The 115,343-nt window shown below is 33.4% G+C and carries 99 protein-coding genes and 1 pseudogene (1 of these 100 running past the window's edge); 29 read left to right on the top strand and 71 right to left on the bottom strand.

Annotation, left to right across the window (positions count from 1 at the left end):
* The 4 genes from JQC67_RS00490 to JQC67_RS00475 all read left to right on the top strand — a co-directional run.
* A protein-coding gene (locus JQC67_RS00490; protein WP_203250908.1) for a beta-galactosidase crosses the window boundary here: on the top strand, positions 1-808 show its end. The gene continues 1,184 nt to the left of window position 1, outside the view; the window shows 808 of its 1,992 coding nt (coding positions 1,185-1,992); its start codon lies off the left edge, out of view; it ends in the stop codon at positions 806-808.
* A 210-nt stretch (positions 809-1,018) separates the two neighbouring features.
* A complete protein-coding gene (locus JQC67_RS00485) occupies positions 1,019-1,417 on the top strand; it encodes a VOC family protein (protein ID WP_203250907.1) in 399 nt (132 codons plus the stop codon).
* Between the two features lie 9 nt (positions 1,418-1,426).
* Complete coding sequence (hpf, locus tag JQC67_RS00480; RefSeq protein ID WP_203250906.1) at positions 1,427-1,729, top strand: ribosome hibernation-promoting factor, HPF/YfiA family; 303 nt, start codon at positions 1,427-1,429, stop codon at positions 1,727-1,729.
* A gap of 70 nt (positions 1,730-1,799) precedes the next feature.
* Positions 1,800-1,982 carry a hypothetical protein gene (locus JQC67_RS00475; RefSeq protein WP_203250905.1) on the top strand — a complete coding sequence of 61 codons (183 nt, stop codon included), beginning with the start codon at positions 1,800-1,802 and terminating at the stop codon, positions 1,980-1,982.
* Between the two features lie 44 nt (positions 1,983-2,026).
* Here JQC67_RS00475 and JQC67_RS00470 read toward each other — a convergent pair whose 3' ends face one another.
* A complete protein-coding gene (locus JQC67_RS00470; protein ID WP_203250904.1) occupies positions 2,027-2,455 on the bottom strand; it encodes a BLUF domain-containing protein in 429 nt (142 codons plus the stop codon).
* 242 nt (positions 2,456-2,697) lie between these two features.
* On the opposite strand from JQC67_RS00470, the gene JQC67_RS00465 reads away from it, so the two are divergent.
* The 3 genes from JQC67_RS00465 to JQC67_RS00455 all read left to right on the top strand — a co-directional run bounded on the left by JQC67_RS00465 (position 2,698) and on the right by JQC67_RS00455 (position 5,509).
* Positions 2,698-3,174: a hypothetical protein gene (locus tag JQC67_RS00465; protein WP_203250903.1), complete on the top strand. Its 477-nt coding sequence runs from the start codon at positions 2,698-2,700 to the stop codon at positions 3,172-3,174.
* 166 nt (positions 3,175-3,340) lie between these two features.
* Entirely contained in the window at positions 3,341-3,910 is a 570-nt protein-coding gene (locus JQC67_RS00460; RefSeq protein ID WP_203250902.1) for a type 1 glutamine amidotransferase domain-containing protein, read from the top strand.
* Positions 3,911-3,988: 78 nt separating this feature from the next.
* The gene (locus tag JQC67_RS00455) at positions 3,989-5,509 is read left to right on the top strand and encodes a GH3 family domain-containing protein (RefSeq protein ID WP_203250901.1); all 1,521 of its coding nucleotides are present in this window, start codon (positions 3,989-3,991) and stop codon (positions 5,507-5,509) included.
* 10 nt (positions 5,510-5,519) lie between these two features.
* Here the strand turns inward: JQC67_RS00455 and JQC67_RS00450 are convergent, their stop codons facing one another.
* Entirely contained in the window at positions 5,520-6,134 is a 615-nt protein-coding gene (locus JQC67_RS00450) for a hypothetical protein (protein ID WP_203250900.1), read from the bottom strand.
* A gap of 10 nt (positions 6,135-6,144) precedes the next feature.
* Complete coding sequence (gene cls / locus JQC67_RS00445; protein WP_203250899.1) at positions 6,145-7,566, bottom strand: cardiolipin synthase; 1,422 nt, start codon at positions 7,564-7,566, stop codon at positions 6,145-6,147.
* 131 nt (positions 7,567-7,697) lie between these two features.
* Between cls and JQC67_RS00440 the strand changes: the two genes are divergently transcribed.
* The 4 genes from JQC67_RS00440 to JQC67_RS00425 are packed head-to-tail and all read left to right on the top strand — an operon-like array spanning position 7,698 to position 11,380.
* The gene (locus JQC67_RS00440; protein ID WP_238934419.1) at positions 7,698-8,102 is read left to right on the top strand and encodes an arsenate reductase family protein; all 405 of its coding nucleotides are present in this window, start codon (positions 7,698-7,700) and stop codon (positions 8,100-8,102) included.
* 3 nt (positions 8,103-8,105) lie between these two features.
* Positions 8,106-9,668: a hypothetical protein gene (locus JQC67_RS00435; RefSeq protein ID WP_203250897.1), complete on the top strand. Its 1,563-nt coding sequence runs from the start codon at positions 8,106-8,108 to the stop codon at positions 9,666-9,668.
* 12 nt (positions 9,669-9,680) lie between these two features.
* Positions 9,681-10,808 (top strand): DUF748 domain-containing protein, encoded by a 1,128-nt coding sequence (locus tag JQC67_RS00430; RefSeq protein WP_203250896.1) that lies wholly within the window; start codon positions 9,681-9,683, stop codon positions 10,806-10,808.
* Between the two features lie 35 nt (positions 10,809-10,843).
* Positions 10,844-11,380: a hypothetical protein gene (locus tag JQC67_RS00425; RefSeq protein ID WP_203250895.1), complete on the top strand. Its 537-nt coding sequence runs from the start codon at positions 10,844-10,846 to the stop codon at positions 11,378-11,380.
* A gap of 78 nt (positions 11,381-11,458) precedes the next feature.
* Here JQC67_RS00425 and JQC67_RS00420 read toward each other — a convergent pair whose 3' ends face one another.
* The 5 genes from JQC67_RS00420 to JQC67_RS00400 all read right to left on the bottom strand — a co-directional run bounded on the left by JQC67_RS00420 (position 11,459) and on the right by JQC67_RS00400 (position 14,507).
* The gene (locus JQC67_RS00420) at positions 11,459-11,638 is read right to left on the bottom strand and encodes a hypothetical protein (RefSeq protein ID WP_203250894.1); all 180 of its coding nucleotides are present in this window, start codon (positions 11,636-11,638) and stop codon (positions 11,459-11,461) included.
* Positions 11,639-11,664: 26 nt separating this feature from the next.
* A complete protein-coding gene (locus tag JQC67_RS00415; protein ID WP_203250893.1) occupies positions 11,665-11,826 on the bottom strand; it encodes a DUF1328 family protein in 162 nt (53 codons plus the stop codon).
* 258 nt (positions 11,827-12,084) lie between these two features.
* Positions 12,085-12,534 (bottom strand): ferritin-like domain-containing protein, encoded by a 450-nt coding sequence (locus JQC67_RS00410; protein WP_203250892.1) that lies wholly within the window; start codon positions 12,532-12,534, stop codon positions 12,085-12,087.
* 240 nt (positions 12,535-12,774) lie between these two features.
* Entirely contained in the window at positions 12,775-13,458 is a 684-nt protein-coding gene (locus JQC67_RS00405) for an SOS response-associated peptidase (protein ID WP_203250891.1), read from the bottom strand.
* Between the two features lie 167 nt (positions 13,459-13,625).
* A complete protein-coding gene (locus JQC67_RS00400; RefSeq protein ID WP_317198342.1) occupies positions 13,626-14,507 on the bottom strand; it encodes a mechanosensitive ion channel family protein in 882 nt (293 codons plus the stop codon).
* Positions 14,508-14,994: 487 nt separating this feature from the next.
* Here JQC67_RS00400 and JQC67_RS00395 point away from each other — a divergent pair, with 487 nt between their 5' ends.
* The 5 genes from JQC67_RS00395 (at position 14,995) to JQC67_RS00375 (ending at position 22,211) form a co-directional block, all read left to right on the top strand.
* Entirely contained in the window at positions 14,995-15,609 is a 615-nt protein-coding gene (locus JQC67_RS00395; protein WP_203250890.1) for a DUF2652 domain-containing protein, read from the top strand.
* Positions 15,610-16,157: 548 nt separating this feature from the next.
* Positions 16,158-16,328: a hypothetical protein gene (locus JQC67_RS00390; protein ID WP_203250889.1), complete on the top strand. Its 171-nt coding sequence runs from the start codon at positions 16,158-16,160 to the stop codon at positions 16,326-16,328.
* Positions 16,329-16,629: 301 nt separating this feature from the next.
* The gene (locus JQC67_RS00385; RefSeq protein ID WP_203250888.1) at positions 16,630-20,355 is read left to right on the top strand and encodes a ShlB/FhaC/HecB family protein; all 3,726 of its coding nucleotides are present in this window, start codon (positions 16,630-16,632) and stop codon (positions 20,353-20,355) included.
* A 38-nt stretch (positions 20,356-20,393) separates the two neighbouring features.
* Positions 20,394-21,614 (top strand): Pycsar system effector family protein, encoded by a 1,221-nt coding sequence (locus JQC67_RS00380; RefSeq protein WP_203250887.1) that lies wholly within the window; start codon positions 20,394-20,396, stop codon positions 21,612-21,614.
* A gap of 108 nt (positions 21,615-21,722) precedes the next feature.
* Positions 21,723-22,211, top strand: coding sequence for a Dps family protein (locus tag JQC67_RS00375; protein ID WP_317198341.1), 489 nt, complete (start codon positions 21,723-21,725; stop codon positions 22,209-22,211).
* 312 nt (positions 22,212-22,523) lie between these two features.
* Here JQC67_RS00375 and JQC67_RS00370 read toward each other — a convergent pair whose 3' ends face one another.
* Both JQC67_RS00370 and JQC67_RS19215 read right to left on the bottom strand, forming a co-directional pair.
* Positions 22,524-23,540, bottom strand: coding sequence for a helix-turn-helix domain-containing protein (locus JQC67_RS00370; protein WP_203250886.1), 1,017 nt, complete (start codon positions 23,538-23,540; stop codon positions 22,524-22,526).
* Positions 23,541-23,568: 28 nt separating this feature from the next.
* The gene (locus JQC67_RS19215; RefSeq protein ID WP_394369460.1) at positions 23,569-23,682 is read right to left on the bottom strand and encodes a DUF5670 family protein; all 114 of its coding nucleotides are present in this window, start codon (positions 23,680-23,682) and stop codon (positions 23,569-23,571) included.
* Between JQC67_RS19215 and JQC67_RS19110 the strand changes: the two genes are divergently transcribed.
* A complete protein-coding gene (locus tag JQC67_RS19110) occupies positions 23,666-23,788 on the top strand; it encodes a hypothetical protein (RefSeq protein WP_262896939.1) in 123 nt (40 codons plus the stop codon). The genes JQC67_RS19215 and JQC67_RS19110 overlap by 17 nt on opposite strands.
* Here JQC67_RS19110 and JQC67_RS00365 read toward each other — a convergent pair.
* The 4 genes from JQC67_RS00365 to JQC67_RS00350 form a co-directional block, all read right to left on the bottom strand.
* On the bottom strand, positions 23,774-23,920 hold the full coding sequence (locus JQC67_RS00365; RefSeq protein ID WP_203250885.1) for a hypothetical protein: 147 nt from the start codon (positions 23,918-23,920) through the stop codon (positions 23,774-23,776). The genes JQC67_RS19110 and JQC67_RS00365 overlap by 15 nt on opposite strands.
* A gap of 265 nt (positions 23,921-24,185) precedes the next feature.
* Positions 24,186-26,342, bottom strand: coding sequence for an ATP-binding protein (locus JQC67_RS00360; RefSeq protein WP_203250884.1), 2,157 nt, complete (start codon positions 26,340-26,342; stop codon positions 24,186-24,188).
* Positions 26,343-26,354: 12 nt separating this feature from the next.
* A complete protein-coding gene (locus JQC67_RS00355) occupies positions 26,355-26,798 on the bottom strand; it encodes a response regulator (RefSeq protein ID WP_203250883.1) in 444 nt (147 codons plus the stop codon).
* A gap of 23 nt (positions 26,799-26,821) precedes the next feature.
* On the bottom strand, positions 26,822-27,373 hold the full coding sequence (locus JQC67_RS00350; protein WP_203250882.1) for a helix-turn-helix domain-containing protein: 552 nt from the start codon (positions 27,371-27,373) through the stop codon (positions 26,822-26,824).
* A 243-nt stretch (positions 27,374-27,616) separates the two neighbouring features.
* Between JQC67_RS00350 and JQC67_RS00345 the strand changes: the two genes are divergently transcribed.
* The 5 genes and pseudogenes from JQC67_RS00345 (at position 27,617) to JQC67_RS00325 (ending at position 31,010) form a co-directional block, all read left to right on the top strand.
* Complete coding sequence (locus JQC67_RS00345; protein ID WP_203250881.1) at positions 27,617-28,483, top strand: YihY/virulence factor BrkB family protein; 867 nt, start codon at positions 27,617-27,619, stop codon at positions 28,481-28,483.
* 153 nt (positions 28,484-28,636) lie between these two features.
* A complete protein-coding gene (locus JQC67_RS00340) occupies positions 28,637-29,737 on the top strand; it encodes an AI-2E family transporter (RefSeq protein ID WP_203250880.1) in 1,101 nt (366 codons plus the stop codon).
* A 182-nt stretch (positions 29,738-29,919) separates the two neighbouring features.
* Complete coding sequence (locus JQC67_RS00335; protein WP_203250879.1) at positions 29,920-30,087, top strand: lmo0937 family membrane protein; 168 nt, start codon at positions 29,920-29,922, stop codon at positions 30,085-30,087.
* Positions 30,088-30,299: 212 nt separating this feature from the next.
* Positions 30,300-30,484: pseudogene (locus JQC67_RS00330) on the top strand (CsbD family protein).
* 76 nt (positions 30,485-30,560) lie between these two features.
* Positions 30,561-31,010, top strand: coding sequence for a response regulator (locus JQC67_RS00325; protein WP_203250878.1), 450 nt, complete (start codon positions 30,561-30,563; stop codon positions 31,008-31,010).
* A 5-nt stretch (positions 31,011-31,015) separates the two neighbouring features.
* On the opposite strand, the gene JQC67_RS00320 is transcribed toward JQC67_RS00325, so the two are convergent.
* The 8 genes from JQC67_RS00320 to JQC67_RS00285 form a co-directional block, all read right to left on the bottom strand.
* Positions 31,016-31,309 (bottom strand): 4Fe-4S dicluster domain-containing protein, encoded by a 294-nt coding sequence (locus JQC67_RS00320; protein WP_203250877.1) that lies wholly within the window; start codon positions 31,307-31,309, stop codon positions 31,016-31,018.
* Between the two features lie 15 nt (positions 31,310-31,324).
* Positions 31,325-32,290 carry a VOC family protein gene (locus JQC67_RS00315; RefSeq protein WP_203250876.1) on the bottom strand — a complete coding sequence of 322 codons (966 nt, stop codon included), beginning with the start codon at positions 32,288-32,290 and terminating at the stop codon, positions 31,325-31,327.
* Positions 32,291-32,366: 76 nt separating this feature from the next.
* Complete coding sequence (locus JQC67_RS00310) at positions 32,367-32,774, bottom strand: DoxX family protein (protein ID WP_203250875.1); 408 nt, start codon at positions 32,772-32,774, stop codon at positions 32,367-32,369.
* 88 nt (positions 32,775-32,862) lie between these two features.
* Positions 32,863-33,381 carry a Crp/Fnr family transcriptional regulator gene (locus JQC67_RS00305; RefSeq protein WP_203250874.1) on the bottom strand — a complete coding sequence of 173 codons (519 nt, stop codon included), beginning with the start codon at positions 33,379-33,381 and terminating at the stop codon, positions 32,863-32,865.
* An 88-nt stretch (positions 33,382-33,469) separates the two neighbouring features.
* Positions 33,470-35,116: a hypothetical protein gene (locus JQC67_RS00300; RefSeq protein ID WP_203250873.1), complete on the bottom strand. Its 1,647-nt coding sequence runs from the start codon at positions 35,114-35,116 to the stop codon at positions 33,470-33,472.
* A gap of 206 nt (positions 35,117-35,322) precedes the next feature.
* The gene (locus tag JQC67_RS00295; RefSeq protein WP_203250872.1) at positions 35,323-35,745 is read right to left on the bottom strand and encodes an META domain-containing protein; all 423 of its coding nucleotides are present in this window, start codon (positions 35,743-35,745) and stop codon (positions 35,323-35,325) included.
* Positions 35,746-35,819: 74 nt separating this feature from the next.
* Positions 35,820-36,275: a GNAT family N-acetyltransferase gene (locus tag JQC67_RS00290; RefSeq protein WP_238934418.1), complete on the bottom strand. Its 456-nt coding sequence runs from the start codon at positions 36,273-36,275 to the stop codon at positions 35,820-35,822.
* Between the two features lie 97 nt (positions 36,276-36,372).
* Entirely contained in the window at positions 36,373-37,224 is an 852-nt protein-coding gene (locus tag JQC67_RS00285) for an RluA family pseudouridine synthase (protein ID WP_203250871.1), read from the bottom strand.
* A 421-nt stretch (positions 37,225-37,645) separates the two neighbouring features.
* Between JQC67_RS00285 and JQC67_RS00280 the strand changes: the two genes are divergently transcribed.
* Positions 37,646-39,760, top strand: a complete 2,115-nt coding sequence (locus JQC67_RS00280; protein ID WP_203250870.1) for an alpha/beta hydrolase family protein — start codon at positions 37,646-37,648, stop codon at positions 39,758-39,760.
* 1 nt (position 39,761) lies between these two features.
* Here the strand turns inward: JQC67_RS00280 and JQC67_RS00275 are convergent, their stop codons facing one another.
* The 10 genes from JQC67_RS00275 to JQC67_RS00230 form a co-directional block, all read right to left on the bottom strand.
* A complete protein-coding gene (locus JQC67_RS00275) occupies positions 39,762-40,904 on the bottom strand; it encodes a gliding motility-associated C-terminal domain-containing protein (protein WP_203250869.1) in 1,143 nt (380 codons plus the stop codon).
* 1 nt (position 40,905) lies between these two features.
* Positions 40,906-41,841: a hypothetical protein gene (locus JQC67_RS00270; RefSeq protein WP_203250868.1), complete on the bottom strand. Its 936-nt coding sequence runs from the start codon at positions 41,839-41,841 to the stop codon at positions 40,906-40,908.
* Positions 41,842-41,900: 59 nt separating this feature from the next.
* Entirely contained in the window at positions 41,901-42,581 is a 681-nt protein-coding gene (locus JQC67_RS00265; RefSeq protein ID WP_203250867.1) for a hypothetical protein, read from the bottom strand.
* A gap of 42 nt (positions 42,582-42,623) precedes the next feature.
* Entirely contained in the window at positions 42,624-43,181 is a 558-nt protein-coding gene (locus tag JQC67_RS00260) for a hypothetical protein (RefSeq protein ID WP_203250866.1), read from the bottom strand.
* A gap of 210 nt (positions 43,182-43,391) precedes the next feature.
* Positions 43,392-43,757, bottom strand: a complete 366-nt coding sequence (locus JQC67_RS00255) for a DUF2200 domain-containing protein (RefSeq protein ID WP_203250865.1) — start codon at positions 43,755-43,757, stop codon at positions 43,392-43,394.
* Positions 43,758-43,759: 2 nt separating this feature from the next.
* On the bottom strand, positions 43,760-45,187 hold the full coding sequence (locus JQC67_RS00250; RefSeq protein ID WP_203250864.1) for a GH39 family glycosyl hydrolase: 1,428 nt from the start codon (positions 45,185-45,187) through the stop codon (positions 43,760-43,762).
* Positions 45,188-45,240: 53 nt separating this feature from the next.
* Positions 45,241-45,729 (bottom strand): hypothetical protein, encoded by a 489-nt coding sequence (locus JQC67_RS00245; protein WP_203250863.1) that lies wholly within the window; start codon positions 45,727-45,729, stop codon positions 45,241-45,243.
* A gap of 75 nt (positions 45,730-45,804) precedes the next feature.
* Complete coding sequence (locus tag JQC67_RS00240) at positions 45,805-46,512, bottom strand: SIMPL domain-containing protein (RefSeq protein WP_238934417.1); 708 nt, start codon at positions 46,510-46,512, stop codon at positions 45,805-45,807.
* Positions 46,513-46,824: 312 nt separating this feature from the next.
* On the bottom strand, positions 46,825-47,931 hold the full coding sequence (locus JQC67_RS00235; RefSeq protein WP_203250862.1) for an acyltransferase family protein: 1,107 nt from the start codon (positions 47,929-47,931) through the stop codon (positions 46,825-46,827).
* A gap of 53 nt (positions 47,932-47,984) precedes the next feature.
* Positions 47,985-49,925, bottom strand: coding sequence for an alginate lyase family protein (locus JQC67_RS00230; protein ID WP_203250861.1), 1,941 nt, complete (start codon positions 49,923-49,925; stop codon positions 47,985-47,987).
* 494 nt (positions 49,926-50,419) lie between these two features.
* Here JQC67_RS00230 and JQC67_RS00225 point away from each other — a divergent pair, with 494 nt between their 5' ends.
* Together JQC67_RS00225 and JQC67_RS00220 are read left to right on the top strand one after the other, a co-directional pair.
* The gene (locus JQC67_RS00225; protein ID WP_203250860.1) at positions 50,420-52,207 is read left to right on the top strand and encodes a sensor histidine kinase; all 1,788 of its coding nucleotides are present in this window, start codon (positions 50,420-50,422) and stop codon (positions 52,205-52,207) included.
* A gap of 6 nt (positions 52,208-52,213) precedes the next feature.
* Positions 52,214-52,624, top strand: a complete 411-nt coding sequence (locus JQC67_RS00220; RefSeq protein WP_203250859.1) for a response regulator — start codon at positions 52,214-52,216, stop codon at positions 52,622-52,624.
* A 337-nt stretch (positions 52,625-52,961) separates the two neighbouring features.
* Here JQC67_RS00220 and JQC67_RS00215 read toward each other — a convergent pair whose 3' ends face one another.
* A complete protein-coding gene (locus JQC67_RS00215; protein WP_203250858.1) occupies positions 52,962-53,909 on the bottom strand; it encodes an SMP-30/gluconolactonase/LRE family protein in 948 nt (315 codons plus the stop codon).
* A 118-nt stretch (positions 53,910-54,027) separates the two neighbouring features.
* Positions 54,028-55,515 carry a glycoside hydrolase family 28 protein gene (locus tag JQC67_RS00210; protein ID WP_203250857.1) on the bottom strand — a complete coding sequence of 496 codons (1,488 nt, stop codon included), beginning with the start codon at positions 55,513-55,515 and terminating at the stop codon, positions 54,028-54,030.
* A 231-nt stretch (positions 55,516-55,746) separates the two neighbouring features.
* Here JQC67_RS00210 and pelA point away from each other — a divergent pair, with 231 nt between their 5' ends.
* A complete protein-coding gene (gene pelA, locus JQC67_RS00205; protein WP_203250856.1) occupies positions 55,747-58,539 on the top strand; it encodes a pectate lyase in 2,793 nt (930 codons plus the stop codon).
* A gap of 2 nt (positions 58,540-58,541) precedes the next feature.
* Here the strand turns inward: pelA and JQC67_RS00200 are convergent, their stop codons facing one another.
* The 4 genes from JQC67_RS00200 to JQC67_RS00185 all read right to left on the bottom strand — a co-directional run bounded on the left by JQC67_RS00200 (position 58,542) and on the right by JQC67_RS00185 (position 64,950).
* The gene (locus tag JQC67_RS00200) at positions 58,542-60,323 is read right to left on the bottom strand and encodes a hypothetical protein (protein ID WP_203250855.1); all 1,782 of its coding nucleotides are present in this window, start codon (positions 60,321-60,323) and stop codon (positions 58,542-58,544) included.
* Between the two features lie 115 nt (positions 60,324-60,438).
* On the bottom strand, positions 60,439-61,848 hold the full coding sequence (locus JQC67_RS00195; RefSeq protein WP_203250854.1) for a BNR-4 repeat-containing protein: 1,410 nt from the start codon (positions 61,846-61,848) through the stop codon (positions 60,439-60,441).
* Between the two features lie 62 nt (positions 61,849-61,910).
* Complete coding sequence (locus JQC67_RS00190) at positions 61,911-63,404, bottom strand: amidohydrolase family protein (protein ID WP_203250853.1); 1,494 nt, start codon at positions 63,402-63,404, stop codon at positions 61,911-61,913.
* A gap of 10 nt (positions 63,405-63,414) precedes the next feature.
* Positions 63,415-64,950 carry a sulfatase family protein gene (locus JQC67_RS00185; RefSeq protein WP_203250852.1) on the bottom strand — a complete coding sequence of 512 codons (1,536 nt, stop codon included), beginning with the start codon at positions 64,948-64,950 and terminating at the stop codon, positions 63,415-63,417.
* Positions 64,951-65,232: 282 nt separating this feature from the next.
* On the opposite strand from JQC67_RS00185, the gene JQC67_RS00180 reads away from it, so the two are divergent.
* Positions 65,233-66,786, top strand: a complete 1,554-nt coding sequence (locus tag JQC67_RS00180) for a M20/M25/M40 family metallo-hydrolase (protein ID WP_203250851.1) — start codon at positions 65,233-65,235, stop codon at positions 66,784-66,786.
* A gap of 29 nt (positions 66,787-66,815) precedes the next feature.
* On the opposite strand, the gene JQC67_RS00175 is transcribed toward JQC67_RS00180, so the two are convergent.
* From JQC67_RS00175 to JQC67_RS00140, 8 genes are all read right to left on the bottom strand, one after another.
* Positions 66,816-67,691 carry a pirin family protein gene (locus tag JQC67_RS00175; RefSeq protein ID WP_203250850.1) on the bottom strand — a complete coding sequence of 292 codons (876 nt, stop codon included), beginning with the start codon at positions 67,689-67,691 and terminating at the stop codon, positions 66,816-66,818.
* A gap of 91 nt (positions 67,692-67,782) precedes the next feature.
* Positions 67,783-69,399, bottom strand: a complete 1,617-nt coding sequence (locus tag JQC67_RS00170) for a M28 family metallopeptidase (protein ID WP_238934416.1) — start codon at positions 69,397-69,399, stop codon at positions 67,783-67,785.
* Between the two features lie 300 nt (positions 69,400-69,699).
* A complete protein-coding gene (locus tag JQC67_RS00165) occupies positions 69,700-70,839 on the bottom strand; it encodes a PepSY-associated TM helix domain-containing protein (RefSeq protein WP_203250849.1) in 1,140 nt (379 codons plus the stop codon).
* Positions 70,840-70,895: 56 nt separating this feature from the next.
* Complete coding sequence (locus JQC67_RS00160) at positions 70,896-73,319, bottom strand: TonB-dependent receptor (RefSeq protein WP_203250848.1); 2,424 nt, start codon at positions 73,317-73,319, stop codon at positions 70,896-70,898.
* A 184-nt stretch (positions 73,320-73,503) separates the two neighbouring features.
* Complete coding sequence (locus tag JQC67_RS00155) at positions 73,504-74,805, bottom strand: sugar phosphate isomerase/epimerase family protein (RefSeq protein WP_203250847.1); 1,302 nt, start codon at positions 74,803-74,805, stop codon at positions 73,504-73,506.
* Positions 74,806-74,863: 58 nt separating this feature from the next.
* Entirely contained in the window at positions 74,864-76,291 is a 1,428-nt protein-coding gene (locus tag JQC67_RS00150) for an SDR family oxidoreductase (protein ID WP_203250846.1), read from the bottom strand.
* A 139-nt stretch (positions 76,292-76,430) separates the two neighbouring features.
* Positions 76,431-77,417, bottom strand: coding sequence for a 23S rRNA (adenine(1618)-N(6))-methyltransferase RlmF (gene rlmF, locus JQC67_RS00145; RefSeq protein ID WP_203250845.1), 987 nt, complete (start codon positions 77,415-77,417; stop codon positions 76,431-76,433).
* A 192-nt stretch (positions 77,418-77,609) separates the two neighbouring features.
* Positions 77,610-78,257, bottom strand: a complete 648-nt coding sequence (locus JQC67_RS00140; protein WP_203250844.1) for a DsbA family oxidoreductase — start codon at positions 78,255-78,257, stop codon at positions 77,610-77,612.
* Positions 78,258-78,716: 459 nt separating this feature from the next.
* Here JQC67_RS00140 and JQC67_RS00135 point away from each other — a divergent pair, with 459 nt between their 5' ends.
* Positions 78,717-79,163: an FKBP-type peptidyl-prolyl cis-trans isomerase gene (locus JQC67_RS00135; protein WP_203250843.1), complete on the top strand. Its 447-nt coding sequence runs from the start codon at positions 78,717-78,719 to the stop codon at positions 79,161-79,163.
* A 90-nt stretch (positions 79,164-79,253) separates the two neighbouring features.
* On the opposite strand, the gene JQC67_RS00130 is transcribed toward JQC67_RS00135, so the two are convergent.
* The 25 genes from JQC67_RS00130 to JQC67_RS00010 form a co-directional block, all read right to left on the bottom strand.
* On the bottom strand, positions 79,254-80,426 hold the full coding sequence (locus tag JQC67_RS00130; protein ID WP_203250842.1) for a glycoside hydrolase family 88/105 protein: 1,173 nt from the start codon (positions 80,424-80,426) through the stop codon (positions 79,254-79,256).
* Positions 80,427-80,540: 114 nt separating this feature from the next.
* Entirely contained in the window at positions 80,541-82,121 is a 1,581-nt protein-coding gene (locus tag JQC67_RS00125; protein WP_203250841.1) for a glycoside hydrolase family 28 protein, read from the bottom strand.
* Between the two features lie 79 nt (positions 82,122-82,200).
* A complete protein-coding gene (locus tag JQC67_RS00120; protein WP_203250840.1) occupies positions 82,201-82,854 on the bottom strand; it encodes a hypothetical protein in 654 nt (217 codons plus the stop codon).
* A gap of 88 nt (positions 82,855-82,942) precedes the next feature.
* Positions 82,943-84,991: an alginate lyase family protein gene (locus JQC67_RS00115; protein ID WP_203250839.1), complete on the bottom strand. Its 2,049-nt coding sequence runs from the start codon at positions 84,989-84,991 to the stop codon at positions 82,943-82,945.
* A 71-nt stretch (positions 84,992-85,062) separates the two neighbouring features.
* Positions 85,063-85,851: a polysaccharide deacetylase family protein gene (locus JQC67_RS00110; RefSeq protein WP_203250838.1), complete on the bottom strand. Its 789-nt coding sequence runs from the start codon at positions 85,849-85,851 to the stop codon at positions 85,063-85,065.
* A 141-nt stretch (positions 85,852-85,992) separates the two neighbouring features.
* A complete protein-coding gene (locus tag JQC67_RS00105) occupies positions 85,993-86,532 on the bottom strand; it encodes an alpha-ketoglutarate decarboxylase (protein ID WP_203250837.1) in 540 nt (179 codons plus the stop codon).
* 195 nt (positions 86,533-86,727) lie between these two features.
* Entirely contained in the window at positions 86,728-89,181 is a 2,454-nt protein-coding gene (locus JQC67_RS00100) for a TonB-dependent receptor (protein ID WP_203250836.1), read from the bottom strand.
* Complete coding sequence (locus JQC67_RS00095) at positions 89,169-90,323, bottom strand: DUF4249 domain-containing protein (RefSeq protein ID WP_203250835.1); 1,155 nt, start codon at positions 90,321-90,323, stop codon at positions 89,169-89,171. The genes JQC67_RS00100 and JQC67_RS00095 overlap by 13 nt, the downstream gene beginning before the upstream one ends.
* Before the next feature lie 285 nt (positions 90,324-90,608).
* The gene (locus JQC67_RS00090) at positions 90,609-92,081 is read right to left on the bottom strand and encodes a potassium/proton antiporter (RefSeq protein ID WP_203250834.1); all 1,473 of its coding nucleotides are present in this window, start codon (positions 92,079-92,081) and stop codon (positions 90,609-90,611) included.
* Positions 92,082-92,285: 204 nt separating this feature from the next.
* Positions 92,286-93,440: a glycerophosphodiester phosphodiesterase family protein gene (locus JQC67_RS00085; protein ID WP_203250833.1), complete on the bottom strand. Its 1,155-nt coding sequence runs from the start codon at positions 93,438-93,440 to the stop codon at positions 92,286-92,288.
* Between the two features lie 434 nt (positions 93,441-93,874).
* The gene (locus JQC67_RS00080; protein ID WP_203250832.1) at positions 93,875-94,288 is read right to left on the bottom strand and encodes a response regulator; all 414 of its coding nucleotides are present in this window, start codon (positions 94,286-94,288) and stop codon (positions 93,875-93,877) included.
* Positions 94,289-94,294: 6 nt separating this feature from the next.
* On the bottom strand, positions 94,295-97,663 hold the full coding sequence (locus JQC67_RS00075; RefSeq protein WP_203250831.1) for a PAS domain S-box protein: 3,369 nt from the start codon (positions 97,661-97,663) through the stop codon (positions 94,295-94,297).
* Between the two features lie 169 nt (positions 97,664-97,832).
* Positions 97,833-99,269, bottom strand: a complete 1,437-nt coding sequence (locus JQC67_RS00070) for a sulfatase family protein (RefSeq protein ID WP_203250830.1) — start codon at positions 99,267-99,269, stop codon at positions 97,833-97,835.
* 351 nt (positions 99,270-99,620) lie between these two features.
* Entirely contained in the window at positions 99,621-100,667 is a 1,047-nt protein-coding gene (gene arsB, locus JQC67_RS00065; protein WP_203250829.1) for an ACR3 family arsenite efflux transporter, read from the bottom strand.
* Between the two features lie 4 nt (positions 100,668-100,671).
* Positions 100,672-101,304: an arsenate-mycothiol transferase ArsC gene (locus JQC67_RS00060; protein WP_203250828.1), complete on the bottom strand. Its 633-nt coding sequence runs from the start codon at positions 101,302-101,304 to the stop codon at positions 100,672-100,674.
* Positions 101,305-101,353: 49 nt separating this feature from the next.
* On the bottom strand, positions 101,354-101,686 hold the full coding sequence (locus tag JQC67_RS00055; protein WP_203250827.1) for an ArsR/SmtB family transcription factor: 333 nt from the start codon (positions 101,684-101,686) through the stop codon (positions 101,354-101,356).
* A 292-nt stretch (positions 101,687-101,978) separates the two neighbouring features.
* Entirely contained in the window at positions 101,979-103,838 is a 1,860-nt protein-coding gene (locus JQC67_RS00050) for a sulfatase family protein (RefSeq protein ID WP_203250826.1), read from the bottom strand.
* A 339-nt stretch (positions 103,839-104,177) separates the two neighbouring features.
* Positions 104,178-105,524, bottom strand: a complete 1,347-nt coding sequence (locus JQC67_RS00045) for an amidohydrolase (RefSeq protein WP_238934415.1) — start codon at positions 105,522-105,524, stop codon at positions 104,178-104,180.
* A 333-nt stretch (positions 105,525-105,857) separates the two neighbouring features.
* Positions 105,858-106,634 (bottom strand): DUF6090 family protein, encoded by a 777-nt coding sequence (locus tag JQC67_RS00040; protein WP_203250825.1) that lies wholly within the window; start codon positions 106,632-106,634, stop codon positions 105,858-105,860.
* A gap of 280 nt (positions 106,635-106,914) precedes the next feature.
* Positions 106,915-108,243, bottom strand: a complete 1,329-nt coding sequence (locus JQC67_RS00035; protein WP_203250824.1) for an ADP-ribosylglycohydrolase family protein — start codon at positions 108,241-108,243, stop codon at positions 106,915-106,917.
* Positions 108,244-109,089: 846 nt separating this feature from the next.
* The gene (locus JQC67_RS00030) at positions 109,090-110,112 is read right to left on the bottom strand and encodes a fibrobacter succinogenes major paralogous domain-containing protein (protein WP_203250823.1); all 1,023 of its coding nucleotides are present in this window, start codon (positions 110,110-110,112) and stop codon (positions 109,090-109,092) included.
* Positions 110,113-110,205: 93 nt separating this feature from the next.
* Entirely contained in the window at positions 110,206-110,739 is a 534-nt protein-coding gene (locus tag JQC67_RS00025) for a hypothetical protein (protein ID WP_203250822.1), read from the bottom strand.
* Positions 110,740-111,450: 711 nt separating this feature from the next.
* A complete protein-coding gene (locus tag JQC67_RS00020; RefSeq protein ID WP_238934414.1) occupies positions 111,451-112,659 on the bottom strand; it encodes an amidohydrolase family protein in 1,209 nt (402 codons plus the stop codon).
* 274 nt (positions 112,660-112,933) lie between these two features.
* A complete protein-coding gene (locus JQC67_RS00015; RefSeq protein ID WP_203250820.1) occupies positions 112,934-113,365 on the bottom strand; it encodes a DUF1330 domain-containing protein in 432 nt (143 codons plus the stop codon).
* A 55-nt stretch (positions 113,366-113,420) separates the two neighbouring features.
* Positions 113,421-113,984, bottom strand: coding sequence for a Crp/Fnr family transcriptional regulator (locus tag JQC67_RS00010; protein ID WP_203250819.1), 564 nt, complete (start codon positions 113,982-113,984; stop codon positions 113,421-113,423).
* Between the two features lie 374 nt (positions 113,985-114,358).
* Between JQC67_RS00010 and JQC67_RS00005 the strand changes: the two genes are divergently transcribed.
* Positions 114,359-115,171 (top strand): hypothetical protein, encoded by an 813-nt coding sequence (locus tag JQC67_RS00005; RefSeq protein WP_203250818.1) that lies wholly within the window; start codon positions 114,359-114,361, stop codon positions 115,169-115,171.
* The last annotated feature ends 172 nt before the right edge of the window (positions 115,172-115,343 follow it).

The following is a 115,343-nucleotide window of genomic DNA, read 5'->3' as shown; positions in this document are numbered from 1 at the left end:
TGCATATGAAGATGGTGTCTGGTTAGGACCTGATGACTTAAAAACTTCGGTTTCCTTTTTATGGAAAAATACTGCTAGAATGCTCACTTATGGATATGGTGGCTGGTGGTTTGATATGTGGGGTGGTTGGTTTAGTAATCCTCAGTTGTTAAATGTTTTAGAAAAAACACAACAGATTTATGCAGAATACCCGCCTTCGCCTGGGGAACAAATGAAATCTGAAGTAGGAGTAATAGTAGATGAAAAACTTTCTTTTTGGGATCCAACTTATGGAAAGCTTACTGAACAAATTTTGTCTAACAGATATCCTTTAGCAAAAACAGGAAATTCATATGACCTTTTTCTAAGAACCGATGTAGAAAGAATTCCTACTTCACAATATAAAGTGATTTGGCTTATGGGTTTACTTGATCTTAATTCAAGGGAATTCGACAATATTGAAAAGTGGACGAAACAAGGTATAACGGTACTTTGGACCAACGGTAGTGGTACTACACTTTTTAGCACTGATCAAGACGAAGTAATTTTTGACGGGAAGTTTAAATGGACAGCTTCTGAATTAGGTGAATTATGGAATGAAGCTGGAGTACATCGCTATATTGAGACTGATGATGTATTTTATATCGGTCGAAACTGGATGGGTATTCATACTATTGAGGGTGGTGATAGAATAATTAATTTTCCTTTTAACACTCAGGTTATTGATCCTTTAAATAAAAAGATACTAGCCACAAATACGAAAGAATTGAAATTGACTTTGAAACCAAAATCAACTATTCTTTTACGTATAAATCCTTTGTCAAAATAGTAAAATAGTACGTCGAGAATAATCGTTTTGGCAATTCTATTTCATTAAAACTTATTCCATAAAAGTTGTTTGAACTTTCATCAATCAGTAGGCGTAGTTGATATTTTCAGTACTAGTTGATTTTGAAATTCTTCAATAGCGTTACTATTCAAATTATATGGGTCAAGGCTCATCGTGGCTTTTATCTAATTTTATCAAAAACAAAATATCATGAAAGTACAAGCATATTTAGCCTTCAATGGTAATTGTCAAGAAGCTCTCAATTTTTATGGAGAATTATTTGATGCAGAAATTAAGAATAAAGAAACGTATGAAGACAAAAAAATTGATGTACCGGCCTCATACCGACAGCGATTACAGCATGCTGAATTAAAAGGTAAAGGGGTACATTTTATGGCATACGATGCATCACCTGACACGCCACTGAATCACGGTAATCAAGTTCATATGAGCATTGATGCAGAGAATAAAGAAAGTGGCAAACAATTGTTTGAAGAATTATCAGGTGGAGGTCAAGTACACGATAGTTTCAGAGAACGCGAATGGGGTTACTTTGGTAGATGTACCGATAAATACGGAATTAGTTGGATGGTTAATAATGCTAAATAATAAACATAGATGGATATAATACACGAGTATCACAATGTTGAGGCTAGTTCAAGATTAGAATCCTTTACTAAAGAAAAACTGGAAAAGTTACACCAGAAATACAGTGATGTAATTAGAGCGGATGTTTTTTTTAAAATTGAAAACACCTCTTCTGATGAAACTGGTAAAATTTGTAACATCAGACTTAGCTTACCCGGACCTCGAATTTTTGCTGAGGCGAGTCATAGTGAATTTGAAAGTTCAATCTCAGAATCTGTTAATGATTTAGAAAGACAACTGCAAAAACGAAAAGATAAAAATAAAGCCTATTAAAATAGGTTTATGTAAAATTTCAGAGCTCCTTTTTAAATCCTAAAAGGAGCTTTTTTAAAATAAGAAACACATGAAAAAATCTTCACTTATAGGAATTGCTGCCTTGTTGGTACGAAGTAGAAAATTAAAGATTGTTTTAGCTGGAGCAAAATTCAGCTATATGGGATTTAAGTATTTAAAAAATAGGAGAAAAAAATCTAAAGTTAAAACGAAACAAGCGGTAAAAACAAAAGCCACAGTTCAAGAAAGTTAATCGACCATGCTAATAAGCTGTTTAAAAATTCATAAACTTATATATCAATCGGGGTGGGCTAAATAGAATTTTATCCTTTTCCAAAATAACGAAGCAGTAACACTTTTTGATGTCGTTAAATCAGCTAGTAATAATAGATTCCGTTTAAATTGCTCCAATTCATTTTCGTTAAAATCATTTTCATCAACAGGGTAATAGGCCATTCCCCAATTCGGAAATGTTCTATTGGTGATATCATCTTGAGAAAATAAATGAACCTTTTTATGTCGAGAATCTATCTTTATTTTCTCGTATATTTCCAATACAGCTTCTTTTTCTCCTTCCAGTATTTGTATAAATCTTCCTTTGTAATATATTAAACAACCTGTAATCTCTTTTTTAATATTATGCTCGCTAGCATTCTCTAAAAGCACTTTCATTTCATCAGCCGATAAGCGTTTCACTTCATGCGATTCATAAGTTAGTGTAAACATAAAGTTCAAATATTAATTAGGCTTGCTTCAGCAATAGTTTAGGTACAACGATGAAAGATAAAACTATTTCAGTTCATGTGAATGAAAAAGGCAATCATGATTATTCATTTAAAAATTCTTGATATACTATTGGGTAACATTCATATGAGTCAATAGTTAATTTATACGTATCAATATTTTGTTACCTACAGTCCTAATTTTGAATAGAAATTAGACTTACAATGAATTTAATCTTAAATAAAATGAGAAAAAGTATAGTATATTTTATAGCAGCGTTTGTAATGATTTTAACCGCTTCATGTGGCGCATCAAAAACAAATACAAACAAGTCAGATACAAATCAGGTCGTAACTTTAGTTGAAAACGAACCAGTTAATTATAGTTCAAAAGAAAGTGTGAAAAGCGCTCATGAACCCAATGCAGTTGCAATGAATAACGGTACAACCGGTGGTAACTCTAATATGTCACTTAGTACGAATACTACGTCATCTTCATCAACTTCAGAAAATGATTATTCAGAAATGTATTCGCAATTGAATATGACTGATGATCAAATTCAGACATTAAATTCGGCATTAGAAGATTTTAAAGAACGTCAACGAAATACACCCAACGGTGAAATGATGGGTACAGTTGCAGATGAGCAGCGAAGACAATTAAAAGATATTTTAACTCCAGAACAATTCACAGTTTTTGAAGATTTATCAAATGAGTATTAATAAAATAGTATTGCATTTTAAAAAGGGTCATTGTTGCTAACAATGGCCTTTTTCTTTGATTTAGGGTTAAAACAAAATTTGATACAACACCTTATTTTTAAATGTCTCCAGTAATTTTATATAGTAATTAGAATTAAAAAAAAGTATTAATATAAAATTTGAAAAAATGAAGTTGGAAAATAAAAAAGTAGCCATTTTGGCAACAGACGGATTTGAGAAATCGGAGTTATTTGAACCTTTGAACGCATTAAAAAACGAAGGTGCAACAGTACATATCATATCAGTTAAGAAAGGTCAAATAAAAAGTTGGGATAATAATGACTGGGGTGAAACAATTGCCGTTGACAAGTTGGTAGAAGACACCAATGAGTCAGATTATAACGCATTAGTTTTACCGGGTGGTGTTGCTAACCCAGATAGCCTAAGAACACATGAAAATGCTTTGCAGTTCATTCGTGATTTTTTTAAGAGTGGAAAAATAGTAGCTGCAATTTGTCACGCACCATGGCTCTTAATCAGTGCGCGAGTAATTGAAAATAGAGAAGTAACATCATACCCTAGTATTAAAGATGATGTTATCAATGCTGGAGGGTTTTGGAATGATGAAGAGGTAGTTGTAGATGCAGGTTTGGTTACCAGTAGAAAACCAGCAGATCTTCCTGCTTTCATTGATAAGATTATAGAAGAAATTAGAGAGGGTAAACACGAAAATCAGGTTGTTGATGCCTCGGTTTAATAGTTGGTAATAGTTTGGTTTAATCAGGGAAGTTTCAACTTCCCTGATTTTAGTTAAAACAATTTTGAATAGAAAATTATGCATATTGTAGGTAGTATTATAAAGGGACTAATTGATTTGAAGGATAAACTAACGCCTGAATCAAGTCCATCCGAAGAACAGAAAAAAGTTTTAAAAGATTTGCTTGAAAAGGCTCAAGATACGGAGTTTGGTAAATGCTATGATTTCAAAACCATAGGTTCAAATTCAGATATGCAAAAAACATTTTCTGAGAAAATTCCTTTTTTTGATTATAACCAAATTAATGAAAAGTGGTGGCGTAAACTTCACAAAGGTCAAACTAATGTTACCTGGCCTGGTACGCCAAGTTATTATGCTTTAAGTTCGGGTACTACGGGTAAAACTAGTAAACGTATACCGGTGACTAATGACATGATTGATGCCATAAAATCTACAGGAATTGCGCAAGTATCAGCTTTAAGTAATTACGATTTACCACCCACATTTTTTGAAAAAGGCATTTTGATGTTGGGTAGTTCTACAGATTTAAAAGAAAAAGAAAATCATTTAGAAGGAGAAATTAGTGGTATTAGTGCAAGTAATATTCCTTCTTGGTTTAAAGGATATTATAAGCCAGGTGAAGAAATTGCACAGATTGATGATTGGGATGAACGCGTTTTACGTATCGCTGAAAAAGCAAAAGATTGGGATATAGGTGCAATTAGCGGTATTCCCTCATGGATTGAATTGATGTTGGCTGAGGTTATCGCCTACCATAAGGTAAAGAATATTCATGAAATATGGCCGAATCTAGAAGTCTATACTTCAGGTGGTGTAGCATTTGGGCCTTATGAGAAAAGCTTTAATGCCTTACTTGGCAGACCTATCACCGTTATAGATACGTATTTGGCTTCAGAGGGTTTTATCGCGTTTCAAAGTAGACCTGAAACTGATGCTATGAAATTAGCAACGGATAATGGTATCTATTTTGAATTTGTGCCCTTTGATCCAGAATATATCAATCAAGATGGTTCACTAGTTGCAAATGCACCTTCATTAACGCTAGATGAGGTAAAAACAGACCAAGATTATGTATTGATTATTAGTACGGTTTCAGGTGCTTGGCGTTATTTAATTGGTGATACTATTGAATTTACTGATGTTGAAAGGGCAGAGATTAAGATTACGGGCAGAACTAAGTTTTTTCTAAACACTGTTGGGTCTCAGCTTTCTGTTAATAAACTGAATGATGGGGTAAAACATTTAGAGGAAACATTTGATATCAAAATTCCTGAATATACACTGTGCGCAAAACGGTTTGATGATGAATTTTATCATTCTTGGTATTTGGGTACCGAAGCATCAATTGATTCAAATCAATTAGCAGAATCTATTGATAAATTTTTGCAGCAGGCGAATAAAAATTATAAAGTAGCTCGTTCTAAAGCTTTGAAGGGCGTTAAGGTAGCGACTGTTTCACCTTCTGTTTTTCACGAGTGGAATGGTGCTAATAAAAAGAAAGGCGGACAAGTAAAAATGGAACGAGTAATGGGTGAAGATAAATTTGCTGAGTGGGAAGAATTTGTGGCACAGCAGTAACTAAATTTCATTACAAATCATTTGAAGCTTCCGTGGCATTGCGGTCTTCAACTAATAGCATAATTTCCTCCGGTGACAGGTAGTATTTTTTAATGCGATTCTTGTATGTTTCGGGGATTCCTGCTTCGTTCAATATAAAGTTCTTTGTTGCTATTATATAGCTTTCCATTCCGTGATTTACGGCATAGGTGTCAGCTGTACGTTCTGCATTCTTTAAGTATTTCATAGAAAAAGAATAACCAATACCGAAACCAATTAGATTCAAAGAACTCCTTTGTTCATAGTCCATCACATGACCTAGTTCATGCCCCAACCAACCGATTAAAACATCTGATGGAATATCTTTAGTGCTGTATACAGTATCTTCAATTTTGAAACGCTCGCTTATCAAAATCACGTATTTACGTTTCTTCTTTGACTTAAATAGACTTCCAAAAACAGGTTGAGCCTGCATGGTCGATTTCTTTATTTTGTTTTTAAACTTAAAAGTAATTGCTGTATTCTCTAATTCAGGATAATATGAAAGTGCTTTTTCAGCTTCATTTTCTATAGATTGTGGATATTTCTGTTGTGCATTCAATACAAAATGATTAAAAATTAGTAAGATAAAAATGGTGCGAATCATGGTGTAAAAATTATAATAACGGACTAAAAAATTTCGCTAGACCTTCCATAAATTTATGAATTCGAGGTCGCGATTTAAATTCTTTATATGACAGCTTATCAGATTCTTTACATTCGCATTCGAACTCATCAATAATATGTGCTGTAATTTCTTCATCATAAATTACGGCATTGGTTTCAAAATTGTGTTCAAAACTTCTATAATCAAAATTACCAGATCCTACAGAAGCTATGTTATCATCAATCACAATAACCTTGCTATGCGAAAAATCTTTACGGGTATAAATATTGATGCCTACAGATAAAAACTTTTCAAAATTAGCGAACATGCTATAGGTTGCTAATAATGAATCTCCTTTTCTGGGCACTAAAACATTTACTTCAACGCCACTCTGAGCTGCTATAAGCAATGCTTGCATGACTGTTGTATCAGGAATAAAATAAGGATTGGCTATGAAAATGCATTTTTCAGCTAATCCTATCATGGCAATATATTGCTGCATAATTGCGGGCTGATTTGAATCAGGACCACTAGCTGCGATTTGTGCGATAGACGTACCTGCCGCCTCAGGTTCAGGAAGATATTTAGGTTTCAGAAGTAATTCTTTCTTACTTGCAAAATGATAATCTTTAATAAATATTCGATGTAAACTATTAACCACAGGGCCTTCTAAGCGAACATGTAAATCTCGCCAAATACCTAAATCGGAAATTGATTTTATATATTTATCAGAAACGTTTACTCCGCCTGTAAACCCTACTTTACCATCGACTATTATTATTTTTCGGTGGTTTCTATAATTTAATGTAAAGAGAAGACTACCTAATCGAATTGGCATCATCGGATACACTTTAACTCCTATTTCTTTGAATCTTTTTTTCAATTTTCCCCGAAAAGATACACTACCAAAAGAATCATAAATCATTCTAACTTCGACACCTTCAGCTACTTTTTTCTTAAAAAGTTCATGAAATCTATCTTGTAATTCTCCTTTTTCGAATATATAATACTGAACATGTATAAAATGTTTTGCCTTTGAAATAGTTTCAAAAATTGCATCAAAGGTTTCTTCGCCAGTGTTTAATACGCGAATATTATTTCCTTTAGATGCAGAAAGATAGCTATTGTTTTTTATCAGTTTAGATAGCTTTTCAGATTGCTTATTTTGAAAATGAAAATCAAACATGGGGCTATCTTCTTCCTTATTTTCTACATCGTACAGTTTTCGTTTTTGAGATCTTTTTAGTCTAAAAAATTTGAACTTTCTTCTATTAACACCAAACAGGTAATACAGCAATACACCACCGAATGGAATTATGAATATTGTTAAAACCCATGCCAGTGATTTGGTTGGCCTGGATCCGTGCATAATAATGCTAAAGAAGCCCCAAAAGCCTAGAACGAAATATATTATGATTAAGGTGTTTGTCATACGTTGAACAAGTTAAGACAATCACTTCTTATAGCAAGCGAAGTTGATTATTAGGGTCATTATAAAATGCAAATGCGTCAATAGAGCAGGTTATAATCCTATTTCTTTGTGAAAAGATTAATACAATGGGAATGATAGCAACCAACGACAACGAAATTAAATTGTACTATAACTCAAACACGTCATTGGGCAAACAAACATATGCCTATGTTAGTGCTTCAGAGAAAAAAGTATTTGGTATTGATACTTCTGCCACTAAGGTTACCGGAAGCCAATGGGCTGAAATTGCTTCTAAACTCAAAATCGCTATTGGTGAACTCATCAATACGGAACATCCTGATTTTATTAATGTTTATGGTAATGATAAAATAGATTTAAGTGAGCATGATTGGCTTAGAGTTTTAGAAAAACATCCTGAAACTTTGGCGTACCCTGTTTTGTTAATGGGTGATACGTGTCGTGTTATAAAAACTCCATCAGAAATGGTTCAATATTTTGAACCTGATAGTACTGAGAAAGATGTACGTCAGAAATAGCAGATGAACAGAAAAAAAAAGAAATATATAATTATTCTTTTGAGCATCTTAATTTTTATTGGGATGCTTTTGTGTTTTGCACAATGGCATGCAAAATCAATGGTAGAAGATTTTTTAGCACGAAAAATACCCCCGCATTTAGAGCTAAAATATGATGATTTAGATATCAATATTTTAAGAGGAAATGTTGATTTCAGCAAAGTGCATTTAGAAATTAAAAACGAAGATTCATTAGTAACATACACCACTCTGCAATTAGAAAAATTGCAGTTAAACGGCTTCGGTTATATGCAGTTACTATTCAACAACTCCATTGTGCTTGATGAATTGAAAGTGCAACGTTCTGCAGTCAATTTTTATCCATATAAAAAAATTGAGCAAAAAGAATCTGAATCTAAAGGCTTGGTAAAGCTTCTTAAAACAATTTTAGTTAAGAAATTAGAAATTGAAGATAGTAGCATGCATATCATGAAAGATGCTGCAGATAGTATTCAAGTTTCAATTGCGAATTATAATCTGGATTTTCATAGTTTAAAAACAGATTCTGATGTGGTTACTCGAAAAATTCCGGTGGAATATGATAGCTATGAAATAAATGCTTCTGAAATTTTTGTGGATCTGGGTAAATATGAAACTCTTCAGGTAGCTAATTTGTTTACTTCAGAAACTGAATTACAGATTAAAGATGTACACCTCTCTACTAAATATAGTACTAAAGAACTTTCGCAACTCCTGGTTGTTGAACGGGATCATGTAGATCTTCAGATACCTCATGTAAATTTATCAGATTTAAATTTCGGGTTCAAAGAAAATCGTTTTGAAATAACTGCAAGTTCATTACTGTTTGAACAACCACATGCTGAAATATATCGCGACAAATTGGTTGCAGACGATATGCGAATTAAACCACTTTACGGTCGTTTGTTAAGAAAATTGCCGATAACCATTTTTGTGGAACAGTTGAAAATTGAAAACGGATATTTATCATATGAAGAGAAAATAGCGAAAGAACAGCATGCAGGTAAGCTCTTTTTTGATGAACTCAATGCAGAACTGAATAATGTTACAAATTTTGAAGATGCTGAGGATACTAAAATACACGCCACAGCAAAACTTATTGGTCAAGCAGATCTGAAACTTGATTGGACGTTTAATGTGAACAATTCCTCAGATGCATTTACCGCGTCTGGTGAGCTTTTGAATTTGGAAGCTGAGAAATTGAATGCTTTTTTAGAACCTAATTTAAGAGTTCGAACTAAAGGATTTGTTGATGAAATGTATTTTACAATCAGCGGTAATTCGGTTAGCTCACAAGGTGATATGAAAATGAAGTATCAAGATTTTAAGTTCAATATACTTAACAAAGACCGCTTGAAGATAAATAAATTTCTAACAGTAATAGGTAATGTTTTTGTCAATGACGGCTCTAAAACCGATCGTAACGGTTACCGATTTGGTTCAATTGAAGTTGATCGAGAAACCAACAAATCATTCTATAATTATTTGTGGTTGAATGTTAGTGACGGTATGGTTAGTACTCTGACCGGAAATGGTAAGAAAGAATAACAACAATCTGTTATGAATATAGAAAAATCAACATCAAAAAAAAGGAAGATATTAAAGCGAAAACGCTTTGTTATTCCACTGTCAATAATTTTGCTTTTGGTGCTTTTTAGAATAGCCTTGCCTTATATAGTGAAGAATTATGTGAACAAGGTGTTATCTGAAATTCCCGCTTATTATGGACATGTAGAAGATATCGATATATCGCTATTGCGCGGTGCCTATGTTATTGAAGGTATGTATTTGAATAAAGTAGATGCGGTGTCAGAGGTACCCTTTTTAAAATTTGAAAAAACAGATATTTCTATCGAATGGAAATCGCTTATCAAAGGAGAAATTGTTAGTGAACTTATTTTAACTAGACCATCGCTTATTTACATGTTTGAAGATCAGCAGCAACAAGAAGTCGCTGAAGCTGAATTTGATGATTGGACAGAGGCATTAACTGATATTGTTCCCATTGATATTAACCGTTTGCAAGTTATTGATGGTAAAGTTGCTTTTGTTGAGTTTACCACAGATCCAAATATTGATTTAAACATAAATAATATTCATCTTGATGCAACAAATCTTAGAAATGTAATTCTTCAAGGAAGAGAGTTGCCATCAGATATTAAGGCTACCGCAACCTCAATTGGTGATGGAAATGTTCAGCTAATTGGTAAAATGAATTTGGTAAAACAAGTACCTGATATGGATGTTTCATTTTCTTTAGAAGATGCATCAATTACAGCATTAAACGATTTTACAAACCATTATGCGGGAATCGATTTTAAAGAAGGAAATTTTAGTGTTTTCAGCGAAATGGCAATTGCCGATGGATTTTTAACGGGGTATATTAAACCCCTATTGAAAGATTCAAAACTAGTTAGTAAAGATGATAAGTTCTTTGAGAAGTTATGGGAAGGTTTTGTAGGTTTTTTCAAGTTTGTACTTAAAAATCAAAAGAACAATACTTTGGCTACAAAAGTACCTTTAGAAGGTGATTTGAACAATGTGCAGACAAAGGTATGGCCAACTATTTTTAATATTGTAAAGAATGGATGGGTTAGTGCGTTTAAAGGTGTTGTTGATGATGACGTAACTTTTGAAGATGCTGAGAAACTGGCGGATAAACAAAACGAAGAAAAAAAGAATGAATAATTTATTAGTTAGCAGCAACAATTAATTCGATAAAAATGACATTATCAAAGTATACGAAAAGGGCAATTTTAGGAGGTGTTATTTCATTATTTATCATTCTACTAGGTGCTATTCTTTTAGGTAGATTAAGTGGTTACGAGGCTAAAGTACTTATTGAAAATTCACTTTCAGGAATGAATACTTTGTGTAATACAATAGCACTTGCTTCAGCCACCATATTAGCCCTTTTACTGACCCTTTTGGGTATAAGTTCTGGCTCAAAAAGAAAGCTTAAGAAAGATCATTATTTACATGTTTTACAAATAGCGAAGCTTGACACGGTGGTATTTATAGCGTCGGTGATGTCATTTTTAATATTTAATTTACCTATTACGGAATCAGATTCTGTACCCGATAATTGGTATAATACTATTTACTACATTTCATTAGGTATTTCTAGTGTTCTCAGTGCAGGATTAATTGTTATTGTTTTGATGTTATACAACACAGTGGTTAGTATTATCAAAATAGTAGGGCTGGGGATGTATGACCATCCACTTGCAATCACTGAAGAAGAAGTTGAAAAAGATTAAATATTGAAACTATTGTAAACTAAAAACGGACAGACCTAAGTGGTCTATCCGTTTTATTTCGAGGGAAATAATTAACTCTTAATTGTCATCAGTCATATCATCGACTTCATCTTTAATTTCGTCTACTCCGTCTTCCATTTCATCACCTACTTCTTCAACGGCATCTTCAACTTTTTCTCCTGTCGTTGTTTCTCTACAGCTTGAAACTGCAATAGTTGTTATAAAAGCAAAGAGTAACATATAAATTGACTTTTTCATAATGTGTGTTTTAAAATTATTGATAACTATAGTATTTTCTTTCCTCTAATTAATGAAACTAAAAAGAGTATTATAAAAATGAAGAATAAAACTTTTGCAATGCCTGCAGCTCCTGCAGCGATTCCTCCAAAGCCGAATATTCCAGCAATTATTGCTAAAACTACAAACGTGAGTGTCCAACGTAACATACTATATATTTTAAATGATTATTGTCTTTAATTGAAAATAGACTTTCTACTTTCTTTGTACACTACAAATATCACGCAATTGCTTGTTTCGGCTTAACGTTATCGGTTTTGATATTAACCCTAATGCCTTCTATGAGTTGCTCTAGAAAGGCTATTTGTATGATATTCTCTTTATAAAAACAGGATTGATGTTCTTATTAGGTAAACAAAAAAGGGTAGCATTTTTGCTACCCTTTTATATATCAAATTTAATCAGTCTTAACTGATGTCTTCTAACTTCTTAATTGTGTTTAAACCACCTGCAATAATATTTTTTTGCTTCAATAAGATGGATGCTGTACTAGAAGGTAGTGTCGTTTCATTTAAAACGTCACTATATTCTTCTAAAGATGACTTTTCACCTCTAATAGCTTCTTCTAACATTGACTCATCATTGTCTGCAGAGAACATAGCTTTAACGTCCATCCAGGTACGATGTGCAGCACCTGTCAAACTACCGCCTTTGTCAGTTTCTTGTCCGAAGGTTTTAATTTCAGATTTTAATTCATGACCAAAATTGTAACGCTCTTGAGATTTTCTTTCAAAATAGTTTTTTAAATGGGCATGCTTTGTGTTTTCAGCAGCTTTCTTATAACCTTTTTCAGCATCATAAGTTTTCTCTAATAGATTATTTAATTTGTTTCCTATAACTTCTGTATATGTACTCATAGTGATATCTAATTTTCATGAACAATGATTTTTTTTAAGATGCCCATTGTATAACATCGAATGATATAAACAAATTTAAGGCAGGGTCTACTACTATATTTGTTCATATGAATTTAGAATTGACTCATTCAATTCGTACCAACAATTTTGTGTAAAAATTAGTGAGAAAAGAATATTTTTGGTCTTAAATCTAGTATGCTTTGGTAATGTCTTCAAAGAAAAAAGTCATTCAGTAGCTATTCAATTTTGAATTGGATCTAAGATAGCATCGTATGAAATATCTTGATTAAAAAGGTCAGCAGCAATAGGGTGGATGTTTAAATTATCAGTAGGTGCATTTTTAAGAATGTAGTTCAATTCATCAATATCAGCAGTTTCATCAAGCCAACTATTGATTCGTTTTTCTTCAATAATCAAAGGCATTTGGTTTGATAGATTCTGATGTTGTTTTACAAGCCCTTTTGCCTTACCTAACAGAAGAGAACAACTAAGAAAACCATCTTCGGTATGGTTGTACAAGCCTGCGAGTGTAAACGGCCTTTTCGATTTTAAACTAACGTAATGGGGTTGTACCTTGCCGTCTTTGAAGTAAGAGGTGAAAAAGCCATTTACTACTATAAGACACCTTCTATTTCTAAAAGCTTCACTTTGCCAATTTGAATCTTCAATACTATCTTGTGATAAGTTCAAAGTATTGGTGACACTTTGAAAAACGGGCCAATCTTCTTTATATCCTGTGGGTAACATTCCCCATATTGCCAATGATATTTCTTGACTATTCTCAATTGTTATTACCGGTAACGTAACTTCATTTAATCCAAAGATGACAACTTCAGGAGCATAAAGATTCGGGTATTTAAAGGGCCTTTCAAACGTTCTCACGACCTCTTCTAATTCTGCGGTGTTTGATAGCTTATAATACATGAATTTTATTTTAGATAGATGTTTTTCGTTTGATATTTAGTTTTACGTTTTAATTTATTTGGTATTAATAATCGGAAAACATCTTTTGTTTTGTGATACAAAGGTAAGTTTGGTTTTCAATCGTATGTTGTTCAAACGCATAAAACCTTGCCCCAAATACAATTCAATTATACCTCATTTGTAATCGCAACTTTATCCGGAAAATGTAACGTGCGAATTGGGAAAGGAATATTGATGTTGTTTTGATCAAAAGCTTCTTTGATTGCTATGATGGCTTTAGTTTTTGCCTTTGCAACTTCTATGGCCGAGGTCGATTTAATCCAGAAACGCGTTTCAAAATTAATAGAGCTATCTCCAAATTCCTTATAAAGAAATATAACTTCATCTTTATTTTGAACTGCATCAAACTCACTTATAATTGTTTTCTTTACCAAATCTCGAGTTGCACGTAAATCAGATTCATACCCGACACCACAATCTAATATAACGCGCGATTGCGATGTAGTTGAAAAGTTTTTTATGGGGCTTTCAACCACTAATTTATTAGGTATGTAAACAAGATTATTGTCAGATTGTTTTAAGGTAACCGCCCTTAAATCAATGTTTACAACCTCACCTTCATAGTCGCTTGTCTCAATCCAATCACCAAATTTAATGTGCTTAATGTATGATAAAACAATACCTGCGTAAGTATTAGCTAAAGCACCTTGAAGCGCTAAACCAACAGCAAGACCTACAACACCAGCACCAGCCAAAATTGTATTTAAAGCTTTGCCTAAATCAAGTATACCTAAAATGAGAAATAAACCCATTAAAACAACTATCATAGAAACCATTTTTGAAATGAGGTTTTTCATTGAAAGTTGCAATTTCGTTTTGTCCATCAAGCGTAGGGCTAATTTGCTAATGTACTTTGAAGCTAAAAGCGCTAGAATAAAAACTATTATGGCAATTATAATATTAGGAATATTGAGTACAATGCTGTCTAACCAAGAATGCATTTTTTCTAACATTTTTTGCCAAGCGTTCGAAAACTGTAATTCCATCATAATGTTTATGTGATTAAAAGAGGTTATTTAGGTAAAGCTGTGTTATTGTCAAAAAAAAATGGTCTGACAAAGAAGTGTCTAGACCATTTTAACCAACCAACCAAACTACTTATATATTGTTAATTTATATTTTATTTTTTCTGTATCTGATGTAATTCATTTCTACATCTTGACTGCAAATTTAAGTAAGACATAAACTTAAGATGTGCTGTATCGAAAGTATGATTAACTGATATGCTAAGTATTTGCTATTAGCGTTAACTTTTGATTTTTTAAGGTTAAAATGTAAACGTATTCATGTAGAGATTGCACTAATCAAAAATTTTAAATCAGCTTACGAAGGATGCGTACCAAGATACTAGTCTTATTATAATGAACCCTAACAATACATTCGTCGTACGTATTGTTATAAAGAAATATATATAATAGTGGTGTTGATGCGTCGATTTTTGATGAACTATCCAATCAATATTGAAAATTGAATAATATGAAAAGTAATAGTAAAGCCGAGCCAACTTTAATTTGTATACCTGATATCAGCGGATTTACAAAATTTATGAGTGAAACTGATTTTGAACTTAGCTCAAAGGTGATTCCATCATTATTAAATCAAATTATATACTCTAATGAAATTGGATTAAAAGTTTCAGAGATTGAAGGTGATGCCGTATTATTCTTTAGAACGGGGCCGTTACCAAATTTTAAAGAATTGGTAGATCAATGCCGACAATTCTATATAGAATTTTACAGACGCCTAGAAGTTTTGCGTAAAAAATATAGTGAAAATGAGCAGGCGCTATTAATACCTAGTATGTTGGGACTTAAAATTATTCTGCATTATGGGGTGGAAGTAGCCCCTATAAAGGTTGGAACACGTATTAAGCTTATCGGAGAAGATTTGATTATTGCCCACAAATTATTGAAAAATGAAGTGCCATTAGATGAGTATCTACTACTATCAGAAGCGTTGACAGATGAATACAAGAAAACTACAATTGACAATAATATTGATTGGAGTGAATTGATTGAACATGAAACCCAATATCGTCATATAGGTGATGTTAATTACAGTTATATTGGTTTGAAAGGTTTACTAGAATAGTAGTATTTACTAGAACTACTTCGTAAAATACAACCAATTTAAATCTATGAAATATATTATTATTCAAATTGAATCTATCACTTCAAGTATTACATTATATAAGAGCCAAGAGGGGGTACCTTTCTGTTCTGTCTACAATAATTATTTGCAATTGAGTTAAAAACGAAATCAAAAGAGCAAAACAATTTTTACTAAGCGTTTTACATTTGTCTCACATAAGTAGGTTATGTAAGTTGCAATTATACTAAAAGAGAACATTGTGGGAATGTTCTCTTTTTTTATTTCAATACTACCATAGTTTTATTCTGAAGTTGATTATTACCACAATAACGCTAGTTTGTAGTGATGTATACCAAATAATATTATTTCCAAAAAGAATTACTTATTGAAAGATGAAAGTTATTTTCTCGTGTCGATTGTTCGCAAATAATCTACTGATGAAAATATCAAAAGGGTTACTTTTTCTAGTAATCAAGGCATTCTAAGCTTTCATCTTATTTTAATTTTGCAGTAGAAGGAAATATTCCGCTAATTAAAAAATAGATATCATGAAGCAAGGAGAAGAAAATACGCAGTTTATTAAGGATGAGAGTGATGATACAAAAAAGTACATATTTCAATCTAACAAGAAAACCACTTATGGCGCATATTTTATTTTGGCAGTCTTGATAGTGATAGTTGTTGCCATAGCTTTTAGCTGGTCTGAATTTCAATCATAATCTAGATAATAGAAAATGTAGTTTGAAGGGTCTAAATCCTCTAATTATATTTTTCTATGTTTTTGCGAGCTTCTACATTTTGCTTTTCTGGTGAAATAATTTATTTCAATGCGCCGTAAGGGTATTTAAGAAACATGTTCACTTTCTGTAAACAACACAATTCAATATTAAGTTAATCATTATAAGTTAAGCGATAAGTTGTCATGTAAGACCTTTATTTACTATCGCTAGCCAATTTATATAACAAGAATTTATACAGCTATTTCATGTTGGATGAATAAAATAATTATAAAACCAATCAATGTTTTTAAAAAACAACAAAAAAAATAATTTTCTTAAACTCCTTTTTGTTGGTGTCTTCCTATTTCAGTCCTGCGCTACATTTAAAACTCAGTTTGACTCAACTTCTAACGTTATAACTGATAGTGAGAAATTGGTTAATCATACCTTTTATATAGCTGGTGGTTTAGGGAATATTGAAGTTGGGTCTTCTGACGAAATTTTAAATAAACTTAAAGTTGAATTAGAATCCGCTGAAGAAAATACCACATTAATTTTTACGGGAGATAACATTACAGGCGACATCAAAAATTGGCAATCTGATAAGGCTATGCTAAAGAAGCAGCTTAACTTGATTGAAGATTTTGAAGGTAAAACAATTTTTATTCCTGGTAATAATGAATGGAAAAGTTCAGAAACTGAAAAGCTAGAACGGACTGAAGATTTTATTAAAGACCTTGATAAAGACAAAATCAATTTTTTCCCTGAAAATGCCTGTCCCCTTGAACACAAGGTAATTAATGATGATTTAGATTTAATTCTTGTCGACTCAAAATGGTTTATTAGCAATTGGTCTCGAGTTGAAAACATCAATAAAAAATGTTCAGATGTTAATACTAGAAGGCGATTTATTCAAGAATTAGAAGGATATATAAATGATGGTCAAGGCAAAAATATTATTATTGCTATGCATCATCCTGTTTTTAGTAATGGAGAAAATGCAGGCCACACTACTTTCAAAAATCATCTTTTGCCCATTCCAGTTTTTGGTAGTTTACAACAAGTAATAGGTGATTTAGGTGCTTTTAATCCTAATAATCTTAATTCAAGACGATACAACTACTTACGTATTATGGTGAGTTCTTTGGCGCAGGCTTCTGATCGAATTACTTTAGTTTCAGGACATGAAGAGAGTTTGCAATATCTTTCAGGAGGTAATTTACATCAAATTGTTAGTGGTTCTTTGGGTAGCACAGCGCCTACTAATAGAGATAAAGATAATATTACTGCTATAGGTGGTTCGCTAGCTTATGAGGGTATTTATACTGCGGGTAAAAAAGGATTCGCAAAGTTAGAATACTATGTTGATGGTAGTTCTAAAGTGACCATGATTACTGATGAAGCTGGTAAAAATAAAGTGTCTTATAATGTGCTTCCAAAATTTAATATAAAAGAAAGCCAGCACAATTTTGAAATTACGGAAGATTCGTTAAAAAAGGAATCTGTATTAAGTAATCCAAGAGATTATAATAAGAGCGGTTTTCATAAATTTTTATGGGGTAATCGCTATAGAAGTTATTATGGTAAAGAGGTAATAGCACCGGTGGCACTTCTTGATACGCTTTATGGCGGATTAAAAGTTACAAAAGAGGGCGGAGGTCATCAATCTTTTTCATTACGGTTAGAAGATAAAAATGGAAGAGAATATGCCATGCGATCATTGCGGAAAAATGCCCTTAAATTCTTAAAATTTAAACTACCAGGACTTGCTTATAATAGTGACGATTATAAAGATACTTTTGCTGAAGATGTAATTTCAGACTTCTTTACTACAGCACATCCATATTTGCAATTAGCAGTAAATCCTCTGGCAAAAGCTGCAGGGGTTAATCATTCTGATACTGATTTGTTTTACTTGCCAAAACAACCTGTACTAGAAGAGTACACAGAAGATTTTGGAGATGAACTGTACTTTATTGAAAGAAGGCCTTCAGATGAGCAAGCAAATTATAAGGGGTATAAACGCACTATTGACGAATCTGGAAAAGTAACAGATGTTGAAAGTACCACCGATATGCTCGAAAAGATTAAAAGCGATGAATCATATACAGTTGATCAGCGAAGCTATATTAGGGCTCGTGTGTTTGATATGCTTATTGGGGATTGGGATAGACATCAAGACCAATGGCGATGGATTCAATTTAAAGATTCCTTAGGTCAAAAAGAGTTCATGCCAGTGCCTCGAGATCGAGATAATTCCTTTCCTAAATTTGATGGATTCGCAATGAAGGTTATTAAGCTTTTTGTTCCGGTGAGTCGATCATGGCAAACATTTGATGGTAGTATCGATAATATTAAATGGCTTAATAATAACGGTTATAGTCTAGATCGAACTTTAGTGACCAAATTAGGTGCAAAAGCTTGGGAAGAAGAAGCAAAGGTTATTCAAGAGAATATCACGTCTGAGATTATTGATAATGCATTTTCAAATTTGCCAGCTGAGGTTAATTCAGATAGTGCTATTGTTGCTATTAAAATGGCACTGTTAGAAAGACTAAAAATGCTTTCTGAAAATGCACGTGAATATGGTGAGTTTCTTTCCACTAGTGTGGCGATTATTGCTACCGAAAAAGATGATAGTATTGAAATCACACGTTTACCAAAAGGTGAAACAAAAGTTGTGATCAAAAGAATATTATCAGATGAAAAAAACGAACAATTTTATGAGAGAACTTTTCGTCGCGATGAAACTAAAGAACTATTAATTTATGGTCTAGGTGATGATGACGTTTTTAAAGTGGAAGGTTCGGGTGATAATAATATTATGGTTCGCCTTTTAGGGGGTTATGGCGATGATACTTTTATCGTTTCGAACAATAACAACTTAAAAGTATATGAGTGGGAACATGAGAAAACAACTTTTGAAAATAAAAAGCCTCGTACGCAAATAACCGATTTATATAAAACTAACAATTATCATTTTACATACTTTAAGAATAATACTAATATTCTGGCTCCCAAAGCTGGTTTTCGAACCGATGATGGAATATTTCTAGGTCTTAAAGATGTATATGTAAAAAATGGTTTAAACTTAAATTCATTTCGCCAAAAGCACAGTTTTTCAGGTACTTACTATTTCGGATTTGAGGCCGCTGAATTGGACTATCAGGGTGTATTTGGTAATATTATTCCAAAATGGAATGTAGAAGTTGATGCTTATTTTACAAGTGATAAATATGCTAAAAATTATTTTGGTCTTGGTAATGAAACTGTAAATCAAGAAGATGCCTTCGGGCGTGATTTTTATCGGGCACGATTACAACAGTACCGGGCCAGTTTAGGTTTGGCTTACCATAGCCTGCGCATTAGAGGTGTTTTTGAATCATTTAAGGTAAATGAAACAGAGGGGCGATTGTTCACTCCATCAAATTTGAATCCCGATATATTTAATTCTCAAAATTATATAGGTGCAGAAATTACAGGTAAATATAGAAATGGTAATGCAGGTGATTTCCCTACAAAAGCACTTCAATTTGATTTTTCTTTAGGATACAAAACAAACCTTAATAATGACGGTAATGATTTTGGTTACGGTGCCTTAAATGTTGGTTTAGATCATAAACTTATTTCTTCTGGTAATTTGGTAGTAGCTACAAATGCAGAGTATAAAAGTATTATTGGTGGCGGAGATACCTTTTTTTACCATGCTCCATCATTAGGTGGTAATAATGGTCTAAGAGGCTTTCGCGATGAACGTTTTACAGGAAGATCTTATCTATATCATTCTACAGATTTAAAATTAAAATTGAAACGCTATATCACTGCTGTGTCACCAGTTACTATTGGTATGTATGGTGGTTTTGATTATGGTCGCGTTTGGGAGCCTACTAATGATTCTAATGTTTGGCATACCTCTCAAGGACTAGGTTTTTGGGTTAGCAGTCTCAAGGCATTAACCCTTAACTTGGGATATTTCAATTCAAAGGAAGGAAATATAGTGCAGTTTGGCTTTGGTTTATCACTATAGTCTTAACTCAATTTATTAATAAAAAAATATATAAAGCTATGGTCAAATCTGACAATATACTTGATAAAGTTGCCGCTCATGTAACAGCAATACTGAATAGTGAACTTGATGGGTCATACGTTTATCACAATTTAAAACATACTTTATATGTGGTAAATAGTGCGCAAGAGATTATGGCAGATATGCCAATTGATGCGCAGTCAAAAGAACTGGTACTTGTAGCTGCATGGTTTCATGATGTTGGTTACGTAAGTATGATTCAAGAGCATGAAAAACAGAGTTGTCTTATGGCAGTCAATTATTTGACGAAAGCTAATTATGGATCAGAAAATATTGATACGATTTGTAAATTAATCATGGCAACTGAAAGATATTACGTACCAACTACTGAGTTAGAGAAAATTATACGCGATGCCGATTGGTCGCATTTAGGAAAGAAAAATTATCCAGAACTTGCTGAGTTATTAAAGGTTGAAATAAAAAGTACAACCGCTAAAGACTTAAGCGAAACAGAATGGCGTAATGCTAACATAAATCTATTTAGAAATGAGCATCGCTTTTATACGGATTATGCTCAAAAAAATTGGCAAGAAAGAAAGAATAAAAACCTACGTAGGCTTATTAAAAAAAAGAAGGCTGATAAAAAGCTTGTTCGTAAAGAAAAATTAAAGGCTGCTCTTAAAAGTGAAAGTCCAGATAGGGGTATTCAAACATTGTATAGAGTTACTTTACGTAATCATATCAAACTAAGTGATATTGCAGATACCAAAGCCAATATTCTACTTTCTGTAAATGCAATAATTATATCATTAGTTCTTTCAAATTTAATACCAAAATTAGATAACCCATCCAACGATTATTTGATTTACCCCACTCTCATTTTCGTCATTTTTAGTATCGTTTCTATGGTTCTGTCAATTTCTGCCACAAGGCCAAATATAACAAGTGGTGAATTTGATATGAAAGATGTAAAGGCAAAAAAAGTGAACTTACTTTTCTTTGGAAATTTTCATATGATGGCGTTAAAAGATTATCAATTTGCCATAAAAGATATGCTTGGTGATAAAGATTATATATATGAAAGTCTTACGAAAGATTTATATTTTTTGGGTGTTGTACTTGCAAGAAAATATAAAATATTACGAGTGACATATACCATATTCATGATTGGTATGATAACATCAGTTATAGTATTCTTTGTTGCTTTTAAATATCTGGGTCCAGAACGACTATTAGTAGTGCCTGAGTTGATTAAGTAATTAACCGATGATTTATTCTTAGTTTTTTTGCGTTAATCCTTTTATCGTTTCCATCAATAGCATTGGTAGTTTACCTATAATTTAGGGTATAATTTAAAATCTAAAATAATGGAAACTATGAAGGCCGAGATAGGTATAAAAAAGAAAAATAGAGAAGCAGTTGTAGATATGTTGAAGCAACTTCTTGCCGATGAGCACGTGCTGTATATTAAAACAAGAAATGCACATTGGAATATTGAAGGTATTGACTTTCACTCTAAGCATGTTTTTCTAGAAGAACAATATAATAAGTTAGAAGCTTCGATTGATGAAATCGCCGAACGTATTCGTATGCTCGGATTTTATGCGCCAGGTACAATGGAACAATTTTTAGAGGCATCGCAGCTGAAAGAAGACGGACCAGAGCAAAACAACACAAAAGGGTTTTTTACAATTCTCTTAAAAGATCATGATAACATCATAAAGTTTATCAGAAAAAGTATTAGTGAGAATGCTGAAGAACACAATGATGAAGGTACAGCAGACTTCATAACTGCTTTAATGCAGACACATGAACAAATGGCTTGGATGATGCGTGCTACATTAAAAGAATTCTAGAAGTTCTCTAGAAAATGTTGATTGTGTAAGACGATAGGTTTATTCCTGTCGTTTTTTTGTGCTATTAAATTAGTTTAATGTACATCTATTAAAGATGTTAAAGCTCTTTACCATTAAAAATAGGTGTTGAATTATAAAGTTTATTTCTACTGTTTGTACGAACAAAAATATTCTATTAAGAATAGAGCAATCTAAGTTTATGCTAGCAAAAAAAATACTCATTAACCAAAATTCTAATTTTGGTTAATGAGTATTGATAATAAAAATCGCCTACTAAAATGTAGACGATTTTTTGGGGGAATTATTCAAATATTATGCTGTAACAGCCATTGAATTTTGATGATTTTGATAATGCTTAGGGCTACAGTTATATTTTTCTTTAAATATTTTTGAAAAATAACTTCTACTTGTTAACCCTACTGTATACACAACTTCAGAAATATTCAAATCTGAAGTTCGAATTAACTTTTCAGCAGCTTCTACTCGAACGTTTCTTACAAAGTCAGATACTGTTCTACCGTGTAATGCTTTAAATCCTTCTTGTAATTTAAAAGGTGATAAGCCAGATTTTTTGCTTAAATATTTTAGACTGTATTGTATTTCAGGATAATTGCGAATTAACTCAGATAGTTCATTCACATCTTCCATCTCTTTTTTAGTTAATGAGCCATTGTTGCTTTCTGCATTTGCCATGTCTTCAGTATGTTGCTGTATTTCTAATGCTAGAATTAAGTATACTAATCCGTTGATTAATAAGTTACGAACAATACCCTTTTGAGATACAGCATCTAATTGTTGAATACGCTCTGCAATTTTCAAATTGAATGACCCCACGTACGCAAAGGTGTTTGAAGAAGTATTTGGCGCGAAAGTGTTCTGCAACTGAAATTTCAAATCTTCATCGTTAACTTCATCAGCGTCAACCTGAATCATAGAAACCTTCACTTCTTCATCTTTTCTAAAATGTAAACATGTATTTTGCTTTGAAGCATTAGAAATAATTCCTGTTTGAAATTGGCCTAATCTATATTTTTTACCAAAGGTTCCAAAACTCTGCATTAACTGTCCCTTTGAACAATAGCTAAATTGAATCGGGTGGTTTTCATCTGATTCATGAACTAAAACTACATCTTCATTAAAAGTGATATCATATTCTATATATGAAATTGCTTCTTCTGTTGAGTTACCTGTAATGAAACCCTTCGCAAGTCCATTATTTAATTCTAAAGAAAATTCTTTAGATGAATTTTGAAATGTTCCGCCTAATTGTGCTTGAAGTTGTTCAAAAAGTACTTCTAATATTGTTGAGGTGATTTTTATAGTTTTCATGATGATTGTTTTTTAGTTATGTTTTTTATTATTGTTTTTCAAGTAGAACCTTTACTATTAGTAGTCCTATTGAAGATGCTAACAACAGATGTACTATGGGACCAGAATTGTAAAAAAAGAACCCTATGATCCAAGTAATCATGCTAAAAGCCGCTATGCTGTTTAAAATTTTTGACATTGAATTAATGTTAGAATTAAAAGAGCTTGATTTGGCTTCGAGGTTTAGCATTGTTTTACCCAATGCTTAATTCTTCATTTTCTTGGCCGCCTACTTCAGGTTGTAAGTCTAAATGCTTACTAACTTCTGATTGATATTCATTGTAGCTCCTAGTTTTACCTACTCGTGCGTTTTGGTCAAAATAATTATTTGAAGTGCTCATACTGTTGTGACTTTAGTTGTTTTTGTACCTGTTTTAATTGTACACTACAAAGTTGCCACAAGAGAGCGCCTCTTGTGTTACACAATTATGGTATTCCCTTATATAATTTTATGATTTGGTAGGTTTTTCAGGGTAAAAGCTAGAAAAAGAATGGAATGAGCTAGTTTTTACCATAAAAAATTGAAAACCTTTGAGGATGTTTATTTCAATTATAAATGAGCTTAAACCTATCTTATTTATAGGAAGGTTATAGGTGTTTTTTGATTTAAGCAGGAAGATATATACAGAAAGTAGAGCCTTCACCAGGTGCACTCTCTGCCACAATATGTCCGTTATGGTTTTCTACAATTTTTTTGCAGATGGCCAAACCGATACCCGTACCAGAATACTCGTGTTTTTGATGTAGCCGTTGAAATAGTTCAAAAATTTTCTTGGCATTTTCTTGATTAAAACCAATACCGTTATCCATAATTGAAATACGATAATATTTTTTTGATTTCGTAACAAAATCATCACCTATTTGTTTGCTAGTAACTTTCTTGCAATCAATAATGATTTTTGATTCAACATCTGCATTGCGATATTTGATAGCGTTTGATAGCAGATTATTAAACAATTGTTCCATTTGAAACGGAACAGCTTTTAAAGTAGGCATATTGTCAATAGCAATATGTACCCCTGTTTCTTTTATACGGTCTTCTAAATCTTCTTTTACCTTATCTAATACGTCATCAAGATTTATTTTTACAAAGTCGTCTTTGGTTTTATTGATGCGCGAATAGGATAATAGATACTTAACAAGCGTCTGCATGCGATTTGCAGAAGAGTTTACTTTTTCAATATAGCCTCTGCCTTTTACAGATAAATTGTCAAGTTCAGCAGAAGAGAGACGTGAGATAAACATTTGAATTTTACGCAAAGGTTCTTGCAAATCATGGCTAGCTACACGGTTAAAAGATTCTAATTCTTCATTAGACCTTTTTAAATCTCGGTTTTTGTCACGCAGTTTTTGTTCAGCTTTTAATTCTGAGGTAACATCTCTTACTAGACCTATGACGGTATTATTTTCTATATGACCGGAAGTATTGAGGTACTTGATTTTTTTGTTTTTAGTTAGTACGCGATAGGTAGTATCTTCTATAGTATTATTTTCTACCGCTTTTTTAAAGTTTAAATCATAAAGTTTAACATCATCAGGATGAATCAACTTTCTGTGGTTTTCGGGGTTTAATTCTAGCTCACCAGGTTCATAACCTAGAATTCGGTAATAATTATCTGATATGGTAGATTCTAAAGAAATTAAATCCCATTGGAAACTTCCAATTTTCGCTAATCTTTCCGCATCAGTGAGAATAGTATTTTGAATGGTTAGATTTTTATTCAAAGACTTTAACTTTCGTTCAGCCATTACTTCTGCTGTTTTCTCGGCAGAAATCAATAATACACCTTCATCTAGTTTAGATGCCGTGCTTGAAAACACTTGAGGCGTACCAAAGAATTCGGTATATTCTTTTTCTATCTGTTGAATGGAATTAGTTTCATAACTTTTTATCATGATGTCAGATACACCGTTTTCGAGCATAACTGGGTATACATCGCTCATTTTTCTGCCGATGATTTCATCTGCGGTATCACCAGTAGCATCGACTATGACATCATTAGAATACGCTATATTGAAATCGATAATTTTGCCATTTTGATTATGTATGGGCTCATAGTATACTACTACATTGTTGGTAGATTTTAAAATTTTCTCTAAAAACATCTGAGTATTTGTAATCCTTTTTCTGCTTGAATTTATTTTTTGAAAGGCAAACAGAAAAATCAATAATGAAAACAAAAAAGATGCAATTGAAGCCACAGGTGTTAAAGAAATGCGAGAGCTGTAATCTTCTTTGCGCTGCTCTAATTTGCTTTCCTCTTCTAACATCATATCTTCCTTAAGTTGAAGTATATCTTCTAATAAGTCGATGGTGATAATGTATTGTACATTCGCCTTTAAAACGGAGTCTTTTTTAGATGTAGTGTCTAGCGTTGATGAAACTACTCGGTTGTACAATTGGGCATTTAGCCCATCCATTTCTTTTAGATGATTTTGTTGTATTATGTTATCCTTTGTTAGCTCTTTTAATCGAGCCATAGATTCATTACCTTCATTTTGATAGGTAAATACATTGTCTCGTAATTTTGAATCGTCTTTTAAGAGTACATCAAATTGCGTGGCTACCAGTAGGGTGTAACTTGCAAAAAGATTGTTTATTTCTTTTTGAACTTCTAGCGAATGACTCACTAATTCTGAACTTTTCTGTAGGCCTGTTGTTTGCTTGTAGACTATTGCCGCAGTAAAGAGTAAAATGCCAACTGCAATAATCAATATGATGACATAGAGTTTATAAGAAGAAGGTATTTTCGATAATTTCATCTCAATTGCGCTTTAAATTCGTAACAAAAAATTATCCTTGTTAAGACTTGAAGTATGGTACTGCCAGTTCATTTGTAGTACTTTTTCAATGGCATTACATAGCTCTGTAAAATTGTTGGGTTTATTGATGTAAATATTAGCTCCGTTTATAAAGGTTTCTTCAATATCAAATTCTGACGATGAGGTTGAATAGATAGCTACACACAAATCTTTAAGTTTGGGGCAATTTCTAATTTCCTTTAAACATTGCATACCATTTTTAATAGGCATGTTTAAATCAAGAAAAATAAGTTGTGGTAGACTATTTGTCGAATGAAGATAATCCATTAGCTGCTGGCCATCATGAAATAGTGACAGCTTCGATTCTACCTTGGTCTCTTCAATGGCCTCGCTAAATAAAAGACGATCGTCTTCATCGTCATCGGCCAATACAATATGCATAAAGTTTGTGTTCATATAGATTTAGGAAATTATCGAGGTCAAGATAGTTCTTTTCGCTTCATTATTATACGTTGAAAAACAGAGGGGGTAAGCCCCGTTGTTTTTTTAAACTGACCAGACAAATGAGCAACACTACTGTAATTGAGTCGAAAAGCAATTTCAGTCAATGTCAGGTTATTTTCTGCTATTAGCGTTTTGGCATAATCAATCTTCTTCAAGATGACAAAGTTTTCTATTGAGCTGTAGGTGGTCTCAGAGAAAACATTTGATAAATGGTTGTATGAATAATTCAATTTATCAGAAAGATAGGTTGAAACTTTGTACAGTTTTGCCTTTTCATCAAGATAAATCATTTCGGTAATTGTGTCTTTAATTCGCTGTACTAAGGCACTTTTCTCATCATCTATTATGTTAATGCCATACGAATTAAGAGTAGTTTGTAACCACTCAAGCTGTTCTGCGTTGAGCGGATTTTCAATGTCAACCTCACCAAGTCCTGAAATGGTATAGGTGACGCCCAATTGATTGAAACAATCCTCTAATACTTTTTTACAAGTTTTATTGAAATCAAATTTGAGGTAAATCTTCATTAATTAAGCATCTTGGTTTTGAACTCAATGTAAATAAATGATGTTTTTAGTTAGAATACAAGATATACATAAAAACTAATTAAATAACACCTTTTAAATCTTCATGGGCAGTTTAGATAGTGGTTAAAATAAACAAGAAAAAAATACAAAGCAATTTGATATCAGTTAACATTCAATTTGATTAAGGCAACTTGAAAGTTATGTTTTAACTTCTTTTGTGTTGCATGTATTCTACGATTCTAAATGGAGCAATCAATTGAAAATAAGTTTAAATTCATTCATTTGCCAAAATTGCTGAAGAATACCTTCAGTGCTTGGTTAGATAAAGACCCTTTCAGACTTGGAGCGGTAGTGGCGTATTATTCTATTCTTTCATTACCTGCATTACTAATTATAATTATGGACATTATCGGAGCCATTTGGGGTAGAGAGCTAGTTCAGGGTGAACTTTTCTCAGAGATTGCAGCTGCTGTAGGTTCAGATACAGCTGCATCAATTCAAGCAATGGTTACAAAAAAAGGAGATGCAAATACTTCTGTTTTTGCGACCGTGTTAGGTGTGGGCGTTTTAATTTATGGAGCAACCGGAGTATTTTATCAATTACAAAATGCACTTGATGATATTTGGGGCACTGAAAAAAAGTATAGTAATGATTTTATTGCTGTGCTCTTCGGCCGGTTGAAAAGTTTTGGGTTTATTCTCATTTTTGGGTTTCTATTATTGGTTAGTTTTGTGCTCACGTCGCTATTAACAAGTTTTGCGAATAGAATTTCTACACTCTTATCTTCTGAAATAGTAGGTGTGGCTTATTTTATTGATATTTCGCTGTCCTTGGTTTTCATATATTTCTTATTCGCGTCTATGTTTAAATACTTGCCTAGCAAACATTTAAGCTGGCCAGCTGTTCGCGTTGGTGCGGCGTTAACCACAATACTTTTTATTATGGGCAAGTATATTTTGGCTTTTTATTTCAGTCAATCAGAACCTGGATCTACGTATGGTGCTGCAGGTTCTATTATTATAGTCATGTTATGGGTTTCTTATTCTAGTTTAATTTTGTTCTTTGGTGCTCAATTCACCAAGGTCTATTCAGATAAATACCTCCGCTAACCAAACTCATAATTACAAGGCTGGCTGCTTAATAAATATTTTTATATCCGCACCTACAACGTTACTCTTATAATCGTTTGAGTTAACCTTTTTATTCAACCTCATTTAGATTTGTATGCTGTATAGGTTATATAGAACCATGAATCAATTCAAATGAAATCGAATACTATCGCCAGAGGAATATTAAAAGCAATTGCCGTTTTTGTGGGTGTTGTATTGCTTTGTTTTTTTATTTACAAGGTACAATCAGTAATTGCTTATGTTGTAATTGCGGGGGTAGTCGCACTGTTAGGGCGTCCGATTGTGGCCTTATTAAGGCGAAAGTTGAAATTTCCCAATACAATGGCTGTCATCTTTACAATGCTCGTTATTTTCGGATTATTACTAGGTGTTTTGGCACTTTTCATTCCTTTATTATCAGATCAAGGTGACAATCTTTCCTTCTTAAATATGAAGGATATGCAAAACGCCTTAGATAAACTATATAATCAAATTACAGGGTATTTTGGTGCTTCACCTAAAGTTGTTGATAAGCTAATGGAAGGTGGTGAGTTAGAAAAAAATTTAATGGAAGAGCTAGATATGGGCTTTGTGCCTAAGTTCTTAAATTCATTATTTGAAATTTTAAGTAGTTTCGGTATTGGTCTATTTTCAGTATTATTTATCTCATTTTTCTTTTTGAAAGATAGTAAGTTTATTCAGGGCGTGCTTTTGAAAATAATTCCTAAACCATATGAGACAAAAGCAATTAATTCTATTGAATCAATCAAAAACTTATTATCACGCTATTTTGTTGGTTTAACCTTTCAAATCTTAATTCTCTTTGTTATTTATAGTGTTGTTCTCTTAGTAGTGGGAGTAGAAAATGCAATTGTAATCGCCTTATTATGCGCGCTATTCAATATTATTCCATATTTAGGTCCGATGATAGGTGCTGGTGTAATGGTACTTTTAACCATGATAAGTTTTCTAGACCAAGATTTTAGTCTTGTTATTTTACCAAATGCAGGTTATGTTCTTTTAGGTGTCGTAATTGGTCAATTGGTTGATAATTTCTTCTCACAACCCTTGATTTTTTCACATAGTGTTAAATCACATCCTTTAGAAATATTTTTAGTAATTGTAATAGCCGGATTGCTCTTTGGAGTGGTGGGTATGATTGTGGCGGTACCTGGTTATACAGTCGTCAAAGTAATCTTAAAAGAGTTCATGCTTGATTATCGCTGGGTAAAAGCAATCACAAAAGGATTATAGTTGATGCTTCGGCAATTTGTTTTTCATATTATAGCTGCACTCGTAATTATCAACTTAAAAATTTAGTTTGAAACAGACTTCAAAATGAGGATTGCATTAAAAATAAACCTTATTGGGTTAATGGAAATCAGGCATTTATAGAATCTTTGTGTATATAAAAATAACCTCTAAAAACATTCAAGATGAGAAGCATTCTATGGTTAGTCGCAGTAATAGCAATTATTATTTGGGTTTTAGGCTTTTTTGGCATTGTTGCCGGAATTGGTTCTAGTAGCCTTATACATTTATTATTAGTTATAGCAGTCATTGCTATTCTATATAACATTATTTCAGGGCGAAAGCCTTTGTAGTAAGACTACATATTCGAAAAAAAAATCCTGATAGTAGTATCAGGATTTTTTTTGTTTTCCGTAGCCATGTTTAAAAAATAAAAGTACTTGCTGTTGATGATTTATATTAGTTGCGAAAGGATTAAAAAGGGAATTGATTACGTCAATTTTTAGATATTATGTAAGATATCTTTATGGTAGTATTTTAAATATAAATTATTAAAACAGACAAGATGAACACAGATATTTTACAAGGAAAATGAAACAAGTGAAAGGTAATTTCAAACAGAAATATGGTGATCTTACCGATGATGACCTTACCTATACAGAAGGCAAATTTGATGAGATGATAGGAAGGTTACAAGAAAAAACAGGAAAGACAAAAGAAGAATTGAAAAAGGAGATTAGTGCCATGTAATTGGTACGGTTGAATTTATAAAAGCTCCAAAGGTTATTTTGGAGCTTTTTATATAAAAAGTATAAAACAAAAAAACATGCCTACTACACAACCACTTATCTTTTTGACTGATGATGATAGAGATGATTTAACAATGTTTCAAGAAGCATTGTTAGAAATTGATTCGAATATTCGATTTAAGGGTTTTGAAAATGGTGTTGAACTTATGGAGCGCCTTTTAAAGGTTGATGAAGAATTACCAAACGCTATATATTTAGATTTAAATATGCCATTAATGAATGGTGAGGAATGTGTAGACGACATTCGTGCGGAAGCTCGTTTTAATGAAATTCCTATTATTATTTACTCCTCTTATGTTGATGAGTTAAAAATGGATATTATTCAAAAGAAAGGCGCAAATCTGTATTTAGTAAAACCTTCTTCTTTTGATAATTTAAAAAGTGCATTACGTAAAAGTTTGGGGTATGTACAAACTGTAGATAAAGCTGAACTTAAAGCATTTGAGTTTGTTATTGTTGATGAATAAAAATATCAATTCTGAATTCGAATGAGTTTAATTGCCTTTTCTGGGCAAACTTGTACACATAAGCCACAAGCATGACATAAATTTGGATCTGTTATGTAGGCTTTTTTTGGTTTAAAAAAAGTCTTAATTTTTCCTTTTATATTTAGCTTTAATCGGTCTTCTGGTGTAATTGTACGCATTTCTAAAACATCGTAAGGGCAAGCCGGAATACAATCTTCTTTTCCTCCACAATTACTAAGGTTGATAAGGGGCATTAACTTCCCAGAGTTTGCATCACAATTAGATTTTAATGCCTTCATATTACCATAGTTTAATTATACATGTGTTAAGAATATCGTATTTCCAGTAGGGTCAACACACCAAAAACCATCATCTTTTTTTTCATAATCAGAAATGTTATTTAAAGCTTCAGTGAGTTTATCTTTCGATTTGAAGATGATTTGATAATGGCGCATGCCCGCACTTTCTGACGGGGCCAATGGTTTATTCATACCATGCCATGAATTCATGACCATGCGGTGCGTGTACTTACCCCCAGCACCTAGATCTGCAAACATATATTGTGGCAGATAATTAGACTCATTATATCCTATTTTTTTATAATAGGCATTCGATTTTTCAACATTGTTGGCGTATAAATGTAAATGGCCAATGTATGTATCTTCTGCAATGGTTCTATTCACGTCTTTATCTTTTAACGCTTTCAATACTTCATGCAAATCTAGGCGATCTGATGCTGAACGAATAGTGCCATCGGCGCCTTCCATTCGTAGTCCGCCTCCAGTTATCACTCTTTTAAACCGTTCAGGTGTTTCTAAAGTAAACTCAACATTAATGCCATCTGAGTCATCTAAATAAATTGACTTAGACATGGTGTGGTCTGTTGGAGCGTACGGATATCTATTGACATTCAATCGATGAATCATGCTTGCGAATTCAGCTTCATTAGGCGCATGAATAGCAAAATGATATAATCCGCTATACCCTTTTTGAAAAGGTGTTTTAGCGGTTTCATGTACTACAACCAGGGTTTTGTATTCTGTTCCAAATTCAGCAATTTGCCCTGAACTTTCCCTCAGTTTCATGCCTACTATTTTAGTCCAGAAAAAGGTAGCTTTTTCAAGACTCGTATTATTCAAATGAATCGCCCCGAAAGAAGCAAATTCAGTTAAATCATTTTGCTTGGTATTGCTCATTGCATTTGCTGCTGTAGAAAATCCATCCATAATTATAACAATTGATGCGCCAAAAATTCTTTTGAGAAAGTGTTTCCGTTGCATTTTTTACTCTAAATATAGTTAGAGCATAGTAACATCAACTATGCAATTATGCAACTATGCTCACTACTCTTAACTCTTATTTTGCATGAATTGGAGCTTTTTCACTTCTGCCCCATGCAATAAATAAAGCTATTGCCATTATTATAACGTTCATACCAATTGCTGAAAATTCACCTCTTGAAACATGAAATCCTGCAGCAAATACCATTATTAAAGCTAAACCTAAGGCTGCCCAAACGGTTAAAAATGGTTTGAATCGAAATATTGCAGGCACCAATAAACCTAACCCGCCTAGAAGTTCGCTAATTCCAATAAAGCGTACTAAGCTAAGTGGGGTAGATGTTACCCACGGTAACGATTCTGCTAAGGCCTCAATGGGTTGAAAAGTTTTCATTACTCCAGCCATAATAAACATAACTGCTAATAGGCCTTGTGCAACCCATAATGTAATATGTATTGCTTTGTTGTTTTGTTGATTTGTCATTTCTTTAATTTTTTTATTAGAATCTGATGCAAAGTTGCGTTCAACTGATCTAATTAAAAATAAGATACCTTAAGAAATGACCTATTATTTACTTTTTTGCAATCTTTCGTCTTATATCACTTAAATATTCAGGTGTAACACCAATATATGATGCTATGAGCTTCAACGGAAGTCGTTGTACTAATGTTGGGTAGGTTTCTGTAAAATCTAAATACCGTTTTTCAGATGACCAGCTTAGTAGACCAATGATTCTTTTATTTGTGGCAATCATATTATTTCTAGATTTAATTGCCAACTCTATTAGAGTTTTCTTTTCTAGTTTTGAAAAATCTCCAAAATCGGATCTTGAAATTAACGAAACTTCTGAATCTTCTATGGCTTCTATAGAAACTAATGATGGTACTTGGTTTGTAAAACTGTCTAAGTCTGAAATCATCCAATTCTCTGGCGCGAATTGCATAATATGCTCTTTTCCTGCATTATCTACCGCATAACTTTTAAGACAACCACGGTTTACAAAATAGCCGTATTTCGTAATTTCACCTTGCTTTAAAAGTATTTCACCTTTTACAATTTTTTTTATTTGGGCGGTTTTATGATTTAGCATTTTAAGCTGGTTTGATTAATAATTTCGCCTTCTTTTTTAATTTTAGTTTGATTGTATAAAATGTAGGTCATGTATTTTACTGCAATTGTTATTCTGTTTTTATAGCCACACCTTTAAACATGAATTCATTGCTGCTAATCTTTAATTTTTTACCACTAGTAGTGTTCACATTCTTAAGTACAACTTCTTTAGTTATGATATACGGATACTTTTCTTGAAAAGAGTCGTCAATCATCTGTTTGTTGAAATCTTTAAAAATGGTAATACCTTTATTTATTTCGGGTTGTTCAGAATCATCAATTTTAAGGTTTTCTATAATAATTCGTTCGGGCATATAACAGGTGTATCCGAAGTCATGCATACCAGAATAGGAACCACTAAAAAGGCTAGCATTTGTAGTCTTATCTGGTCTTGGTATAAAAATACTGTTGCGAATAATTATTTCACCTTGCCAAGTACTGCCATAATCTGAACGAAGATTAATTAAACTTCTCCCTTTTACTGTTGAATTTTCAAGGGTGAATGTACCCGTGCCAATGGCATTGATGCCCATGTGTCCTAATATTGAATTTCGAATTGTAGCGTTGGCGACGCCTTTATGTGCATCAAATCTTGAAAAGATACAATTGTCAAATAATAAATTTTTAGAATAGTTTGAACTAAAAATTCCCCAATAGGTATTATCATTAATATCATTGGTTTGTCTGCAATTTATAAATGAAGCATTTAGGGTTCGGTTTATTGAAATGTCATACGATCCCATTGAAACTGGTTTGCCGGCAGAACCAATTGTTTTGTATGTTTTGTGCCCTGTCAATAATGCATTTCTAAGCGTTATGTTCGCACAGTCTCGTGTATTGATAAAACCGTGATATGGAGCGCCATTTTCTCCTTCGCCTTTAATACGATGCTCTATTCCATCAATAACTACATTTGAGCGTTTGACAACTATATTTCGAGCATAATAATTGTACTTTGATTCATCTTTATTAGCAATAGTAGTAAATCGTCCGCCGGTAATTTTTAATGTAGTTTGATCCATAGGTAGGGCGGTAGCATCGGTTATTTGATTGAAATCCCATATTATAGGCGTGTCAACATCTACATTGCCATTTTTATCAACTACAAAAATATCAGTTTGGTTGGCTCCTTTATCTTGATTTAAGCCATAGCGTATATAATGTTTTACATTAGAATTGGTAACCGTAATCAGCGATGATTGAGGAAACTTAATGTCAATTTTATTTTGATTTTTCTGTAGTGTTTTTAATCCTTCTAGTTTATACGCTTGCAGGGTAGAACTTACTATAAAAACGGGGGTTCTACGATTAACAACTTCAGTGTCATCAATTATAAATTTTGAGGTGCCAAAATCTGTATCGGTTTGAATAATAGCAGATCGTTCTTTACCAGAAATATAATATGTCGCTCCCTCATCTGCTTTCACTTTAAGACCGTTTTTATTGGCAAAAGCATGTGTTGCCGCAATTGCATCTATGGCATCAGTTTTTCCATCGCCAATTGCGCCAAAGTCGCTATACTGCACTGTGCCCTGAGCTTTTAATTTAATGACATCTTTTGGGGCTACATTCACATGTAATTCTCCATTTTTGGTTGAGCGTACTTTGGTTTTGTTTTCTTTGGATGTAATCACTACATTTTCAAGTGAATTTTCAGTTTGTCCTTGCACTAATAATACACAGGAAAAGAAGAATAATAAGAAGGAATATTTCATTTTTGGTACAAGTTGTTTGTTATCAGTTTCAGTTAAATTAATTTAAGATTATAAGATATCAGGTTTATTTGTGATTTTCATTAAAATCAAATAATATTTGCTCAACTACATGAAAAAATAGTTTGTTGTAGTGAACATTGTCGTGGTGATTGTATTCGTTTTTACCTAGCTGGTCACAGCCTTCAATATGATTATTTTATGCATTCTTAATTTGATTTTTTAAAACGCATCATAGGTACATCACTAATCATTAAATTTAATTTTCCGTCATCATCAATTTTATAGGTATCTACTTTTCGAATGATATTTAAAAAGAACTGTTCACCTTCACCACAATACATCAACGTTGTTGGGCCAGGTTCACCAAAAGAAATATCGTTGTCATTCAATGTAAAGTTTGCTGAATAACCGTTGCAGCTACTGTTTCCTGAAACTTTCTGAGTTGAATTATCAAATTTTATTTTTGGTTTTTTGTCAGGGTATAAACCAGCAAAAGCAATTCTTGGTCCGGAAAGATATTCAAGCTCCCAAGTGGTATTAAAAAGCATAGCACTCTTCATTTTTTTTGAAGTTGAACATGAACTGATGAACAATGAGCAAATTAGTAGGGTGAAAATTTTAGCTTTCATATTTATAAGTCATTATGTTTTATTCTTTTGTAAAATCTGAATAATACTAATTTCAGCAAGAAATTAGAGCAATCTTAGTTTAGTTCTTTCTCAAAACAAATACTGTTTTCAGCTTTTACATATTCACCAAAATTTGGTATTTTTTTATAGTTGTTTTTTTCATAAAACCGAATGACATAAGGCTTCTCTTTTAGTGTTTCTAGGATGCATTTTTTGAAATTCAATTCGGAACTCCAATTTTCTAGCTCATTTAGTAGTAGGTTGGCAACACCTTTTCCCCGATGTGATTGGAGTACATACATCCTTTTAATTTCTGCTTCACTTTTAGAAAATGCTTTCATACCGCCACAGCCAATAGGCTTTTCATTTTCATCATAAGCAATAACGGTGTATTTAATTTTTTCAATCGTATTTAGTTTATCATAAAATGATTTTTCTTCTTTATAATAAATACCCAAATCTACATCTAACTCTGCAACCAAGTTTTGAAAATCTAAATGGTCTGAATTCGTTCTTTTTATAAGTATCATTGGATTTATTTGATTGTAAAATTAAGCGATTATATTCAGTACTTCTTAAGCTAATTATGACAAAGGTCTAACCTATGCTTGATGCAAAAAACTGAATTTAACTAGTGATTTCTTCTATTTTGGATTTAAATATTTTCTTGAACCTTTTCGGAAATTCAGCTTTAATATGAATTGTTTGATTTGTATTTGGATGATTGAAACGTAGGGAATAGGCATGTAAATACAAGCCTTTACCTTTTAAAATTAAATTTTCAATTCCGTATGATACATCTCCTAAAATAGGTTTATTAATGCTTGATAAATGTTTGCGCAATTGATGTCTGCGGCCTGTTTGAGGTTCTAGTTGTACTAAGTTGAGTTTGCCGAATCTATCTGAGGAGACTGAGTCTAAAACTGTATAATTCGATTCTGATTTTTTACCATCAATTGCTGAAATAATTTTTCCAGATGCATTCATTTCACCAATAGTGACAGCGAAATACGTTTTTACTACTTTTTTGTCTTCAAACATTTTATTTAAAGCACGAATACTATTGCTCGTTTTTCCTATTAATAAGACACCTGTGGTTGCATAATCTAATCGATGTACAGGTTGTGGTTTTGCAGTATCAGCTAAGGTACTCGGTTGCAAGTTTTGGACTAAGGCATTGGTAATGGTTTTAAAGCTATTGCCACTGACTAAAATACCCGAAGGTTTATGAATTGCTGCTATATAATCATCTTCAAATAAAACGGTTAATGGAAATACTAGTTGCCTATTTATATTTATTGTTTCTGGAATAGAGATTCGAATTTGTTCACCTCCTATAATCATGGTAGCAGAAGTTGCAATCAAATTATTTACAGTAATAAATTTTTTCTTTAATGCTTTTTTTAGTGCTGATTTTGTTAAGGCTGAGATAAAAATACCAACACCATATTCTTGTAAGCGAATTGGTGAAGGTAACATGGGAACAATATGTGTTTCGGTTGAATTGCTGATTGTGCTTTTTTATGCTTTAGAAGTTGAACTTAGAAAGCTAACAGAATTAATGATTTTTAGGTTTATAATAAAATTACATAAACCATTCGAATACTTTTTAAATTCGAACTGTTAATTGATTAGAAATAGGTGGTTTTTTGTTAGAACTAATTGAACATATAAAACATATAAAGCTAATTGGAATTATTTAATACATCTAATTGAGGTTGTATAGTCTTTACACTAAAGTGATTAAGTAATGAAGCTGTAAAAGCATTTTTTTTGTGATGTAAAATGGTCTATTTTTAAGGATGAAATCACCGTGAATTCAGTGTATTGTCTAAACTTAAAAAACTACATCTTGCTTAAAAAAAAGACCTTTCAAATTTTTGTTTTCCTGATACTTTTAATGTCTTCTTATACAAGCTTTTCTCAAGCCGATTATTCGGTATTAGATTATTGGGATTATTATTCTGATGCTGAGAATGTACTTTACAAGCAGCAAACTGATTTGTCCTTTAAAAGTTTGACCGAAAGAAAAGAGGCTATTGAAGCGTTACAAACCAAAAACGACTGGCTAGAACGCCAAAAGTTGGTTAAAGAAAGATTAAATGAATCTGTAGGTCCGTTTCCTGAAAAAACACCTTTAAACCCTGTTATCGTAAAAAAAATAAAGAAAGAGGGTTATACTGTAGAGAAATTATATTTCGAATCAACGCCTGGTGTAAAGGTTACGGCGGCCTTTTTTATCCCTAAAGGAAAACGAAAAAACCTACCAACAATTATTTATTGTAGTGGTCATACTGATTTAGCATTTCGTAATGAGGTCTATCAACAAGTCATTCTTAATTTGGTGAAAAAGGGATTTGCAGTTCTAGCTTTTGACCCCTTCGGTCAGGGTGAGCGATTGCAATATTTTGATACTGAACTTGGAAAGTCTCGCTTTAGTTCTACAAAAGAACATTCATACCCCGGAGCACAGCTTTTTATCAATGGTTCCTCTTCAGCGAAATATATGATTTGGGATGGCATTCGAGCAGTAGATTATTTATTGACACGTAGCGAAGTAGATAAAAATCGAATAGGTATTACCGGTAGGTCTGGTGGTGGTACTCAATCTTCTCACATTGCAGCTTTTGACGAACGTATTAGGGCGGCGGCACCTGAATGTTATTTGACAAGTATGGAATATCAGTTGAAAAGCCAAGGCCCACAAGATGCAGAGCAGAATTTTTCTAAGAGTATAGCTCTCGGTTTAGATCATGCAGATTTATTGGAGGTTCGGGCGCCTAAACCAACTTTGATGATAACAACAACGCGAGATATTTTTAGTATTCAAGGTGCGCGTGACACATACCATGAAGCACAAAAGGCATTTAAAGCTTTGGGTCAAGAGGATAATATTGCTATGGTTGAAGACAATGCAGGTCATAAATCGACTTTAAAAAACAGGGAAACGATGTATGCCTTTTTTCAAAAGCATTTAGATAATCCGGGAAATTCAAAAGATGAAGAAGTAAGCTTTTTTTCTGTGGAAGAATTGCATGTCACAAAAACTGGTCAACTAGCTACATCATTACAAAGTGATTTCTTGTTTGATATTAATAAAAATCTCTCTGAAGCGAACAAGGCGAGTTTGGAAGAAAAACGAAGCAATCTTGACCGGCATATGCAGGGTTTGAAACAAAAAGTAAATGAAGTATCTGGATTTGTGAAACACGAAAAAAGCGGAAAATTGATTTTTTCTGGACAAACCGAATTTGAAACCTATTTTTTGAGTAAGTACTTAATTGTTCAATCAGACCATAAAATAATTCCGTTTGTAACTTTTGTACCTAAAAAGGCTTCTGACCGTACTGTTTTATATCTAGATAACCTGAGTGAAAAAAAATCGGATTCGCTTTATGCACTTCCTTTAGAACTAGTTAAAAATGGAGTAACAGTGATTGCACCCGACTTACCTGGATTTGGTGAACTAGGCCCAGGATATTTAAAAGGCGATGCCTATTTCACAAATACCTCATACAATCAATGGTTTGCAGGTATTATGAATGGTAAAAGTACAATGGCTATACATGCAGAAAGCATTTCTATAGTACTACAATTTTGTCAAGAAGATTTACAACTTGGCAACACTAAAATTTTCGGAATGGCCAAAGCAGGTTTCGCTTCTAGTTTGTTGCACGCCTCTTTATTAGGTGCGCAATTCGATGAAATAGCACTAATAAATCCTATGCCTACTTTTCAATCGATAGTTTTAGAAAAGAATTATAACTCAGAATATATTCCATTTACAGTTGCTGGGGCATTACCCCATTATGATTTGCCAGACTTGGCCGCTGCTTTCGCTCCTAAAAGAATGACGATAATTCAAGAAAAAAAATCAAATAAAGATGAGGCTTCTTGGCATAATGATATTGTGAAAAAACAATATGCATTAAATGGTAAGCAAGCTAATTTTTCAATTCTTAGTGAAGATTCGAGTCAAGATTTGGAAAAAATATTTGATGCTTTTGGGTTGTAATTTATCGGTCTAAATATAGAAAACCTTGAAGGGTTAAATTTTTGTCACCTACGGTAACAAGGTAGAAATATATGCCCTCAGGTAAACCTTGATCTTTACTTATGGCTGATATGTTTACACCTGTTATTCCATTAAATTCATTGAAATAGTTTTTTTGTTCAAAAACCTTAAGTCCGTTTCTAGAAAATATATGTAGATGATTACTATCATAATTTTCTAACTCTGGTATATACAGATAATCATTGATTCCGTCTCCGTTAGGAGTAACTAAATAATGATAACCTTTATGTAAAATATCGGTTTTGGTATGTAGGATTCCAAAGGTTATAGCGCTATAGCGATTAGGAATAAACGAGGTTGATGAAATAAAGCCTTCTTCAATATTTCCTGAACGGTCAATTGCTACTAGGTTAGTCCATTGCATTAATTCTTTATCGAAACCTACAACAGTTAAATTGTTCAAATCATTAGTAATATCTTGAAGTTGGCTTCGATTGTTCCAACCTATTGTTATCATGGCACTAGTGTCACCTTCTAAAATCCAATATTCTTTATTGCTGATTGATGTCAAATCGGAATTGGCTTCTATTTTGTTGGAAAAATTTAAAGTACCATTTTCAAATAGGTAAGTACTTTTAAAAGATGCCATAATACCACCTGTATCAATGCCTATAGGTCTTAAATATTCTTCGTCACCAATGGGAAATAGAAAACTTTGTACATTAGATATTGATACATACCCATTAACTTTTGAAAAAATTGATTCTCCATTATAGAAAGAAGTAGAAGAAAGTTCTAAATAGTTTGAGTTACTTAATTTAGAGGTTATTAAATCTCCAAATATGAAATTGGTATTATTATTTACCTTAAGCGGAATTTGTAGAAAAACCCCTTGATCATTATTGATTTCGATATCGTGAAATTGTGGTGAAATAGACCCAGATATATAATTTTGGTAGCTTCCATAAAATCCTGCAAGTCCTGATGAGTTGTTAAACACACCATCATTTTCAAAAGAAGAATAGATTCCTAATTGACCATTGGTGTGAATTTCTAAATCACCAAAATTTCGAATAGTTTGGGCTTTGATACCATGTGAGAAAAGCATATTAAATGCTAAAATAGAGATACACCTTCTCATCATATCAAAAGTCTAAGATGGTGAAATAACAGGTTCTATCTACATAAATATCACTACCAAGAAATCCTCCTCCTTTATGTACTATTGAAATACTAAATGTTGTTGTTGTCTGTGCAGTAACGTAAATATTAATATCATTGGTTCCTGTCTCTAAAACACTTAGTTGAATAGGGTAGTTGGTAGTAGATCTAGCTGTTCCCATAGTAAATGTATATCGACCTGTGCCAGTTTTAGTGGCACTACTAATTCCACTGGCAGAATAACTATTTGCGGCTGCTAGAAGTGTTCCGTATGCTTTAATAGGGTTATTAAAATATGCGCCACCATCTGTTCCTACTGAAATACTATTATCAGTATTAGTACTTACTAAATTTACAGTTTGTGAAGTTCCATCTTCGCTATTGTGGGTAATTATTCCAGTGCTGCTATTCTGTGAAATTGACGACTTTGTTTCTAAACTAGAAATGGGTAATTTTCTTAAATTACCATTTGTATCGGTCGTTATCAATTCATCTCCTGACACTCCTACAGGTATGTCTCGGATTCTAGCATTACCGTCTATATCTAATCTGACCTCTGGGGAATTCGTTCCAAGACCTAAACGAGAATTAGTACTGTCCCAGTAAAGATTGCTATTATCTTGACTAGGGTGATTATCAGAGCCAGCATAAAAAATTGAACCTGATGTACCCGTATGTTCTAAATTTATCCATGATGTACCATTCCAAATCTTTGGTATAGTATTTTCAGCATCTGACGTGTCAAACCAAACGTCATTTTGGATTGGTACTGATGGTGCAGTAAGATCAGTTGTGACTGCATTATTATTTATTATAACAAGGCTACCTTTTTTGTCGATAGCCTCAACCTTTTGCGCAACGATGTGAAGATTTATCATCATTGCACCAAAAAGTACTATTAGCTTACAATTGTAATGCATTAAGGAGCATTGTTATGAGTATGAATATTGTAGTAATGTGAATCTTATAGTCGTGTCTATTACCTTATGTATTGTACTTCCACAATATCACCCGCGTAGATTGAGTAATCATTTTCAACTAAAGTAACTGTTGAGGCTGCCACCGTATAGTCAACATTAGCTATTAGTTTAGCTCCATTTCTGTAAACCCATACTTGGCTAAAAGCTGGTAGCGTCGGACTCCCAGTTAAAGGGTATGCCACTTGTGCAGCTGTGGCGGTAAAACTTTCTTGTCCGCTTTGCAGTAAATCTGCTGCCAATAATTTTTTAGTTGCTCCGGTAGCCTCATCACGTACTAAAATAGTATAACCAGTTCCGGTTCCATGGTCTGATCCAGTTGTGGCATCAGTAGAAGCTGTTTCTGTAGTGATTAGTTCAATACCATCTAAACCAAATACATTTCCGTCTACATCTATAAAGGTATCATCGGTTAGTGTGCCACCTAATTGCCATGTAGTGGTTGTAACATCATTTGTAGTATTAGAAAGCATGGTCATTCCGTTTTTCGATTGTAGGTACTTAATTGTTCCTTTATTATCAATAACACGAACAGCTCCTGCTGTAGTAGTAGTGCCGGGATCAATGTCTGCTTGCTTGGTTACATCACCTGTAGTTTGTTGCGCACTTAGTGAAGCACCAATTATCATACATATACCGAAGACTGTGGCTTTAAGAGTATTAAATAGATTGTTTGTTTTCATAATTTTTGATTTTAATGTTAAAAATGTTTTGGAGATTATTTATTAAAAAATTTGTACAATTCGTATGCTATCATTCTGGTAACAAGAGATTTCACTTTCCAATTCTATTGTATTGTTATCTATTGTGGTGAAAGCTATTCTTATTCCGTTTCTATATACTTCGATTTTTTTACTATCTATAATAGAAATAGGTGTAGTGAATTGTGTTTGTCCGGTGCTCGCTAAAAGCACTGTTTGTTCTTGTTGAATTTCAGTACCGTCTATGCCAGCTGGGCCCTGAGGGCCAGTGTCCCCTTTTAGGTCTGAAAAATTTGGTGAGGTAAATGATGTGCCGTCAGATGATGTTATTGTAAATGAGCCGTCTTCATTGTCTATAATAGAAAAAGAACCAGCATTATCATTACATAGATTTTGCCAATTACTTCCGTTAAAAGCGTAGACACAATTAGTGTCGGTATTATAAACCAATGCACCTTTTAATGGAACAATGTTCAACATTTGTGAATTGGTAACCCTGGTCAGAACTAATGCCTTAGAAGTACTTTCGAGTTCAAAAAGTGAGGCATCGTGAATTGAACTTACATCATCACCAATTTTCAATTGGGCAATGCTAGTTTGGGTCAGAAGTATCGTAAAAAATATTATTAAGTAGAATTTGTTAATTATCATAGCTCTTTGCGTACTTCGAGCTAAGTAATTCAATTTGTGCTTAATACATAAATAATTGTTGTATAACTGAGGAAAATAGTACTAAAATACTACAAATATGTTGTAAGAAAATACTTATATTTTTTTGTTGAGACTAATTTTTTAGGTAACACGTAATATTTTTTCCATTTTACGGCCTTTGGCCAATTCATCAACTAGCTTGTCTAAATATCTTACTTTTTGTGTTAGTTGATTTTCAATATCTTCTATTCGATAACCGCAAATAACGCCTTTTATAAGATGTGCATTTGGATGTAATGTTGCATCTTGAAAGAATTTATCGAATGTTGCTTTTTCATCAATAAAAAATTTCAGTTTTAGTTCGTCATAACCTGTTAACCATTCTATAACTTGATGTAACTCGGCGATTGTTCTTCCTTTTTTTTCCACCTTAGTTACGTAATGTGGATACACAGATGCAAATGTCAATTTTGCCATCCGTTCATTATGCTCAGCTGTGACTTTCATTTTTATAGTGATTCAAAAAGAAGTAGTCGAACTGACGATTTAGGTAAGTCCACCATGAGGTTGAAATCTTTACTGCTCAAAATTTGTTCTCGGTCTATATCCAAATTGTGATTATCGTCTAATAAATATTCGCTACACTTTAATTCATTTTTAAAAATAGCATTTTTAATCTGGAGTTTATAGCGAGCGGCATCATCGCCGAAATTACTTAACAAAACAGCTGTTTTTCCGTCACTTAATTTAGTAGATGCAATAATAGAAACACCTGTTTCCTTTTTATTTCCTGAAGTAGAAACCCGTGTGCCCAATTGTACCATTTTGTGATAGGCTTCTAATGCGTGAATTGCCTTTTTTGGCACTCCTGTTGCATCAAAAAGACCAAAACGAAATATGGTTCCAAAAGCAGAATAGTATTGTGCCATATCTAGTTCAGTATCTTGCATATAAGATAAAACTGCGACGGTAAACGCTGACCCAGGAGCGGCCATTGTTTGTGCCATTCCATCTCGTGTTTCAGCTCTGCTTTTACCAGACCAAGATGGTACGTAATTCCATTCAGAAAGACTGATTTCTGCATCTTTAAATCCATGTTTTCTTATTGTAGCGTTCGATATTTCTATTCTTTTCATGAAGTCATCTGTACTTTTACTATAGATATGATAGGAAACAAAGTCTAAAGGGGAATTGGTTTTTTTACAATGTTTAAGGAAAGCCTCACCAAGCGCACTATCCATATTATAGGCAAGAGTTGGTCCTCCAATTTTCAGGTTTGTATCTAGTTTTTTTAGGGTCTTTGCTGTTATTTCATACAATTGAAGATACTGTTCTTGAGTTCCTGACCAGCACTCTGCTATATCTGGCTCATTCCAAATTTCCCAATATTGAATATCCCAATGAAAACCATCTGCCCAGCCCATATTGTAATGCTCCACAATCCGAGAACAAATGCGTGCCCATTTCTTAAAATCTTTTGGTGGATGGATATAAAATTTTGGCTCACCATGCTCAATACTTTCACCAAGCCTAAATATTACTTTTGCACCAAGATCTAAGATTGACTTTATGTATAGGTCTGTCTTTTCAAAATGATAATTTTTAGGATCATTTTCATCAGCATCAAAGTTTGGAAAGATGGTGTGGATATCAACCGTTTCTTCATCGGAATATCGTGTATCATGAAGGCGTACATGTGGAGGGCCGAAGGTTTTGAAATATTCACTATTGTCAAATGCATTTCCTAATCTAACTCTCGGACCGCCGTTTACTCCGTTCAAGGGCTTGAAACTACCTATGGTTTTGGATAGATCAACCGTAAATTCAGGCATAATTGCTGTCTCATTGCTTTGAGCTAGTAGTGTATTTCCAGTTATTAATCCTAAAAATAAAAAAACACTAAAGAATGCTGATTTAATACAATTGTTTGTTCTCATAGGTTTTTGGATAATTTTTAGTATTGTGTGGGTTCAATAAAAAATGAATGTGCTTAAGTATTGTTAAGCTTAGTTTTTTTCGAGTTGTAATTTCGTCCGGTTCTGAATCCAAAATAAGCAAGCAGCACTAAAAGTGCAATTTGGACTGTAAACAGAATTTGCGATATAACTTTCAATCCATTTTTAACCACATTTTCACTTTCAACAATGGAGACATTAATGGTTGGTCCACTAAAAAAACCTAACATTGTAATAGTTTTTCCCAGCGCTATTGTAAACAAAATCGTAGCAATTATTAGCACTAAGTTTACCGTCATATTCTTAAATCTATTTCGAATTGTTCTAATAAAATAAATCGTAAAAAAAAGCGAAACTGATAATAGAAATATCAAATGAATATTGGAAATAACAAAATAGGTGTCATGAATATTAATATCAAAGGTTGAGTTAATATTAAACCCGTCTATCCCAAAAAAGATAAGAATCAAAACTAACACAATTACGATAGTTCCAACTAACCAAAAAATTTCTTTTTTATTCAAATTTTTATTTTTGGTTTAATTCTTTAATATTAAACACAGAGTAGTGTGCCTAATGCATTCAACACGAATTAAAGTTTAATCTTTCAATTGAAAGTCTATGGTAGAAACCACCCTCACCATTTTAATTTGCGGGGTGTTTTCATCTCTATCATTAATTGAAAAAAGGCCTTGTCTTGCCATCCTAATTTCCCCGACCTGAGAATCAGAATCACGTGCAAATTTTTCTGCAACTTCTCTAGCATTTTTGGTAGCTTCTTCAATCATTGAAGGTTTAAGATCATTTAATCCTGTGAAAATATACTCAATGGGCCTCCATGTATTCTTAGATCCGAGTAAAATTCCTTTTGACATTAGTGTCAAGTATTCAGAAAGCGATTTTTGAAGCTTGTTAATATCATTTGTTCTAACCGTAAACTCTGATTTAGCTAAATATCTGAAATCGTTGTTCCGAAAATTAGAATTATATATATCGGCGCGCACATCATTAATATTGGTGCTACCTTTAGTTAGTTCATTCTTTTCAAATCCTTGAGCAATAAAAAAATCGTATACTTCATCATTTTGCTTTTCAATATTGTTTTTGAGAGCGTTAAGGTCATTTGCTGTAAGGGTAATGTTAATTGGCCAAACCGCTAAATCAGCATTTACTTCACGTTCAGAAAGCCCTTTTACTTGTACAAAGCGGTCATATTGTTTGCCAGTTTTGTGCATGTTTCCAATAAAAAACCCGGCAATGACAATTGAAATACAAAATATTAAGGTTTTTAACCAGTCAATTTTCATGATGTCTTAAATTTTAATAGTTGCATAATGCAGCGTTAATGAAGCTCCGAATTTTTTGGAGGTTCTGTATCGAAGATACAAATAAGAAAAAAAAGACGATAAGGCTTTGTCAAATTGTCTGTAGTCTTTGGATGGTGAATTTTTTCTTAATGTGCTAAATTGGATAGCACAGTTGAGAACTGACCAATTAAGTGCGGCCATTGTTGAACGGCTTTGCATTTAAAAGTGACGCCGAATTTAATAATTTGACGACTTCACATGTAAACCCCAGCTTTTTTGCTAGCAAAGACTTTGGCCAATTTCTAACACCTATTAAACTTTGACAAAGATTTTTTTCTTGTAAAGTATGTATAGTAATAACCAGATTAAAACCACTCCACCTAATGCATTAATCACTTCATGCCATTGCTCGGGTAGTGGCGCATAAAGGCCGCCAAACAATTGTTCTGAGGTATACGAAAAGCGTATAAACCGAAAGGCAAAGTATATTACAAGTGAATTGAGACCAATTACTTTGAAAAAGAAAGTCCATTTTTGATACCCTTTTACATCAATAATCCAATAGAATAACGCCAGTATTAAAAACCCGAGTCCGCTTGTTAATACAATGAAAGAACTTGACCACAGTCGTTTATTTATCGGAAAGTGCAGATTCCATATCAAACCGATTACCACACAAATTAGCCCAATACCAACTAAGGTTAATGTCTTCTTATTTTCGGTTGATTTATTACGAAGTATATCACCGGCTAGACTTCCAAAAATAGCAATGCAAACTGCAGGAAAAGTAGTCAAAATACCAAGTTCGTCATAGGTAACTTGATGAAGGCGACCGGGTAGAAATGTGCGATCAAACCATCCTACTAAATTACCTTCAAATGATAAGTCGCCAGCGCCATACCCGGGCACTGGTACCAAGAACATTGCAGCATAATAGATTAAAAGAATACCAGCAATCCAGTAAACTCGTTTGACAAGCGAAAAATTGAGATACAGTAAGGCCGCTACAAAACCAGCAATACCAATTCTACCTAAAACACTACCCAATCGAATTTTGGAGGGTTCAAAATATGGAAATGGACTGTTTTTATATAAAATTCCTAATAAAATTAGTACCACCATTCGAATGAATACTTTTCTGTACAATTTCTTTTTGGGTATACCTTTTGAAACGCCTCTACTGAGCGAAAATGAAAGCGATACACCGGTCATAAATAAGAAAAGCGGAAAAATAAAATCATAAAATACGAATCCATTCCACGGTACATGTTCTAATTGATTGGCAATTGCATCAACCCAAGGCATATCTGTCTTCCCGTGTAACAAGGTGAGAAAGGTTCCGCCGCCGGCGATAAAAAGCATATCAAATCCTCTTAATACGTCTAAAGATAGCAGGCGTTGTTTTGGTTTTTCCGACATAGTTTTGGTGGTTCTTTAAGTTTAATTCTACTTTAGGCTGTTCAATTGACACTTCACAATTCACAATTTATAATTCGCTCTATACCTTTTTCGTTTAGTAAAATTTGCAGCTTATTCGAATTATTTCCGGAGCTATTAATGCGTTTAATTTTTATATCTGGAATTTCGTTTTCATAAGGAGCAACAATGGTCGCAAATCGTATATTTTGCTGTTCATTTGTTTTCTTTAAATTATAACTAAAGGCAGGTCGAGATTCTTTTTCAGTGTATTTAAAAGAAACCTTTCCTTCTTCTTCATTCAGCGAAAGCCCTTTTTGTTTTGTACTACGGACAAAAACATTCCATCCATCATTAAAATCAGAACGTACTGAAAAATCACTTGAATTAAAAATAGCATTACCAGGGGCAAGTTGAAAATGAATATTTACGTCTCCTATTGCTGTTCCTATTGCCTCATCAACAATTACAAAATATTTCTTATCAATAAAAAACACAAACCGACGATGTGTAAGATTCGCATAGCTCTCATTTTCTACAACCAGAATATCTAAATCAGTACCAGGTTGCCATTTCAATAATGTAGGAGCAAATGCAGAATTTTTGCCGTCTAAAGTTAGTGTTTGATGTGCCTTAGTTTGTCGAAACCAATTGCGCCCTTCGGGGTTTCCACTGTAAATGTAACTTCCTGAATCTGGCATTAAAGTTCTTCCGCCAGCATATAAAGTAAACGTACCGTTATCAGGTTGACAATGTGCACCGCCGTCTTCACCATTTTTTAAAACCATACATACAGCATCATTGTTCCATCCACTTCTCAGAGAATAAATTCCACTCTCTTTTAAAGCATATGCTGTTTTTTCAGGCATAAGTCCTTTTTCTCCATCACTTGCCATATAAAGAAAATCTTCTCTATTAAAAAGCTTCGACCATTTTTGAAATGAATTTGAATGTTGCCCGGGTTGCCCGGCCCAAGAATCTCCAAACTGGGCATTGGTACCATCAGGTAGACAGATTTTCATGGGTACTTCGCACATTTTTTCTAATGTAGAAATAAACGAAAGTGGAAAAGCATCTTGAACACCATTTAGTTTCGCCAAATCGTACGTTCGGTAAAACCAATTAATACACCCAATATGATATCCCATGGCTAATTCTCTTTGATGGCCATCAGTATATACTTGCTTGTTTATTTCAATGCTAAATCTACGTAAAGCTTCAGTTTTCCATTGTTCTGAATTCTTAAATTCAGGAAAAGTAAATGCAATAAATGCCAAGCCTTCAGCTTCCATAAGACTCCAATTGCTTCCTGAACTGTACTTCGTCATTAAAAACTCAGCGTGGTCATAACAACTATTAAGAAAAGCGACGAGTACTTCTTTTGTGAAGTGTTCAGATGAAAGAAATTGTTGAAATAAGCCGGTCCAACTTCGCCCTCTTATTCCTGCTTCAATCGATCGCCAAGCATAGTCGTGATCTATATCACGTGGGTTTTTTTGTGTCCAATCTATCAATTGCGCGCACCATTCTTTTGCGTAGCGTTCATCATTTGTATCCGCATAAACCTTTCCCATAGCATTCCAGAAATACATTCGGTTCAGCTGCCAAACCCATTCTTTATCAGGCACAGGTCTTGAATTCCAATTAATATCATCACCACAAAAATGAGCGGGGTAGGCAGGCTGCCCAACAAATACATGTTCTAATGCATCAGTAGCATATTTTAACTCCTTTTCTGTGATTCTAGTATTTTCTGATTTTCTATTGATGGGATGTTTTACACTGTTTCGAGTTTTATAATATTCAAGTAGATCTTTAGCACTGGCGGAAGAATTATCTTGATTGGAAACTATACTTTCTACTAATACTGAATCTAATCGACTAATTAGAGTTTGCGTTTCATTTTCAAAACTAGTGGTCTGGCAAAAGGCCATTATTGATGATAAACCTAAAAAAGTGATTACTAGTTGAGCTTTAATTGTGTTTAAAAAATTCATTTAGTTGATTACTAATATTACATATTCAATTAATACAATGCCCTCATATTTATTGAAAAGGTGATGACTTAAAACCTCATACTATAATCTTTGTATGATTTGATTTAGTGCCTAATGAGACAATGGTTAAAATGGAATTGAAAGTTCGTGAAGATTTTCTAAAATTGGGGTGCAAAAGCAATTAATTTATGATTTAACCTGTATGAATTTCAAAAAGAAGCAGCTAAAATTCAAATAGGTCTTAAAAATTTAGAATATTGAGTTTTAACAAGGTCTATGTTAAATGTATTAAATAGGGATTAAGTATGTGTTTTTTGCTTAGCCCTAAAGATTTACAGGCTTAAGAAGGATAATAGCAGAAATAGTTTTAATACTTTTTAATTAAACTATTTTTAATCACCCCCGTGCGTAGGAAATTTTACTACCTTAGAGTAGGTTTTATGCTTTTCCCCCTACATGATTACTATTGAAAATGAAACTCTAAATGAGTTTTTATGTGGAAAAGAGTTTTTAAAATTTTTATAAGTCTATATCTACCTTTATTGGCACTTTCGTTATTTCTTCTGTATTCACAAAAGAAAGAACAAATACGAAATTTGTCGCAATATCAGCAGCGTGATACAGAACTGAAGAAAAATTACTTACAAGAACAGTGTTATACTTTTCTGCGTGATACCTATTATTGGTCTACTATTAAATATCCCTTAGATTTTGATCCGATAGGAAATCATGAAGATTTTATGAAGCCCTACCTTGAGCTTATAAATGGCATTACTGATTATGACCAGTTTCGCTTTTTAGATTTGACAGGAAAAGAGTTTTATAGGGTAATACGAAAGAGATCTACTTCAATAGAGCCAGACTCATTACAAGATAAGCAAGATCGAGACTATGTTAAAGCAGGACTTGCTCTGAAACAAGGTCAATTGTATCTATCTCAAATAAGTTTGAATAGAGAAAATGGAATTATCGAAAACCCCCATAAACCGGTAATTAGAACGGTGGCACCAATTTATGATGCGAACCATAAAAAAATAGGTTTAGTAGTTATCAATTTTAAAATGAAACGGGTACTTGATAAAATAAAGTCGCAAATAGCGGGTAATAATATTTACCTGTTAGATGAATCTCATAGAATAATAACATCAAGTTTATTTAAAGAAGATGTACCCTATGAATTTAAAACTAAGAATAGTTCAATGGATGATATCTTTGCGTCCAATAATACCATTTATGAGAAGGATACAACCTATTTAAGCAACAATCATATTTGGAGTTTTCATCCGGTAATTTTAAATAAAACAACCTTTAACTTTAGTTCTGTAGTCAATTCCTCTTCAGAAATAATTACCCCTTCAAATTGGGTAATGGTTATGGAAAACCCACCTAGTCTAATTAACGCTTATATTTTAAATAGCTATCAAGGCTTTGTTATGTTCAATTTTTGTGCAATTATTTTATTATTAGCAATTAGTTATATCTATGAAAAGAAAAGAGCGCAGAAAGACCAATTTTATCTTGAAGTAGAAAATAAAAATATACTATTGACCGAAAAAAGCAATCAGCTACTAGAAAATAATTCCGTTATAAAAGATATAAATCATCGTCTAGAAATGCGTAATAGACAGTTAAGTGAATTTAATTATTTGGTGTCTCATAATCTAAGGTCTCCGGTTACAACCATGTCGGTGCTTATTGAAATGATGAAGAACGAAAAAGAACCCGAAAAGTTAAGCTTGCTTTATCCAAAGTTAGAACAAGTTACCACTAGTATTCTAAACCTGTCACAAGATATTAATGAATACGTTTCGATAATTGATAATTCAGAAATTAAGGTTGATGATGTAGACTTATTTTCTTTAATTGATGAAGTGAAAAATGATTTTTCCGAAACGCTTTTGGGTCATAAAACATTTGAAGTAATTGTAAAACCAGAAGCTTGGCGCAATGTGCAATTCTCTAAATTTTACTTAAAAAGTATAATTCAAAATTTGATGTCGAATGCAATTAAATATAGAAAAAATAATAGCACTTCATATATTGAGTTTGAAACTGCCTATGAAGATAAAAGTAAAGTTTTGTACATACGCGATAACGGCACGGGCCTAAACCTTGAAATGCACGGTGATAATCTTTTTAAACTGTACAAAAGATTTCATAGAAATATTTCAGGAAAAGGTATGGGACTATTTTTAGTGAAATCTCACTTAGATGCCCTAGATGCAAGTATTACTGTTCAAAGCGAAGTAGGTAAGGGTATAACATTTAAAATTATATTTTAAAAAGCGATGAAAAAATCCAACATTTTATTAGTTGATGACGATGAGATTTATCTTTTTTTAATGGAAAAAACCATTAAAAGTTTAACTCAAGATTTAGTAGTGAATTCTTTTACTGATGGGGAGCAAGCGGTGGAATTTATTACGGCGTGTACTGAAAAACAAATAGACCTACCACAGGTAATTTTTTTAGACATAAACATGCCCTTTTTAGACGGATGGGGTTTTCTTTCTGAATTTAAAAAGCTTAAATCTAAAATTGAAAATCATATAAATATTTATATGGTAAGCTCTTCAATGATGGATAAGGACAAGAAAAGAGCGGCTGATTTTGAAGATTTGACGGGTTATGTTATTAAACCAATTCATGAAGATAAATTAGCAGAAATTTTCACTGAAATCTATCATGAGAATTGGTGAAAAATCTAATGAAATACTTTTGTATAATGATTTTCTTTTATTCAGTTAAGATTTAAATAAGTGTTTAAAAAGTAGTAGCTAGCAAATCGTATTTTGTTTGCTTTTTTTTGTAGTATGTGTAAAAAATAAAACTGTTCTTATGTATTTGTTTGTTCAAACAAATACATAAGAACAATTATGTAAGATATTCAGCCATTAATTGTAATTGCGTAAAACTTCATTTACTTGTCTTGGAAAAGTAAAAATCTAAAGTCTTCATATGAGGCACATTGTACTTGCCAATATTTTCAACAGATGAATTTTTTATATCACTTTTCTCTTCTACAACTACAAGAACTTAATTATCCTTTGTTGTAGTGAGACTTACATTATAGATTTTACCTGCCATCATATCTGGTAATAATAATCGTCCTTTTTCTTCTTCCAAGTAAAAGTCGGCTGCAGTTATTAATCCTTCTATTAATATGGTTATTTCTTGAGTTTTTGCATCAATTTTCCAGACTTTACCTTCCGCCCAACTACTTACGTAATAATTGCCTTTACTATCTTGTTCAACTGCATCTGCGCCTCTAAATAGACCTTTTAATGGTGTTAATTCTCCATCGCGTTTCACCAAGAAATTTCCAAGGAAAAAAGCGCCTACCATGATATCGCCATTGTTGTCAACGCCAACACCATTGGGGTTCAGCATTAATGGCGATGTGTCTTGAACTATTGTTGCTTTACCTTCTAAACTAACATGATAAATACGCCCTGATTGTGGTACTAACTTTGCTTGTTCACTATCTAGTGGCCATAACTTATTATTTTCATCACGCATATACTTAGTGTCACCCATATCTACAACATAAATTCCTTTGCCATCAGCATCTACTGCAACATCATTTAAGTACAATACTTCTGCAGGAAATTTTTCTTTATCAATGAAAATACTTGCGTTTCCATCTTTATCAACTTTCCAAACACGAGTGACATCTGAAAAGTAAAGATGATTATCTAAAAAGACAATTCCTTTTGGATCATCAAAACCCTTTGCAAATACTTTTACCCCATTTTTAGAAATCTCAACTATGTGTGCATCTCCTTTTTCTGCACCATTCATTACTGTGACATAATAGTTGTCATTAAATCCTTTGGTAATACTTTCTGGTTTTACCCCTACGTCTACCGGAAATTTAATTTCAGATTGTGCTGTGCACGCTGAAGAAATAAATAGCATAGCGATCGCAATGCCAATTATCATGTGCCTTGGGCGATTAATTAATTTAGTTACTACGTTTTTCATTTTTCTATTTTTTTAAGTTCTTCTAAATCAAATATTTCGATTGTAACTCCACTAAAATACAATATTCTTTAAATATGTTTTTTTACTACAATATAAACCTCTTAATATAATAGATATTTTATTCTTGATATAGTATGTTCACATTATCAAAAAGCACATTTTGTCCTTCAATAATTTCCATGTTTTGGTCTTTAGTTCTGATGGTTGAATTGCGAATCACAAAATCTTTGACATCGCGCATTAAAATTAATTCGCCACTCGTTACATCCATATTTTCCATAACAACATTTGTTAGTGGTATTTCAGGAATACATTTAGCAACTATGAATTTTTCAAGAGTATTGATTTTTACATCTCTAAAAAATATATTTCGATAAACAGGTGTGAGCTCGTTTATTGGTAATTTGGGTAGTCGGTCTGCCAGTTTACCCACGTAGGTTCTACTACCTAAAAGATCCCATTCTAATGCGTTTCTACGAATGTTCATTTCAACTCTTTCGTAAAAAATGTTCTCAACACCGCCACCACGTGGGCGTCTTGTTTTAAAACGAAAACCGCGATCTGTACCATCAAAAATGCAATCGTGTAGATAAATGTTACGAATCCACCCTGCGGTTTCACTTCCTGTGGTTATTGCACCGTGACCTGCTTCTGACAAACAGTAGCGAACAACAATGTTTTCTGTAGGTCTGTCTACTCGGATACCATCTTTATCACGCCCAGATTTCATTGTAAAACAATCATCACCATTATTTAGTGTTGCATATTCTATCAATACATTACGTGATGATTCTATGTCTATACCATCTCCAGTAGGTATTCCAACAGAGTTTACTGTGATGCCTCGGATAATTACACCATCACAGTAAATAGGTGTCACATTCCACGTAACGCTGCGTTCTATCGTAATACCTTCAATTAATACATTCTTGCATTCAACCAAACAAATTGATTTTGGTTTGTAAAAGAAACGCCCTTTGTGACCATCATGTATTCTGTCTTTTACTGGAGAATTTTGATCGATTGCATTTTCAACAACCCCTGGCGCATTTTTGGCAGTTCGAACAGGAGCGTTTAATTCTGGTCCAACAATTTTACCTTTCCCTGTCAGCGCAATATTTTCAGCCTTATGTGCATAAATGAAACCACCGCTAGACATTACTTCAATACCTTCTACACGGGTAAAAACTGCAGGTAAAAAATCTTCTATTTCACCACCTACGTGCAGTTCGGCACCTTCTTGAAGATGTAAATTCACATTACTTTTAAGATGAATTCGTGATGTTTTCCAGATTCCTGCCGGAACAATTACAGTTCCTCCACCGCGTTTACTGACTTTGTCTATTGCATTCTGAATGTGCTTTGTTGCCTTTTTTTTGGGACTGGCGCCCATGCTTGTTATGTTAATAGTGTATGCCGAGAATTTAGGTTTTTGTAGCTGTGGCATATCAAATGGAGCAATAATTGGTGCAATCTCTTCTGGCATCGCTTTTGCCCCAACTTGACTTTTGTTCAAAAAAGGTTTGCTTGAACGTGGTGTTTGAAACTGGCCCCTAACGGTTTGTGATAGAATTAATAGTATGACAATTAGACTTGATTTTTTCATGCGAATACATTTTGGGTTTGCATTAGGTGTTTGCTAATTAAAGCACTGTGTAATGCTTCATTTTGATAAAAATAACAATCTATTCCATTTTTCTATCTTTATAATTTCGATTATTTATTTTTACTTGCTAATTTCTTCTATTTTAGTATGCTAATGTAGACTGAATTGAAATATTTGAAAGTCAATTGTGACTTTTACTGCAGGTAACTTTTAATGTTTAAGACGTGTAAAATGAAAATTAAACTTTTTGTAATTGGTATATTCTTAGCTGCTACAATGCAAGCGCAAAGTGTAAAACTGAGTGAAGTTGAATGGAAAGGCGTGGGCTGTTACAAGATAGAAATGCCTATGGGCACTGTTTATTTTGAAAAGGATAATGGAGTGTCAGGTTTTAAGAGTTTTATTGACTCTGAAGGAAATGATTGGATAGCGTCTTATTTGCCACCAGGGCCTAATGGTGATTTTCGTGGATTTCCGAACAGCGTGGGTAATTTTGGTCATGCAGGTCGTGATAGTAAATCTACGACCACAATTGTAGATGGGAAAACTGAGGGGGAGTTGGTGATTTTAGAATCTAGCAATGGCACTTTTACATTTCAGTATTACTTTTTTGCAGACCGTGTTGCTATCAAGGTACTTAAGTCAGAAGGCGATTATAACTTTCTTCTTGAATGTGTGCCTGGAGGAACTGCTGACGCCGAAGATTATTTTGTAACTCCGGATGGTAAAAAACATATTCCAACTGTAGCAGGGGAGTTTAATGATTTTACACCTGAAATGATTTATATAGGTGATCCAAAATCTAAGGATATTCTCTTTTTTGCAAAATCACCCAATGATGACGCACCAAATGAAAACCACCGTCAATTTCGTCCAGGTAATATTCATAATATGGATTTGTATGGTTTTGGACGAACAGGTGCGGATCAAAAATATCAGGTATTTGGGATGAGCGGAAATGAGCATATTTGTATTATCGGTTTTACATCTGCCAAACGAAAACATAATGAAATTACGGCACTTGTTGAAGGTTTTCTTGCAGATCCATTTACATCAGGTGTGGGAATGGTTAAACTATGGAGTACAGATATTCTTAATCATGATGCTGCGTGGTACGCGTCTCAAGAAGCACGTTCAATTGCTGATAATGTTATTAAATATCAATCGTATCAAGGTGGGTGGCCAAAAAGTACAGACTTAGCTCGGGCTCCCTTAACTGCTGGGGATTATCCTGCTGATGGTGACGGACGAATTAATAGTTTGGATAATAATGCGACTACCTTACCGATGGAGTTTCTTGCACGCGTAGCAGCAGCCACCGATACATTTGATTATCGAGCTTCTTTTTTACGTGGTCTAGATTATTTGTTTGCTGCCCAATATTCCAATGGTGGTTGGCCTCAATTTTGGCCCCTAAGAGGTGATGCTTATTATTCAAGAATAACCTATAATGATGAAGCAATGATTCGGGTCATGAAGCTACTTAAAGGTGTAGCGGACGGTGAACCCCATTATGCTTTTGTTGATGACAAGCGTCGTGAAAAAGCCAAAGCAGCTGTTGATCTTGGTATTGATTGTATACTTAATACACAGGTGATACAAAAAGGTAAACGTACGGCGTGGTGTGCGCAGCATGATGAAAATACGTTAGAACCTGCTTGGGCACGAGCGTATGAACCACCTTCACTTTCTGGTGGAGAAACAGTTGATATTATTAGATTTCTTATGTCCATTGAAAATCCATCGGATGAAATTAAAGAAGCAATAAAAGGGGGTGTTTCATGGTTGCGGAAAGTAGCAATAAAAGGGGTTCGACTTGATAAAGTTAAAAATCCTGATGGGCGCACTGATCGTAAATTAGTTCCTGATAAAAAAGCACCATTACTTTGGGCACGCTTTTACGAACTTGAAACAAACCGACCACTATATCTTGATCGAGATTCTGTTTTTCGATATGATTTTTCGGAAATTGGATATGAACGTCGTAGTGGTTATGGTTATAATGGGTATTGGGCAGCTGATTTGTTAGATAGTGAATACCCGAATTGGTTAAAAAGTCAAAAAAAAAGTAAAAAATCGTCTACTAAATCGTCATCTAAAGAAAGCAATGATAAAACTAATGTAGATGAAGATATGTCTGCGAATGCTATGGTTCCATTAATTATTGAAGCAGAAAAGGGGGTGTTTACAGGTCATATAGATCGTCATAGTTGTTGGCATAATATTATGCTTAGTGATGCTCCACATTCAACACATTCTGGCCGAGGTATAGTAGATACAAAAAATGAAATAGGTAGTTATATTGAAGTGGATTATGATGCAAAATGGACTGGTCCGCATCGTATCACAGTTCGATATACGCATATTAAAAAAGACCTCAGGCCGGGTGCATTATGGGTAAATGGTGCTTCAGTAGCAACTCTTGCTATGCCGCAAACTGAAGCTTTAGCGGGTTGGAAAACTGATGTTGTTCTTGTACAACTTAAAGCTGGTAAAAATGTAATTCGATTGAGTGCTATTAATGATGGTGGCTTGCCTAATATGGATTATATAAAAGTTGCTGAGGTTCGAGATGTTGCACAGGGTATGGCGGCAAATATAGAAGTATTAGAAGCTGAAGATGGAAGGTTTACAGGAAAGGAAGACCATCATAGTTGTTGGAATTTTATTGCACAAATTGATGCGAATCACAGTGGCTTCACTGGGGAGGGTTATGTGGATACAAAAAACGAAAAAGGAAGTTATATTGAAGTGGCATTTGATTCTCCAAAAGCAGGTCCGCACAATTTAGGAATTAGATATGTACACGGAAAAAAAGATGTACGTTCGGCACAACTTGTAGTTAATGGCGTCGTAGCTAATTCTTCTATAGACGATTTTGTTTCTACAAAAGCATGGACCCAATGGACAACTATAAACATGCCAATAGAGCTAAAATCTGGACCAAATACAATTCGTTTAAATGCACTCGGGGACGAAGGATTGACCAATATAGATCACTTTGTAATTACACAAAAAGAATAGTTTTAGTTTTCTTTTTTAGCGGACTGAAAAGGATTTTCTAGTTTAGATTCAATGAACTTTGATATTTTTTCATGTTCAGTTTTTTCGTAAAATCCGAAAACTGAAATGGCTTCTGTACCTGTATAAGCTCTTTTGTCTTCATCTCTTCCGAAACTAAAGATAACCATATTATCACCTTGCCGCCAACCTTCATCACCAGCAGTTTCTGGTCCAACATTTTTAACTGCTGCATAAAAAACTTGAGTATCTTTTGGGTCACTATCCGCTAAATAAAAGAATGGGGAGGGAAATTTATTGCCAAATTCTGGTTCTAAGTAACCCAATCCTCCTGCTTTTACCTCTCTGTGTATACCATCTTTTAATACGTAGTAGTCTTTTTCTACTGATGCTTCTTGTTCACCACCAATGGGACCTTCAAATAAAAACGCATATTTGTCATCTGCTTTTAAAACTTTGATAGCAGCATGGGTAGGGTAGAAGTGATATTCTAATTCATAGGTGTCATTTGAAGTTCTCATAATTAAATGGTCACCTTCTAATTTGTCTGTAAATGTTATTGGAGTGCCTTCTTCATTAACCCAGTGAGAGGTTGAATTACTCTCTCGCTGTGGATGATTAAAGTTACCCTCTCCAAAATTGGGCCAGCCGCGATATTCGTGTTTACCTCCTTTGCTCGATGATTTATTATAGCCCTTGTCTGCATCATTGCCAATCCAGTCATTTCCTGCTTGGTCAAAGGCACTATTGAATCCTGATTTACCGTTGGTTTCTCCATTTTCAAAATACCATGTGCCACCAGCAGCAGCTATCTTCCAGCAACTATTATCAAAATGCTGAACTTTGGTGACAACTACATTTTCGGGATATGGAGAATAACCTATGCCAGCTGCGGGTTCAGTAATCCCTTGTGTTGAGAGATTAAGTGATTGCCATGCTTTAGTCATTGAATCAACAAATGCTTTAGCATCGCCATTAAACTGAATTACACAAATATCACCAACTTCAAAATTACCCATGCTAGCAGCATCATATTTTGATATATAATAACCAACACCGGCTGTGTGATGTATGTTAGCATCTGATTGCCAACCTTCATCGGTTGCCTTTTCTATGAAAAAAGACTTGTCTTCTCGAACACCGTGTAAATCTTTAATTGGCATTTTAGATTTATCCATGGTACCCCAGGTAACTGTAAGTTCTAATGTGGGAATAACAGATTGATACCATGCACCGTGGTAATCTACAGTTAGGTTTGGGTATTCAGTATGTATGTACTCTTTTAGCCAGTACATATATTCATCTTCATTTTTTGTTGGGTTTTTGGTAAGGGCACTTACCATTTGGTTTACGAATCTTTTTGATTTTCCGCTAAACTGAATTATAGTTAATGGTCTTACTTTAAAACTACCCATTGTAGCAGATTTGTATTTCGAAATATAGTAACCTATGCCTGGGTAGTACTTTACATTTGGTAGTTCCGTCCAAGCTTCTTTACTTTTTTTACCAATAAAAATTGATTCATTTTCAGTAAGTCCTTCAACATCTTTTAAAACTGTTTGTGTTGATGTAACTTTTCCCCAACTGATGGTAAGCTTTTGATCAGGAATGTGAACTTGAAGCCAATCATTATGATGATCAAAAGTTGCGTTTTGATATGTATCGGGAATATGTTTTTTTAACCAATGAGAAAATGCTGTATTGTTTTCAGGTAATGCTTCTTGCGCATTAAGCGTTTGAAAACTTAAAGTAATAATGACTAATGTTGTGAATAGGAATGATTTCATAGTTGTATCAATAAATATCGTTTTTGCGCATAAACGCAAATAAATACAATGATAACGAAAATAAACGAAAATACGAACTCCTAGATTTACTATACTTGTAAATGTTATAGCAACATCATTTTATTTTAATTGGTTTTTCAAAATCAGTAGTCATGTCATATGGAAGTTGCCATATATCACCATTGAAGGCTCCAAAATAGAGTTTTGATTTACTAAAATCATGAGAATGACCATCAGCCCAGAAAAATGAAAATGGAGCTTTATAATCAACTGGCTTACGAACATAAGAATGACTAAACGTACTACCCTCTGTTAGTGTTTTTGTTTTATTCCATGTAAGACCTTTGTCTTTCGATTGCCATAGTGCAATTTCACCACCAACGCCCCATTCTTGTGCTCCTATTTCTGTAGGTCCAACAATATTCCATTCATCTTCTGAAACGTAAAGGCTTCCCATGTCATAATTGTGGTCTGATGTTGTAACAACTGATGTGTGCCATTTTTGTCCATCCCATTTTGTTACACACCACTCATAGGGTGCACTTTTAGGACCAGGTTCGTGACCATTGCTTCTAATATATAAACAAACTGGGTTTCCCTTAGCATCAAAGCTCATGTCTTTCATGTATACATTTTTGCCTTGCGATGCATAGTCAATAATTCTTGCAGGGTTGTCTTGTTTGTTAATTGGTAACTGTAATTTATTGTTATCGATGTTTGTCCAAGTATTACCAAAGTCACTTGATTGCACATAATACAGGTCTGTCCGCTTGTCTACATTTCCGTTAGGATGCCTGTTAAAAAAGGTTGCTACAACTTTATTATTATAGGTGTTACTTACTTGATAGTGTCCTGATTTTTCACCTTCATTTTCGGGTATTGCGGCAAGCATTTTGTCAGCTGTCCAGTTCACACCATCGGTGCTTGTTTCAAAATACAATTGACGAACACCAGTATATTTAGTAAAGAAATGAAAAAAACCATATTCAGTATTCCACGGTTGTGGATAGGTCATTTCCTCTTCCGTTACCTGTGAGAATTCATCAATTGAATATGGAGCTTTGCTTTTGTATTTAAAACCTAAACGTCTTTTACCTCTGCCGCTTACAAAAACCCAAATATAACCTTCGTCGTCTATCAAAATTGAAGGGTTGTCATGTGGATCATCAACGCCTAGTTTATCATAAACAATAGTAGGTTTTGATACCATACCTGTTTTATGATTAAACTCACCTATCATACACAATAGGTATTTTTTGTCTTCTAAAGTTGTTCCACCATACACAAAGAATGTTTTATCAACTTCTTTTGCATAGATTGCTAATGGGGTGTGTTTAGCGGTATAGGTTGCAAGCGCACCAGAATACTTGTCGCCATGTTCATATTTTTGATTTAACTCAAACCACAGCCCTTTATAACCGTCAATTTTTTTATTTGAAGATTTTTGGCAATATATATTACCTGTAACAAACAGAATGAAAATTAGTAGTATAAGTTTTATATTTTGATTTGTACTGATGTTCATATATTATTTGTTTTAAAATCTTATGTTGAATTCTTTGGGTGTTGTTTGCAAATGAAATAGCGTTATTGTTTTACTTCTAAATCGGTCCTTTTAATGTTTTTTCCGCCAATAAATATGTTTTCAATTGTATTATAAGCATTAATATTTTGTAACGGATTTTTTTCAAGAAGTAACATGTTTGCTTTTTTTCCTTTTGTTAATGAACCGATACTCGCGTCTAAATGAAACATTTTGGCATTATTAATAGTTGCTGATGAAAGAATTTTATCTAATGGTACACCAGCTTCTTCCATTAATCTTAGTTCCCAAAATCCATTAATTCCTGGTTGATTACCATATGTTGGTGCAGACGGCGTATCTGTGCCAAATAAAAGTAACCCATTGTTATATGAAAGATATTTTAAAGCAAGCATGGCATGTGCTTGAATATTTCCATAAATTTCGTGTACTTCAGCGGCACTATATTCACCAAAAAGCTCTTTTGCAAACCATTGACCTTCTTCAGTTTTATACCAATCAAGTAACTTTTGAGGCACAACTTTTTTTAATTCATGTTGTTTAAAAAAATCATCATCAGCTAAGGCTTCTTCGCCTGCAATAACTGTTAAAGTGGGCATGTAGCCAATTTGTTTTTGAATTTGTAAATCTAAGGTTTGCTTAATTTCTAAAGGCAACGAATCTGTTGGTACATCTTTATACTTTTCCCAATTCCATAAGCCATGTGCTAAAACATCAACGCCTACATCAGATAAAAAAGAGTGTGATTCAAGCGAATTGCCATGAACAATTAATACTAGACCATTTGAACGTGTTTCTTCTTGTAAATTGGACATAATGCCTTTTGTAGGTACTGGTAATTTTGGCATTCCTCTAAAACCTGATTCGAAATATGACTTAACTGCAATTGCACCAGATTTTTTTATGCGTTCAACAACTGCTTTTGGTGTGTGATTTGAAGGTTCAAATTTATCTGGTGTATTAGCTGCTTCACTTTCTAAGTATATGAAATTTGGCGCTGCTTCAAATCGAAATTCTTCAGGCGCGAAATTCATTGGGTAACCATTTGCAACTGGTGCACCTGAATTACCAGTATGAAACAAATCGGGTTTGGCTGGTTGTGAATTAAATGAGGCTATTTGTTCTTCTGATATTCCACCAAGATTAATAAGTGTAGTAAAACCATAGTACAAATAGCTTCGAGGCATTTGACTATTAAATTCTTTGGTGAGTTCCGGGTATTTTTCCATATGATGCGGAAGCATTCCTTGTACCTCTGTAATATGAACGTGACTATCAATTAAACCGGGGATTATAAACTTACCTGTACCATCAATCTTTTCATAGTTTCCTTTAATATGAGGTTCGTTTTTACTCACTAAAACAATTGAGTCGTTATCAACAATAATATGGCCTATGTACGGATTATAATTTCCATCTTCCGTAGTAATAATTGTAACGTTAGAAATGTGGAGACCCTGCGAAAGATTTAATTGTTCTCGTTCAGTTTTACAGGAAAAAACGCTAAGTAAAATGACCCCTAAAAGAATTTGTTTCATGAAAATATCTTTAGTTCAATTGTTCAGGTTTTGGAAAACGTCGCATACGAGAATACCTTTTATAGCTGTCAAAAACTGCTGTGTCCGGACCAACAATACGCGGGTCGTTTGTGTTTTTTAATTCACGTACTAACTGCTTATTTAAATCTGTTTCAATTGTATCAAATTCGGGTTTTCCTGCTAGGTTCTTTAAACAAGAGGGGTCTTCTAAAACATTGTAAAGTTCATATTCTGGTCGTTTGCTAACCGCCCATTCAAAATAGGTTTGTGTAGTTTCATTATCAAAATTTTCGATGAGGTACGTCTTGGTTGGGCAATCATCAATATCTGTATATGCACCATCAGCAATAAATCTTTTATTTTTATCTAAACCGTGTATTGGCAGTAATTGTGTTGAATCATTTGGGTCAAATTTTTGTGGAGCACCTGCGGGCCATCTGTCTGATTCTATATTCCAAATAAAGAGGTAATCTCCTTTTCTGATTGCTCTTTGAGGATAGCCCCAATTTAAATGCCTTGATGAAGAATGGCGTTCTCTTCCAGAAAAAACAGCATTTTCGATTGCATCGACTTTTTTAGCTTTTAAGATATCTAGCATGCTGTTTCCCGTAATTGGTAGCATTCCTTGAGGTGATGTATTAGTGATTTCTAGAATTGTTGGAGCTATGTCAATAAAACTAATAGGGTTTTTGATGGTTTTATTTTGCGGGAATTCTTTAGGATAACGAATAGCGAGCGGAACATGAACACCATATTCATAACTGTTTGCTTTTGCCCTAGGAAAAGGCATTCCGTTATCAGCTGTAACAATAACAATTGTGTTTTCTAATTCTCCAATTTTTTCTAAATATTCTAACATTCTTTGAAGATGAAAATCAAACCATTCAATCTCAACTGCGTAGTCTAAAAGATCTCCGCGAATTTCCTCGTTATCTGGAAGAAATTCAGGTACATCTACATCTGCCAACTTTTTAGACATTTTTTTCCAAGAACCTTTTTCGTAGGTGCGGTGTGGTTCTTTACCACCATACCAGAAAAAAAATGGCTTATCCGCTGTACTATTTTCTACGAAATATTTAAAGTTTTCAAAATAGTTGGTTTTACTTATTCCTTTTGCAAAACGTTCATCGTCATCTTCATTATATAGTATAGTACTATGCTCAATTCCGGCAGCATTAGTTTTTCGCCAAAGTGAATCTTCTGCATTTTCAGCGTACTGAAAAGGGCCTATTCCTTTGCCTGTTCTTCCAATTGAATAACCATTATTTTGAATTAAATCAGTGAACGGAACAAACTTTTTTAACCATGCAGAAGCGTGTTGACCAGACTGTTCATTTTGCCAATGATGTCGACCCGTAATTATTGAACTTCTTGAAGGTGCACACCCTGGGGAACCTGCGTAACAATTTGAAAAATAAACACCTTCACGTGCCACTCTATCAAAAGCAGGGGTGTTCACAAAATTTGAACCTTCAAAACTTGTATGAAAAAATGATTGATCATCACTTATAGCAAAAAGAATGTTTGGTCTCTTTTGTTCTTGCATATTTTTTTGACAACTTACCACAGTTACTATAATTGCTAAAAAAAACAGGGTGCTAAATTTCATTGTGGTATTTTCATATTCTTTAGACAAAATAAGGACTAATCATACTTTTATAAAGAGTAGGTTTTTAATATGTACTAATTTAGTTATTACAAATTGATTATTCTTTGCTTAGAATTCTGAAATAGATAACTGTCTGTAATAATACAAAAATACCGTTGCGTTTTCATTTTACTTTGTTAAATTCAATACGATATTATCAAGCCTAAACATATTTACATTATGAAAATCAATACGAATCTTCTACTTACCATATTTCTTTTTATTGGATATTCTTCAATTAGTCAAACAAAAGCACAAGCACTGGCTAAGATAAATACAGAAGGCTTTCAGAAATCGCAAGTCATGAATCTTATTAGTGATTTGTCAGATGTTTATGGTCCACGTTTAACTGGCACAAATCAATATTACACAGCGGCGGAGTGGGCCAAGAAAACTTTAGAAGATTGGGGAGCCGATAAAGTGTATTATGAAAATTATTGTGATGACTGTATGGGTTGGGAAGTGAACTCTTTTAATGTAGAAATGACAGCGCCTGCTTATATGAAAATTCAGGCCTATCCTTACGCGTGGACAGAAAGTTCAAACGGTGTGCAAATAGGTGATTTAATTTGGATTGAAAGTCATGCCGATTTAGAAGAAGTGAAAAAACAATGGAGTGGTAAATTGCAAGGAAAGACGATACTTATAGGGTCAACACCTAAACAGAATATGTTATTTGACCCACTATCTGTGCGTCATACCAAAGACCAAATCGAAGAAGCTAAAAAATCAATTATTCCAGTACCTAACAAGTCTTTAGGAGTGTCTGCAGGTGATGTAAATTTAATTAGAGATTTAAAGCTTTTTACCCAAGGTCTTTTGCGAAAGAATGATGCCTTTTTTGCCTTCTTAAAATCAGAAGGAGCATTGAATATTCTAGGAACAACACCGCTTTTTCCAGGTATTGTTCATCCGAGCGGTACCTACAATTACAAACAAAGTGATGCAAAACCAATTCCATATTTTGCAATTTCTCCAGAAAGTTTCGGAAAATTGTCACGTTTAGTTAAAAGAGATATTACTCCGAAAATTAAATTTCATTTAGATTCTGAACTCTATTTAAAACCGGAAAATAATGTAAATATTATAGGTGAAATTACTGGTTCTGATCCAAAATTAAAAGATGAAGTTGTTATGATTGGTGCACATTTTGATTCTTGGCATCCGGCCTCTGGAGCAACAGATAATGGTGCTGGTTCCGCTGTTATGATGGAAGTAATGCGTATTATTAAAGCATCTGGTTTAAAACCTAAACGAACCATTAGAATTGCTTTATGGGGAGGTGAGGAGCAAGTGTTTATAGGTTCTTTGGCCTACGCAGAAAAACATTATGGTAAAGTAAATGAGACTGCTAGAAAAAAGGAGGTTGAAAAAATTTCTGCCTATTTGAATATGGATAATGGTGCTGGACAAATGCGAGGCATCTATTTACAAGGTAACGAAGCAGTGCGACCTATTTTTGAAGAAATGTTAGCACCTTATGCACATTTAGACGTTAATAATTTAACCATTGAAAACACCGATTTTACGGATCATGATGTCTTTGATTATTATAAGATTCCGGGTTTTCAAATTATTCAAGATATGTTGAACTATCAGACAGTAACGCATCATACTAATTTAGACGCTTTGGAGTATGTTCCAGAACGCGATATGATGATTAATGCAACTGTAATTGCGGCACTCGTGTATCAAATTGCGCAACGAGATACGCGATTGCCTAGAGAAGATTAAGCATTGTTAACCCTAATCTTTACCTTCAATTATAGTTTAGGAAAAGGGATATATGTTTTATCACCTTCAACTTTAGGGAATTTTTTATTTATCCAATCTTCTTTTGCTAGTTTTAAACGATCCTTGCTGTGCGAAACAAAATTCCAAAGAAGAAAATGTTCTTGGGGTAGAGGTTCACCACCGAAAAGTAATAATTGTGTATTAGCATCTAAACAAATTTCACATTCGTCATTTGTTTTACTAATCAACATCTGACCCGCTGTAACTTTTTGTTCTTCGTTAGTAATTGTACCTTTTACAATAACCAATGCTACATCTCCTTTTATTTGTCCCTTAAGTTTTAAAGTGGTGGCTTTTTTTGCAAATATATCTACCATAAAAAGTGGCGAATACCCTTGTAGCGGAGCTGATTTTCCAAACGCATTTCCAGCAACTAGTCTGAAGGTAAGTGTATCTGTTTGCCACGTTGGAATTTCAGTACTAGGATAATAATTAAAATGAGGATTTATCTCCTCCATATTTTTTGGCAATGCTACCCATATTTGATAACCGTGTGCTGTAAATTCCTCGCCGTTTCTTCTATATTGTGGTGTTCTTTCTGTGTGTGTTACACCTTTACCTGATGTCATAAAACCTACATCGCCAGGTCTTATAATTTGATTACTGCCAATACTATCTCGATGTTCTATTTCTCCTTCATAAAGATAAGTTAGTGTAGATAACCCAATATGTGGATGCTGGTCAACATCAATATACTTTCCATTTCCTAGTTTTGCAGGTCCCATATGGTCAATGAATGTAAAAGGACCTACTTGCCGTTTTTTTCGAAATGGTAGTAATCTTCCGACCATGAAATTACCAAGATCGGTTTGTCGTTCATCTACCAAAAGTTTATTATTTGCCATAAAAAGTTATACTTTTTAATAGTAGCAATTACATTTTTAAGTTGTTCAATGTAGAAGATACTATGTACAGAAAAAGTTGACCAAAAAAAGGTTAATCTCGAGCCGCTTTAAATTCACTTCCCTCATACCATTTCGGAAAATAATCTTCATTTGCTATTTTCAAACCCACATTAAAAAATAATTGTAAGTCTAATTGTACCCCGCTTAATTCTGTCGTTTCTGGATTAAATTCATCTGATGGTTGATGGTAGTTATTGATAAGATAATAATTTTTAAGCTCTTTTATTTTCTCAATACTATAATCAAAACCTTCGTATGAGCCACTTGCGTACATAGCAGGAATACCAATTTTAGCAAAATTAAAGTGATCCGATCTAAAGAAATAGCCTTTTTCAGAATCTGGATCCGGAATTATGTATCGATCCTGTGTAAGAGCTGCTTCCTCAGCATATTCATCCATTTCAGAATGGCCGTATCCTGTAATGGTTAAATCTTTCATTTTTCCTGGACTGGCCAAAGCATCAATATTAATATTTGCAACTGTTTTATTTGGTTCAAAAATTGGGTTTTCGGCATAATAAGCAGAACCCAATAAACCTTGCTCTTCTGCGGTAAGTGCCATAAATACAATAGATCGTTTTGTGCTATTACTTTTCTTGAAAGCTTCAGCAATTGCTAACAGACCTGCGGTGCCTGAGGCATTATCTACGGCTCCATTATATATAGAATCGCCATCAATTGCTTTGCCTACACCAAAATGATCCCAATGTGCAGAGTAAATAATATATTCATCTTTTCTATCAGTACCAGGTACAACTGCAATTACATTTTTAGAAACATCCTTTTTTGTTTTTACTTGAATAGCAACAGAAACATCTAAATCTAACGGAATGGGTTTAAAGCCTTTATTTCTAGCAAGGTTTTTAAAATCTTGCCCTTTCATTGCTGAAGCTTCAAATATTCTTTGTGCACTTTCGCCACTAATCCATGACTCAACATTTAAAAGTGGTAAATCGCTCTCAATAATTAATTTTGAGCCACTAAAACCAGATTCAATCACATTCCAACCATAAGAGGCTGGCTCTGTATCATGAATGATAATAAGCCCATCTGCACCTTGTCGGGCAGCTTCTTCATACTTGTAGGTCCATCGACCATAATAGGTCATTTCATTACCTTTAAATAGGGTTGAATCACCAGATTTAAAACCGGGGTCATTAATTAAAACTACAGCGGTTTTACCTTTCCAATCAATACCTTCATAATCATTCCAATCATATTCTGGAGCAACAATTCCGTACCCTGCAAATACAAGATTAGAGCTATCTAAACTTACCATTGCTTCGGTTTTATTTGTGGAGGCTACAAAATCTTTTAAGTGGTCTAAATTGAAAGTGCTATTGATTCCGGAAATAACCATTTTTTCAGTTGGGGTACCTGTGATTTCTACCATTGGTACGTTTTGAAAGAAGCTGTTTCCGTTACCTGGTAGCAGACCTAGTTTTTCAAATTCTTCTTTTAAATAGTTTATTGTTTTTACCTCGCCTTCGGTAAATGGTTTTCTTCCTAGAAATTCATCGGAAGCTAGTTTTTCAATATGATGGCCAATAGTTGATTGGCTAACTTCAACTAATTCGGGAGTATTTTTTTTATCATTTTTACAACTGATAAAAGGTAATAATACTAAAAATAGCAGGTAATGTTTCATAATCAATCTTTTAAATGAATTGTTGTAAAAAGTTTATTGCGAATTCTCAGTAAATTATATTCAAGATATCAATGGGGGAGAGTGATAGACCTACGATGCTATTTTTATATATAACCAACGTGGCGCAAATTAATTTTCAATGCGTATTTTCTACTATAAATATAACCAAATTAAAACAATGTTTATTGGTTTTTATCGCTATGATGTTTGCTTAATTTTTGCGGACTCTGTGTAGAATTTGGGATTCTTATTTATAAAACTAATGAGCTTAAATTACCTAGTCTAGGTAGTGTTAGCGAACTATGCCATTACCTTTTTTAATGCTTTTTGCTTTTTATAATTCCGACCGTACCATAGTGCTACCCCTGTAACTGGCAAAGTTGCGGTTAGTAAACTAATTAAAAATGCAATTATTTTACCAGCGATACCACCAATTGCCCCTACATGAATGTCATAGTTCATGCGTAATATTTTATCAGCTACTTTGGCGTCTTCATATTTTCCGTAAATACCTGGAGTTTCTATTTCTTCTAAAGTGTTTTGGTCAAAAAAGCGAAAATCAGAATCATAATATAAACCTTCACTGTTTGCTACTTCTACGTAAATACTTTGATCTTCTGAGGTAGGGTAATGTAATTCAAAACTTTTTGCTTCTGGCGATTCTGCCATTAATTTTGTAATCAACAAATCCATTGGCATGATATCACTATTCTCACCTTTTTCACTTGTATTTTCTGGAATGATAAATTGTGCCTCCTTTTCACCACCAGTAGATTTATAAACTACATACTTTAGCCAATTGTATGACATTACTGAGCCAGTAAAGGCTAAAATTAAAGCGAGCGAGCAAATGTAAAATCCAATTATGGTATGTAAATCAAAGTTTTTACGTTTCCAACGTGTGGTTTTTTTCCAATCAAATTTTAAACGTTGCTTAATGTTTTTCCGCTTTTTAGGTAGCCATAAAATAAAACCTGAAATGATGATTAAAATAAATATTAAGATAGACGCGCCAACCACTTGTTCTCCTATTTCTTTGGGTAACCAAAGGCGCATATGACCTTTGAGTATAAATGCAAAAAAACCTGTGAAATGGTCGACTACTTCAATTACTTCTCCTGAATACGGATTTAAAAAAACACTTTGATAAAATTCAGGATCTGGATCATAAAAAATAACTTCTATAGCATCATCTGCTTTTTTGAATAAGGTACCATGCACATGGTTATCTGGAAAAACTTCCTTGGCAAGCTCTTTTGCTCTGGTAGGTGTTAGAATAGGACTGTTCTGTGGGGTAACTTTTTTATAATCATCATAGAGGCTTTCAATTTCTTCTCTAAATGCCCAACAACAACCTGTAATTGCAACAATAAATACAACAATACCTGTGGTAAGGCCTAAAATTTTATGTAACTGAAGTATTATTTTTTTTGATGTCATTGCTAAAAATTAAAAAAGTGCAACTCAAAAAAGTTGCCCTGTTTATACCTGTACTATTAGAATTGATATGAAATAGTTGCTAATAATGATCTTGGTGTTTGCGGATTAATGGTGGTCCAACCTTTATAATATTCCTTGTTAAAAGCATTATTAAGTTTTAAACCAATTCGATATTTATTTGCTTGGTAGAAAACGGATGCATTGGCAATGGTATAACTTGGAAAAATAAATTCACCTGTTGATGCATAGTTTATTGCAAATCGTTCGCTTGCTCCGTTAAATCCGAAACCAAGTCCGAAACCATCTAAACTACCTTCTTGAAATTCATAATTTGCCCAAAGGTTGTATAGCGATTCTGGTCCTGCTTCTAGTGGCCTTCTGTTTAAGATTTCTGCGTTGTCAGATTCTACAGTTTCACTATCATTATTACTATAACCTGCTCTAATGTTTAAGCCTCTTAATGGGTTTGCATTTATCTCAATTTCAAAACCTTTACTCACAACTTCACCACCTTGTATTTTGTTAAATGGAGATGATGGGTCTGTAATTACACGGTCTTTTACTTTAATGTCATAATAACTAATCGTAGCATTCAATCTATTATTGAAAAGGTTGGTCTTAATACCGAACTCTAATTGATTGGCTTGTTCTGGGTCAAAAGTTTGCAAACTTTGAAGTCCGTTATTTGGGTCACCTACAAGTTGCGGAGCAACATTTGTAAATCCGTTCTGATAGTTTCCAAAAACGGTTAACTTGTCTTTAATTGGTTGATACAATAAGCCAAATTTTGGTGAAAGCGTAGTTTGATTGTAATCGTCATCTAGATTATTTAAATCACCTTCATTATCAAAGTGGTCTAAGCGTAAACCTACCATAGCTGAAAAATTTTCAGTAATGTTAAGTACATCAGAGGCATATAAACTAAAAATATGGAATTTAGACTTAACGTTATTCACGCCTTGCGATGCCAAAACAGCATCTACACCTGAGGTTGAAAGTGGGTAGGCATCTGTTTCTACATCTGCCGTAAATGGGTTATCTCCATTGGCCCCACCATCAGCAGTTATGTTGCCATAAAAAGCATAGCCAGTGCTATTATCTGTTGATGTTTGATTAAAATAATCTGCACCAATAACTACTCTGTTTCGTAAAGAAGCAATTTTAAAATCGCCTATGAAATTCTGCTGTATATCGGTAGTTTGTGTGTTTGCATTTTGTTTGTTTAAATACCGTGAAAAAGTATTACCTCCTAAAATTCCATAATCATATAAGTACGTGTAATAACCTGTTGTTGAGGTAGAGCTTTTTGAAACTAAACTTTGTGATTGCCAAGTGTCTGACAATTTGTAATCCATTTCAACTCTATAATTCTGGGTCGGGTTTTGTAATGCCAAGTCATTACTAGTGAATGACAGCTTATTGTTGTAGCCCAATTCATCCATATTAGATGCCACGGATGGAGCCGCCCTGTTTAAAAATAAAAAGGTTGGGTTTGTTTGTTCTGCTTGTGTTATTTCTCCGTAGAAAGAAAACGATAATTTGTTATTGACTTTATAGGATAGGGAAGGAGCTACAAAAAATGACTTTCTAAAACCGGCATCTTGAAAACTTTGCTCCGTTGTATAAGCGGTGTTTAATCTAAAATATAAATTGTCTTTTTTGCTTATTGGTAAATTGAAATCTCCAATAATTTGATTTAAGCCATAGGTTCCTGAAGTGAATGCTAATTCACCACCGGTACCTACATATGGTTTTTTTGTAACCACATTTATGAGTCCGCCATACGAACTAACCGCATTACCAAACAACGTTGCAGAAGGGCCTTTTAAAACTTCAATACGTTCAATGTTGGCTGGATTAATAGTTCCGTTAGTTAAACCTGGCAAGCCATTTACCAATTGCGGTTGCACAGAAAAACCACGAAGTGAATAGTACCCTGCTCCATCACCACCACGACCTGTTGATGACCATAAATTCTCAACTCCGGTTGCATTTTTTAGTGCATCATCAAAATTGGTAACTAATTGCGATTTTAAAAGTTCTGTTGTTACGGTGCTATATACTTGTGTATTTTCTATATCCTTTAATGGAAGTTTAGAAACATAGGCAGTCTGTTTTCTTGAAAATTTATTGATGCGTTCTCCTTCTACAATGACTTCATTTAAAATTTCGTTTCCTTCATAAAGGACAACTTTATCTAAAGTTATATTTTGATTTCCTGAAATTGTAAAAGAAATTTCTTTTGTTTTAAACCCTAAATATGAAATTGAAGCGGTATAGGTTCCATTTGATACGTTGGCGATTTCAAATACTCCATTTTCGTTTGTTTGGGTACCTAGTGTTGTGTTTTTAAGATATATGTTTACACCGAATAAAGGTGTTTGATCGTTATCGGTAACAGTGCCGTTTACGGTTGCGTTTTGGGAATAGGCTATGGTGGTGAATAAAAATATGGTGAGGATTGGTATAAGTTTTTTCATTAGTCTTTATTTGGACTTAATATAAATAGTGAATTTTTGACAAAAATATCTCAGACTATCGATTTTACCAAACTATTTATAATAAATCTAAATAAGAATTTTTAATGTGTTGATTATCTGTTGTTAATGGAGGCTTTTTTTATGAAGAAATGACTGTAAAATGTATGCGAAGTTTAACTTTTAGCTATTTTAACAGCTCGTTGTACATGTATTCCCATGCTAAACCTACACTGTATAAGGGCGGATAACTGTACGCTTCAACCTCCCCAACATTATATTGTAAACCTGCCTGTTCACTGTATTTGAATATTTCTTTAAAATCAATTTTACCACTTTGGCCTAATTCTTTATAATCTTTAACATGCCAACTTATAAACCGTTGCGGATGTTTTTTAAAGTAGTCTATGGGATTTACCCCTCCAACATGCATCCAATACAAATCTGATTGAAAAAATACGTATTCAGGATTGATGTGCTCAAGAAAATAATCATAAACTCTAACACCATCAATTGTTAGAAATTCATCTGCATGGTTGTGAAAAATAAATTTCAACCCATTTTCTTTACACAATTTTCCTATTGCATTATAGTAATCACAATACTTTTGAAGTTCTTCTTTGGTTTTTATTTTTTTTATCTGATTATTAGAAGTTGATAGGTATAAAATTCCTGCTTTTTTATGATCTTCAATGCACTTCTGCCACCAATTCATGGCCGTTGACCAATCGCTTTTTTTAGGTAAATCATAGAATGTCATTGAACCCAAAAATTGCATGCCTGATTGTTCAACTACCTTTCTGAACTCGGTAGGTTGCATATCATAAAACCCACCGTTTGAATACACAAATGTTTCAACAAAACTATAGCCCATTCGGCCCAACTGCTTTATTGTTTCTTTGGGTGCATTCTGCATATCTTTATGTACCGAAACCAATTGTATACCAATATTTTTATCTTTCGGATTTTGTTTTATATAACGAGTTTTCCATAAACTTTTATTAGCATTATCAAAACCTTCTAAAAGTACTTCAGTGAAACTTAGAAAATCAAAAGTTACTCGCATGGTTTTGTTACCATAAAAGTCATAGTCTTGCATTTCCCATTTATTGTTAGTATTAAAATAGCCTTTGCCAATAAAGAGCTCTCCTGCCTTATTTTGGCCATAAGCACGAATAGAATCTGACTTAACATCGTGACTAATCATTTCAACAAGAATGGACTTATAAACTTCTTCCTTTTCATCGTATTGTTTCACATCAACAACTAATGATTTTTGGTCAAGTTTAGGTATGCAGCTCATTCGAATTTGAGGGGTAGCTGCAATACTATCAGTATCAGCATGTACCGTACTTACCCAATTACCTGCGTATTGTTGTAATCGTTCTTGTTGACCAAAAACTAGGTTCTGATCTTGACTTTGTACGATATTTAAAATTGCAATTAAAAAGATGAAAACTAATTTGTTTTGTAGTATGCTGTTCCTCATTATCCTAAAAGTCTGTTGAAAATTTTATTTGTTAGGTAGACAACGATTTTTTTTTACTTTAAACCTTATTCTGTTTGGTTAATTTTTTTATCATTCCATTGAAAATAAGTCCATGAAAGGGTAGCACTGCATACCAATACAATCTTCCTGTTAAACCTAATGGCCTAAACGTAGCTGTTTGAATCAATTTGTCATTTACAATTCTAAATTCTAGCCAAGCATCACCAGGTAACTTCATTTCAGCATATAGTAGTAAGCGTCCTTCATTATTATCGGCATATAAAACTCTCCAAAAATCTAATGCATCTCCTGCGTTTAAAGAATTTTCAGAAGTACGCCCTCTTCGTAATCCAACGCCGCCGGCAAATTTATCAAAATAGCCTCTAATTTGCCACAGCCAATTTCCAAAATACCACCCGTTTTCACCTCCTATACTCCAAATTTTATTGATACAATCTTCACGGTTGACTACTTTTTTTGCTCTAACATCTGTAAAACAACCATAAGTGGGCACTTGAATAAAGTCAGATATATTATAATTTGAACCGCTGCTGATAAATGCATCTTTCCAACTTGATACTACTTCGTTTCGTTCAATTTTACTAAACGCTCTTTCTACTGAAAGTTGGTAATTTATTGGTGTTAGTTCTAATATTTTATTTATGTCATTATTTCGGCATACGACTTCTATTTTCATGCTATTTACAAGTGCAACAGCAAGTTTGTACGATGTAGAAGTAACAAAATATAACCAGTATGAAGAAAGTTTTGGGGTCATTACCGGGACAATGTAAATGAAGCGTTTTAAGTTTCGTATTCGCCCTAATTTTAAGAGCATGTCTTTATATGATAATATATCAGGACCGCCAATATCAAAATCTTGGTTAAATGTTTTTGTATTCAACATGGTTTTGGAAAGAAACTGAATTACATCTGATATACCTATAGGTTGGCATCTGGTTTTTAGCCATTTGGGCGTAATCATTATGGGTAGCTTCTCTACTAAATCTCGCATTATTTCAAAAGAAGCGCTTCCTGAACCAATGATTATTCCAGCTCTTAAAGTTGTAAAATTGTATTTACCCTTACCCAATTCCGTTTCAACATTTTTTCTAGAGGTTAGATGTTTTGATAATTCTGATTCATTGATTATTCCACTTAAATAAACAACATGTTGAACCTTAGTTTTATCTAGAGCAATTCTAAAATTATTTGCAGACTCTTGCTCTAGTTTTTGATAATCACCAGATGTAGACATCGAATGAACTAAATAAAAAGCACCATCAATATTATTAGGAATATTTTCCAGTGATGCTTTATCAAGTAAGTCAACTTCAATTATTTTTATTTTTGATTTTAATGATTCTGGAGGATTAAATCTTTTCCGATCTCTAACACAACAAATAACTTCATGACCATTATCTACTAAAACAGGAAGCAGCCTCTTACCGATATACCCAGAAGCACCTGTTAATAGTAGTCTCATTTTTTAAGTACTATTTAGTTTATAGTTGTTTTTTATTCTTTTTCTAGAATAGTTAAAGGAAATTAATCTTTAGAAGATAATCATTTTGTTTTGCCTCAGCAATGGCTTAATTGATAAATAGTTTTTTTTGTACTAAATGCTAAGAAGGTGTTTTCCATCTCGTTTCTCTCCACTCTTTTTGTTCTTCAGGAGAAAGAAATGTCCAAGCTACAATTCGACTCGATTTATTACCGGTTCCCATGGGGATAGTTTTTATCTGATTCGCTTCAACCTTTTCTAATACTTTACGAATGCCTTTAAGATTTGATTCTTTAGAAACTAAGGTTGAAAACCAGTAACAGTTTTTAGCGAACTTTCTACTCTCCCAAACCATGTCCTGGATAAATTTAGATTCTCCACCTTTATATATGAGCTCAGTGCTTATACCACTAAAATTGAGTTCGGGTGTTTTTACTTTTTTACCCGATAGATTTTTTATTTTTCTGCGCGTTCCTTTTTGTGCTTCTTCAATGGAAGAATGAAAAGGAGGATTACTGATGACAATATCAATTTTATCTTCGACCTTTAGTATGCCGTAAAAAAAATCTCTTGAATTTTTTTGTAATCGACAATCAACTTTACCTTCTAGTAGTGGGTTAGAATTGACAATTTGCTTTGCCGACGCAATAGATTCTGAATCAACATCAGAGCCAATAAATCGCCAGCCATATTCTGTAACGCCAATAATCGGATAAATACAGCTAGCACCTACGCCAACATCAAGACATGTTATTGTATCTCCGGTGGGTATAGTTTCTAAATTATTTTTACCTAATAAATCGGCAATATGATGTACGTAATCAGCTCTTCCAGGGATGGGTGGACATAAATTTTCATCAGGAAAATCCCATTTCTTTATGCCGTAATAATGATTTAGTATCGACTTATTTAAAAGTTTTACCGCAACAGGACTAGAAAAATCTACAGAATCAACACCAAGCTTATTAGGTTTTAAGTGATTTTTTAATTCAGGACAAACCTTGATTAGCGCACTTAAATCATATTGTTCTCGATTTTTATTACGTGCATGTAGTCTTGTTTTTATCTTTTGTGATTTACCTGAAGTCTTAATTGGCTCTAATTTCATAAGTAGATTTTCGATAGTACCGCCATAAATTGATTGAATGACGTATACACTTTAGGTATTTACCCAACGCACTTGTAAATATATGTAATATGTTACTGGTGCATTGCGTTTACCACAAACTCTTAAAACATTCAATAAACAAAGGTTAACGTATGCCGTATTAAATTGAGCCTAAAACAATTTGAATAGTCTTTATGATGCTTCAATCAATTCTGACAATACTTTTTTAAATACATCAACAGGTTGTGCACCTGTTACGGCACTTTTTCTATTAAAAACTATAGTCGGCACAGAAGTAACTCCTAGATTTTGCCAATAACCTTCTTTGCTTTTTACTTCATAGCGTGCTTCATCATTATCTAATTTAGCTAGTGCTTCATCAGCATTTAAACCTACATCTAGTAACGCTTGTTTTAATACCGCTCTTTTAGATACATCTTTTCTTTCGCTAAAAAAGGAAGCTGTCAATCGCATTTTTAATTCGGTTTGTTTTCCAAAATCTTTTGCGTATTCAAGAAGTACATGTGCATCAAAGGTATTTGCCATTCGCATTTCATCAAAATAATCGAAAGTGAAACCTAATTCTTCGCCAGCTTCAGCCATTTGTTCTTGTGATGCTTTTTGTTGTTCTAAAGTTGAACCATATTTTTCTGCAATATGTTCTTGTACGTTTTGACCTTCAGCAGGCATATTAGGGTTTAACTCAAATGGCTGCCATTCTATCTCTACTTGTTCTTGTATGCCAAGTTCTGTTATTGCTTTCTCTAGACGTTTATAGCCAATAGTACACCATGGGCAAACTACATCTGAAACGATATCTATTTTTAATTTCTCTTTCATAATTTGAGTGTTGTACACTATTAGTTTTTATTTGTCGATACAAATAGTGGTTACTAACAATTAAAAGTAAATACAAAAATGCTGTTTACCGCATTTAAATTCCATGGGTAAAACTTTGGAAGTAATAGTTAAAAGTAGATGAACATAAACACCAACAAATGTTGTTTTAACGACTTGTAGTTATATTTTTATTGCCATGACTGACATATTTACCGACTCTATTGATTTTTTATCAAGACTATTTTAAGTAATCTTATAAAGTTGTGCTTTACTACCGATAAAGGGGTACAAGGTATTTTTACAGAGTTACACTTAACATTTTTGTCGGTTTGTGCAGATTGGTTCACCCTTTTTGGTCTTATGGCTTGATTTTGGCGGCTACTTGTAGTATAAGTTTAATCTAAAGTATTTGCAGCGTAAAAATTATGCTAAGAATGTTTTTAATAATAAAAGTACAGTATGAATCAAGTTAAAGAGAACAACACTGTTAAAGTAAATTACACAGGAAAGTTATCTGACGGACAAGTTTTTGATAGTTCTGAAGGAAAAGAACCGCTAGAGTTTACTTTGGGACAAGGACAGTTGATACCTGGTTTTGAGAAAGGGTTAATTGATATGAAGTTAAATGAGAAAAAGACCATAACAATTGCTAAAGAAGAAGCTTATGGTGATGTTGTTGAGGATTTAATAAAAGAAGTAGAAAAAACACAACTTCCTGAAGATTTGAAACCCGAAGTTGGTATGGGTTTGGTTTCTACTACTCCAGAAGGTCAAGAAATGAACTTGCGCGTGGTTGAGGTTAAAGAAGATAGTATCTTAATTGACGGAAATCATCCTTTAGCAGGTCAAGAACTTACTTTTGATTTAGAAGTGGTTGCAATTAGTGATACACAGATTACAGATTAAATATATTCTATTTTAAAGTTTTCCTGATAGCCTTTGAGTAGAGTACTTAACTCAAAGGCTATTGGGTTTTTGTTTTAATAGAACCACTGGTTATTCCATTACGGATGCTGCCATTAAAACAGCACAATAACCATGGGGATGTTGTTTCTCATCTGTTGATGGACAACTAACAGGCCGAACTGATAAATAATCTTGTACATTATTTTGAATGCCTATACCAGGTGTAGACGAATTTATTTGTGGTTTACCATCTTCATATGTAGTTATAAAAGTTTTTAAACCCTTCCAAGCATTTTCTGTTATTGGTGTATAGGTTTGATCTAACCAGCCATGCTTTATTCCTTTTTTTAATGCATAAAGCATCATACCCGAGCCACTTGTTTCAGGGTAATTATCTTTTAATTCTTTGTGATTCATCATATGATACCACATTCCATCAGATTCATTTTGAGAATTCTTAATTCCGATAGCTATTTGTTGAAATAAATAAACTATTCGATTGTAATCTTTATGTGATTTAGGTAGATATTCTAAAATATCAACTAAAGCCATGGAAAACCACCCCATGCTTCTACTCCATATTTCAGTAGATGTACCTGTAATGGGATTAGCCCATGGTCTACTTTTAGTATAATCCCATCCATGATAGGCTAGATTATTCGAGATATTAAAAGATCTTTCTGCAACCAGTAAAAGTTGAAAAGTAGCGATATCAATACTTTCTTTATCATTAAATAACACACCATATTTAACTAAAAACGGATTAGCCATATAGGCTCCATCAATGGTCATAACATCGTCATAATGACTTTTGTTTTTATGCCAATAGCCACCATCAGGTGTTTTATTAAAAACACTCGGTGTTGTAGCTGTACCAATTAGTGAATTTCTAATATTTGTGGCTGCATTTTTATACTTTACATTACCCGTTTGTTCAAATAAAAACAAACATAATATTCCTGGATGCAGTCCATCTAACTCCGGTTTCCATTTAGTTATGATACCTTTTTCATTTATAAATGAATCAACAAACCCTTGAATGTATTTTAAGTAAGATTGATTCTTATTTTTTAAATATATTTTTTCCATCCCATGTAAAATAATACTATTTGAATGGTCCCATCCTTTTTTAGTTAAGGTGTTTATGGTAGGCTGATACCGTTCGATTAGTGCGTCTGATAATTCGGAACCAATATCTTTTGATTGTCCTGCCAATGAATTACAAAAAGCCAGTACTAAGAAAAGTAGCAATAGTTTTTTCATGATTATTTTTAAAAATTCAATTCTCGTTTTATCGACTATTTTTTACAGTCTTTATTAAAATTTGTCCTTTACATTAAGCCAATTGCATCTAAAACTATACTAAGTTACAAGTCACTAATACTTTTGAACAAGACCAGCAGCACCATCATCTAAAGTTGTTTTTTCAGAGTCTTTTAATATGATTTGCCCTTGCGAGAGTTTCGGCAAATTAATTTTCTCCATGGTGATGTCTGTAACGTCATCAAAAACAAAAGCGGGTCTAAAATCACTTTTAGCTAAGGTAAACTGGATGTTTTTTAAAGTGATGCCAGCTGCATGTCTTACATACAAACCGTAAGCAGGATACTCGCCAAACATTGAGAATTCGGGACTCCCTTTTATAACTTCCGGTACAGCATCTAATCTACTTAAAGGTACATAGGCCATACCTTTGAATGCGCCACCTGGAAATTCAATTTCTATATTTTCTATGGTAACATTTTCCACCTTATGACCTGGAATGCCTACAATGGCTGATGAAAATGGATTATGGAAAAAATTCACTTCAGGTCCGCGTAAATCATAGTTAATATCTGGTCGGCCAAATGGCACCTGAACTTTTATATTTTTAATAGTAACATTTTTAACACTACCAGGGGTTTCACCATCTCTATGTCCTAAGCGAATGAAAAATGCATTCCCGGTATTAACAGCTTCAATATTATTGATAGATACATTTTCAATAAAACCGCCGTCTACTGTTTGAATAGCTACCGCCGATCTAAAAGTGTCAAATACTTTAATGTCTTCAATGGTTACATTTTTAAATCCGCCGTAGGATGCTGTCCCAAATTTGATAGCACTGGCACTTGAACGAATGGTACAGTTTGCGATATAAATGGAATCATTAAAGTGGCCTGGGTAATATGATTTTAAGCATATACCATCATCAGCTGCATCAACATCACAATTTATAATTTTTACATTTTTACAATCGGTAATATCGATGCCGTCATTATTCCAGTACGAACGATTTACAATGGTAAGTCCATCAATAGTTAAGTTTGAACATAGCTCAAAAGATAAGCCCCAACATGACGCTGCACCTACATTCAAATCTTCAATAACCACATCATTACATTGTGAGAAACGAAATAATTTTGGCCGCATGGTTTCATTGGGCCTATTTCTACGCGTATTATAATTTGGATCTATTGTGATACCTGCATGATGCAAACTATCTACAGCTAAAGCTAATTTTAAGCCTTGACCATCAATAGTACCCTTTCCGCTTAACTTTATATGATTTGCTTTATTTGCTAAAATTAAAGCTAGCTGTGAATTGTCATCTTTTTTAGGTGAAGAAGGTCGACCTTCAAAATTAATTTTATGATAATCACTTGGGTTGGTGCTACCCAATAAAACGGCACCTTCTTCAAAAAATAACTCTACATTATCTTTCAACACAATACTACCCGATAAAAACCGACCTTTCGGAAAAACAACAATACCTCCATTTTTTCTTTTCGTAGCTAAATCAATTGCTTTTTGTATTGCTAAAGTATTTATAGTTGTACCGTCAGCGACAGCCCCATATTTTGTAATAAGAAACTCTTTTTTCTTTGGCTCATTTATACCGGTGCTACTTTTCATTGAAAGACAAAAAAGCAATAATAGTGGAAGGATAATTAAAAAGCGTTTCGTGTTTTTCTTCATTTTAAAAACTGTGAACAAATTGTAATTTATTGATGTCATTTTTTTGACTCGGCTGGTGTTTATGTTTTGTTTAACCTTGTTATTTAGATTCTAAAAATTGAATTAACTCAACTATATTCTCTTGATTATCAAATCTTACATCATGCTCTTTTAAATAGCCTTTTAGTTGATCTTTTTTAGCTTTATAGAGTTTTTTCAATTCTCTCATGTTTACGATTTTTTTTAGCTCGCCATTTCGCTGTAACCAATATTGGTTAAACGGTTTAGTTTCAAACTGATCGGGTAAATTTAAATCATAATACAAACCTTGTGTCTCTAATTTTGTCACTGAATTATCTGATGATGCTTGAGATTTCGTACCATAACTAGAGGTTCTTCCTAAATTTTTTAATTTACATTTATGTGCCACAAATAGTGACCATTTTGGTTGGTTTAAAACTTCAATAAACTTATTCTCCAAAAGAATAAATTTTCTTTCTTCAATATATACAGTATCTATAACTTCTAATTGTGCATCTGCAATTGCCAATTTGTTGCCTTTATCTTCAAAAATCATTTCTTCAGTTAATGAATTATAATTTAATGACGAAACATTCTTTTGTCCAGATTTCATAAGTACGATTCCCTTTTTGAATTCGGGAAAAATATAATGTGTCGTTTCTTCATAATACCCTTGCGCAGCTGATGATAAACAGACCAAACTTAAAATTAGAATACAATATACCTGTTTCATAGTTTTATAATTTAAATTGTAAACTCTTAAAATTTAAAGGATGCATACTAATAATCTCAAACCATTAAATATAGTATTAAAATAAAAATTACTTGAGGATCATTTTTGCATCAGCACTATTGTTAAAGGGAATTGTTAATTGCCATGATTTTGTTTTAGACTTTACAGAAAGGTGAACTTCGTCTTTAGTTTCTTTATTTATTTTAGCTTTTAATTTTGGGGTGACACTTTCTGAAGGAACAAGTAGCCACACTAAAGTAGTATCTGAATTTATGGTTGTACTATAAGAACTTGCGGTGTTGGGTTCAAAAAGATTATACTCAGGACTATACCAACCTTGAATTTCAGGATTTTCTTGTCCACTAGTAAATTTAATATCAAAATTCTGTTTACCAACTGGGATGATTGCAAGATTACCACGCGTATTATTCGTGCTAACAATTTGGCCGTTTTGTACTACCTTATTTTCAGGGTGCCAGTGCCACAAGGCATCAATTTTTCGAGGAGTGTCGGTTGTAATTCGATCAATTACAACCCAAAATTCTCCACGTACATAAAATATGCTACGTGTATGTTTTGCATTACCTTTTAAATCAATAAACTGATCAAAAGAATTGGAGGCATAATCAAAATTGTCTCTAATTTTAAAATGATTTTGATCTACCGGTTTCTCAGCTAGTTTTGGTCCGGGTTGCTGACCTTTTCCGTCAATTAAGATTAGGTTATGCCCAGCACTACCTTTGGCGTATGGGCGAAATTTTTCTGCTACTTCACCTGTGTATGCAAAACGACCAGAATCAACTAAAAGATCTCTACCATAGGCCGAAATTGAAAGGTGTAATTTATCATTATGTTGATGACCACTGCCCCAAGGGCCAATATCAAAAAAGGACCATTGTGCATCAGCGTCGAAACCACTTCTAGAAACAAAATGCCCTGCCCATGGATAAAAATAAGATGGGCCGTCTGTAGGTTTGGTACCCGTTTCACCATTGGTTGCAATGTATTCCCAATCAGGGTGATTGAATAGTTTTGCGCCTTTTAAAATATATTTTCGGTCACTACCTTTATCGCCATCGTTGTTAAGTATACGGTAACCACTAGGGCGAACCACATGCGAAATATAACTGTACATAGCCTTAATTGTCTTATTGAAAAAATCAGGAAGCTCTTTATTTGCTTTATCACAAATTTCTTTGAAAAGTTCAAAATTTAATAGGGATACATTATGATAGTGTGAAGTAAGTTCTGTTTGTACACCATCAGCATATACTTGATCTTTCATACTTTCGGTCATGGCGCCAATGGCATAATCTAACCAAGCATCAGATTTTTTAAATTCTGGAAAATATGCAGCAACTGTAGCTAAAGCTGATATTTCCATTGTTAGCCAATTGTTTCCTGAGTGAAAATTTCTGTTATAATGTGCATGATCGGGCAAACTACTAAGAATTAAAAGTTGGGTAGCAGGGGTGATATATTCACTATTTAATAATCCGAAGAAAATTTTGGGCCAAACTTTTGCTCGAAATGACACTTCTAATCCACGCCATACAGAAGTGCTGCTTTTTACTGCAGGGTAGGGCATACTCTTGATTATAAAATCTCGTAAAAATAAATCAATATATTCCGCATATTTTGGATTTCCCGTTTCTAAATATGTTGAATACACTCCAGATAGTTGACTGTGACGATTTGATAACCAAGCCCATTCTTTGTCGTTATTGGGTCCTTTGTAATACCAATCGCGATGACCATCAGCACCAACAGGAACTTTTCCTCTTACATTTTGCACAAAGAGTACATCAGTTAAAGTGGTATCAGCTACGGCACGTGTTTCATTCGTTTTTTTTGGTGTTGCTTTTCGTAAGTCTGGCGCCATGCTTCCATTTTTATAGTAAGCAAGTAGTTCATTACATGCCAAAACTATATTGTCATCAGCATACGCTAATTTCACTTTCTCAAGACCTTTGTACTCAAGGTTAAATTGACCTAACATATTTATGATGACGTTTGGGTAATTGGTGTAAACGTCTTCTACTGTTGAAATTTCTTGCCAACTTTTTTGAGCAACTCCTTTTTCAGAAAAGCTTATTAGTAGAATTAGTAATAAAAGTGAATTTATAATTTTAGACATGAGCACTTGTTTGGTTTAGTTTGTAGTTTGATTTGTATTCTTGATAAGAAACTGAATTTGAATTGATGTATTTAATTTTTTAGCGTTTTATCTAAATCAGGTGTTATACGTTTCTTTGCTTCTGCAACATCTATATAGCGTTGCAAGTCGATTAGTGAAATGACATTGTACTTATGTAGTTTCAAATACTCTAAATATTCTTTGAATAATTCTGGGGGGGTTGTTACCCAAGGATGTTCAATATCGGGTACGCCGTGAAGTGTCAACACGATGATTTTTCCTTTTTCTGCTTTTTCTAGTGCTGTAATAATTTCTGTTTTATTGTCAGCATCTGTTGCCCAACTAGGGATAAGAAAAGGATGGTCTATCAATGGGTCGTATGGTCTGCTACCACCTGCACGAGCAAATACGTACTTTTTATCTTGTAAATAATCTAAAACTTGCGCATTCAACCCATAGCCTGGGTACGCAAAATTATTTGGTTTTGAGATGCCGAGTGAATCACATTTGTTTTCAATATATGTTAATTCTGTGTTGAATTCTGTGTGAGATAATTTAGAAACATTAGCATGCGTGTGGGTATGATTTGCAATTTCAAAACCCATATTATCTAGGGTTTTAATTTGCCGCCAGTTCATATATAAAGTGCTGTCTTTTTGGTTTGGGGGAAACTCACAAACAAAAAAAGTGGCACCAAAACCGTATTCTTTTAGCAACGGTGCTACTACTGAATATTGGCTTGCGGGTGCATCATCAAAAGTTAGAACTACAAGTTTGTCTGGTAGCTCTTTTTTTACGATTTGTGAAGTACCACACGATACAATGCAGAGTAGAACTAACAGCGAACAAATGGACTTCATGATTGGTGAACTTATTTCAAAAGAGAATCTAAAATAAGGGATTAATTTTTAATCTGAAATTCGGTTGTTGTCGACTTTTAGCAGGTTGTCTATTTCACCTGATATTAAAATCGCAAAAATGGTATTATAGGGTTTATTTTTCTAAAAGGATATATTCACAAATGGCAAAATAGGGCTAGTATATACACTTTCATCTTTGTCATACAAAAGATTATATTTTGCGCCAATGATAATGTTCTTTGATACATTCAAACCAAGGCCAACAAATAAGGCAGAATCCCAATAATCTTGTTCAACTTCACCTGTTACGGTTTCCGTTTTAGTATTTACTTTCAGTTGCGCAAATTCTAATAAGGTTGTCATCATAGGAATAGGATTATACTGTGCTATTACATTACCGCCAAAAGTTGTGGTATTTTGTAAATCTTTGATAGATGTATAGCTTCCTTGAACACCTGCACCTATTGATACTTGATTACTCACACTATACATTAAGTTTGGAGACAAGGTAATGTTAGTACCTCCCACAAAACTCAATCCAAATCCACACCCAAATTTTAAACGTTTATCAACAACAGACGCGCTATCTGCTACCATTATTTCAGTAGTTTGTGCCGAAGAATTTACCGAAATAAAGAACGCGGCTAAAATTAGTACTAGTTGTATGCTTAATCGTTTCATGTGTAGTGTTTTTTTAAAGTACGGGTTCTATTAAATTAATGGTGTGGATAAATATATAGTTAATTCAAGTAAGTTTATAATTTTTTTAGGAGACTCTCACCTTTGGTAGCTGGATTAAAAATTCTTAAATGGTAAAAGTAAAGCACAAATAGGGTGCGCTTTAAATCCAAATTAATTATTCTGGCGAATTTAAAATTATTGAAAGGTAAAATTGTATGTCAAGGAGAAAATAGGACTATTCATAACCGAAATTCTGTTTGCACCCAATGGTGTATTGCCAAATATAAATGCACTGCCACCACCTGTGGTAGCTGGTTCTTGCGTGTAAAAAATATTCAATGGATTATCTCTGCTATATACATTGTAAACTGTAAATGTCCAGTCGTTCTGCCAACGTTTATTCTCTTTGCTTTTGCTAAAATGAACATTCCAAGATAAATCTAATCTATGGTAAACAGGTAGTCGGGCATTATTACGTTCTAAAAAAATAGGAACATCAATCTCATCCAACTTTACTATTCCATTGGCAAGTGTATACGGTCTACCGGACTGCATCGTAAAATTAAAGCTCAAAGTATTGTATTTGTGGCCTTCAAAATTGATGGTGCTATTGAAAACATGCGGTCTATCAAAATCTGAAATAAACCAATCGTTGTTATTGATACGATCGCCTAAAGTCGCATTTGTAGATCGTAAAAAGCTTCTAGACCAGGTGTAGTTAAACCATCCGTTAATTTTTCCTTTGGGTTTTTTAAAACTCAACTCTGCCCCATAAGCGCTTCCTTGGCCTTGAACAACATCTTTTTCTATAAACTCTTCTAAAAAAAAGTCAGCTCCAGGTTTATAGGTTAAGACATTTTTTGTCTCTCTATAATAACCCTCTAGGCTTAGTTCTATAGCATTATCATAAAAATTTTGGTACAGGCCTAGACCATAAGTATCACCTGTTTGCGGCTTTATATTTGGGTCACTTGTTTTCCATCGTGACGTTGGTAGTGGTGTGGTACTATTATATAAATTTTGAACATATTGGTTGATGCGAGCGTAACTGGCTTTGATTGAGGTATTGTCACTAAATTGTAATGATAAGCCAAGTCGTGGTTCAAAAGCATCAAAAGATGTTACCGTTTTTCCTTTCTCAATGAATTCAGTACTTACAAGATTATTTCCAGTATCATCAAATGTGGCCAAGTTATAAGGCCCGACAAATAAAAAGTGATTGTAACGTAAACCTGCTGATAATGATAAATAATCAGTTGGTTTCCAATCTGTATTCAGATAACCTGATAACTCATAACTCGTCTCCGAATTTAACGATACAGATCGAAATTCAGGAATATTACCTGGGTCTAAGTCTCCCGGTTTAATTTTATATTGATTGGCTTGCACGCCAATTTTGTATTCAAAATCTGTGGATACTTCTTTAGTGAGTTCTGAAATAAAACTTAAGGTGTTTATTCGTGATGAATACTCAATTTTATTCGTACTCTCAATCTGGGGAAATATTATTTTAGGTGTGTATTGACTTCCTACTAACACCGTTTTTAAGAAGGTTTTGTTGTTAAATGAATGGATCCAATTTAGCGTACCGTTAAAGGTGTTAAAATCATACTGATTGCTTTCTGCCGTTATGTTTTGAACCTCAGATACTAAATCTAATTGATAAAAATCTTTACTGTAAAAGCCCGTGAAACTAACTTGGTCATTTTCTGTAGGTAGATATAATAATTTTACTGTTGCGTCAGCGAATTTGGCTTTTGTATTCTTGAGACGTTTTGAGAAGATTGGTAATAAAAAATCAGTAAAACCACCTCTAACTCCTGCTATAAGCATCAATTTATCTTTTACAATTGGTGTTTCTAAAAGGAGCCTACTTGATGCTAGACCGATGCCTCCACTTAATTTGAGTGTATCTGAATATGGATTTTTTACCTTGATATCTAACACAGAAGCAACTCTACCACCATAGTTTGAAGGAATATTAGCTCTGTATAAATCTACGGTTGATATTATATCAGGCGTAAAAACGGAAAAAAGTCCGAACAAATGTGTGGGATTGTAAATAGGGGCATAGTCATAGAGTAATAGATTCTGATCTAAAGAACCACCCCTTACCGAAATACCATTACTAACATCGCCCGCGCTATTTACACCGGCTAATAAAGTAACACTCTTTAAAACATCAAATTCGCCTAGTATTGTCGGTAGTTTTTTTAAATCTTTTGTGTCTAAACGCAAAACTCCCATTTGCGGAGATTCTATGTTTTCATTCACTTTCTTTGCACTTACAACTACCTCAGATAACTGTTCTGTTTGTTCATTTAGATAAATCTCTAACAACTGATCCTTATTTAAAATTATCTGCTCAGTTTGTGGCTGAAAACCAACGTAAGTAATGGTTACCGTATAGTTTTCTTCTGGTAATGCTATTGTTAAAATTCCATTTTCATCCGTTTTTCCTCCACAGGCACATGGGCTAATAGCAATATTTGCATTTTCAAGTGAGGCTCCAGTGCTTTGTTCAGTGACCTTTATTGTTAATTCATGAGTAGAATTCTGTGCTACTGATAAATTGGAAATTACCAGAAAAAGTATCAGATGAGTTATCCGCAATACCCCTAGTGACTTAAGCGATTTTAATCTATCCATCCCTCAGGTTTAATTGCTGTTCGATAGCGTGTTTCGCTGCAGGGTACTATTGATTCAAAAGCACAGCCTTCTGGGGAATGACATATTTGAATCCCACAAAATATTTCACATTCACTAGTAAATTCATTAAATGGATCTAAAGGTGATTCTTCAATTGATTCCCTTGTAATATAGAGGGAATTTGTTGTGCTCGATGCTGCAGTAAATCTACCAAGCACGTATTCCTCTTCATCTTCCGGGTTGTACATATTTCCAACTAAGGCAGCTGGGGGTGGTGCATTTAAACCAGAATTATTATCTACAATGTCTTTCAGTACTTTGTAATAATCATACGTGTTTTCTGTTAACGATAGCTGTTGAACTTCAACAACTAAGTTTTCAGTAGTATACAATTGTATGTCACCAACAGGCAAATTTTGTACTATACCGCCCTCAACAAATTCATCAGAGAATAATTCTATAGTTTCATTATAACGTATGCGCCAACAATCACCATCACAATAATAATCGGATTCACCTGTATCTGCAATGTCTTTGTTTAAATCATGATTTACTTCTATACATCTACCATTTCGAAATATCTGTTCATCGCAGGTCTCACAAATTAGAAGCTTTTCATAGGTTCTAAACTTCCATAAATAATAATTACGTTCGTCAAGTGGGTCGTTTAAATCTACATACAATGCATGGCCAGGAACATATTCATTTAGCTCTACTTTAAAGGTTAGTTCTGGGTTATATGTTGCCTTTAAATTGGTAAAAGCTACTGGTTTTATAATAGTTTCAGGTTGGGAATAATATTTTTTCCCGTTGGGTAGTTCAATTTTCAAATCCCACGTTTCACCAACTGCGACTGCAAAATCTGAAGGTGGTACATATTGCCCATTTTCTTCAGTTAATTCTACCGTTTGGCCGCTGTCTGTATTCGTAAAAAAAATAGTTGCACCACTAATTAAAACATTAATTAATATCTGATTTCGTAGGACTGATTCTGATATATTTACATACGAGGCACCCGTACTGGTAGAAGCAAAAGCATCTATATATATTAGACCTTCTTTGTATTCGAATTTTGGTTCTTCTGGAGTTATACAACCAATAAAAAATAACAGAAATATAAGATACAATCTTTTAAATACCATTCGCTTACATAAAATTCCGATACTGTTTATATCAATTAATGGGGGAATAAATAGAAGCCCTTTAAGCCTTATGGTGATATTTATAAATGTTCTTGATTAACACTTATTTTCTTAGTTTGCTAAGTACTAAACTAACTTATTTTTAGGATAATTACAACTACATTCAATTGTACATTTTAGTACAATGAAGGTTTTGATTTTTTGATTTAATAATTGGATTCATTTTACTAAACGTAGTAATATGTGTATTTATCGTTATACCTATATTATAAGATATAATAGGTTTTAACTGACTTTTTCTATTTGAAGTGTTTTGTATACTTCATCAAAAATGTGATTCCTATCTGCAAGCACAATTAGTGAATCTTGTGCTTCAATTCTGGTAGATCCATTTGGTATAATATAGCTATCATCTCTTTTGATCATTGCAATAATTGCATTTTTAGGAAAGCCTAATTCTACAATTTTCTTATCTACTGCCATGCAGTTGGCAGTAATTAGAATTTCTTTCATTTCTGCCTTCGGATTTTCTGCCATCAGCAAATCAGTTGCGTTCAATATTTTTGCTTTTTCTGGTAAGCCAACATTAAACCATTTTGCAACAATTGAAAGTGTAGTGCCTTGAATTAATATGGATGTAACTGAAATGAAGAACACAATGTTAAAAATCATATTGGCTTTATCAATGCCAGCCAAAAGTGGATATGTAGAAAATACAATTGGTACTGCTCCGCGTAACCCAACCCACGAAATGTAAAACCGCCTTCTCAATTTCATTTTGAAAAACATAAGGCTTATAAATACACCTATTGGTCTGGCAACAAGAATTAAGAATACTGATATGAGCAAACCAATACCCATGTATGGTATTATCTCAGAAGGAAAAACAAGTAAGCCTAGCGTAAGGAAAAGCACAATTTGCATTAACCAGGCCAAACCATCAAACATTTTTAAAATGGTTTTTTTATGGATTAAATCTTGATTGCCTAAATACACTGCGCAGATGTAGATAGCAAGAAACCCATTACCCCCTAAAAAGTCGGTGGCAGAAAAAGTAATAAACATTAGTGTAATTACTAAAACTGGGTACAGCCCTTCAAAATCTAGTTTAATATTATTAATGATATACTTACTGAGTAAACCGAAGGCAAAACCAGCAACACCACCCAAAATCATTTGTTGTAAAAACAAGGGAATTATAGAGACAAAACTTTGGTCTTGATTGATTACCAAAGTCAAAAATGCAATGGTTAATACATAAGCCATTGGGTCGTTACTACCGCTTTCTAACTCTAAAGTGGGTCTTAGGTTGGTTTTTAATGCTAGGCTTTTAGAACGTAAAATTGAAAATACAGCAGCTGCATCTGTTGATGATACAATTGAACCTAAGAGTAGACTTTCATAAATAGTAAAATCAGTAATATACCATACAAAAGTACCCAGCGAAACTGCAGTTAATAAAACCCCTAAGGTTGATAATGCAATGCCTTCCCAGAGAATCGGCTTCACGGCTTTCCAGTTGGTGTCAAGACCACCAGAAAATAAGATGAAATTTAACGAAACTATACCGATAAATTGTGCGAGTTGGGGGTCATTGAATCGAATGCCGCCAATGCCATCAGAACCTGCTAACATTCCTATTGCTAAAAAGAGTAGTAGGGTAGGTACACCAAACTTATACGAAGTTTTACCTGCAAAAATACTTATGAGCAGTAATAGAGAACCAACTAATAATATATTTTCAATGGTTAAATTCATTCTTTTTCTCGCTCAATTTTAAGCCTACAAAGATACTGCTTCTCATTGAGGAAATTTATATGTCTGGCCCAATGTTTTTCGTGTCGTTGTACATTGTTTGGTATTGTAATTTCAAAACAAAAGAACCGACAGTTTGTTATGACATTTGGAGTGATAATTTACCTGTACAGGATTAATTTAGTAGCTAGTTAGGTGAATTTACTTTTACTTATGAAGTAAAATTTCATTCAATTTATGATTTACATTAATAATGTCATCAATCATAATAAACTTAAATCCCAAATCAGCCATACGAATAATTTCATTCGTATTATCCTTATAAATTACTGGTATAATTTTTTTTGCATGTTCACCAAAGCCTTCTAAAAAATCTTTTGTGATAATCAGTGAAGGGTTTACAACAAACATCTCCATTTGATTAAATTTTGGTTTTATTTTATCAATCCAACCTGCTTCCCAATTATTTGTATTTTCTCGTTTTACATTATAAGAAACAAGAATTTGATTATCTAAATCTTTAATGTGTTGGAACATTTCTAGCTTATCAACTTGAATATAGGTATGAGATTTTAATGCTTTAGAATAATTCTTATATATGTATTGAATAATTCGATGCTGTTCTTCAATCGAATTGTGAATTAAATCTAAAATCAAAAATTGATTGCTGGCTATAAGTGATGAAAAAAAGGTTATTTTTTGTCCATCTTTATATCTGGCTTTAGAAATAGTCAAAGAATCGTTTTGCTTGTTTATGCCTAGGTTCGTTTCAAGGTATTTCCAATCATGACCAATAAATGGGATATCATCATTTGAAATTAAAATGTCGACCTCCATAAATGAAATACCTGCCTGTTTTGAATATTTTAAAATATCTGAAGTGTTTTCTTGAAAATGATCCATTAATCCTCCACGATGTCCTACAAAATATACTTCTCCATTATTTATTTTTCTTTCTTGCCAAAGCATTAGAGTTCTTTTGAGATCTTTGCTTATTTCTTTTAACACATTTTCTTTTGATTGGGGTGTAGTGTTGTTTATAAACTTTAGATCAATACTACAATTGCCAAGAGTATCTAACTTGATGTTTTTGAGGTAATCATGATTTTTTAAATCCCAGGTAATAAACTTTTGAGTATTTTTAAAAACTCCGTATTTATTGGTAAGTAAGTTTACTATATTTTTTTTGAATGAGTAATTTGGGTAAATAAGTGATAGTTTTACTATTTTTTTATTGGTAAATAGTGAATTATCAATTTTTATTACATCATCAAAAGGTTGGTTGTTTTCTAGAACTTTCAATTGCCCAATTAATAGTGTTGTTTGAAAACAAAGCAATAGAATAATAATTTGTTTTTTCATTTTTTAGTTTATTTCATGGTCAAGTTATAATTGGTATGGCCATTTTTAATTGCTAACAATTAAAATGTTAAATCTAATTTATTTGAAGACTGAATAAATATACGTAAGGTTTAATTTCAATACTAAAATCCTTTTGATTTAAGGCGTACTTTAAAACAATTATAAGTTTTTTATTTAAACTAAAATGATTAGAAATTAGTCTGTCGATTGCAGTAATTGAAGTTGATTTAAACGCAATGGATAACACCACATTTAAGATTTGTTATACCATGTAGTACATAAGAATGGTGTATTGTTGTTTTTTTGATTGTATATAATGTAGATTTTAAAAAATGATCATAGTTGTAGTTGCAAATTGTAATTTAATTGTTGGGTAGTTCAGTTTTACAAACATGTCGAATGAATGCCAAATTTAAAATGAGAGTTTTGTAACTCTATATTTCGTTGTTGCTTAATTCTTCAACAATAGATTTTAACTTGTCTGCTTCAATGGGTTTGATGATATAATCAGAAATTTCGCTTATTCTTTCTGCTCTTTCAATATCAGCAGTATCAACAGATGATGAGACCATATAAATGGTTATTTTCTTGCCTATTTTTGGTTGAATTTTTATGTATTCTTCCATAAACTGAAACCCATCCATAATAGGCATATTTATGTCAAGAAGAATAACATCAGGCAGTTCTTTATCATTGTTGAGATTCTCAATCATATAATTTAAAGCCTCTTCACCATCAGAAAAAGCAATAATATTTTTTGCGAGATTTAGAGATAGTATCGTTTTTTTAATGGTAAATTGATAAATATCATCATCATCTACAATACAAAAATTAACATCATTATTCATTTTTTATTACTTAAAATTAATATTAAAAGTAGAGCCTACATTGACCTTACTTTCTACCGATATAGTGCCCCCCATAGATTCAACTTGCACCTTTGTCATAAACAAGCCTACTCCTTTAGCATCAGGGTGCCTATGGAAAACTTTGTTTAGACCAAACATTTTATGGCCATGTCTTTTTAAATCGATACCTAGACCATTATCTTTAAAACTGAGTTTTTGAATACCATCTTTAATTTCAGAGTGAATAAAAATTTCTGGTATTCTATCATCAGATTTATATTTCATTGCATTGCTTAGTAAATTAAGGAAAATACTTTCTAAATACGTCCTATTATACGTAATTTTCACATTTTTTGAGAAATCGCTAATTATTTTAGCTTCTGTTTTTAAAATTTGACCGGCAAGAATCTCTTTAGTTTTACTAAGTACTTCATCAAATGTAAGCGATTCTAAATTTTCAGCGCCCTCATTTTTAGTCCGTAATGCTTGAATTAACGTGTTTAATGTTTCTGTAAGGTGATCTATAACGATTTCAAATTTTTTGAATAAAAATATTTTTTCTTCTTCTGTTTCTGAATTATTATAAAAACCTAAAAGCGAATTTAAATTACTTACAGGTGCACGCAAATTATGTGAGGTAATATGAGCGAAATCGGCTAATTGTGTATTTCTTGTTTTAAGCGTACTGGCCAATAATTCTAATCTTTCATTGGCTTCTAGAATTTTCTTTTCAGCCATGTGTTGTTGTGTTACATCTTGGCATGTACCTATTAACTCAATTACCTTACCGTCAGTATCTGTAATTACATCACCATGTAACTGAATTGTTTTTACCTTACCACTTGTTGATACAATACGATGCAGCAAATCATAAAATATTTTATCTTCAACAGATTTATCAAAAGATAATTGAACAGTCTCTTTATCATCTGGGTGAACAAAACTAAAGTATGAATCAAAATTCAAATTTTCTTCAGGGTCCACTTCAAAAATATTAAATAAATTGCTTGACCATGTAACGTGATTTACAATGTAATCCCATTGCCAGTTACCTGTCATGGTAATTTTTTCAGCAGCATTTAAGACCTGATTTTTTCGTAAAAGATCAGATTCTGTATTTTTCTGTACAGTAATATCTCTAATTGCTGCCGAAACAAGCAAACCTTCCTCAGTTTTTAAAGGACTTAAACTAATTTGTATGGGAATTTCTTCTCCGCTTTTATTTATGCCATAAAGTTCTTTACCTTCTCCCATTTTTCTTGTTTTGGGAGCGTTGAAAAATGCATCGCGATTGTTGGTATGGTGCTTGTTAAATCTTTCGGGTATAAGTAATTCTACGGGTTTATTTTGTAGTTCTTCAGCGGAGTAACCAAATAATTTTTCAGCTTGCTTATTAATTAACTGAATTTCACCAAGATCATTTACTATTACCATAGCATCTGGTGCAGACTCTAGTAGGCCTCTAAACTTGAGTTCAGCCATTCGTTGTTCAGTAACATCTTGACAGGTACCAATAATCTCAATGACATTGCCTAAGTCGTCTAATACAACATCACCACGTAGTTGAACTGTTTTTATTTTGCCACTGGTTAATTTAATACGATGTAACGTATCGCAAAATTTCTTTTCATTTTTCGTTCTAGCAATATTTATTCCTACCAATTCTTTATCCTCAGGATGAACAAAATTATAATACGTCTCAATAGTCGTATTTTCATTGGGTTCAATCTCAAAAACATTAAATAAGTTATTAGACCATTTAACATAATTAGTGATGGTGTTCCATTGCCAATGGCCCATTAAGGTTAACTTTTCAGCATAATTTAAAAACTGATTTTTAAGTTTAAGTTCAGCTTCTATCTTTTTTTGATTCGTTATATCTCTTATTGCAGCTGAAACCAAAACGCCTTCTTCGGTTTTAAGTGGACTTAAGTTTATTTGTATAGGTATTTCTTTTCCTTCTTTATGTATCCCATAAACATCTTTTTCAACGCCCATTTCTATTGTTTTGTCGGCGTCAAAAAGTATTTCAAGGTCAGCCACTTTTTCAGCCTTAAATCTTGGTGGTATTAATAATTCTACAGACTTGTGTAGCAGCTCTTCTGATGAATAACCAAATAATTTTTCAGCTTGCTTATTAATCAACTGAATTTTTTCTTGTTCATTAATAATAATCATTGCATCTGGCGCAGATTCTAATAGGCCTTTAAATTTGATTTCAGCCATTCTAAGTTCTGTTACATCTTGCAGAGTGCCTATGAATTCTGTAAGATTACCTGCTTCATCAAGAATTGCCTCTCCTAGTATTTGTACCGTTTTTATTTTGCCACTTGATAAAACTATACGGTGTAATCTTTCATGAAACTTTTTATCCTTTATACTTTTTTCCCTATTTAAACGAATAGCTTCTACATCGTCTGGATGAATAAACTTAGCGTAAGATTCATACGTCAATTTTTCATTTGGGTCTATTCCGAAGATATTATAAAGGTTATTTGACCAGATGACATCATTCGTAATAACGTTCCATTGCCAATGCCCCGTCTGTGTTATTTTTTCAGCAGCATTTAAAAGCTGATTTTTACGTAAAAGATCGAATTCTATTTTTTTCTGAGCTGTTATATCTTGGCAGGTGCCAATAAGTTCAATAACGTTGCCTGCATCATCTAAAGTAACATCTCCTATAAGTTGTACTGTTTTTATTTTGCCACTAGTTAAAACAATTCGATGTAACGTTTCACAAAATTTTTTTTCAGTATTTGTTCTCAAAATATTTGCGTCAACTATTGCTCTATCGTCTGGATGAATAAAATTATAGTACGTCTCGAAAGTGATTTGTTCATCAGGATTAACTTCAAAAATGGAATATAAGTTATTAGACCAGTTTACATCATTGGTAATCGTGTTCCATTGCCAATTACCTATTAAGGCTAGTTTTTCGGCCGCATTTAAAACCTGATTTTTTTGTTGAAGCTCAGTTTCTGTTTTTTTCTGAGCAGTTATATCTTGTAATATTCGAAGGAAACCAATATTTTCTCCACTTTCATTTTTTAAAGGCGTTAGTGTTGAGTGCGAGATAAATGTGGTACCATCTTTTTTAATTACCGTCCATTCACGAGCATCGTAACCATTATTTTCGGCAAGTAATTCATAAGGGTTGGCATCTGTGCCACTCTTGTTATATCGAGATCTAATATCATTCTCGAATTTCTCAAATTCAGCTTTAATTAGTACAGCATTTCTCTTATCTAAACCGATCATTTCAGAAGCAGTATAGCCTAATAAAATTTCAGCTCCTTCATTATATTGGTATATAATTCCCTCATTATTGGTAGAAATTATACCTATAACTTCAGAGTTTAATTTAGCTTCCATTACAGTTGGTTTAGTAAAGTCTATTGGTTTATATAGAGTTCAATAGTAACTTTTTTTATTGAGAAAAGTATTCCCTTTGTTTAAAAAAGTTATTTTTTTAATTGAATGTGATCAAATTTTGAGTAGTGCTAATTGCTTAACAACCAATATTATTTGGTAGCATTTTATGCTAATAATCATTTTTTTTCTGACTGTTTTCAACTGAGTTTAACCAGTCAAGTAAATCAACCTTCATAGTTGCCGCAATTTCTGGAAAATCACGAATACTATTATTTTCTTCTGATTTGTCATGTAGGAGATCATACAGTTCAAAATTTTCCAATTCTTCATCGCCAATCAGTTTGTATTGATTCGTAACCCATGATATTTGAGGTTTGCAAATGAATCCAATAGGTTTCATTCTTTCTTGACTGCCGCCTGTCAATGGTGCTAATAAACTAGTACCATCAATGGGTCTATCTGAAGGATATTCTAAATCAAGAATATCAAGAATTGTGGGTAGATAATCAGATGTGACTGCAGGATAATCAATACGCTGACCCCCTTTGAATTTATCTTTCCAAATAGCAAAGGCAGGTACTCTAATACCACCTTCGTATAAGCTTCTTTTGCGGTCTCTAAAAATACCAGCGCTACCTGGGGTTGCACGTTCCGGACCATTATCACTACAGAAAAAAAGTATAGTTTCTTCTTCTATTCCACGATCTTCTAACTCTTTCCATAATCGGCCAATTTGTTTATCCATGGCGGTTATGGTTCCATTGTAAATTTGTTTGGCAAGGTCTAAATCTTTGTAATAGCTGCGATGTAGACTATCGCTAACTACTGGTAAATGTGGCGTGTGAAACCAAATAGTTGAAAAGAATGGCTTTTCTTCTTTTACAGATGTATTTATAAAAGGAATTACGCGGTCTACTATAATTTTCGAATTATCACCTTTTAAATTTTGTGTTTCTTTTACGTTTTCTTGAAGCCAATAGGCAGTGCCATAATTTTCAGTTGAATCATTATTTTGGATGGCCTGCCAGCCAAAATGTTTGCTCTCACCTGTTTTGAATTTCTTTGGATAAACCATGGGATCATAGGTAGGGACTTTTGACTCTGTACAGAAAAATTCGTCATAACCATGTTCAGTAGGTATCGTGTAGTCATTAACATAGTTAGGTCTACCGCCTCTATTCGCATCCAACTCAGTTTTTGTTAAGGTGCCTAAATGCCATTTGCCAAAATGTGCAGTACGGTAGCCTTCTTTTTTTAATAATTCAGGAATTGTAATTTCTTCTGCCAGCATATGCCCATTATTGGCATACGGAATATTCATTCTAAGCGGATTTCTACCGGTAATTAAACTGGCTCGTGTTGGTGAACAAACTGCAGAAGCTGCATAAAAACGATCGAAAATAATACCATTTGCTGCCAGTGAATCTAAATATGGTGTTCGTATTTCTGTATTTCCATTAAAACCGACATCAAACCAGCCTTGGTCATCGGTCATGATTAGAATAATGTTTGGCCTTTTTGGTGTTATTAAATCTTTTGACTCTTTACAAGAACTCATACCTATAAAGGCGATGAGAAATAGGCTTACCATTATTTTTACTGACATGCTTCTTGTTTTTTGTCGAACTCAAAATATAGAGCCAAAGATTTGGCTTACATAGTAAACAAGCCCTGGCCATTATATTTAGCTCTTTTTGCCCTATTTGATATAGCCGATATTAGCTACATACATTTTTTTTTCAACCCCCTTCTTCATTCAGTCTTTTATGTTTTCATGGGTATCGTTTAATGCTGAAATTATTCTTTTTCAATATATGCACCTAACAATTATATATAACAACAAGTTACTATATTTCTTTGTTTATAAAATTTCTAACGTGGAAGGTGTAAAATTTAAAAAATTCACGAGTTTAATATTGTTTTTAAACTCGTGAATACTTGTATAAGCTATATGGTTTTACCCCGTAGTTTTTCTGTAATATTTTTTCCGTAACCAAAAGGAAACCCGAACCAATAAAATTAATGCTGGTACTTCAACTAATGGCCCAATTACTCCAGCAAAAGCTTGCCCTGAATTGAGCCCAAAAACAGCAATAGCAACGGCAATCGCTAATTCAAAATTATTTCCTGCGGCAGTAAACGCTACTGCGGCTGTTTTGTCGTATTCTGCTCCCATGGCTTTGGTAAAGAAAAAACCAATGATGAACATTAAACTAAAATAGATGAGTAAAGGAACTGCAATGATTAGCACATCCATTGGAATTTCAACTATTAACTCTCCTTTTAGTGAGAACATAACCACAATGGTAAATAACAAAGCAATTAATGTCATTGGCGAAATTGTGGGAATAAATTTGTTTGTGTACCATTCTTCGCCTTTTAGTTTTACTAATAGAAACCTACTTAAAATTCCCATAAGAAAAGGGATTCCCAAATAAATAGCGACACTCTCTGCTATCGTTCCAATTGAAATATCTACTATAGCGCCTTCAAAGCCAAAATAGGGCGGAAGAACTGTTATAAAAATCCAGGCATAAAAACTGTAGGCAAACACTTGAAAAATACTGTTTAAAGCAACTAAACCTGCACCATATTCGCTGCTACCTTCTGCAAGGTCATTCCATACCAAAACCATTGCAATACAACGAGCCAAACCAATTAAAATTAGTCCGACCATATATTCTGGATAATCGCGTAAAAATGTAATTGCCAAAACAAACATTAAAACAGGGCCAATAATCCAATTGAGAATAAGTGAAATGGATAATATTTTTGTGTTTCTGAACACTTTTGGTAAGAGTGCATAATTGACTTTAGCCAAAGGCGGATACATCATTAAAATTAAACCTATGGCAATCGGAATATTTGTAGTTCCGCTATTGAATGAATTTATAATATTTGGAAAAGTTGGTATAAAATACCCGAGCCCAACGCCAAAAGCCATTGCTGCAAATATCCAAAGGGTTAGATTTCTGTCAAGAAAGCTTAATTTTTTTGAAGCCATTTTTTTAAGAATTTATTTGCGAGAAAACATAGCATAATTCAGTTGCAATTTGCATACTTCTTTCATTGTATTTTTCTGCTTGTTGCGGTGTGTTGTCAAATGCTTTTGGATCTTCAAAAGTAATAGGAATACGTTTTTCTGCACCTGCAATAAATGGACAACCGCCATCAGCCTGTGAGCAGGTCATAATGGCTGCAAATTCAGATTTTGGATTAAAATCGTCATCTAACTTTTTTGAAAACCCTATTATTGGATGCTCGTTGTCAGCATATTTAATACTGTAAACAGGATTCTCGCTCTTTGAAATTGTGTTTATCTGAAAACCTGAATTTTGCAAAGTTTCTGCAGCCATAGGAAAAAGTGCTGTAGCTTCTGTACCGCCCGAATAACAAAACACGTTTTTAATATTGAAGTAACTTGCCAATGTCTGAGCCCATACTTGCGACAAATGACTTCTTCGTGAATTGTGAGTACAAATGAAATTGATACGAATTTCTTTGTTTTCGGAAACCTTTAATTGAATAAAATCAGTTAATGGTTGTAATACTGCTTTGCGTTCATTAGAAATAGTATGCGGATTTAATTTTTTAATTACATTTTCTATTTCTGCAAATAAGGCTGGTTTTGTAGTTGTCATTTTTACTATTTGTTTATTGCGATTATACGATTAATGTATTCAAAATTTTTTAACAGCAATCTTGCTCTACGTTTATGTCTTGATTAAGGAATTCAGTCATAACAACTTTCATCGCTGTCCAATTTTCTGCGTGTATACAGTAACAAACACTTGTTCCTTCTACATTTCCTTTAATTAAGCCTAAATGTTTTAGTTCTTTCAAGTGTTGTGAGATTGTTGGTTGAGCTAATCCAATTTCGTTTACCAGGTCTCCGCAAACACAAGAGTTAATTTTAAACAAATGTTGTAAAATTGCTACTCTTGCCGGATGTCCGAATACTTTTGCAAAAAGAGAAATTTCATTTTGTAGGTCGGTAAACATTTCGGTTTTTGCTAATCCCATCTTCTTTCTTTATTAGTTCATTGCAATATTACGATTAATATATAAATACACAAAGATTTTTTCGATCGTTGAGGTTGGGGGTTGGTTCAAAAAATAAATGTACTGTTTGTGCGGTGGGTTCTTTGTTTGCTGGCAACGGTTTAAATATGGGGCGTTTGGTATTTTGAAATGCTCCACTTTCAGTTAATAACTAATTTTATTCATTGCTAATATTTTTACTTCTACTAGTATTGGCCAGATGCACTATATTTTTTGTTACCAGCTTTATTTATATACTACATTTTCTGTTGATTTAGTTGTTTTTCGCCCAGCCTAAATATTCAAACCTCCATTGCAATTGCCTCTCTTCTAAAATATTATCTGAGATTCTGGAAAAATCAATTTTAAAATCGATCTTATGCGGACCGTCCCGAAGTTGAGTAATCACATTCAGCATCAGCATCACTTGGCTCTTATCTTCAGAGGCATACAAAGCTTCCAAAATTAATTGATCCGAATTTTGAGCTCCGCTAAATGCCAACAATTGAGCTGCCCTTACCCTATTGATTAATTCAGAATCATTAGTGGCTATTTCTCGTGCTTTGTCTGTAAATACTCCAGCTTTCTTTCCAAATGAACTCGACACCACTAGAGCCCAGTATCTTTCCCATCGATCATCAGAAGATAACTTTTCCTCTAGTGTGGACTTTACTTCTTCAAAACTAAATAACTCCAATTGTGCAATGTCAACATAACCACTGATGGCAGATTTGTTTTTTTGTCCAAATAATACTGGGTTATCAAAAGCATTATTGATCAATTCGAATTCAGGATAGAAACTCAAATCTGGCATGCTTTTTACTCTAGCCACCAAATTTAATCTCATCTCTAAAAGCTTATCTTCGAAAGCAGGGTCGTTTGCTAGATTATTGGTTTCATAAGGATCTTCATCCACATCAAATAGTTGCTCTGGGGCACGGGACTCATAGAAAATGGACTGAGTTCGGTTGAGTTCTCCTTTTTCGTACAAATCCTGCCATTCTTTATAGGCCAGCATGTTGTAGCGGTAGTTGTTCATTAGGCCATCAAAGTTGAATGGAATGTAGTTTCTTATGTACTTATACTTCCCTTTTCTAATTGATCTTACAAAATCGGACTTTTCATCAAAACGGTTGGCATAGCCAAATGTCTCATCTCTATTGTCGACTTCAGCGGGATCAACACCTTTTCCTAGAAAAGCCCTACCATCCATTCCTTTTGGCGTCTCTAGTCCTGCTAAATTAAGCAGGGTAGGGCCAAAATCAACAAAACTCACAAACCCTTCAGTAATACTAGCTACCTCACGTTTCACTAATTGTTTGTACTTCTCGGGCACATAAATTACCAATGGTACGTGAAGCCCTGTTTCATAAATGTATCCCTTGCTTCCTGGCAAAGCTCCACCATGGTCCCCAAAGTAAAAAACTATAGTGTTTTTCATCAAATCAGCTTCTTCAAGCTCTGCTACTACGGCTCCTACTTGTTCATCCATTTTCACAATCAAATCACGGTAGTAGGCATTAGTGTATTTGTAAAGATTCGTTTGTGGATGATTAGGTTGTGTTACATAGTCTTCAGGATTAGCGTTTGTTTTTACAGAATCCCTTTGTGCCTGATTGAAGTGCAATTTCCCTTCATGAGTGGTGGCTATATTAAACACATGAAAAAAAGGCTGTCCTTTTGCACGGTTTTTCCAATGTGCTTTTGTTGAAGAGTCATCCCAAACGGAATCCGATTTGATAATGTTATAATCCTCCTTGTTATTGTTGGTAGTGTAATACCCTGCTTGCTTCAAATAAGCTGGAAACATCTCTACTCCCCGCGGCATAGGAACTTGCTTTAGCCTTCTGTGGTAATGAGAAGCCAACCTTGGTCCATAGCAACCAGCGATTAATGTGGATCTTGCAGCACTACATACAGGAGCATTTGAAAAAGCTCTTGTAAACTTAATTCCTTTATTGGCCAGTTTTTCAATGTTAGGGGTTTCAATCCCATTTTTATCAAATAATTTCATATAATGCTTCGAATTATCTTCAGAAGTAATCCAAACAATATTTGGTGGTGGTAATTTTTCTTTTGGTGGTGTACATGCAAAAAATGCTAGTAGGCCCCCTAAGAGAATTAAATATTTCATTTGATTATGGTTTTTACTTTTGAGTATCACTTATTTGTATTGCGTTATAAAATTATGTCGCCGAAGTAATCTTCATATTGTTGGCAATGGTCTTTTATAAGATTAACTGCGTGGTTTAGTAACTGATTTAGTAAACACAGACCAAACCTGCCAGCCGGCGGGCTGGTAGAAAATCCGTGAGTCTCAATACTTCGGGACTCAGAAGTAGGCGAGTGCCAGAATTTAAATTTATACGGCGTTGGCAATAGTTTTTTATTTGCTACTTTATGGAGGTGCTAACTAAATTATAAAATTTATGAGCACTATCAATATACTTTTGATTTTCTACATATTTAGCTTTTATTGACTGTTCAACTCCATATAATCAAACACCAAATTACACATGGCATTAACGCCTGTCTTAAACGAACTATCGTCCATTAAGAACTGTGGCGTATGATGGTCTCCGACAGTTTTTATATCTCTGCCTATGGTCGTTGAACCGACGAAAAAATAAAGTCCCGGCACTTTTTGAGCGAAGTATGAAAAATCCTCTGCTCCTGTAATGGCAGGAATAAGAGTGACATTCTCCTTTCCTGCAGATTTTTCTAATGTTGGCAACATCATTTCTGTTAACTTTTCATTGTTGAAGGTTACTGGAAAACGCATAGAGTACGGAAGCTCTAAGGTAACAGTTGCTCCAGCAGCTTTTGCAGTAAATTCTACAGTTTCTCTTATTCTTTTAAGTACAAAAGCTTCGTCTTCATCAGTTAAGGTTCTGATTGTACCTAACATTTCTACTTGCTCGGGTATGACATTACTTCTATTCCCGCCATTGATGGCACCTATTGTTACAACAGCAGCATTATCAGTCAATGCAACATTACGACTTACAATAGTTTGAAGGCTAGTGATAATTTGAGCGGAAACCACTATGGGGTCAATGCCAAACCATGGAGAAGAGCCATGCGCTGGTTTTCCTTTAACAGTAATTTTCATATCATTAACGCTTGCCATAATGCCTGCTGGTCTATAGGTGATTTTTCCAACTTCCGTTAAAGCATCCATATGTAGCCCAAAAATGACATCTACTTTCGGATTTTCAAGTACACCTTCTTTTGTCATTAAATAGGCCCCTCCTTCTTCACCTTTAGGTGCACCCTCTTCGGCTGGTTGAAAAATAAATTTCACGGTGCCTTTTAAATCGCTTTTCATTTCTGAAAGTATTTCAGCAACACCCATTAAAATAGCTACATGACCATCGTGACCGCAGGCATGCATTACAGAAGTTTCATTACCATTGTACGTGGTTTTAACCTTTGAGGCAAATGTTAAATCATTCTTCTCTTCAACTGGTAAGGCATCCATGTCTGCTCGAAGTGCTACAACCGGACCGGGCTTATCTCCTTTAAGAATACCAACAACGCCTGTCACACCTATTTTTGTTTGTACATCTATACCTAGTGCTTCTAAATGTTTGGCAACTAGGGCGGCAGTACGAAATTCACGATTTCCTAATTCTGGATTTTGGTGAATATCATGTCGCCAATCGATAACTTTCTGCTCAATCTTATCTGCTTTTTTAGTAACCACTTCACTATAATCTTTGATTTGTGCGAAAGTTAACGTCGAATAAAGCATTAAGATGAACAACGATAGCGTTTTTAAAGGGTATTTAAAGTTTGACTCGATGGTAGTTATTTTCATTTCTTTAAAGCATTTAGGATTACGTATTTTTCTATAGAATTTAATCATCTGTTATTGGTTGGTATTTTGATTTTTGGGAAGGTAGGATAATTAATTAACTCGAGTTTTGGATAATGAAGCGTAAGGCTTGAGCTAAGCGTAGTGCGGAAGTTAGGAAACGTTGAGTTTCAGTCTTAGCACGAAGCTAAAGCTTTTTATTTGGTTTTATTTTTTCTTGTCCAAAGCAACCCCGACGCTTCGGGGCCAAAGATTTTGCGGACATTATAAATATAAACAGACCTTTCGATTTTGTTCTAAAGCCTGTATTACATAGGAGGTTTTGTTGTGCTTTCGTTATTTTTCATTCAATTCTTTTTCAATCAATTCAATCGTTTCATTAGTATGATTTAGTAAGCCATATTTAATCCATATTTGGTCAGTAATACTGAGATAGTAAATTTGAAATATTGTTGAATATGTTTTAGAAGACTTGATTAAGCTAACTAATTCGTCATCACTTTTAATAAAATCTGGGTGCATTGATGTAGGTTGTTGCACATAAAATCTTTCAGGAATATCTGGAAAAGCTGATAGATTTAGAATTAAATTAATTACTTCAGTATCCTTATTCAGAATTGATTCCTTGAGTTTTTCATCTATTTTCACTCTAGACTCAGAATAATCCTTTAATATAGATAGCTGATGTTTTAAATTATCACTTAAGATTTCAAATTTACCTGCTGATATGGCTTCTTCTTGAACTGAATTTAATATGGATAAATCTATTGGATAAATCAAATTGGAAGAATAAATTCTGAGACTATCTATTGGCAGTTCTAGAGTGCCTGCAGAAAAATTAATAACTTTATTTAGCTGAGAATTGTTAATTTGCAATCCTAGTAAGTGATTATCTAATGATGCTTTATTGATTAAGAGTTCTTTTTTTAGGTCACGCATAAGTTTTAGCCTATCGTTTTCTAATTTTCTGCCCTCATTCCAATTATTAATAGATAAAGCAATTAAAATTCCAATAACAACAAGTATAATTTCACCAATAGCATAAAGTAAATATTTACTGAATTTATTTTCAGAGAGTAGTTGTTGTCTAATACTTCTGAAGAACTTAATCATGTTTAATGATTTTAAATCTTCCGCAAGCGGCTATCTCCACCAAATGTCCGCAAGACATTTGATTTTGCATTGCAAAATTTTGTTTCGATAATCTAAAGAATTTTATCATTTGGTTAATGGTTGGTCTTAATGAAGGCTAACGTGTTTGTATATGGTTCGTTACGTGGTTTAAGCACCTAATTTAGCAAAAAAAACCAAATAGAAAATCCGTGAGAATTTTCGTAAGTAGGCTAAAACTAGCAATAAATAATATACGGTGTTCGCGGCTCTTTGTTCATTATTATTGTTTTAAAGGGATTATCCAAATATTATTTTCTTCATCAATTTTGCCACCTAATTCCTCTAACACAACTCTGTTAGTTATCATAAGACCTTTTTTTGACATATCGTCAAATGTATTTATACCATTTCCTGGAAAGTTTTGTCTGGTTCTGTGAATATTATATCGATTTGAGAATGTCCGACCAAAGGTACTTTCTATTCCGTCTTTTCCAATCATAAAACCAAGCAGACCTCCCCAAGTTGCAGTTGGATTATCCGAATCCCAACCTGCAAGTGTCCCAATTTTTATAGTTTCTTTTAAATCTCCCTCACCATAAAAAAGACTTACTAAACTTGCAGCAAAATTTATTCCTGCCGCAAAACAGCCATTACAGTATAAATTTCTTGATGTTATGTTATAGCCGTCTTTTTGGTTAACCTGATATCTATAGTAAAGTGAATCTCTTGTTTGTTCCCACGGAATACCTGATTCATATAAGAGTTTAGTATAATCGTACATTTTTGCTGGATAGGAATCATTTGGCAGTATTTCTCTTGATTTACTAGACATCCAAAGCATTTTTTCTTTCATGCTACTATTAGAATTTGCAGCATACACAAGCGAATACATAGACACATAAAATTTTGAAATATCCTCTGCTTCTTGCCTAGCAGTAGTTTGAATTGGTAGTTCAGCCATTTTCAATGCGATATCTGGTCTTGTAGGTGCAAATAGTCCAAATATTTCTGTGGTTAGTTGGGCATCAATCATTTCATAATGTTCATTAAGTTTTGGGTTCCCTGTTTCGGGCGGAAGAACACCAGTTTTCATTAAATCGAATGCTTTTTGATTAGAAACCCATAAATAGTTTTCCTCTTCAGGCTTTATATGTTTTAACCAACCATTTTGTATTTGCTTTGGGGTAAGAACATTAACTTTGTTTGTGTATAGAAGATGTTGATACATAAATTCTATGTCTGTATCATCATCCGCGCCCCAAATTTCATCGCTATTTTTAAATACAAAATCTATCGTAGATGATAAATCGCTGGGAACTCCTTCGCCCCAAATACTTGGTTGGTCGGGTTTTCCCCAATCGTCTCTGGTGTAAAAATCACCTGTTTTTATTTCGCCAAGATTTCCAATTTTATCCATTTCTGTAACCAAACCAGTCCAGTTAGCAATGCATTGACCAAGCCAAAATCCGTATAATTGGTTTTGGTACTTATCTTTTGAAATACTAATAGTTTGTGTTTTATTCTCAATATGAATAGTTTTTTTTTCACTTTTTGGGATGCAAGAATTCAAAATTAATAAAGGAAGTGATATTAAAATCAAGTTTTTCATAATTACTACTAACGGTTGGACTCGTATGTTTGTTTCTTAAGTTGAAGATAAGATATTTAGAATAATCCATTAGTTTAAAAGGAAGAGTGATTTCGAGGTTGGGCTAGATACTAAATAGAGATATCGGCGCTTAGGTTTACACTCTTACTAAGCTAATGTTTTTAAATTATTAGCTAGGATGAAAAATGATAAGCTTAAATAAGAGGGACAGCGAGGTCTCGGCTAGATACATTGATATGATATCGTTTCATAGGTTTTCTGCTTACTGCACTTTTCATTGCATTTTCCAAAATACTTTGTGCATCGAATTTTCTCGATTGAACAGTTTATCTGATTTTTGCCATAATTTTTGATTTTTGGAGTGAAAATCTTAATGTCTTTTACATATGCTTTATCATTTTCGCTGTTTTTCAAATGTTTGCCAATGCACCGCTAAACGTAGTGAGGTTCTGGCTTTTAAAATAGGGAATTTAATCACACTTTTTAGAAAGACAAAAAGAAAATTGCCTTCCGAGCGAATCGAAGATAGGAGCTCCTATAATAGATTAAAATGATATGAATAAATTGCTTTTAGCGATTATTTTGTGATGTGCTCGGTTTGAACCGTCAGCCCCAAAGCTTGTTGTGAATAGATAGATTATGCACCTGAACAAAGCTTTTTGTTTTATTAGAGTAGCCTGAAATTTGTTTGATTAAAAGTGCTGATTCCAAATATATTGTATCAATTTTATGATTTTCAATACAAATTTTATTGATACAGCTTTAAAAATTAGGTAAGATAAAGTCAGGATTAAGACTTTATAAATATTGTCGTTGTCTGATTTAATTCACAATTAGCAAAAGTCATTAATCTTTAACACAACGCACAGAAAAACCTATCACCTTTTCACCCGCCATTCGAGGGTTAATAAATACAGTGTTAAGGTGGAAGCCTACAGCCCAATCAAGTCCAGGAGAAGGCTCAAGATCATCTTCAGTCGAACTCCACCAAAAACCATATTCTCCATTTTGTTCACCTCCATGTTGTCCATAATAACCTCCAGGAAGTGCTGTAAAGCCAGATTCATTAGTAGCTTGTTCGTTGTTATTGTTAGTCCAATGTGTAATACCTGTTTCTCTAAGCATCAATCCTACTTCGTATTCATTTCCAATATAATCAAGCGAGGTGAGCAAGGTTTCCCATTCTTCATAAGTGGGGACATGCCATCCAGTTGGGGCAAGCTTACCCGTATTAACCGCATACCAATTATACAATGCCCCATAAGTGTTTTTAAATTCTAATTCGTAATTGTAATACCAATAATATGCTGGACTTGTTAAGTCGCTCAATAATTCCTCATCATCTATCAAAAGTATGTCTGTTCCATCGTTATATTTAGAGACTCTTAGATTTTCTGCCATCCAAACTTGAGTGCCAATTTCTATTGTTTTATACTTATTTCCATCAATATCACTCATTGTTCCGTAGGTAACATTAGGATTAAAGTTAATTTCTCCAACTGTTTTAGTGTTTTCTTCAAGTGTAGTAAAAGATAAAACATCCCCATATCCTATTCCTGAACTATTTGATGCATAACTTCTTACGTAGTACGTTGTGTTAGGCATTAATCCTTCAATTTCACTCGAAAAGCTCTTTAAACCCTCGCCTTCGTCTGTTTTATTATCGAGTACGGTTGGGTTTTTACTAGAACTCCAGCATATCCCTTTCGCTGTTATAAACTCCCCTCCGTCAGAAATTATTTCTCCTCCACTTATTGCCTTTGAGTGAGATATTTCTTCAACTCCAGAAGTTATGATTACAGGGATTTTAATCCTTTTGTCATCCTTTGTACAGCCAGTTGAAATTATATTTAATGATAGGCAAATCATTATTGATATTATCCAAAACCTATTGACTAATTTCACTTTATTATTTATAATCTATATACTATTTGTGTAATCGAGAAAGCTGATTAAATTTGACTATTTATAATATATATTAGTAAAAGCTCCATCAAATGAGCGTGTTTCTCCACCTTCATACCAATCCAAGAAACCTGTGAAACTAAAGATTCCCGAGATAGTTTTATTTTCATGGTCAACTTCTGTAATTTTTAAATAAGCATCGTCTTTAGACTGTGCAATATATTCCGATGGCTCTAGGTCAGTTTCTTTATTATAAAGTATAAACTCCATGTTTAATTCTTCTGTACCTTTGAACTCGGCTCCTACAATAAAGTCCTTAGATGTTACATCATATATAAGTATCACTAAATCTGGAATTGGAAAATTGTTTACATTTCCCGTGGCATGTATAATAAATCCTTGTGGATTTCCATTATTGAAGTTGCCACCGGACGAACCCCCATCTTCAAAATTTACTTTTTCACCGTTATTATTTAACTGTACTAATTCCTCTTCATTTGTATCCTTTGTTAGTTTATCATCCAATTTTGAACAACCTGTAACTACTATAAATAGTGAAAATATTAAAACTTTTCCCAATAAATTCTTCATTAATCTAATTATTAATCATCTCATTTCTAAAAAAAAATACTCTTGAAGTTTTTATTATACTGGATAATTGAATTTTATGATTAATAAAAATATAAAAATATTCTTATACTACATTTTTTGTGAACCACTGTTCCTACAATTGCCGAATCCTCAGCCTTGCAGCTAAAGCCCCGCTATACGTAGTGAGGTTCTGGATTTTAAAAATAGTGAATTTATTCACGCTTTTTAGAAAGACAAAAAGAGCCTTGCTTTCTGAGAAAAGCGAACATATGAATACCTTAAAAAACAATAATAAATGAATAATGTTATAACATCGATTAAGCTCGTATGTTTGTTTCTTAAGTTGAAGATAAGATATTTAGAATAATCCATTAGTTTAAAAGGAAGAGTGATTTCGTAATTGGAGTAGTGGAATAAATAAAATAAAAGTAAATTAAACAAAACTCAAAAAGAAGTATTAAAAACCAGTATCACAAAACAAAACTTGTGACCTTCTTATGGCGGGATTACATCGTATAGCTAGTGAACCGGTTTATTATAGCTTATAACCATACAGATACTGGTGAACCCTAATAAAAAAGGTGTATCACAAATAGGATGCGAAGCAAGTTATATTAAAAGAAAAAAGGTGGTTTAAAGCAAAATATTATTTAACTTAAGTGAATTGGACTAGGGCTTTTCATAGAACACGTTGTTGGAGTACGTTTTAATTTACTCTTCTGCTGAATACCGTTTCCCGTCTTTATAAACCATTTTTACACTTCTTAAATTTTCAATATTTTCTAATGGGTTTTTGGTTAAAATAACTAAATCAGCTTGCTTGTCAATTGAAATTGAACCATGAGTTTTATCAATTCCAATTACCATGGCATTATTCAAAGTTGCTGCTCTGATGGCGTCAATTTCAGTAAGACCAGATTCAACAAGAAACCGAATCTCATCTTGAATCCATTTTATTGTCCGTGTAAAGTCTGTTCCAGCAGCAATAGTAACCTCATTAATATAGGCAGCATTGGTTATATTATTAACCCATTTATTCATAGCAGGAATATTCATTTTAGTCCTCGCTTGTGCCATATTACTCTTTGGGCTTTTTTTTTGATCGTTCTTTTCAGCATCCTTATTTTCATTTTGAACACTTTTCCAAGCTGAAATTGTTGGTTCGAATATAGTTCCATTGGATTTCATTGATTGGAGTAGATCAACATATACATTAGATAAGGCGTTAGCATTTTCAAAATCTTGAATTGGTATAAAATTACGTATCGCATCATTAAATGAATTAGGAACTGTTTCAGCCTTTTCCGTTATCATTCCAACACCATGTGATATAGCATCCACATTTGCCTTTACTGCGTCACTTGGTTTACTTGGAAAAGTGGCTGAGTGGCTCCAAACTTTCAATCCTTGATTATGAGCTTCTTCCGAAATCTTTTTAAGTAAATCGGGTGAAATTGAAGCATAGACCTTAATTCCCGTTACACCTATTTCCTTTGCTTCTGAAATTACCTTCCTGAGGTTGGTATCATCCTTTACAACCCTCATCCATGGAGCTTCTCCTGGGTTAATTCCCTTGTTTGCAAACTTTGTACGAGGGTCTTCTAAAAATTCCGGACCAAAGAACATCGCGGAATAATATATATTGGGAGATAGCATTGTTCCGTTTGCTATATTTTCATTAAGCTTTTGATATATTCTGGCATCACCACCCATATCCCGTAAAGAGGTAACCCCAGAAAATAAAAGTTTTTTTAAATCAGCATTTCTATTTTGATTTGCAAAAAGATGAACATGCCCATCGATTAGACCCGGAATAATATAATGACCCGTCATATCAATAATTTCAACATTCGTTGGAATTTGCTGTGAATTGCTCGGGAAAACAGATTTTATTTTGTCATTACTAATAATGATTGTCATATTCTCTAATGACTTGGATTTTACCACATCGATCAATGTAATATTGGTAAATGCAGTTGCTTTGGAATCGTTTGCCTGGGCTTCGCAGTTTGGTATGACAATAATAAAAAAAAATAGTATGCAAACATTTTTAAAACTTTTCATTTGTATGTCTTTAGGATGTTAATGTTCGTTGCTGTGATTTGTCCGAAGGACAATCTAGCCGAACCTAAAGATAGCTTTTTGCGCTTGATTTCCGTTTAGGAAATCCGCAAGCAATGTATTTTAGGAATTGTTAGGTGTAGTTTTTTATTTCAGTCGTAGGTAATAATCGAGAATCTTCTAATCCAGCAGTTCTATGCCCAACATTATTCAAATAAATTTCATTTTTAGAAAAGTCCATAAAAGATTTAATTGATTGATGTTTCACTAATATGACAGCATCCCATTTTTCAGAATCAGGTCCAATTAAGAAGCTCTTACTTTCCCCGTAAAACAGGATTTCACTACCTATTTGTTTAAGTTCATTTAATGTGTTACTTGTATATAAATTATATGCTTCCTCTCCTGTAATTTCTTTTTCAGGTTTTATTGATTCTAAATCGGTATAGTCTGCTTGTGATTTAAATTTCAATAAATTCAGCATTACTATTGCTTTTTCCTTTTTAAGAAATTTTAAATAAAATTCTTTACCAGCTTCTGATGTTGCGTTAATGTGTTTACTCATTTCTTTTTGTTTTTACAAAAATGAAATTAATGTCACGAGTATTCATTGATGTAAATCAAGAACCACGAGCAATTTTTTTTCTAATTCTACTTACTGTTTCTGGACTTACATTTAGATATGAAGCTATTTCATATTGAGGAATTTCATCAGTAATTCTTTTGTTAATTTTAACTAATCTTAAATACCTTTCTTCAGCACTTAAAAGTCTTATATCTTCAAGTTTTTTTGATGTAGAAATAAAAAGTTGTTCTGAAACTTGTCTCGCTATATTTGCAATAAAAGTGTACTTACTTAACTCTTCAAGTTTGTTTCGGGTAATTATTCTTAAAACAGAATCTTGTAAGCAAACTATTTCTTTATTTGATTTTTCTTGTCTTAAAAAACTATAGTAATTTGCTACAAATTGATTTTCAAAGGCAAAATCATCTACAACAGACTTTTCAGAACTGATTAAAGTACATTTTAAAATTCCTTTTTCAACAAATCCTACTCTATTACAAACTTTACCATAGGTTATAAATCTCTCTCCCTTAATTAAATTTATTCTCTCAAATGAGTCTGAAAATAATTGAGCTTCAGACTCTGAAATATTAAAAGTGTTAATGAGGAATTTTTTCATTTTTTTGGTAATTACACCTAACGTTTCGGCTAAGCGTAGTGCGGGGGCAAGGAAACTTTTCGTTTCCGTCTGCGCACGAAGCTAAAGCTTATTGTTTAGTTTTATTTTTTGTTGTCCAAAGCTAAATCCATAAGATTTAGCGACATTATAAATATACACAGACCTTTCGGTTTAGCACTAAAGTCCGCATTACGTTTAGGCATTGTTGGCAACTGGCTTTATTCCATTAAGATTAATTTTTTAAATCTATTACCCTTTGGTCTAAGTAAGAGAGCATTAACTAACAATAATGCATAAAAACTAAAAAGAGATGTAATTTATCCAATAAAATTTATAACAATTACGTTTAGATTTTTTTAGATAAAAACTTTTTTATGACAAAAATTTCAAATTTATTTTTAATGTTTGTTTTGATTTCTTGTTCTTCAGAAACTTCAGATAATGAAAGTGTCACAGAGACTCCTGAAGATGAATTAGAGTTGTCTTTGGATTTGGAAAGAAATATTTTTGGAATAGATGAAAGAATTATAATAAATGCCTCTTCAGATGAAACTCTTAGTTTGGGATGTATTGGTTCCGATTTTTTTAATTCAGATGTTAGTCAACTAACGAAGTGTGTAGGTATTGATAAAGAGAATCAATTTCAAGTAAGTTTTAGTTATCAAACAGTAGGTGTTAAAACTTTTTTCATTGAGGCACAAACTCAAGATGGTAAAGTAAGAAGAGTGGAAAGGCAAATTCAAGTCGATTCGATTACTAATTCGGTAAGAATATCAAAGGTTACTCTAAATACTTATCCAAACAAAGGAAAGTCCTTCGATCCAAGTTTTTCAGATACCGATCCCGAACGGCTAGCGGATTTATATTTCCAAATTAATAAGAGATATGTAGGAATAGATGTGAGCAAGGAATCTCCTTCATATAAACATGTCGATCTTCCAATTTCAGAGGTACATGAAAATGAAAGCAGTTTTGAATGGAATTATGAAAATAACGAATTGTTATTTAGTGTAGATAATGTATTGTATTTTGAATTATTTGATTTAGACGGAGATCCTACTACTTCTGAACATTTCACTAATTGGTTTTTAAATTTTGGGGACTATGTTAGTGAAAAGCCTAGTCAGATAAATATTGACAACTATGGAGGTAGTGTTAAAGTAACCTTTGAACTTGACTGGAATTAGACATTTTTTTAAATAGTATTTGTTTTTTTAGCTTGTTGCCAACGCTTGAGCTCGTATGTTTGTTTCTTAAGTTGAAGATAAGATATTTAGAATAATGAATTAGTTTAAAAAGGAAGAGTGATTTCGTGGTTGGGCTAGATACTAAAAAGAGATATCGTCGCTTAGGTTTTAT

The organism is Aurantibacter crassamenti, from assembly GCF_016811105.1.
In the GTDB taxonomy this organism is placed as follows: domain Bacteria; phylum Bacteroidota; class Bacteroidia; order Flavobacteriales; family Flavobacteriaceae; genus Aurantibacter_A; species Aurantibacter_A crassamenti.
The sequence above is the reverse complement of the archived record's forward strand: the minus strand, read 5'-3'. Positions and strand labels throughout refer to the sequence as shown.

Coding starts and splice junctions, on each gene's coding strand:
- JQC67_RS00485 (WP_203250907.1), top strand. CDS start 1,019: ATGAAAGTACAAGCATATTTAGCCTTCAATGGTAATTGTCAAGAAGCT.
- hpf (WP_203250906.1), top strand. CDS start 1,427: ATGGATATAATACACGAGTATCACAATGTTGAGGCTAGTTCAAGATTA.
- JQC67_RS00475 (WP_203250905.1), top strand. CDS start 1,800: ATGAAAAAATCTTCACTTATAGGAATTGCTGCCTTGTTGGTACGAAGT.
- JQC67_RS00470 (WP_203250904.1), bottom strand. CDS start 2,455: ATGTTTACACTAACTTATGAATCGCATGAAGTGAAACGCTTATCGGCT.
- JQC67_RS00465 (WP_203250903.1), top strand. CDS start 2,698: ATGAGAAAAAGTATAGTATATTTTATAGCAGCGTTTGTAATGATTTTA.
- JQC67_RS00460 (WP_203250902.1), top strand. CDS start 3,341: ATGAAGTTGGAAAATAAAAAAGTAGCCATTTTGGCAACAGACGGATTT.
- JQC67_RS00455 (WP_203250901.1), top strand. CDS start 3,989: ATGCATATTGTAGGTAGTATTATAAAGGGACTAATTGATTTGAAGGAT.
- JQC67_RS00450 (WP_203250900.1), bottom strand. CDS start 6,134: ATGATTCGCACCATTTTTATCTTACTAATTTTTAATCATTTTGTATTG.
- cls (WP_203250899.1), bottom strand. CDS start 7,566: ATGACAAACACCTTAATCATAATATATTTCGTTCTAGGCTTTTGGGGC.
- JQC67_RS00440 (WP_238934419.1), top strand. CDS start 7,698: ATGATAGCAACCAACGACAACGAAATTAAATTGTACTATAACTCAAAC.
- JQC67_RS00435 (WP_203250897.1), top strand. CDS start 8,106: ATGAACAGAAAAAAAAAGAAATATATAATTATTCTTTTGAGCATCTTA.
- JQC67_RS00430 (WP_203250896.1), top strand. CDS start 9,681: ATGAATATAGAAAAATCAACATCAAAAAAAAGGAAGATATTAAAGCGA.
- JQC67_RS00425 (WP_203250895.1), top strand. CDS start 10,844: ATGACATTATCAAAGTATACGAAAAGGGCAATTTTAGGAGGTGTTATT.
- JQC67_RS00420 (WP_203250894.1), bottom strand. CDS start 11,638: ATGAAAAAGTCAATTTATATGTTACTCTTTGCTTTTATAACAACTATT.
- JQC67_RS00415 (WP_203250893.1), bottom strand. CDS start 11,826: ATGTTACGTTGGACACTCACGTTTGTAGTTTTAGCAATAATTGCTGGA.
- JQC67_RS00410 (WP_203250892.1), bottom strand. CDS start 12,534: ATGAGTACATATACAGAAGTTATAGGAAACAAATTAAATAATCTATTA.
- JQC67_RS00405 (WP_203250891.1), bottom strand. CDS start 13,458: ATGTATTATAAGCTATCAAACACCGCAGAATTAGAAGAGGTCGTGAGA.
- JQC67_RS00400 (WP_317198342.1), bottom strand. CDS start 14,507: ATGATGGAATTACAGTTTTCGAACGCTTGGCAAAAAATGTTAGAAAAA.
- JQC67_RS00395 (WP_203250890.1), top strand. CDS start 14,995: ATGAAAAGTAATAGTAAAGCCGAGCCAACTTTAATTTGTATACCTGAT.
- JQC67_RS00390 (WP_203250889.1), top strand. CDS start 16,158: ATGAAGCAAGGAGAAGAAAATACGCAGTTTATTAAGGATGAGAGTGAT.
- JQC67_RS00385 (WP_203250888.1), top strand. CDS start 16,630: ATGTTTTTAAAAAACAACAAAAAAAATAATTTTCTTAAACTCCTTTTT.
- JQC67_RS00380 (WP_203250887.1), top strand. CDS start 20,394: ATGGTCAAATCTGACAATATACTTGATAAAGTTGCCGCTCATGTAACA.
- JQC67_RS00375 (WP_317198341.1), top strand. CDS start 21,723: ATGGAAACTATGAAGGCCGAGATAGGTATAAAAAAGAAAAATAGAGAA.
- JQC67_RS00370 (WP_203250886.1), bottom strand. CDS start 23,540: ATGAAAACTATAAAAATCACCTCAACAATATTAGAAGTACTTTTTGAA.
- JQC67_RS19110 (WP_262896939.1), top strand. CDS start 23,666: ATGATCCAAGTAATCATGCTAAAAGCCGCTATGCTGTTTAAAATTTTT.
- JQC67_RS19215 (WP_394369460.1), bottom strand. CDS start 23,682: ATGATTACTTGGATCATAGGGTTCTTTTTTTACAATTCTGGTCCCATA.
- JQC67_RS00365 (WP_203250885.1), bottom strand. CDS start 23,920: ATGAGCACTTCAAATAATTATTTTGACCAAAACGCACGAGTAGGTAAA.
- JQC67_RS00360 (WP_203250884.1), bottom strand. CDS start 26,342: ATGAAATTATCGAAAATACCTTCTTCTTATAAACTCTATGTCATCATA.
- JQC67_RS00355 (WP_203250883.1), bottom strand. CDS start 26,798: ATGAACACAAACTTTATGCATATTGTATTGGCCGATGACGATGAAGAC.
- JQC67_RS00350 (WP_203250882.1), bottom strand. CDS start 27,373: ATGAAGATTTACCTCAAATTTGATTTCAATAAAACTTGTAAAAAAGTA.
- JQC67_RS00345 (WP_203250881.1), top strand. CDS start 27,617: ATGGAGCAATCAATTGAAAATAAGTTTAAATTCATTCATTTGCCAAAA.
- JQC67_RS00340 (WP_203250880.1), top strand. CDS start 28,637: ATGAAATCGAATACTATCGCCAGAGGAATATTAAAAGCAATTGCCGTT.
- JQC67_RS00335 (WP_203250879.1), top strand. CDS start 29,920: ATGAGAAGCATTCTATGGTTAGTCGCAGTAATAGCAATTATTATTTGG.
- JQC67_RS00325 (WP_203250878.1), top strand. CDS start 30,561: ATGCCTACTACACAACCACTTATCTTTTTGACTGATGATGATAGAGAT.
- JQC67_RS00320 (WP_203250877.1), bottom strand. CDS start 31,309: ATGAAGGCATTAAAATCTAATTGTGATGCAAACTCTGGGAAGTTAATG.
- JQC67_RS00315 (WP_203250876.1), bottom strand. CDS start 32,290: ATGCAACGGAAACACTTTCTCAAAAGAATTTTTGGCGCATCAATTGTT.
- JQC67_RS00310 (WP_203250875.1), bottom strand. CDS start 32,774: ATGACAAATCAACAAAACAACAAAGCAATACATATTACATTATGGGTT.
- JQC67_RS00305 (WP_203250874.1), bottom strand. CDS start 33,381: ATGCTAAATCATAAAACCGCCCAAATAAAAAAAATTGTAAAAGGTGAA.
- JQC67_RS00300 (WP_203250873.1), bottom strand. CDS start 35,116: ATGAAATATTCCTTCTTATTATTCTTCTTTTCCTGTGTATTATTAGTG.
- JQC67_RS00295 (WP_203250872.1), bottom strand. CDS start 35,745: ATGAAAGCTAAAATTTTCACCCTACTAATTTGCTCATTGTTCATCAGT.
- JQC67_RS00290 (WP_238934418.1), bottom strand. CDS start 36,275: ATGATACTTATAAAAAGAACGAATTCAGACCATTTAGATTTTCAAAAC.
- JQC67_RS00285 (WP_203250871.1), bottom strand. CDS start 37,224: ATGTTACCTTCACCAATTCGCTTACAAGAATATGGTGTTGGTATTTTT.
- JQC67_RS00280 (WP_203250870.1), top strand. CDS start 37,646: ATGTCTTCTTATACAAGCTTTTCTCAAGCCGATTATTCGGTATTAGAT.
- JQC67_RS00275 (WP_203250869.1), bottom strand. CDS start 40,904: ATGATGAGAAGGTGTATCTCTATTTTAGCATTTAATATGCTTTTCTCA.
- JQC67_RS00270 (WP_203250868.1), bottom strand. CDS start 41,841: ATGCATTACAATTGTAAGCTAATAGTACTTTTTGGTGCAATGATGATA.
- JQC67_RS00265 (WP_203250867.1), bottom strand. CDS start 42,581: ATGAAAACAAACAATCTATTTAATACTCTTAAAGCCACAGTCTTCGGT.
- JQC67_RS00255 (WP_203250865.1), bottom strand. CDS start 43,757: ATGAAAGTCACAGCTGAGCATAATGAACGGATGGCAAAATTGACATTT.
- JQC67_RS00250 (WP_203250864.1), bottom strand. CDS start 45,187: ATGAGAACAAACAATTGTATTAAATCAGCATTCTTTAGTGTTTTTTTA.
- JQC67_RS00240 (WP_238934417.1), bottom strand. CDS start 46,512: ATGAAAATTGACTGGTTAAAAACCTTAATATTTTGTATTTCAATTGTC.
- JQC67_RS00235 (WP_203250862.1), bottom strand. CDS start 47,931: ATGTCGGAAAAACCAAAACAACGCCTGCTATCTTTAGACGTATTAAGA.
- JQC67_RS00230 (WP_203250861.1), bottom strand. CDS start 49,925: ATGAATTTTTTAAACACAATTAAAGCTCAACTAGTAATCACTTTTTTA.
- JQC67_RS00225 (WP_203250860.1), top strand. CDS start 50,420: ATGTGGAAAAGAGTTTTTAAAATTTTTATAAGTCTATATCTACCTTTA.
- JQC67_RS00220 (WP_203250859.1), top strand. CDS start 52,214: ATGAAAAAATCCAACATTTTATTAGTTGATGACGATGAGATTTATCTT.
- JQC67_RS00215 (WP_203250858.1), bottom strand. CDS start 53,909: ATGAAAAACGTAGTAACTAAATTAATTAATCGCCCAAGGCACATGATA.
- JQC67_RS00210 (WP_203250857.1), bottom strand. CDS start 55,515: ATGAAAAAATCAAGTCTAATTGTCATACTATTAATTCTATCACAAACC.
- pelA (WP_203250856.1), top strand. CDS start 55,747: ATGAAAATTAAACTTTTTGTAATTGGTATATTCTTAGCTGCTACAATG.
- JQC67_RS00200 (WP_203250855.1), bottom strand. CDS start 60,323: ATGAAATCATTCCTATTCACAACATTAGTCATTATTACTTTAAGTTTT.
- JQC67_RS00195 (WP_203250854.1), bottom strand. CDS start 61,848: ATGAACATCAGTACAAATCAAAATATAAAACTTATACTACTAATTTTC.
- JQC67_RS00190 (WP_203250853.1), bottom strand. CDS start 63,404: ATGAAACAAATTCTTTTAGGGGTCATTTTACTTAGCGTTTTTTCCTGT.
- JQC67_RS00185 (WP_203250852.1), bottom strand. CDS start 64,950: ATGCAAGAACAAAAGAGACCAAACATTCTTTTTGCTATAAGTGATGAT.
- JQC67_RS00180 (WP_203250851.1), top strand. CDS start 65,233: ATGAAAATCAATACGAATCTTCTACTTACCATATTTCTTTTTATTGGA.
- JQC67_RS00175 (WP_203250850.1), bottom strand. CDS start 67,691: ATGGCAAATAATAAACTTTTGGTAGATGAACGACAAACCGATCTTGGT.
- JQC67_RS00170 (WP_238934416.1), bottom strand. CDS start 69,399: ATGAAACATTACCTGCTATTTTTAGTATTATTACCTTTTATCAGTTGT.
- JQC67_RS00165 (WP_203250849.1), bottom strand. CDS start 70,839: ATGACATCAAAAAAAATAATACTTCAGTTACATAAAATTTTAGGCCTT.
- JQC67_RS00160 (WP_203250848.1), bottom strand. CDS start 73,319: ATGAAAAAACTTATACCAATCCTCACCATATTTTTATTCACCACCATA.
- JQC67_RS00155 (WP_203250847.1), bottom strand. CDS start 74,805: ATGAGGAACAGCATACTACAAAACAAATTAGTTTTCATCTTTTTAATT.
- JQC67_RS00150 (WP_203250846.1), bottom strand. CDS start 76,291: ATGAGACTACTATTAACAGGTGCTTCTGGGTATATCGGTAAGAGGCTG.
- rlmF (WP_203250845.1), bottom strand. CDS start 77,417: ATGAAATTAGAGCCAATTAAGACTTCAGGTAAATCACAAAAGATAAAA.
- JQC67_RS00140 (WP_203250844.1), bottom strand. CDS start 78,257: ATGAAAGAGAAATTAAAAATAGATATCGTTTCAGATGTAGTTTGCCCA.
- JQC67_RS00135 (WP_203250843.1), top strand. CDS start 78,717: ATGAATCAAGTTAAAGAGAACAACACTGTTAAAGTAAATTACACAGGA.
- JQC67_RS00130 (WP_203250842.1), bottom strand. CDS start 80,426: ATGAAAAAACTATTGCTACTTTTCTTAGTACTGGCTTTTTGTAATTCA.
- JQC67_RS00125 (WP_203250841.1), bottom strand. CDS start 82,121: ATGAAGAAAAACACGAAACGCTTTTTAATTATCCTTCCACTATTATTG.
- JQC67_RS00120 (WP_203250840.1), bottom strand. CDS start 82,854: ATGAAACAGGTATATTGTATTCTAATTTTAAGTTTGGTCTGTTTATCA.
- JQC67_RS00115 (WP_203250839.1), bottom strand. CDS start 84,991: ATGTCTAAAATTATAAATTCACTTTTATTACTAATTCTACTAATAAGC.
- JQC67_RS00110 (WP_203250838.1), bottom strand. CDS start 85,851: ATGAAGTCCATTTGTTCGCTGTTAGTTCTACTCTGCATTGTATCGTGT.
- JQC67_RS00105 (WP_203250837.1), bottom strand. CDS start 86,532: ATGAAACGATTAAGCATACAACTAGTACTAATTTTAGCCGCGTTCTTT.
- JQC67_RS00100 (WP_203250836.1), bottom strand. CDS start 89,181: ATGGATAGATTAAAATCGCTTAAGTCACTAGGGGTATTGCGGATAACT.
- JQC67_RS00095 (WP_203250835.1), bottom strand. CDS start 90,323: ATGGTATTTAAAAGATTGTATCTTATATTTCTGTTATTTTTTATTGGT.
- JQC67_RS00090 (WP_203250834.1), bottom strand. CDS start 92,081: ATGAATTTAACCATTGAAAATATATTATTAGTTGGTTCTCTATTACTG.
- JQC67_RS00085 (WP_203250833.1), bottom strand. CDS start 93,440: ATGAAAAAACAAATTATTATTCTATTGCTTTGTTTTCAAACAACACTA.
- JQC67_RS00080 (WP_203250832.1), bottom strand. CDS start 94,288: ATGAATAATGATGTTAATTTTTGTATTGTAGATGATGATGATATTTAT.
- JQC67_RS00075 (WP_203250831.1), bottom strand. CDS start 97,663: ATGGAAGCTAAATTAAACTCTGAAGTTATAGGTATAATTTCTACCAAT.
- JQC67_RS00070 (WP_203250830.1), bottom strand. CDS start 99,269: ATGTCAGTAAAAATAATGGTAAGCCTATTTCTCATCGCCTTTATAGGT.
- arsB (WP_203250829.1), bottom strand. CDS start 100,667: ATGGCTTCAAAAAAATTAAGCTTTCTTGACAGAAATCTAACCCTTTGG.
- JQC67_RS00060 (WP_203250828.1), bottom strand. CDS start 101,304: ATGACAACTACAAAACCAGCCTTATTTGCAGAAATAGAAAATGTAATT.
- JQC67_RS00055 (WP_203250827.1), bottom strand. CDS start 101,686: ATGGGATTAGCAAAAACCGAAATGTTTACCGACCTACAAAATGAAATT.
- JQC67_RS00050 (WP_203250826.1), bottom strand. CDS start 103,838: ATGAAATATTTAATTCTCTTAGGGGGCCTACTAGCATTTTTTGCATGT.
- JQC67_RS00045 (WP_238934415.1), bottom strand. CDS start 105,524: ATGAAAATAACTACCATCGAGTCAAACTTTAAATACCCTTTAAAAACG.
- JQC67_RS00040 (WP_203250825.1), bottom strand. CDS start 106,634: ATGATTAAGTTCTTCAGAAGTATTAGACAACAACTACTCTCTGAAAAT.
- JQC67_RS00035 (WP_203250824.1), bottom strand. CDS start 108,243: ATGAAAAACTTGATTTTAATATCACTTCCTTTATTAATTTTGAATTCT.
- JQC67_RS00030 (WP_203250823.1), bottom strand. CDS start 110,112: ATGATTTGCCTATCATTAAATATAATTTCAACTGGCTGTACAAAGGAT.
- JQC67_RS00025 (WP_203250822.1), bottom strand. CDS start 110,739: ATGAAGAATTTATTGGGAAAAGTTTTAATATTTTCACTATTTATAGTA.
- JQC67_RS00020 (WP_238934414.1), bottom strand. CDS start 112,659: ATGACAATCATTATTAGTAATGACAAAATAAAATCTGTTTTCCCGAGC.
- JQC67_RS00015 (WP_203250820.1), bottom strand. CDS start 113,365: ATGAGTAAACACATTAACGCAACATCAGAAGCTGGTAAAGAATTTTAT.
- JQC67_RS00010 (WP_203250819.1), bottom strand. CDS start 113,984: ATGAAAAAATTCCTCATTAACACTTTTAATATTTCAGAGTCTGAAGCT.
- JQC67_RS00005 (WP_203250818.1), top strand. CDS start 114,359: ATGACAAAAATTTCAAATTTATTTTTAATGTTTGTTTTGATTTCTTGT.